The organism is Ferrovibrio xuzhouensis, from assembly GCF_042648965.1.
In the GTDB taxonomy this organism is placed as follows: Bacteria; Pseudomonadota; Alphaproteobacteria; order Ferrovibrionales; family Ferrovibrionaceae; genus Ferrovibrio; species Ferrovibrio xuzhouensis.
Genome location: NZ_JBHRYJ010000001.1, coordinates 1,736,046 through 1,844,059, shown reverse-complemented (window position 1 = coordinate 1,844,059; position 108,014 = coordinate 1,736,046). Strand labels below are relative to the sequence as shown.

111 protein-coding genes, 2 tRNA genes and 1 pseudogene (2 of these 114 cut by a window edge) are annotated in these 108,014 nt (G+C 67.5%); 51 read left to right on the top strand and 63 right to left on the bottom strand.

Annotated features, from left to right (window positions below; all coding sequences use genetic code 11):
* Positions 1-628, bottom strand: partial view of an alpha/beta hydrolase gene (locus ACFOOQ_RS09170; protein WP_379724792.1) — the 5' portion only. 350 nt of this gene lie to the left of the window's left edge; the window shows 628 of its 978 coding nt (coding positions 1-628); its start codon is at positions 626-628; its stop codon lies beyond the left edge, outside the window.
* A 188-nt stretch (positions 629-816) separates the two neighbouring features.
* On the opposite strand from ACFOOQ_RS09170, the gene ACFOOQ_RS09165 reads away from it, so the two are divergent.
* Positions 817-1,245, top strand: a complete 429-nt coding sequence (locus tag ACFOOQ_RS09165; protein ID WP_379724789.1) for a tellurite resistance TerB family protein — start codon at positions 817-819, stop codon at positions 1,243-1,245.
* A 16-nt stretch (positions 1,246-1,261) separates the two neighbouring features.
* Here ACFOOQ_RS09165 and ACFOOQ_RS09160 read toward each other — a convergent pair whose 3' ends face one another.
* Positions 1,262-2,227: a diacylglycerol/lipid kinase family protein gene (locus tag ACFOOQ_RS09160; protein WP_379724786.1), complete on the bottom strand. Its 966-nt coding sequence runs from the start codon at positions 2,225-2,227 to the stop codon at positions 1,262-1,264.
* Between the two features lie 187 nt (positions 2,228-2,414).
* Here ACFOOQ_RS09160 and atpD point away from each other — a divergent pair, with 187 nt between their 5' ends.
* From atpD to ACFOOQ_RS09080, 16 genes and pseudogenes are all read left to right on the top strand, one after another.
* A complete protein-coding gene (gene atpD / locus ACFOOQ_RS09155) occupies positions 2,415-3,878 on the top strand; it encodes a F0F1 ATP synthase subunit beta (RefSeq protein WP_379724783.1) in 1,464 nt (487 codons plus the stop codon).
* A complete protein-coding gene (locus ACFOOQ_RS09150) occupies positions 3,875-4,327 on the top strand; it encodes a F0F1 ATP synthase subunit epsilon (RefSeq protein ID WP_379724780.1) in 453 nt (150 codons plus the stop codon). The genes atpD and ACFOOQ_RS09150 overlap by 4 nt, the downstream gene beginning before the upstream one ends.
* Positions 4,317-4,622 (top strand): AtpZ/AtpI family protein, encoded by a 306-nt coding sequence (locus ACFOOQ_RS09145; RefSeq protein WP_379724777.1) that lies wholly within the window; start codon positions 4,317-4,319, stop codon positions 4,620-4,622. The genes ACFOOQ_RS09150 and ACFOOQ_RS09145 overlap by 11 nt, the downstream gene beginning before the upstream one ends.
* A complete protein-coding gene (locus tag ACFOOQ_RS09140; protein ID WP_379724774.1) occupies positions 4,619-4,930 on the top strand; it encodes an N-ATPase subunit AtpR in 312 nt (103 codons plus the stop codon). The genes ACFOOQ_RS09145 and ACFOOQ_RS09140 overlap by 4 nt, the downstream gene beginning before the upstream one ends.
* Positions 4,930-5,601 (top strand): F0F1 ATP synthase subunit A, encoded by a 672-nt coding sequence (locus ACFOOQ_RS09135; protein ID WP_379724771.1) that lies wholly within the window; start codon positions 4,930-4,932, stop codon positions 5,599-5,601. The genes ACFOOQ_RS09140 and ACFOOQ_RS09135 overlap by 1 nt, the downstream gene beginning before the upstream one ends.
* Positions 5,602-5,614: 13 nt before the next feature.
* Positions 5,615-5,857 (top strand): F0F1 ATP synthase subunit C, encoded by a 243-nt coding sequence (locus tag ACFOOQ_RS09130; protein ID WP_379724768.1) that lies wholly within the window; start codon positions 5,615-5,617, stop codon positions 5,855-5,857.
* 2 nt (positions 5,858-5,859) lie between these two features.
* Positions 5,860-6,621, top strand: a complete 762-nt coding sequence (locus ACFOOQ_RS09125; RefSeq protein WP_379724765.1) for a F0F1 ATP synthase subunit B family protein — start codon at positions 5,860-5,862, stop codon at positions 6,619-6,621.
* A complete protein-coding gene (locus ACFOOQ_RS09120; RefSeq protein WP_379724762.1) occupies positions 6,605-8,128 on the top strand; it encodes a F0F1 ATP synthase subunit alpha in 1,524 nt (507 codons plus the stop codon). The genes ACFOOQ_RS09125 and ACFOOQ_RS09120 overlap by 17 nt, the downstream gene beginning before the upstream one ends.
* Positions 8,125-8,964: a F0F1 ATP synthase subunit gamma gene (locus tag ACFOOQ_RS09115; RefSeq protein WP_379724760.1), complete on the top strand. Its 840-nt coding sequence runs from the start codon at positions 8,125-8,127 to the stop codon at positions 8,962-8,964. The genes ACFOOQ_RS09120 and ACFOOQ_RS09115 overlap by 4 nt, the downstream gene beginning before the upstream one ends.
* A 140-nt stretch (positions 8,965-9,104) precedes the next feature.
* Positions 9,105-9,812 (top strand): annotated as a pseudogene (locus ACFOOQ_RS09110) (Fic family protein); the annotation flags it as partial.
* A gap of 618 nt (positions 9,813-10,430) precedes the next feature.
* Entirely contained in the window at positions 10,431-10,739 is a 309-nt protein-coding gene (gene rplU / locus ACFOOQ_RS09105; protein ID WP_379724757.1) for a 50S ribosomal protein L21, read from the top strand.
* A 32-nt stretch (positions 10,740-10,771) separates the two neighbouring features.
* Positions 10,772-11,032, top strand: coding sequence for a 50S ribosomal protein L27 (rpmA, locus tag ACFOOQ_RS09100; protein WP_379724754.1), 261 nt, complete (start codon positions 10,772-10,774; stop codon positions 11,030-11,032).
* Positions 11,033-11,131: 99 nt separating this feature from the next.
* A complete protein-coding gene (obgE, locus tag ACFOOQ_RS09095) occupies positions 11,132-12,184 on the top strand; it encodes a GTPase ObgE (RefSeq protein ID WP_379724752.1) in 1,053 nt (350 codons plus the stop codon).
* Positions 12,181-13,314, top strand: a complete 1,134-nt coding sequence (gene proB / locus ACFOOQ_RS09090) for a glutamate 5-kinase (protein WP_379724748.1) — start codon at positions 12,181-12,183, stop codon at positions 13,312-13,314. Before obgE ends, proB begins: the two co-directional genes overlap by 4 nt.
* A 10-nt stretch (positions 13,315-13,324) precedes the next feature.
* A complete protein-coding gene (locus tag ACFOOQ_RS09085) occupies positions 13,325-14,620 on the top strand; it encodes a glutamate-5-semialdehyde dehydrogenase (protein WP_379724745.1) in 1,296 nt (431 codons plus the stop codon).
* A 50-nt stretch (positions 14,621-14,670) separates the two neighbouring features.
* Entirely contained in the window at positions 14,671-15,282 is a 612-nt protein-coding gene (locus ACFOOQ_RS09080; protein ID WP_379724742.1) for a nicotinate-nucleotide adenylyltransferase, read from the top strand.
* Here ACFOOQ_RS09080 and ACFOOQ_RS09075 read toward each other — a convergent pair.
* The 5 genes from ACFOOQ_RS09075 to thrS all read right to left on the bottom strand — a co-directional run bounded on the left by ACFOOQ_RS09075 (position 15,279) and on the right by thrS (position 22,081).
* Positions 15,279-17,033: an OPT family oligopeptide transporter gene (locus tag ACFOOQ_RS09075; RefSeq protein WP_379724739.1), complete on the bottom strand. Its 1,755-nt coding sequence runs from the start codon at positions 17,031-17,033 to the stop codon at positions 15,279-15,281. The two genes, ACFOOQ_RS09080 and ACFOOQ_RS09075, sit on opposite strands and share 4 nt — an antisense overlap.
* A gap of 25 nt (positions 17,034-17,058) precedes the next feature.
* Positions 17,059-18,273 carry a class I SAM-dependent methyltransferase gene (locus tag ACFOOQ_RS09070; RefSeq protein ID WP_379724736.1) on the bottom strand — a complete coding sequence of 405 codons (1,215 nt, stop codon included), beginning with the start codon at positions 18,271-18,273 and terminating at the stop codon, positions 17,059-17,061.
* A gap of 116 nt (positions 18,274-18,389) precedes the next feature.
* Entirely contained in the window at positions 18,390-19,382 is a 993-nt protein-coding gene (locus ACFOOQ_RS09065) for an NADPH:quinone oxidoreductase family protein (protein ID WP_379724733.1), read from the bottom strand.
* Between the two features lie 96 nt (positions 19,383-19,478).
* The gene (gene infC / locus ACFOOQ_RS09060) at positions 19,479-20,021 is read right to left on the bottom strand and encodes a translation initiation factor IF-3 (RefSeq protein WP_379725390.1); all 543 of its coding nucleotides are present in this window, start codon (positions 20,019-20,021) and stop codon (positions 19,479-19,481) included.
* A gap of 38 nt (positions 20,022-20,059) precedes the next feature.
* Positions 20,060-22,081, bottom strand: a complete 2,022-nt coding sequence (gene thrS, locus ACFOOQ_RS09055; RefSeq protein WP_379724730.1) for a threonine--tRNA ligase — start codon at positions 22,079-22,081, stop codon at positions 20,060-20,062.
* Positions 22,082-22,250: 169 nt separating this feature from the next.
* On the opposite strand from thrS, the gene ACFOOQ_RS09050 reads away from it, so the two are divergent.
* Together ACFOOQ_RS09050 and ACFOOQ_RS09045 are read left to right on the top strand one after the other, a co-directional pair.
* Positions 22,251-22,712, top strand: coding sequence for a MarR family winged helix-turn-helix transcriptional regulator (locus ACFOOQ_RS09050; protein WP_379724727.1), 462 nt, complete (start codon positions 22,251-22,253; stop codon positions 22,710-22,712).
* A 46-nt stretch (positions 22,713-22,758) separates the two neighbouring features.
* The gene (locus tag ACFOOQ_RS09045; protein WP_379724724.1) at positions 22,759-23,157 is read left to right on the top strand and encodes a DUF1398 domain-containing protein; all 399 of its coding nucleotides are present in this window, start codon (positions 22,759-22,761) and stop codon (positions 23,155-23,157) included.
* Between the two features lie 28 nt (positions 23,158-23,185).
* Here ACFOOQ_RS09045 and ACFOOQ_RS09040 read toward each other — a convergent pair whose 3' ends face one another.
* From ACFOOQ_RS09040 to ACFOOQ_RS09030, 3 genes are all read right to left on the bottom strand, one after another.
* Positions 23,186-23,779, bottom strand: coding sequence for a class I SAM-dependent methyltransferase (locus ACFOOQ_RS09040; protein WP_379724722.1), 594 nt, complete (start codon positions 23,777-23,779; stop codon positions 23,186-23,188).
* A gap of 332 nt (positions 23,780-24,111) precedes the next feature.
* Positions 24,112-25,089, bottom strand: coding sequence for a glycosyltransferase family 9 protein (locus tag ACFOOQ_RS09035; protein WP_379724719.1), 978 nt, complete (start codon positions 25,087-25,089; stop codon positions 24,112-24,114).
* A complete protein-coding gene (locus tag ACFOOQ_RS09030; protein WP_379724717.1) occupies positions 25,082-26,290 on the bottom strand; it encodes a glycosyltransferase family 4 protein in 1,209 nt (402 codons plus the stop codon). Before ACFOOQ_RS09030 ends, ACFOOQ_RS09035 begins: the two co-directional genes overlap by 8 nt.
* Before the next feature lie 154 nt (positions 26,291-26,444).
* Here ACFOOQ_RS09030 and ACFOOQ_RS09025 point away from each other — a divergent pair, with 154 nt between their 5' ends.
* Entirely contained in the window at positions 26,445-27,206 is a 762-nt protein-coding gene (locus ACFOOQ_RS09025; RefSeq protein ID WP_379724714.1) for an alpha/beta hydrolase family protein, read from the top strand.
* Here the strand turns inward: ACFOOQ_RS09025 and ACFOOQ_RS09020 are convergent.
* Complete coding sequence (locus ACFOOQ_RS09020) at positions 27,190-28,056, bottom strand: SDR family oxidoreductase (RefSeq protein ID WP_379724711.1); 867 nt, start codon at positions 28,054-28,056, stop codon at positions 27,190-27,192. The genes ACFOOQ_RS09025 and ACFOOQ_RS09020 overlap by 17 nt on opposite strands.
* Before the next feature lie 75 nt (positions 28,057-28,131).
* Here ACFOOQ_RS09020 and ACFOOQ_RS09015 point away from each other — a divergent pair, with 75 nt between their 5' ends.
* Entirely contained in the window at positions 28,132-28,983 is an 852-nt protein-coding gene (locus ACFOOQ_RS09015) for a tetratricopeptide repeat protein (RefSeq protein ID WP_379724709.1), read from the top strand.
* 109 nt (positions 28,984-29,092) lie between these two features.
* Here ACFOOQ_RS09015 and queG read toward each other — a convergent pair whose 3' ends face one another.
* From queG to ACFOOQ_RS09000, 3 genes are all read right to left on the bottom strand, one after another.
* Entirely contained in the window at positions 29,093-30,253 is a 1,161-nt protein-coding gene (queG, locus tag ACFOOQ_RS09010; protein WP_379724706.1) for a tRNA epoxyqueuosine(34) reductase QueG, read from the bottom strand.
* Complete coding sequence (locus tag ACFOOQ_RS09005) at positions 30,234-30,587, bottom strand: RidA family protein (RefSeq protein ID WP_379724702.1); 354 nt, start codon at positions 30,585-30,587, stop codon at positions 30,234-30,236. The genes queG and ACFOOQ_RS09005 overlap by 20 nt, the downstream gene beginning before the upstream one ends.
* A gap of 226 nt (positions 30,588-30,813) precedes the next feature.
* Positions 30,814-31,482, bottom strand: a complete 669-nt coding sequence (locus ACFOOQ_RS09000; RefSeq protein ID WP_379724699.1) for a glutathione S-transferase family protein — start codon at positions 31,480-31,482, stop codon at positions 30,814-30,816.
* A 61-nt stretch (positions 31,483-31,543) separates the two neighbouring features.
* Here ACFOOQ_RS09000 and ACFOOQ_RS08995 point away from each other — a divergent pair, with 61 nt between their 5' ends.
* Positions 31,544-32,206, top strand: a complete 663-nt coding sequence (locus tag ACFOOQ_RS08995; protein WP_379724696.1) for a glutathione S-transferase family protein — start codon at positions 31,544-31,546, stop codon at positions 32,204-32,206.
* 191 nt (positions 32,207-32,397) lie between these two features.
* Here ACFOOQ_RS08995 and ACFOOQ_RS08990 read toward each other — a convergent pair whose 3' ends face one another.
* Positions 32,398-33,378: a cupin domain-containing protein gene (locus ACFOOQ_RS08990; RefSeq protein WP_379724693.1), complete on the bottom strand. Its 981-nt coding sequence runs from the start codon at positions 33,376-33,378 to the stop codon at positions 32,398-32,400.
* 157 nt (positions 33,379-33,535) lie between these two features.
* Between ACFOOQ_RS08990 and ACFOOQ_RS08985 the strand changes: the two genes are divergently transcribed.
* Positions 33,536-34,072 carry a carboxymuconolactone decarboxylase family protein gene (locus tag ACFOOQ_RS08985; RefSeq protein WP_379724690.1) on the top strand — a complete coding sequence of 179 codons (537 nt, stop codon included), beginning with the start codon at positions 33,536-33,538 and terminating at the stop codon, positions 34,070-34,072.
* A 95-nt stretch (positions 34,073-34,167) separates the two neighbouring features.
* Here ACFOOQ_RS08985 and ACFOOQ_RS08980 read toward each other — a convergent pair whose 3' ends face one another.
* The 4 genes from ACFOOQ_RS08980 to ACFOOQ_RS08965 all read right to left on the bottom strand — a co-directional run bounded on the left by ACFOOQ_RS08980 (position 34,168) and on the right by ACFOOQ_RS08965 (position 37,912).
* Complete coding sequence (locus ACFOOQ_RS08980) at positions 34,168-35,388, bottom strand: methyl-accepting chemotaxis protein (protein ID WP_379724687.1); 1,221 nt, start codon at positions 35,386-35,388, stop codon at positions 34,168-34,170.
* Positions 35,389-35,450: 62 nt separating this feature from the next.
* Positions 35,451-35,969, bottom strand: a complete 519-nt coding sequence (locus tag ACFOOQ_RS08975; RefSeq protein WP_379724684.1) for a PAS domain-containing protein — start codon at positions 35,967-35,969, stop codon at positions 35,451-35,453.
* 201 nt (positions 35,970-36,170) lie between these two features.
* Complete coding sequence (locus tag ACFOOQ_RS08970; protein ID WP_379724681.1) at positions 36,171-36,872, bottom strand: DUF4396 domain-containing protein; 702 nt, start codon at positions 36,870-36,872, stop codon at positions 36,171-36,173.
* Positions 36,873-36,937: 65 nt separating this feature from the next.
* Positions 36,938-37,912 carry an aldo/keto reductase gene (locus tag ACFOOQ_RS08965; protein WP_379724679.1) on the bottom strand — a complete coding sequence of 325 codons (975 nt, stop codon included), beginning with the start codon at positions 37,910-37,912 and terminating at the stop codon, positions 36,938-36,940.
* A gap of 337 nt (positions 37,913-38,249) precedes the next feature.
* On the opposite strand from ACFOOQ_RS08965, the gene ACFOOQ_RS08960 reads away from it, so the two are divergent.
* The gene (locus ACFOOQ_RS08960; protein WP_379724676.1) at positions 38,250-39,500 is read left to right on the top strand and encodes a hypothetical protein; all 1,251 of its coding nucleotides are present in this window, start codon (positions 38,250-38,252) and stop codon (positions 39,498-39,500) included.
* A gap of 28 nt (positions 39,501-39,528) precedes the next feature.
* Here ACFOOQ_RS08960 and phhA read toward each other — a convergent pair whose 3' ends face one another.
* Positions 39,529-40,407, bottom strand: coding sequence for a phenylalanine 4-monooxygenase (gene phhA, locus ACFOOQ_RS08955; RefSeq protein WP_379724673.1), 879 nt, complete (start codon positions 40,405-40,407; stop codon positions 39,529-39,531).
* Between the two features lie 135 nt (positions 40,408-40,542).
* Between phhA and ACFOOQ_RS08950 the strand changes: the two genes are divergently transcribed.
* Positions 40,543-41,025 carry an Lrp/AsnC family transcriptional regulator gene (locus ACFOOQ_RS08950; RefSeq protein ID WP_379724669.1) on the top strand — a complete coding sequence of 161 codons (483 nt, stop codon included), beginning with the start codon at positions 40,543-40,545 and terminating at the stop codon, positions 41,023-41,025.
* Positions 41,026-41,037: 12 nt separating this feature from the next.
* Here ACFOOQ_RS08950 and ACFOOQ_RS08945 read toward each other — a convergent pair whose 3' ends face one another.
* The gene (locus ACFOOQ_RS08945; RefSeq protein ID WP_379724666.1) at positions 41,038-41,382 is read right to left on the bottom strand and encodes a c-type cytochrome; all 345 of its coding nucleotides are present in this window, start codon (positions 41,380-41,382) and stop codon (positions 41,038-41,040) included.
* A gap of 4 nt (positions 41,383-41,386) precedes the next feature.
* Complete coding sequence (locus ACFOOQ_RS08940) at positions 41,387-42,313, bottom strand: N-formylglutamate amidohydrolase (RefSeq protein ID WP_379724663.1); 927 nt, start codon at positions 42,311-42,313, stop codon at positions 41,387-41,389.
* Positions 42,314-42,451: 138 nt separating this feature from the next.
* On the opposite strand from ACFOOQ_RS08940, the gene ACFOOQ_RS08935 reads away from it, so the two are divergent.
* The 6 genes from ACFOOQ_RS08935 to ACFOOQ_RS08910 all read left to right on the top strand — a co-directional run bounded on the left by ACFOOQ_RS08935 (position 42,452) and on the right by ACFOOQ_RS08910 (position 50,689).
* Positions 42,452-42,526 (top strand) — tRNA-Val (locus tag ACFOOQ_RS08935).
* A 394-nt stretch (positions 42,527-42,920) separates the two neighbouring features.
* Complete coding sequence (locus ACFOOQ_RS08930) at positions 42,921-43,172, top strand: hypothetical protein (RefSeq protein WP_379724660.1); 252 nt, start codon at positions 42,921-42,923, stop codon at positions 43,170-43,172.
* Between the two features lie 133 nt (positions 43,173-43,305).
* Positions 43,306-45,234, top strand: coding sequence for a methyl-accepting chemotaxis protein (locus ACFOOQ_RS08925; protein WP_379724657.1), 1,929 nt, complete (start codon positions 43,306-43,308; stop codon positions 45,232-45,234).
* Positions 45,235-45,459: 225 nt separating this feature from the next.
* Positions 45,460-47,352 carry a methyl-accepting chemotaxis protein gene (locus ACFOOQ_RS08920; RefSeq protein WP_379724654.1) on the top strand — a complete coding sequence of 631 codons (1,893 nt, stop codon included), beginning with the start codon at positions 45,460-45,462 and terminating at the stop codon, positions 47,350-47,352.
* Between the two features lie 156 nt (positions 47,353-47,508).
* On the top strand, positions 47,509-49,935 hold the full coding sequence (locus tag ACFOOQ_RS08915) for a methyl-accepting chemotaxis protein (protein WP_379724651.1): 2,427 nt from the start codon (positions 47,509-47,511) through the stop codon (positions 49,933-49,935).
* 241 nt (positions 49,936-50,176) lie between these two features.
* Complete coding sequence (locus tag ACFOOQ_RS08910; RefSeq protein WP_379724648.1) at positions 50,177-50,689, top strand: hypothetical protein; 513 nt, start codon at positions 50,177-50,179, stop codon at positions 50,687-50,689.
* A 39-nt stretch (positions 50,690-50,728) separates the two neighbouring features.
* Here ACFOOQ_RS08910 and ACFOOQ_RS08905 read toward each other — a convergent pair whose 3' ends face one another.
* From ACFOOQ_RS08905 to ACFOOQ_RS08890, 4 genes are all read right to left on the bottom strand, one after another.
* Positions 50,729-51,892: a hypothetical protein gene (locus ACFOOQ_RS08905; protein ID WP_379724645.1), complete on the bottom strand. Its 1,164-nt coding sequence runs from the start codon at positions 51,890-51,892 to the stop codon at positions 50,729-50,731.
* A gap of 256 nt (positions 51,893-52,148) precedes the next feature.
* Complete coding sequence (locus ACFOOQ_RS08900; protein WP_379724641.1) at positions 52,149-53,372, bottom strand: methyl-accepting chemotaxis protein; 1,224 nt, start codon at positions 53,370-53,372, stop codon at positions 52,149-52,151.
* Between the two features lie 40 nt (positions 53,373-53,412).
* Positions 53,413-53,982 (bottom strand): PAS domain-containing protein, encoded by a 570-nt coding sequence (locus ACFOOQ_RS08895; RefSeq protein WP_379724638.1) that lies wholly within the window; start codon positions 53,980-53,982, stop codon positions 53,413-53,415.
* 173 nt (positions 53,983-54,155) lie between these two features.
* Positions 54,156-54,231: transfer RNA gene (locus tag ACFOOQ_RS08890), tRNA-Thr, on the bottom strand.
* Between the two features lie 152 nt (positions 54,232-54,383).
* On the opposite strand from ACFOOQ_RS08890, the gene ACFOOQ_RS08885 reads away from it, so the two are divergent.
* Positions 54,384-55,013 carry a glutathione S-transferase family protein gene (locus ACFOOQ_RS08885; protein ID WP_379724635.1) on the top strand — a complete coding sequence of 210 codons (630 nt, stop codon included), beginning with the start codon at positions 54,384-54,386 and terminating at the stop codon, positions 55,011-55,013.
* Between the two features lie 3 nt (positions 55,014-55,016).
* Here the strand turns inward: ACFOOQ_RS08885 and ACFOOQ_RS08880 are convergent, their stop codons facing one another.
* From ACFOOQ_RS08880 to hemC, 4 genes are read right to left on the bottom strand one after another with little or no spacing between them, the layout of a single operon-like run.
* A complete protein-coding gene (locus ACFOOQ_RS08880) occupies positions 55,017-56,351 on the bottom strand; it encodes a heme biosynthesis HemY N-terminal domain-containing protein (RefSeq protein ID WP_379724632.1) in 1,335 nt (444 codons plus the stop codon).
* Positions 56,352-56,358: 7 nt separating this feature from the next.
* The gene (locus ACFOOQ_RS08875) at positions 56,359-57,615 is read right to left on the bottom strand and encodes a COG4223 family protein (protein WP_379724629.1); all 1,257 of its coding nucleotides are present in this window, start codon (positions 57,613-57,615) and stop codon (positions 56,359-56,361) included.
* Positions 57,612-58,382 carry a uroporphyrinogen-III synthase gene (locus tag ACFOOQ_RS08870; RefSeq protein WP_379724626.1) on the bottom strand — a complete coding sequence of 257 codons (771 nt, stop codon included), beginning with the start codon at positions 58,380-58,382 and terminating at the stop codon, positions 57,612-57,614. Before ACFOOQ_RS08870 ends, ACFOOQ_RS08875 begins: the two co-directional genes overlap by 4 nt.
* Before the next feature lie 28 nt (positions 58,383-58,410).
* Positions 58,411-59,358, bottom strand: a complete 948-nt coding sequence (gene hemC, locus ACFOOQ_RS08865; RefSeq protein WP_379724623.1) for a hydroxymethylbilane synthase — start codon at positions 59,356-59,358, stop codon at positions 58,411-58,413.
* A gap of 77 nt (positions 59,359-59,435) precedes the next feature.
* On the opposite strand from hemC, the gene tsaD reads away from it, so the two are divergent.
* The 4 genes from tsaD to ACFOOQ_RS08845 all read left to right on the top strand — a co-directional run bounded on the left by tsaD (position 59,436) and on the right by ACFOOQ_RS08845 (position 62,454).
* On the top strand, positions 59,436-60,521 hold the full coding sequence (gene tsaD, locus ACFOOQ_RS08860) for a tRNA (adenosine(37)-N6)-threonylcarbamoyltransferase complex transferase subunit TsaD (protein ID WP_379724620.1): 1,086 nt from the start codon (positions 59,436-59,438) through the stop codon (positions 60,519-60,521).
* Positions 60,518-61,543, top strand: a complete 1,026-nt coding sequence (locus ACFOOQ_RS08855; RefSeq protein WP_379724618.1) for an NAD(P)H-dependent glycerol-3-phosphate dehydrogenase — start codon at positions 60,518-60,520, stop codon at positions 61,541-61,543. Before tsaD ends, ACFOOQ_RS08855 begins: the two co-directional genes overlap by 4 nt.
* A 4-nt stretch (positions 61,544-61,547) precedes the next feature.
* Positions 61,548-61,961 (top strand): EVE domain-containing protein, encoded by a 414-nt coding sequence (locus tag ACFOOQ_RS08850; protein ID WP_379724615.1) that lies wholly within the window; start codon positions 61,548-61,550, stop codon positions 61,959-61,961.
* A gap of 112 nt (positions 61,962-62,073) precedes the next feature.
* The gene (locus ACFOOQ_RS08845; protein WP_379724612.1) at positions 62,074-62,454 is read left to right on the top strand and encodes a Rieske (2Fe-2S) protein; all 381 of its coding nucleotides are present in this window, start codon (positions 62,074-62,076) and stop codon (positions 62,452-62,454) included.
* 322 nt (positions 62,455-62,776) lie between these two features.
* Here the strand turns inward: ACFOOQ_RS08845 and hemP are convergent, their stop codons facing one another.
* Positions 62,777-62,992, bottom strand: a complete 216-nt coding sequence (hemP, locus tag ACFOOQ_RS08840; protein ID WP_379724609.1) for a hemin uptake protein HemP — start codon at positions 62,990-62,992, stop codon at positions 62,777-62,779.
* A 200-nt stretch (positions 62,993-63,192) separates the two neighbouring features.
* Between hemP and ACFOOQ_RS08835 the strand changes: the two genes are divergently transcribed.
* Positions 63,193-64,041, top strand: coding sequence for an alpha/beta fold hydrolase (locus ACFOOQ_RS08835; RefSeq protein ID WP_379724606.1), 849 nt, complete (start codon positions 63,193-63,195; stop codon positions 64,039-64,041).
* Here ACFOOQ_RS08835 and ACFOOQ_RS08830 read toward each other — a convergent pair.
* The 3 genes from ACFOOQ_RS08830 to ACFOOQ_RS08820 form a co-directional block, all read right to left on the bottom strand.
* Entirely contained in the window at positions 64,031-66,067 is a 2,037-nt protein-coding gene (locus ACFOOQ_RS08830) for a methyl-accepting chemotaxis protein (protein ID WP_379724603.1), read from the bottom strand. The genes ACFOOQ_RS08835 and ACFOOQ_RS08830 overlap by 11 nt on opposite strands.
* Before the next feature lie 346 nt (positions 66,068-66,413).
* A complete protein-coding gene (locus ACFOOQ_RS08825) occupies positions 66,414-66,725 on the bottom strand; it encodes a hypothetical protein (RefSeq protein WP_379724600.1) in 312 nt (103 codons plus the stop codon).
* Between the two features lie 204 nt (positions 66,726-66,929).
* Positions 66,930-67,679 carry a creatininase family protein gene (locus ACFOOQ_RS08820; RefSeq protein ID WP_379724597.1) on the bottom strand — a complete coding sequence of 250 codons (750 nt, stop codon included), beginning with the start codon at positions 67,677-67,679 and terminating at the stop codon, positions 66,930-66,932.
* 283 nt (positions 67,680-67,962) lie between these two features.
* On the opposite strand from ACFOOQ_RS08820, the gene rpsD reads away from it, so the two are divergent.
* From rpsD to ACFOOQ_RS08805, 3 genes are all read left to right on the top strand, one after another.
* The gene (rpsD, locus tag ACFOOQ_RS08815) at positions 67,963-68,574 is read left to right on the top strand and encodes a 30S ribosomal protein S4 (protein WP_379724594.1); all 612 of its coding nucleotides are present in this window, start codon (positions 67,963-67,965) and stop codon (positions 68,572-68,574) included.
* A 154-nt stretch (positions 68,575-68,728) separates the two neighbouring features.
* On the top strand, positions 68,729-71,857 hold the full coding sequence (locus ACFOOQ_RS08810) for a hybrid sensor histidine kinase/response regulator (RefSeq protein WP_379724591.1): 3,129 nt from the start codon (positions 68,729-68,731) through the stop codon (positions 71,855-71,857).
* Positions 71,858-71,873: 16 nt separating this feature from the next.
* Complete coding sequence (locus ACFOOQ_RS08805; RefSeq protein WP_379724588.1) at positions 71,874-72,287, top strand: response regulator; 414 nt, start codon at positions 71,874-71,876, stop codon at positions 72,285-72,287.
* 167 nt (positions 72,288-72,454) lie between these two features.
* Here the strand turns inward: ACFOOQ_RS08805 and ACFOOQ_RS08800 are convergent, their stop codons facing one another.
* A complete protein-coding gene (locus tag ACFOOQ_RS08800) occupies positions 72,455-72,874 on the bottom strand; it encodes a winged helix-turn-helix transcriptional regulator (protein WP_379724585.1) in 420 nt (139 codons plus the stop codon).
* Between the two features lie 238 nt (positions 72,875-73,112).
* Between ACFOOQ_RS08800 and ACFOOQ_RS08795 the strand changes: the two genes are divergently transcribed.
* On the top strand, positions 73,113-73,703 hold the full coding sequence (locus tag ACFOOQ_RS08795) for an NAD(P)H-dependent oxidoreductase (protein ID WP_379724582.1): 591 nt from the start codon (positions 73,113-73,115) through the stop codon (positions 73,701-73,703).
* 143 nt (positions 73,704-73,846) lie between these two features.
* On the opposite strand, the gene ACFOOQ_RS08790 is transcribed toward ACFOOQ_RS08795, so the two are convergent.
* From ACFOOQ_RS08790 to purC, 11 genes are all read right to left on the bottom strand, one after another.
* Positions 73,847-74,749 (bottom strand): carbon-nitrogen hydrolase family protein, encoded by a 903-nt coding sequence (locus ACFOOQ_RS08790; RefSeq protein WP_379724579.1) that lies wholly within the window; start codon positions 74,747-74,749, stop codon positions 73,847-73,849.
* Positions 74,746-75,384, bottom strand: a complete 639-nt coding sequence (locus tag ACFOOQ_RS08785) for a GNAT family N-acetyltransferase (RefSeq protein WP_379724576.1) — start codon at positions 75,382-75,384, stop codon at positions 74,746-74,748. The genes ACFOOQ_RS08790 and ACFOOQ_RS08785 overlap by 4 nt, the downstream gene beginning before the upstream one ends.
* Positions 75,381-75,791: a ketosteroid isomerase-related protein gene (locus ACFOOQ_RS08780; protein WP_379724573.1), complete on the bottom strand. Its 411-nt coding sequence runs from the start codon at positions 75,789-75,791 to the stop codon at positions 75,381-75,383. Before ACFOOQ_RS08780 ends, ACFOOQ_RS08785 begins: the two co-directional genes overlap by 4 nt.
* Before the next feature lie 38 nt (positions 75,792-75,829).
* Complete coding sequence (locus tag ACFOOQ_RS08775; protein WP_379724570.1) at positions 75,830-76,240, bottom strand: VOC family protein; 411 nt, start codon at positions 76,238-76,240, stop codon at positions 75,830-75,832.
* 10 nt (positions 76,241-76,250) lie between these two features.
* A complete protein-coding gene (gene grxD / locus ACFOOQ_RS08770; protein ID WP_379724567.1) occupies positions 76,251-76,601 on the bottom strand; it encodes a Grx4 family monothiol glutaredoxin in 351 nt (116 codons plus the stop codon).
* A gap of 44 nt (positions 76,602-76,645) precedes the next feature.
* Positions 76,646-76,876, bottom strand: coding sequence for a BolA family protein (locus tag ACFOOQ_RS08765; protein ID WP_379724564.1), 231 nt, complete (start codon positions 76,874-76,876; stop codon positions 76,646-76,648).
* 28 nt (positions 76,877-76,904) lie between these two features.
* Entirely contained in the window at positions 76,905-79,061 is a 2,157-nt protein-coding gene (gene purL / locus ACFOOQ_RS08760) for a phosphoribosylformylglycinamidine synthase subunit PurL (RefSeq protein ID WP_379725387.1), read from the bottom strand.
* Positions 79,062-79,099: 38 nt separating this feature from the next.
* Positions 79,100-79,795 (bottom strand): phosphoribosylformylglycinamidine synthase subunit PurQ, encoded by a 696-nt coding sequence (gene purQ, locus ACFOOQ_RS08755; RefSeq protein ID WP_379724561.1) that lies wholly within the window; start codon positions 79,793-79,795, stop codon positions 79,100-79,102.
* 9 nt (positions 79,796-79,804) lie between these two features.
* The gene (locus ACFOOQ_RS08750; protein ID WP_379724558.1) at positions 79,805-79,942 is read right to left on the bottom strand and encodes a hypothetical protein; all 138 of its coding nucleotides are present in this window, start codon (positions 79,940-79,942) and stop codon (positions 79,805-79,807) included.
* Between the two features lie 5 nt (positions 79,943-79,947).
* Positions 79,948-80,202 carry a phosphoribosylformylglycinamidine synthase subunit PurS gene (gene purS / locus ACFOOQ_RS08745; RefSeq protein WP_379724555.1) on the bottom strand — a complete coding sequence of 85 codons (255 nt, stop codon included), beginning with the start codon at positions 80,200-80,202 and terminating at the stop codon, positions 79,948-79,950.
* Between the two features lie 151 nt (positions 80,203-80,353).
* The gene (gene purC, locus ACFOOQ_RS08740; protein WP_379724552.1) at positions 80,354-81,118 is read right to left on the bottom strand and encodes a phosphoribosylaminoimidazolesuccinocarboxamide synthase; all 765 of its coding nucleotides are present in this window, start codon (positions 81,116-81,118) and stop codon (positions 80,354-80,356) included.
* 245 nt (positions 81,119-81,363) lie between these two features.
* Here purC and ACFOOQ_RS08735 point away from each other — a divergent pair, with 245 nt between their 5' ends.
* Complete coding sequence (locus ACFOOQ_RS08735) at positions 81,364-81,684, top strand: DUF1476 domain-containing protein (protein ID WP_379724549.1); 321 nt, start codon at positions 81,364-81,366, stop codon at positions 81,682-81,684.
* Positions 81,685-81,704: 20 nt separating this feature from the next.
* Here the strand turns inward: ACFOOQ_RS08735 and ACFOOQ_RS08730 are convergent, their stop codons facing one another.
* Together ACFOOQ_RS08730 and ACFOOQ_RS08725 are read right to left on the bottom strand one after the other, a co-directional pair.
* Positions 81,705-82,253 (bottom strand): NADPH-dependent FMN reductase, encoded by a 549-nt coding sequence (locus ACFOOQ_RS08730; RefSeq protein ID WP_379724546.1) that lies wholly within the window; start codon positions 82,251-82,253, stop codon positions 81,705-81,707.
* A 61-nt stretch (positions 82,254-82,314) separates the two neighbouring features.
* Positions 82,315-82,758, bottom strand: a complete 444-nt coding sequence (locus tag ACFOOQ_RS08725; protein WP_379724543.1) for a MarR family winged helix-turn-helix transcriptional regulator — start codon at positions 82,756-82,758, stop codon at positions 82,315-82,317.
* 77 nt (positions 82,759-82,835) lie between these two features.
* On the opposite strand from ACFOOQ_RS08725, the gene ACFOOQ_RS08720 reads away from it, so the two are divergent.
* The gene (locus ACFOOQ_RS08720; protein WP_379724540.1) at positions 82,836-84,620 is read left to right on the top strand and encodes a chloride channel protein; all 1,785 of its coding nucleotides are present in this window, start codon (positions 82,836-82,838) and stop codon (positions 84,618-84,620) included.
* Here the strand turns inward: ACFOOQ_RS08720 and otsA are convergent.
* Genes otsA through otsB form a run of 3 tightly spaced genes read right to left on the bottom strand, consistent with a single transcriptional unit; the run spans position 84,617 to position 88,571 of the window.
* Complete coding sequence (gene otsA, locus ACFOOQ_RS08715) at positions 84,617-86,008, bottom strand: alpha,alpha-trehalose-phosphate synthase (UDP-forming) (protein ID WP_379724537.1); 1,392 nt, start codon at positions 86,006-86,008, stop codon at positions 84,617-84,619. The two genes, ACFOOQ_RS08720 and otsA, sit on opposite strands and share 4 nt — an antisense overlap.
* Positions 85,993-87,813, bottom strand: coding sequence for a glycoside hydrolase family 15 protein (locus ACFOOQ_RS08710; RefSeq protein WP_379724534.1), 1,821 nt, complete (start codon positions 87,811-87,813; stop codon positions 85,993-85,995). The genes otsA and ACFOOQ_RS08710 overlap by 16 nt, the downstream gene beginning before the upstream one ends.
* Entirely contained in the window at positions 87,810-88,571 is a 762-nt protein-coding gene (gene otsB, locus ACFOOQ_RS08705) for a trehalose-phosphatase (protein WP_379724530.1), read from the bottom strand. The genes ACFOOQ_RS08710 and otsB overlap by 4 nt, the downstream gene beginning before the upstream one ends.
* 211 nt (positions 88,572-88,782) lie before the next feature.
* Between otsB and ACFOOQ_RS08700 the strand changes: the two genes are divergently transcribed.
* The 5 genes from ACFOOQ_RS08700 to ACFOOQ_RS08680 all read left to right on the top strand — a co-directional run bounded on the left by ACFOOQ_RS08700 (position 88,783) and on the right by ACFOOQ_RS08680 (position 95,257).
* Positions 88,783-90,513, top strand: a complete 1,731-nt coding sequence (locus tag ACFOOQ_RS08700; protein WP_379724527.1) for an adenylate/guanylate cyclase domain-containing protein — start codon at positions 88,783-88,785, stop codon at positions 90,511-90,513.
* Positions 90,514-90,590: 77 nt separating this feature from the next.
* Positions 90,591-91,100: a DUF1003 domain-containing protein gene (locus ACFOOQ_RS08695; protein WP_379724524.1), complete on the top strand. Its 510-nt coding sequence runs from the start codon at positions 90,591-90,593 to the stop codon at positions 91,098-91,100.
* Positions 91,101-91,115: 15 nt separating this feature from the next.
* Positions 91,116-92,636 (top strand): thymidine phosphorylase family protein, encoded by a 1,521-nt coding sequence (locus ACFOOQ_RS08690; protein WP_379724520.1) that lies wholly within the window; start codon positions 91,116-91,118, stop codon positions 92,634-92,636.
* Positions 92,637-92,733: 97 nt separating this feature from the next.
* Entirely contained in the window at positions 92,734-94,350 is a 1,617-nt protein-coding gene (locus ACFOOQ_RS08685; protein WP_379724517.1) for an MBL fold metallo-hydrolase, read from the top strand.
* Between the two features lie 208 nt (positions 94,351-94,558).
* On the top strand, positions 94,559-95,257 hold the full coding sequence (locus tag ACFOOQ_RS08680) for a hypothetical protein (protein WP_379724514.1): 699 nt from the start codon (positions 94,559-94,561) through the stop codon (positions 95,255-95,257).
* 63 nt (positions 95,258-95,320) lie between these two features.
* Here the strand turns inward: ACFOOQ_RS08680 and ACFOOQ_RS08675 are convergent, their stop codons facing one another.
* A complete protein-coding gene (locus ACFOOQ_RS08675) occupies positions 95,321-95,539 on the bottom strand; it encodes a DUF1127 domain-containing protein (protein ID WP_379724511.1) in 219 nt (72 codons plus the stop codon).
* A 133-nt stretch (positions 95,540-95,672) separates the two neighbouring features.
* On the opposite strand from ACFOOQ_RS08675, the gene ACFOOQ_RS08670 reads away from it, so the two are divergent.
* Positions 95,673-96,599, top strand: coding sequence for a transcriptional regulator GcvA (locus ACFOOQ_RS08670; RefSeq protein ID WP_379724508.1), 927 nt, complete (start codon positions 95,673-95,675; stop codon positions 96,597-96,599).
* A 38-nt stretch (positions 96,600-96,637) separates the two neighbouring features.
* Here the strand turns inward: ACFOOQ_RS08670 and ACFOOQ_RS08665 are convergent, their stop codons facing one another.
* Positions 96,638-97,249 carry a pyridoxamine 5'-phosphate oxidase family protein gene (locus tag ACFOOQ_RS08665; protein ID WP_379724505.1) on the bottom strand — a complete coding sequence of 204 codons (612 nt, stop codon included), beginning with the start codon at positions 97,247-97,249 and terminating at the stop codon, positions 96,638-96,640.
* 77 nt (positions 97,250-97,326) lie between these two features.
* Complete coding sequence (locus ACFOOQ_RS08660; protein ID WP_379724502.1) at positions 97,327-99,954, bottom strand: cation-translocating P-type ATPase; 2,628 nt, start codon at positions 99,952-99,954, stop codon at positions 97,327-97,329.
* A gap of 202 nt (positions 99,955-100,156) precedes the next feature.
* Here ACFOOQ_RS08660 and ACFOOQ_RS08655 point away from each other — a divergent pair, with 202 nt between their 5' ends.
* Entirely contained in the window at positions 100,157-101,320 is a 1,164-nt protein-coding gene (locus ACFOOQ_RS08655) for a patatin-like phospholipase family protein (RefSeq protein WP_379724499.1), read from the top strand.
* Positions 101,321-101,355: 35 nt separating this feature from the next.
* Positions 101,356-102,138: a 3-hydroxybutyrate dehydrogenase gene (locus ACFOOQ_RS08650; RefSeq protein ID WP_379724496.1), complete on the top strand. Its 783-nt coding sequence runs from the start codon at positions 101,356-101,358 to the stop codon at positions 102,136-102,138.
* A gap of 18 nt (positions 102,139-102,156) precedes the next feature.
* Here the strand turns inward: ACFOOQ_RS08650 and ACFOOQ_RS08645 are convergent, their stop codons facing one another.
* The 9 genes in view from ACFOOQ_RS08645 to hisB are tightly spaced (at most 30 nt apart) and all read right to left on the bottom strand, a layout consistent with a single transcriptional unit that may run on beyond the window.
* Complete coding sequence (locus tag ACFOOQ_RS08645; protein WP_379724493.1) at positions 102,157-103,641, bottom strand: M81 family metallopeptidase; 1,485 nt, start codon at positions 103,639-103,641, stop codon at positions 102,157-102,159.
* Positions 103,642-103,670: 29 nt separating this feature from the next.
* On the bottom strand, positions 103,671-104,045 hold the full coding sequence (locus tag ACFOOQ_RS08640) for a histidine triad nucleotide-binding protein (protein WP_379724490.1): 375 nt from the start codon (positions 104,043-104,045) through the stop codon (positions 103,671-103,673).
* A 30-nt stretch (positions 104,046-104,075) separates the two neighbouring features.
* On the bottom strand, positions 104,076-104,405 hold the full coding sequence (locus ACFOOQ_RS08635) for a phosphoribosyl-ATP diphosphatase (RefSeq protein WP_379724487.1): 330 nt from the start codon (positions 104,403-104,405) through the stop codon (positions 104,076-104,078).
* Between the two features lie 17 nt (positions 104,406-104,422).
* Positions 104,423-105,187, bottom strand: a complete 765-nt coding sequence (hisF, locus tag ACFOOQ_RS08630; protein WP_379724484.1) for an imidazole glycerol phosphate synthase subunit HisF — start codon at positions 105,185-105,187, stop codon at positions 104,423-104,425.
* Positions 105,184-105,912 (bottom strand): 1-(5-phosphoribosyl)-5-[(5-phosphoribosylamino)methylideneamino]imidazole-4-carboxamide isomerase, encoded by a 729-nt coding sequence (gene hisA, locus ACFOOQ_RS08625; RefSeq protein WP_379724481.1) that lies wholly within the window; start codon positions 105,910-105,912, stop codon positions 105,184-105,186. The genes hisF and hisA overlap by 4 nt, the downstream gene beginning before the upstream one ends.
* Complete coding sequence (locus tag ACFOOQ_RS08620; RefSeq protein ID WP_379724478.1) at positions 105,909-106,463, bottom strand: GNAT family N-acetyltransferase; 555 nt, start codon at positions 106,461-106,463, stop codon at positions 105,909-105,911. Before ACFOOQ_RS08620 ends, hisA begins: the two co-directional genes overlap by 4 nt.
* Positions 106,464-106,472: 9 nt before the next feature.
* A complete protein-coding gene (hisH, locus tag ACFOOQ_RS08615; protein ID WP_379724475.1) occupies positions 106,473-107,117 on the bottom strand; it encodes an imidazole glycerol phosphate synthase subunit HisH in 645 nt (214 codons plus the stop codon).
* 1 nt (position 107,118) lies between these two features.
* Positions 107,119-107,574 (bottom strand): DUF2628 domain-containing protein, encoded by a 456-nt coding sequence (locus ACFOOQ_RS08610; RefSeq protein WP_379724472.1) that lies wholly within the window; start codon positions 107,572-107,574, stop codon positions 107,119-107,121.
* A gap of 9 nt (positions 107,575-107,583) precedes the next feature.
* A protein-coding gene (gene hisB, locus ACFOOQ_RS08605) for an imidazoleglycerol-phosphate dehydratase HisB (protein WP_379724469.1) crosses the window boundary here: on the bottom strand, positions 107,584-108,014 show its 3' portion. 163 nt of this gene lie beyond the right edge of the window; the window shows 431 of its 594 coding nt (coding positions 164-594); the start codon falls outside the window, past its right edge — the gene reads right to left on this strand; its stop codon occupies positions 107,584-107,586.

Sequence of the window (108,014 nt, the reverse complement as noted above, 5' to 3'; positions counted from 1 at the left end):
TCAGCCGCGGAATATAGGCCGCCACCCAGCCACCGCCCGCGCTGCGGTAGGTTGGCGCGTCATGCGACAGCATCGGCGCCAGCAGGATGAACCGGTGAAAGTCTTTCGCCAGCGGCGAGCCGGCGATGCGCAGCGCGAAGCCGCCGCCCGACGAGAAGCCGATCAGCGTCCATTGCGCCGCCGGATGGTCGATGCGGCTGGCGGCGAGGAAATCGGCGAGATCATCCTCAAGCTGGCCGACATAGGCGATGTCGCCGCGCAGCGCGCCGCTCTGGCCATGACCGCGAATATCCAGCGAATAGACCGTCGGCGGATCCGGCATGCTCTGCAGCGCGCGGGCCAGGCTGTGCATGCTGGCGCTGTCGGCAGTCGAGCCATGCACCAGGATCACCGCGCGGGCGATGGCACCAGGATAGACGCGATAGGCCAGCGCCATGCCATCGCGCGCCCGCACGAAGCGACGCTCGGGCAGCGCGCTCAGGCTCTGCCGGGCGACCGCATCGTTGATGCTGGCCAGCGGCGCCGGCGCCGCGGCGGTGCCCCAGACGATGGCCGCCGCCCAGGCCGCCAGCAGCAGCAGAACGGTGCCAAGCCCCGGCAGCAGGATATAGCGGACGAAGCCACGCATCGGACCACCATACAGGTCGCGGGCCCGCAGGAACAGGTTGCGGGGCGGCAGGAAACCCGCAAAGCATGGCGAAACTGTGACCCGCGCCCCTCTTGCGGAGGCCGCCCCGCTTCCCCATAGTTTGACGGCTCCACGCTTCTCCTGGCCCGCAACCCCTGGGCCCGCAACCTCTGTCCCGGAAGCCGCTCATGTCGACCATCACGCCGCACAACGCCCTGATCTACGCCATGGTGATTGCCGCCCTGGCCGACGGCAAGCTGAAGGATTCGGAAGTCGGCGCCATCGATCTTGCGGTGCGCAGCCTGCCGATCTTCAAGGGCTACAGCGTCGATGCGATGCGCGTTGCCACCGGCGACTGCGTGGCCCTGCTCGACGAGGAAGACGGCGTCGAGGCGGCCCTCGGCCTTGTGAAAGAGGCGCTGCCGGAAGACTGGTCGGAAACCGCCTATGCGCTGGCCTGCGACGTGGTGGCGGTGGATGGCCGTGCCCGGCAGGAGGAGCTGCGCTGGCTGGAGATGCTGCGCCACGAGATCGGCGTCGAGCGGCTGCATGCCGCCGCCATCGAGCGCGGTGCGCGGGCGCGCTACAAGCGCAACCACGCCATGGCCACCGCCTGAGCGATCTGATGGCGGCCTACTCGGCCGCTTTCGCTTTCTGCATCGCGGATTTCGCCAGATCGCTGCCCTGCGGCACGATCAGCGGGATGGCGCGCGGCCCGATGCTGACCGTCGCCGGCAGCCTTGCCGCGATATCGCCATCGGCCTGCACCGGCTCGCCATCGGCATAGGCACTGTCGCCCAGCGTGGCGACCGTCACCTGGCGGCCGCGCACCAGGGTGATTTCCGGCAGATGCTGCAACAGGCCGGCGGTCAGCGCCGCCGTGGCGCGGAGCGCGCCGAGGCGGCCGCCCATGCCGAACAGGCAGACCTGGAAATCCGGCGCGTCGAGCCGCGCGTCTGGCGCACAGACAAACTTGCCACCATAGAAATGTCCCTTGGCGATCACCGCCGAGGCGCAGTCATAGTCGCGGCCGTCGATGGCGAGGCGATAGCGCGGCACTTTATACTGCACCAGCTGACGCAGGCTTTCCGTGACATAGGCGCCTTTGCCGAGCCAGCGTTTCAGACCCGGCGGCAGGTCGGCCACCACATGGGCGTCGAAGCCGACACCGGCCATGATGGTGAATAGTCTATCATTGACAAAGCCCGGCCAGATCTGGGCGACCGGGCCGTGGAGGACCGCCTGCATGACGGCAGCCGGATCGAGCGGCAGGCCGGTTTCCATCGCCAGCACATTGGCGGTGCCGAGCGGGAAAATGCCGAGTGGCGCCGAATCCAGCGGCAGACCATTGGCGACCTCGCCGATGGTGCCGTCGCCACCGGCCGCCACCACGGCATCGTATTTCGTCGCGTGGCCGTCGCCGGCAAAAGCCTCGGCATCGCCGCGCCTGGTCGTCGGGCGGAATTCGACCGCGCAGCCGGCATCTTCCAGCAGGTCGAGGTAGGCCTCGAGCCGGACCCGCTTGCGGCGGCCAAGCTGCCCTGCACCGGCAGTGGGGTTGTAGATCACCAGCAGGCGCCGGCGGTAAGTCGCGGACATGACCGCCCGGATAGCAGATTTCGGCCGCCGGCGTCAGGGGATGGTTTTATGACAGTTTTCCCGGGGACCGGGCTTTTCCGGGGCAAACCGGGTCCGGGCAACCTGCCGCGCGGCCGGATGCCGCAGTCGGCCGCGCTCTTGACCCGGATCAACGCCGCACCCGCGCCGGGGGCATAGACAGGAGGGCATGACCCCTTCGCCCACCGACCCGTCAGAGACTCCGGCTGCCTTGGCAGCCGGCCGGATCGCCGCCATCCGCGGCTCGGTGATCGACGTGCGCTTTCCGGCCGGACAACTGCCGGCGATCAACGATGCCCTGGTCATCGCCGCCGGCGGCGACCGCCCGCCCCTGCTGGCCGAAGTGCAGCAGCATGTCGATCCGGCCACCGCGCGCGCCGTGGCGCTCGGCGAGACCGGCGGCCTGCGCCGCGGCCTGGCCGTGCAGGCCACCGGCGCACCGATCCGCGTCCCGGTCGGCGACGCCGTGCTCGGCCGCCTGCTCGATGCCACCGGACATCCGGCCGACCGCGCCGGCCCCTTGCCCGCCGACGGACCGCGCCGGCCGATCCATGCGCCGGCGCCGGCACTGGCCCGCCAGGGCGGCAGTCGCGAGATTTTCCACACCGGCATCAAGGTGATCGACCTGCTGGCGCCCCTGGTGAAAGGCGGCAAGGCGGCGATGTTCGGCGGCGCCGGCGTCGGCAAGACGGTGCTGATCATGGAACTGATCCGCACCACGGTGGAGCGTCACTCCGGCATCTCGGTCTTCGCCGGCATCGGCGAACGGTCGCGCGAAGGCCATGAACTGCTGCTGGAACTGCGCCAGTCCGGCGTGCTGCCGCGCACCGCACTGGTGTTCGGCCAGATGAACGAGCCGCCGGGTGCGCGCTGGCGCGCCGGCCTGACCGCACTGGCCATCGCCGAGCATTTCCGCGACGACGCCCATGAGAATGTGCTGCTGCTGATCGACAACGTCTACCGGCTGGTGCAGGCCGGCGGCGAGGTCTCGGGCCTGCTCGGCCGCCTGCCCTCGCGCGTCGGCTACCAGCCGACGCTCGCCTCCGAGATCGCCGAATTCGAGGAGCGCATCGCCTCTGTGGCCGGCACGGCGATCACGTCGATCCAGGCCGTCTACGTCCCGGCCGACGACTTCACCGACCCGGCGGTGGCGGAAATCTTCAGCCATCTCGATTCCTCCATCGTGCTGTCGCGCCAGATGGCTGCCGAGGGCATGTATCCCGCCGTCGATCCACTGGCCTCGACGTCCAGCCTGCTCGATCCGCGGCTGGTCGGCGAGGTGCATTACCGGGTGGCGCAGGACGTGCGCAAGACCATCGCCGCCTATCGCGAACTGCAGGAGATCATCGCATTGCTCGGCATCGAGGAGCTGAGTGCCGGCGACCGCCGCACGGTCGGCCGGGCGCGGCGCCTGATGCGTTTCCTGACCCAGCCCTTCATGGTCACCCTCGCCTTCACCGGCAAGCCGGGCCGCGCCGTCGAGCTCGACGCGACCCTGGCCGGCTGCCGCGCCATTCTCGACGGCGTGGCCGACGGCTGGGCCGAAGACTCGCTTTACATGGTCGGCGATCTCGACGAGGCCCGGGCCAGGGAAGCGGCGGCCGGGCGGGCGCCGCAGAAAGCCGCGTCATGAAGCTGACGGTCACCACGCCGCTCGCCGTTGTCATCGACGCCGCCGATGTCACGCATCTGCGCGCCGAGGATGCCACCGGCGCCTTCGGCATCCTGCCGCGCCATGCCGATTTCCTCACCGTGCTGGCGATCTCGGTGGTCGTCTGGCGCGATGCCGCCGGACGGGAGCATTACGTGGCGGTGCATGGCGGCATGCTGGAACTGCATGGCGGCGATCATATTGCCATTGCCACCCGCGAAGCCGTGCCGGGCGACGACCTCGCCCAACTCGAAACCGAGGTGCTGTCGCGGTTTCGCCGCCAGCAGGCCGAAGAGCAGGAAGCCCGCACCGACGCCCAGCGGCTTTACCTCGCCGCCATCGGCCGCATCCGCCAGATGCTGCGGCCCGGCCGCCCGGACGGCGCCCTGACCGCCATGTCCGCCAGCAGGGGATCCGGCCATGAACCCTGATCGCGATCCCCGGCATGATCCGGGACAGCCCGCCGCCCCGCTTGACCACGCGATACGCACCCGGCGCAACCGCCGGGCGCTGTGGCTGCGCGAGGGCGAACGATCGCTGGCGCAGAATCTTGCCATGATCGGCGCGCTCGGCTGGACCATCATCACGCCGACCCTGATCGGCATCTTCGCCGGCCGCTGGCTCGACCGGCTCTTCTCGGCCGGCCTCTTCTGGACACTGGGCCTGCTGGTCGCCGGACTGGCGCTTGGCTGCTGGCTGGCCTGGAAACGGATCGACCGGCCATGATGCATGACCTGCTGACATCGCCGTTCCTGGTCTTCCCGGCCGCCGCCGTGTTCGGCTTCGGCTTCGGCCTGTTCTATTTCGGTGCGATTCGCCAGACCGCCGAGCAGATCGCCGGCCGCGGCGGCTGGCTGCGACCGGCCGTCTTCACACTGGCACGACTGGCCGCCGCTATTCTGCTGTTCGCCTTCATGGCGCGCCTCGGCGCCTTTCCGCTGCTGGCCGCCTTTGGCGGCTTCATCGTCTCGCGCGCCGTCGCCCGCCGTGGCGCGACCCCGGCAAGGCCGTCACAAAGCCCGGAGGCGGAGTGATGCAGGGCTCGCCGCTGTCCAGCACCATCCTGTTCCATCTCGGCCCGGTGGCGATCAGCCGGCCGGTGCTGACCACCTGGGCGATCATGGCCGTGCTCGTCGCGGTCTCATGGCTGGTGACGCGCCGGCTGCAGTTGCGGCCGGGCCGCGGCCAGGCGGTACTGGAACTGGCAGTCACCGGGATCAGCGGCCAGATCGAGGAGGTGATCCGCCGCGACGGCCGGCCGCTGCTGCCGCTGCTCGGCACGCTGTTCATCTTTCTCGCCACCGCCAACCTGTCGGGCGTGCTGCCCGGCACCGAGGCGCCGACCGGCCGGCTGGAGACGCCGGCGGCACTGGCGCTCGTCGTGTTCTGCGCCGTGCATTATTTCGGCATCCGCGCCCATGGCCTCGGCGGCTATCTCGCCAGCTTCGCCGAGCCGAAGCTGATCATGCTGCCGCTCAACATCCTGTCCGAGATCACGCGCACCTTCTCGCTGATGGTGCGCCTGTTCGGCAACGTGATGAGCGGCGAATTCGTCATCGCGCTGGTCGTCACGCTGGCCGGGCTGTTCGTGCCGATCCCGCTGATGGCGCTCGAGATCATGCTCGGCCTGGTGCAGGCCTACATCTTCACCGTACTCGCAACCGTCTTTATCGGCGCCGCCGCCGGCAGCGCCGAGGCAGGCTAGAGGAGATCTGTCCATGGACCCCAAACTGTTCAGCATCATCGGCGCCGTGCTCGCCGTGTCGATCGGCTCGATCGGCCCGGCGCTGGCGGAAGGCCGCGCGGTGGCCGCCGCGATGGATGCCATCGCCCGCCAGCCGGAAGCCGCCGGTACCATCTCGCGCACCCTGTTCGTCGGTCTGGCGATGATCGAGACCATGGCGATCTACTGCCTGGTGATCGCCCTGCTGCTGCTGTTCGCCAACCCCTATATCGGCTGACCATGCATTTCGACTGGTGGACCCTCGCGCTGCAGACGGTGAATTTCGCGATTCTCGTCTGGCTGCTGCAGCGCTTCCTGTACAAGCCGGTGCTGCGTCTGGTCGACGCGCGCCGCACCGAGGTCGACACCCGCTATGCCGCCGCCGACGCGGCGAAGCAGGCGGCCGAAAGCGAGCAGCAGGCGGTGGCGGCCGAACGGATCGGCATCGCCGACGAGCGCGATGCCGTGCTACGCAAGGCGGTCGCCCAGGCCGAGCAGGCCGCCACCGCCCGACGCGAGCAGGCCGACAGCGAAGCCGCCGACCTGATCGCCGAGACACGGCGCAGCCTGGCCGAGGAACACGGCGCCGCCCGCACGGAATTGCGCCGGCAGGCGCTTGAACTCGGCCTCACCGTGGCGCGCCGGCTGCTCGACGAGATTCCGCCTGCCCTGCGCGCCGAGGCCTGGCTCGAGCGCATCGAGCAGTATGTCGCCGCCCTGGCGCCCGAGGACCGCGCCGCCCTGCGCGACGGTGTGCATGGCGGCCTGAAAGTGGTGACTGCCAGCGCATTGCCCGAGGCAGCCCGCGCCGACTGGCAACGCCGGCTCCGCGCCGCACTGGATGGCGCGGCGGATCATGTGCTGACCATCGACTTCGCCGTCGATCCGGCCCTGATCGCCGGTGCCGACCTGCATTTCGCCACCGCTGTCCTGCGTTTCTCGTGGCAGACCGCCCTCGCCGGCATGCATACCGAACTTGAGAGCAATGTCGACGCTCACTGATGATCTCCGGCTCTGGGCCGGCCGCAGTCGCGCGCAGATCGATGCGCTGACCGTCGCCCCGAGCCTCGAACAGATCGGCCGTGTCGAGCAGATCGGCGATGGCGTTGCCATCGTCTCGGGCCTGCCGGAAACCCGGCTCGACGAAATCCTCGCCTTCGAAGGCGGCCTGCGCGGCCTGGCCGTCGACCTTGGCGACTCCCGTATCGGCTGCATCCTGCTCGGCGATGCCGGCAGTGTCCGCGCCGGCAGCATCGTGCATGGCACCGGCAACGTGGCGCGCACACCGGTCGGCGAGGCTCTGCTCGGCCGCGTGATCGACGCGCTCGGCACGCCGCTTGACGATGGTCCGGCCCTCGAAGGCTGCGCCATGGCGCCGGTCGAGCAGCCGGCACCGCCGATCATCGACCGCGCCCTGGTCACCCGGCCGCTCGCCACCGGCCTGCTGGTGGTGGATGCCATGATCCCGCTCGGCCGCGGCCAGCGCGAACTGATCGTCGGCGACCGCGGCACCGGCAAGACGGCGATTGCCGTCGACGCCATGATCAACCAGCGCAACACCGACGTGATCTGCATCTATGCGGCGATCGGCCAGAAGGCCTCCTCGGTGGCGCAGGTGATCGATGCGGTGCGCCGCCATGGTGCGCCCGAACGCTGCATCTTCGTGGTAGGCGAGGCCGATACCGCGCCGGGCCTGCAATGGCTGACGCCCTATGCCGCCTGCAGCATGGGCGAGTATTTCATGGCCCAGGGCCGCGACGTGCTGCTGGTGCTGGACGATCTGACCAAGCATGCCGCGGTCTACCGCCAGGTCTCGCTGCTGCTGCGCCGGCCGCCGGGCCGCGAGGCCTATCCGGGCGATATCTTCTATATCCATTCGCGGCTGCTGGAACGCGCCGCCCACCTGTCACCGGAAAAGGGCGGCGGCTCGCTGACCGCCCTGCCGATTGCCGAGACCCAGGCCGGCAATATCAGCGCCTATATCCCGACCAACCTGATCTCGATCACCGACGGGCAGATCTACCTCGATCCACGGCTGTTCTACGAGGACCAGAAGCCGGCCGTCGACGTCGGCAAGAGCGTCTCGCGGGTCGGCGGCAAGACCCAGGCGCCGGCGCTCAAGGCCCTGTCGGAAAGCCTGCGCCTCACGTATGCGCAGTTCCTCGAACTCGAGGTCTTCACCCGCTTCGGCACCATGGTCGACGACCGCACCAAAAAAACCATCGATCACGGCCGCCGCATCCGTGCGGTGCTGGCGCAGCCGCAGTTCGCACCGCTTGGCCTGGGCGAGCAGGTCGCCCTGCTGTTTGCCGTCGGCGAAGGCCTGCTCGATGAGCTGCCGCTCGAACATGTCGGCCGCTTCCGCGCGCTGCTGCCCGGCTGGCTCGCCGACCGCTGTCCGACGCTGCTGAAGCTCGACGATGCCGCCCGGGCGCTGACCGAAACGCAGCAGGCCGAACTGCGCATGGCGCTGACCACGCTGGCGCAGGAAGCGCGGAAGACCGCATGAGCGATCTGGCCGAGACCCGCGCCCGCATCGCCAGCATGGCCGAGCTGCTCGATATCGTCGGCGCCATGCGCTCGCTGGCGGCCATGCGCATGCAGGAAGCGCTGGGCCGGCTCGATGGCATCCGCAGCTATGCCGATGCCATGGCTACCGCCATCGCCGATGCGACACTGCTGCTGCCCGCCGGCGGCCAGGGCAGCCCGGCCGGTCCGCAGGCCCTGGTGCTCTGCATGGCGGAACACGGCTTCGTCGGCGGCTTCAACGAGCGTCTGGTGACGGCGGCGCTGCCGGCATTGCGGCCCGGCGATGTGCTGGTCGTACTGGGCAGCCGCGGCGCGCTGCTCGCGGAAGAGAAAGGCCGGCCGGCCGATGTCGTGCTGCCGATGGCGACCCGCTGTGCCGGCGTGACCGACATGGTCGGGCGGCTCTCGGCCGAGCTGTACCGCCGCATCGCCGCCGGCCGGCTCGGCGCCATCACGGTGATGTTCGCCCGCTACCGTCCCGGGGCGATGGCCGGCATCGAGACCCGCCGCCTGCTGCCGCTGGACGACGGGATCCGGCAGCAACGCCGGGCCACCCAGCCGCCGCTGCATAATCTCCCCCCCGCCGCCCTGCACGAGCAGCTGGTGGCCGAGCATGTCTTCGCGCTGCTGACCGAGGCGGCGGTGGAATCGCTGGCCAGCGAGAATGCCGCCCGCTTCGCCGCCATGGATTCCGCCCGCGACAATGTCGGCAAGCAGCTCGACAGCCTGCGCCACAAGGCCCGCCAGGCCCGCCAGACCGAGATCACCACCGAGCTGCTGGAGCTGGTCACCGGCGCCGAGGCGCTACAGGCGTAGCCAATTTTGGTTTATTGAGAATTTTACTGCGTTTACTGTGTAATCTTCTGCCCGCTATTTTTCATAGATATATTGCTTATTTAAAAATTTCGCCTAAAATTAAATAGTTGAAGGCGCTATGTAAGCCAAATTGAATAGCCATGCAAGATATTGATAATACAGGGGGAAATTCGCGGATCGGGCAGTATGAAATAACTGCCATCGGCGGAGAGAAGGTTCGCGCGTATATTCCTCCACCTTTGCCTCCCTCACCACCGATCCAGATTGAAGGGCTGCTTTCCTTGCTGGAAAAAGCCAATCGTGCCTTGGGGCGCCTGGACGGGATGGCAGCAATCCTGCCCGATAAACCTCTCTTTATTTATATGTATGTCCGCAAGGAAGCCCTCCTCTCATCCCAGATCGAAGGGACGCAGTCGTCACTCTCCGAGCTACTGCTGTTTGAAAATGAGGCCTTGCAGACGATCCCTACTGTTGATGTGCAGGAGGTCTCTAATTATGTGGCAGCCCTCCAGTATGGCCTGAAGCGCATAGCGGAGGACTTCCCGCTTTCTCTCAGGCTCATTCGGGAAATCCATGCCGTACTGCTGGCTGCGGGCCGTGGTAGCGACAAACAGCCAGGCGAATTTCGCACCAGTCAGAACTGGATTGGTGGTACGCGTCCGGGAAATGCTACTTATGTCCCACCTCCACATACCACAGCATTGAACTGTCTCGGGGATCTGGAGAAATTCATTCATAGCGAGACTGCGCAATTGCCACTGTTGATAAAAGCCGGCCTTGTACATGTCCAATTTGAAAGCATTCATCCATTTCTGGACGGTAATGGCCGGTTAGGGCGGCTTCTTATAACATTCCTGCTGTGTGCTGCCGGTGCTCTGAGCGATCCGATCCTGTATCTCAGCCTCTATTTCAAGCAGCATCGCGAGCGTTATTACAATCTTCTGCAGGAGGTTCGCGAAAAAGGGGCATGGGAAGCATGGCTGGAATTTTTCCTGACTGGCATCATCGAAACATCCGAACAGGCAACGCAAACCGCCAAAAAAATCCTGAGCCTGTTTGCCAGTGACCGGGCACGTATAGAAAAGCTGGGGCGCGCGGCGAGTTCTGTGAGCCTGCTGCACCAGTGGATGCAGCGGCACCCCGTTTTCAGTATTCCGATGGCCACCCGGGACCTGGGTCTCTCGCATCCGACCATATCGAAGGCTGTCGAGCAGCTGAGAGGCGAGGGCATTGTGCGGCAAATCGATAAGAAGCGCCGCGATAGGAATTTTGTCTATTCCTCCTATCTTGACCTGCTCAACCAGGGCACCGAACCATTGGCCTAAAACCTCGCCGAATCCGGGGTTGACAGCCATATTGCGCTGGCTATAGTGCGCGCCTCGGAATTCAGGTGGTGCCGGAGGCCCGGCGCCGCCATTTTCTTATGCCAAACAATGGCTTAAGAAACTGGTTAGAGGATTGGCAAGATGTTCGCAGTGATCAAGACCGGCGGGAAGCAGTACAAGGTGGCCGCGGGCGACGTGCTCGAGGTCGAGCTGCTGGCCGGCGAAGCGGGCGACAAGATCGCCTTCGACCAGGTGCTGGCCATCGGCAACGGCGGCGACGTCAAGCTCGGCAAGGATCTGGCCACTGCCAAGGTGACCGCCGAGGTGATCGGCCGCACCCGTGGCCCCAAGCTGATCATCTTCAAGAAGCGCCGCCGGCAGAATTCGCGCCGCAAGAACGGCCACCGCCAGCATTACACGGCGGTCAAGATCCTCGAGATCGCGGCCTGAGCGGCCCGGCACAGATTTAAGGAGACAGTCTCATGGCACACAAAAAAGCTGGCGGCTCCTCGCGCAACGGTCGCGACTCCGAGTCCAAGCGCCTCGGCGTCAAGAAGTTCGGCGGCCAGGCCGTCGTTTCGGGCAACATCATCATCCGCCAGCGCGGCACCAAGGTGCATGCCGGCAAGAACGTCGGCATGGGCAAGGATCACACCCTGTTCGCCACCACCGACGGCCATGTGAAGTTCCACGACGGCAAGGCCGGTCGCTCGTTCGTGTCGGTGCTCCCGCCGGAGGCGTAACCTTACGCGCCTTTCCCGAGAGCAGACAAAACAGATCAAGGGGAATGGCGCAGGCCATTCCCCTTTTTCTTTGTCTTCTGAAACGATAGCAGCACTCCGATGAAGTTCCTCGATCAGGCCAAGGTCTATATCGAAAGCGGCCATGGCGGCGCCGGTGCCATGAGCTTCCGCCGCGAGAAATTCATCGAATACGGCGGCCCGGACGGCGGCAACGGCGGCAAGGGCGGCGACGTCTGGGTTGAGTGCGTCGACGGGCTGAACACCCTGATCGACTATCGCTACCAGCAGCATTTCCGCGCTGAGCGCGGCGGCCACGGCATGGGCCGCCAGCGTTCCGGCGCCGGTGCGCCCGACGTCATTCTCAAGGTGCCCAAGGGCACGCAGATCTTCGCCGAGGATGAAGAGACGCTGATTTGCGACATGACCGAGGTCGGCCAGCGCGTCATGCTGGCCAAGGGCGGCGACGGTGGTTTCGGCAACGAACATTACAAGTCGTCGACCAACCGGGCGCCGCGCCGCTCCGATCCCGGCTGGCCCGGCGAGGAGAAATGGATCTGGCTGCGGCTCAAGCTGATCGCCGATGCCGGCCTGGTCGGCCTGCCCAATGCCGGCAAGTCGACCTTCCTGTCGCGCGTCAGCCGCGCGAAGCCCAAGATCGCCGACTATCCCTTCACGACACTGAAACCGCAGCTCGGCGTGGTGAAGGCCGACGAACGCGAATTCGTGCTGGCCGACCTGCCCGGCCTGATCGAGGGCGCCGCCGAAGGCGCCGGCCTCGGCCATCGCTTCCTCGGCCATGTCGAACGCTGCGCGGTGATCCTGCATCTGGTGGATGGCACCGCGGAAAATCCGGTCGCTGACTGGAAGCTGATCCGCAAGGAACTGAAGAAATACGGTGGCGGCCTCGACACCAAGCTCGAGATCATCGGCCTGAACAAGATCGACGCCATCCCCGAGGATGAGCTGCAGGCCAAGATGACCAAGCTGAAGCGCGCCGCCAAGCGGCCGGTCTTCGCGCTGTCCGGCGTGTCTGGCGAGGGCGTCGATGCCGTGGTGCGCCAGCTGTGGGAGATCATCGCTGCGGCCCGCCAGGCCGAGAAGGACGGCATCGTGGTGGAGGGCGAAGCGGACGTGAAAGGCGTGGTGCGATGAACGCCGCGGCCCGCACACTTCCTTCGCTCGATAAAGCCAGACGCATCGTCATCAAGGTCGGCTCGTCGCTGCTGGTCGACAGCGAGAAGGGCACACTGCGCGCCGCCTGGCTGAACGCCCTGGTCGATGACATCGCCGCTCTGCGCGAAGCCGGCAAGGATGTGCTGGTGGTCTCGTCGGGCGCCATCGCGCTCGGCCGCCGCATCCTCGGCATCGACGCGAAAGCCCTGCGGCTGGAAGACAGCCAGGCAGCCGCCGCCGCCGGCCAGATCCGTCTGTCGGCCGCCTGGGGCGAGGCGCTGGCCAAACACGACCTCAAGACCGCGCAGATCCTGCTGACCTTGGGCGACACGGAATCGCGCCGCCATTACCTCAATGCCCGCGAGACGGTGAACACGCTGCTGAAATTCGGCGTGGTGCCGGTGGTCAACGAGAACGACACCGTGGCGACGGCGGAAATCCGCTTCGGCGACAACGACCGACTCGCTGCCCGCGTCGCCCAGATGATCTCGGCCGACTGCCTGGTGCTGCTGTCCGACATCGACGGGCTGTATACCGCCGATCCCGGTGTCGATCCGGCGGCACAGTTCATTCCCGTGGTCGACGGGATCACGCCCGAGATCGAGGCGATGGCCGGCATCTCGCGCTCCGGTCTGGGGCGCGGCGGCATGATCACCAAGATCGTCGCCGCCAAGATTGCCGTCGGCGCCGGCTGCGCCATGGTGATCGCCAACGGCAAGCAGATGCACCCAGTGCAGGCCGTGCGCGACGGCGGCCGCTGCACCTGGTTCGCCGCCGCCGGCACGCCGACGGCCGCGCGCAAGCAATGGATCGCCGGCCATCTCAACCCGCAGGGCAGCCTGACGGTGGATGCCGGCGCGGCGAAGGCGCTCCGCGGCGGCCGTTCGCTGCTGCCCGCCGGCGTCACCACTGTCGATGGCCGCTTCCAGCGCGGCGATCTCGTGCGCGTCGTCGATATTGATGGCAGTGAAATCGCCGTCGGCCTGTCAGCCTATGCCGACGAGGATGCCCGCCGTATCCTCGGGCACAAATCGGGCGACATTGCCGAGATTCTCGGCTACCGTGGCCGCGACGAGATGATCCACCGCGACGATCTTGTCCTGCGTTGAGAGCATGACCATGACTGCGCACAGCACCATTGCCGATAGCACTGCCCTGATGAACGCCAGCGCTCTGATGAATGACATGGGCGCCGCCGCCAAAGCTGCGGCGCGTCAGCTTGCCGTCGCGCCGGCCGCGCAGAAGAATGCCGCGCTGCGCGCCGCCGCCGCCGCGCTGCTGGCCCGTCAGGACGAGATTCTTGCCGCCAATGCCCGCGACATGGCGACCGAGCGCGCCAAGGCGCTGTCGGCCTCGATGCGCGACCGCCTGATGCTGAATGCGCAGCGCATCGCCGCCACCGCGCAGGCGCTCGACGAGATCGCCGAACTCGCCGATCCGGTCGGCGCCGTGATGGCACACTGGACCCAGCCCAACGGCCTGAAGTTCGAGCGCGTGCGCACGCCGCTCGGCGTCATTGGTGTGATCTTTGAAAGCCGGCCCAATGTGACCGCCGATGCCGGCGGCCTGTGCCTGAAGGCCGGCAATGCCTGCATCCTGCGTGGTGGTTCGGAAAGCATCGAATCCAACCGCGCCATCCATGCCTGCCTGGTCGATGGCCTGATAGCCGCCGGCCTGCCCGCAGCCGCGATCCAGCTGGTGCCGGTCACCGACCGCGCCATGGTCGGCGCCATGCTGACGGCGCCGCAGTGGCTCGACGTCATCGTGCCGCGCGGTGGCAAGTCGCTGGTCGCCCGGGTGCAGAGCGAAAGCCGCGTGCCGGTCTTCGCCCATCTCGAAGGCAACTGTCATGTCTATGTCGAGGCCAGCGCGGATCTTGAGATGGCGAAACGGATCGTGCTGAACGCCAAGCTGCGCCGCACCAGCGTCTGCGGCGCCGCCGAGACCGTGTTGGTGGAAAAAGCCGCCGCCACCACCCATCTGGCGCCGCTGGTCACCATGCTGCTGGATGCCGGCTGCGAGGTGCGCGGCGATGCGGCGACGCAGGCCGTCGATGCCCGCGTCAAACCCGCCAGCGAAGCCGACTGGGCGACCGAATTCCTCGAGGCCATTATCGCCGTAAAGCTGGTCGACGGCCTCGACGCAGCCATCGCCCATATCGCCAGCCACGGGTCGAGCCATACCGAAGCCATCCTCACCGCGGATGCCGCCCATGCCGCCGAATTCATGAACCGGCTCGACAGCGCCATCATCCTGCACAACGCCTCGACGCAGTTTGCCGATGGCGGCGAGTTCGGCTTCGGCGGCGAGATCGGCATTGCCACCGGCAAGATGCATGCGCGCGGCCCGGTCGGCGTCGAACAGCTCACCACCTTCAAATATCTGGTGCACGGCACCGGCCAGATCCGGCCGTAACCGCCACGCCCGTTCATCATCTCGCCCCAGACGGAGCAGCCAAGCCCCGCATGACCCGGCTTCCCCCTTTCGGCTCGCGCCTGCGCCTGCGTATCGGCCTGCTTGGCGGCTCGTTCAATCCCGCCCATGCGGCGCATCGTGAGATCAGCCTGACCGCGCTGCACCGGCTCAAGCTCGACCAGGTCTGGTGGCTGGTCAGCCCGCAGAACCCGCTAAAGGCGGCCAACGGCATGGCGCCGCTGAGCGCCCGCATGGCCGGGGCCGCCACCCTCTCGGCGCACCCGAAGATTCTCGTTACCGACGTCGAGACGCGGCTCGGGACCCGCTATACGGCGGATACGCTGGCGGTGCTGTGCCGGCATTATCCCAATGTGCGCTTCGTCTGGCTGATGGGCGCCGACAACCTCGACCAGTTCCACCGCTGGGACCGCTGGCAGGATATCGCGCGCAGCATGCCGATGGCGGTGCTCGACCGGCCGGGCCACAATCTGACCGCGGCGCAGAGCCCGGCGGCGCGCTGGCTGCAGCCCTGGCGCCTGCCGCAGCATGACGCGCCATGGCTGGCCGACCGCAAGGCGCCCGCCTTCCTGCTGCTGAAATCGAAACTCAATCCGCTGTCGGCCACGGCAATCCGCCAGCAGGCGAAACGCCGCCGGCGTTAGCCGAGCAGGCCAGCCGCCACGAGGGCGACGCCGGCGAGGCTTTCACCGGCGACGAGGCCGGCCGCCAGTGCCATGGTGTGGCGTTCGGCGAGCGACGGCGTCAACTGTTTTGCCGCTGCCGCCAGCAGCGCGCCAAGGCAGAGCGAGATCGCATTCCACGCCGGGATGACGAGCGCCAGCCCGATCGCCGGCGCACTCGGCACGAAACGCGCATACCGTTCCGGCAGCAGGCGTTCCAGCACAGCAAGGATCACGCCGGCCGCGGCGGCGATGCCCATGGCCGGCAGCGCGCCCGGCGGCACGGATTCGAGCCCGCCGGCCAGCACCTCGGCCACCGCCTTCCAGGTCGCTACGGCGGGGGCCGGCCATTCGGCGGTGATCAGCATGTCCTGCGGATCGGGGATCAGCAGCAGGTAGACGGCGGAGCCGGCCAGTGCGCCGGTGGCGACGCCGAAGCTTTGCGCGATGATCTGGAACCGCGGCGTGGCGCCGATCAGCAGGCCGGTCTTCAGGTCATGCATCAGGTCGGCGCATTGCCCGGCGGCGCCGCCGGTGATGTTGGCGGCCATCAGGTTGGTGATCACATTGCCGGGCGACAGCACGCCATAGGTGAGCTGCGTCACCTTGCCAAGTGCGCCGACCGGGGTGATGCCGGTCTCGCCCGAAACCCGCGCCGCCACCACCGCCAGCACGTAGCTGAGCGCCACGGCGACTACCCCCTGCCAGACCGGGATGTCGAACAGCGCGGCCGACACGGCGACGATCAGCGCCGTGCAGACGGCCAGCGCGACGACCTGCCCTCTTGCCGGAAAAGTCGGCGGCGCGTCCTTCGTCCGGTCGCGCCACAGCCGCAGCAGCGACAGGCCGAAGGAGACCAGTGCCGCGACCACCATCAAGGTGACGCCGGGCCACAGCAGCCAGGTGACCAGCGGCGCGAACCATGCGGCTTGCGGCGCGGCATCGCCGGCTGCCGCCCAGCCCTGTGCCAGCACATAAGGCGCCAGCAGGCCCCAGCCGAACACCGCGCCGAACAGCATCGACAGGCCGACGCGCAGGCCGATGATGGCGCCGAAGCCGAGCATCAGCAGCGAGGGATCGAGCGAAAAGCCGAGATTGGCCAGCGTGGCTTTCCCGGACAAGCCAAAGGCCGGGCCGAACCTTGGGACGGCAACGACGAGGTCGTTGAGCAGCTTCAGCGCCGCAGAAACGCCAGCGGCGCCGAGCAGCACGCGCAACCGCGCCAGCGCCTCGCGGCCATGGCCGTGGATGCGCGTCATGGTTTCCGCCGTGGCGACGCCGGCCGGGAAGGCGAGCCGCTCGCGCAGCAGCATCTGGTTGCGCAAGCCCGCCGCCACCACGACGCCGAGGATGCTGACGGCGAACACCCAGAGCGCCAGCCAGTGCCAGGCAAGCGCGCGGCCGGTCAGCAGGGTGAGCGCCGGGATCGGCGCCACCAGTCCGCCGGAGATGATCGAGGCCGCCGACGACGCGGCCGTCTGGTTGATGTTGTTTTCCAGAATCCCCCAGGGCCGCGCGCCAACGCGGCTGCCGCCCAGCTGCCACAGGCCGTAGCCGAGCAGGCCGGCGGCAATCGACATGTTGAACGACCAGCCGATCTTCAGGCCGCTGTAGACATTGCAGGGCGTGAGCGCCGCACCGATCAGCATGCCGGTGAGAATGGCGCGGATGGTCAGCTCTGGCGTCGGCAGTGATGCAGCCGACGGCGACGCATGGGAATCTGCGTGTGCCATCTGCCCAGTGTAAGGATGGCGCCTGCTATGGCAACCGCAGATACAGCTTGTTGATGCCGGTGAGCAGATGGTGCAGCGGCGCGTAGAGCCCGACAAATTCGTTCCAGTCGAGCGACAGGGCCGTGGCGATCTCCGCCAGCGTGCGGCGGCCATCAATCAGCGCGGCGATGCCGGCGGCCCGCGGCGGCGCCGGAAACACAAAACGTTCGGTGTGGAAGCTGATGGCGAGTTCGCCGCGCTTGGCGAAGGTCTCCGACAGCGCTTTCGCCGGCACGCCGTTCAGCCAGGGCACTAGGTCGCGCGCCGGCTGCGCAACCGCCTCCGCCGCCCGCGACACCGGCACAGCATAGACCACATGGGTCTTCATGGCGCCGCTCAGGCGTTCGGCCAGCGCCGCCTGGTCGAGCGGCGGCAATGCGGCGGCACGGACGCGTAAGGATTCGTCTTTCAGGTAACTCAGCGGGTCGTAGCGGCAGGGCTCGATCCAGGCGGTGACCGCAAGGCCGGCCCCGGCCAGCAGCGCGGCGAGGTCCGGTACCGTATAGGCGCGGTCCTGCGCATGCAGCAGCAGGTCATACAGCCCGGCATCGCCGGTGGTATGGTCGCCGACAAAGGGATTGCGACGGAATTCGTTGCCGTCCGGCAGCTCGGCCAGCAGCTTCCTTGCCAGCGTGATTTTCTCTGCCGGCGCATCATCACCGGTGAGCTGGCGCAACGCCGCCTGCAGCGGATAGACGCCGCCGCGGCCGTAAGCCCCGTAGACCATCAGGCCGAGGCCGCCGGTCTCGGCAAGCTGCGCGGTGAGCGCGGCCAGCCCGGCCGCCGGATCGGGCAGGTGATGCAGCACGCCGCAGCAGTCGATGTAGTCGTAGGGCCCCGGCGCCAGGGTCGCGAGATCGTCGAGCGATCCGGTGACGAAGCGGATGTTGGTCAGCCCGCGCACCTTGGCACGGGCTTCCGCCACCGCGCGCGACGCTGTCGAAAGATCGAGATAGACCACCTCATGCCCGCCGCCGGAAGCTTGGAGATACTGCGCAAGGTGGATCAGCCCGTCGCCGGTGCCACCGCCGGCGACCAGCGCGCGGAACGGCTGGCGGAAATCGCGCCGGCCGGCGAAGACGTAATGGTTCAGCTCGGGCAGGAAGCTCGGGCTGCCGGTGATCAGCCGGCGGCGTTCGTCTTCCGGGTCACGCGCCGGATAGGGATAGGCCTCGTACTGGTCTTTGACCGACCCGGTCATGCGGCACCCACCAAATGGGACCCGCGGATCAAGTCCGCGGGTGACAAAAACCGTATCTCGCGTTGTCATGCGCGGGCTTGACCCGCGCATCCCATTTTTCAGCAGCTGTCTGCCAATCAGGGAACCGTGATGACCACCTTGCCGGTGGTCTTGCGCGACAGCAGCGCCTGCATCGCCTGCGGCACCTGGCCGAGCGGGAAGGTCGCCGAGACATGCGGCTTCAGCTTGCCCTGCTCGTAGAGCGCCAGCAGGGCGGCGAAATTGGCGCGGTTCTTCTGCGGATCGCGCGCCGCGAAAGCGCCCCAGAACACGCCGACGATGCTGCAGCCCTTGATCAGCGCCAGGTTGGCCGGCGCTTCCGGGATGCGGCCCGAGGCAAAGCCGACCACCAGCAGGCGGCCGTCCCAGGCGATGCAGCGCAAGGACTGGTCGAAGGCATCGCCGCCGACTGCGTCATAGATCACGTCGGCGCCGTTGCCGCCGGTCAGTTCCTTGACGCGGTCCTTGATGCTTTCTTTCGAGTAATTGATGACATGCGCCGCGCCGTATTGCTTGACGATGGCGGCCTTCTCGTCCGAGCCCACAGTGCCGATCACCGTGGCGCCGAGTTCATGGCCGAGTTCGACGGCATTCAGCCCGACGCCGCCGGCGGCGCCATGCACCAGCAGCACCTCGCCCTTTTTCATGCGGCCGCGATCGACCAGCGCATGCCAGGTGGTGCCATAGGTGATCGGGAAACCGGCGGCGATCTCGTAGGGCATCGCGTCGGGAATCTTGTACACGCTGGCGGCCGGGCAGTTCACCATCTCGCCGAAGGCGCCGTTGCCGGTGGTCGCCATCACGCGGTCGCCGGGCGCCAGCTCGGTGACCTTGTCGCCGACGGCATCGATCACGCCGGCGCATTCCATGCCGGGCGCAAACGGAAAGGCCGGCTTGACCTGGTATTTGCCGGCGATCATCAGCGTATCGGGGAAGTTCAGCCCGGCGGCATGCACCTTGATGCGCACGTCCTTGGGACCCAGGGCCGGCAGCGGCAGGTCGGCGAGGACCAAGCTGTCCGGCCCGCCCCAGGCATTGCAAACCATGGCTTTGACACTGGTCGCCGACATCACTTCACTCCCTGAATTTTGTTTGGCTGATTTTTGTGCCTGGCGGCAGAAACAGAAATGGCGCCGGAAGTGACTCCGGCGCCATCGGCATGGCCGTTATTTCGGCGAGACCACCATGGTCATCTGGCGGCCTTCCATCTTGGGAAACTGCTCGACCTTGGCCTTCTCGGCCACGTCGTCGCGCACGCGATCCAGCAGCTTGGCACCGAGTTCCTGGTGGGCCATCTCGCGGCCACGGAAGCGCAGGGTCACCTTGACCTTGTCGCCTTCGTCGAGGAAGCGGTTCATCGCCTTCATCTTCACGTCATAGTCATGCGTGTCGATGCCGGGACGCAGCTTGATTTCCTTCAGCTCGATGATCTTCTGCTTCTTGCGCGCCTCGGCGGCCTTTTTCTGGGCCTCGTACTTGTACTTGCCGTAATCGAGGATCTTGGCAACGGGCGGCTGCGCAGTGGGCGAAATCTCGCAAAGGTCGAGACCGGCCTCTTCGGCCAGACGCATGGCTTCGCGGATGGTGACCACCCCGCGATTTTCGCCTTCGGCGTCAATCAGGCGGACATTGGGGACGTCGATTTCGTGATTGACCCGCGGTCCGTCGGTCTTCGGCGTCGGCGGGGCATTGAGAGGTGGACGTGCTATGACGCGCTCCTTAAAGCAGTTGCAGCAAAATCAATGGGTTAGGCCGAAATAGCCGGTGCCGGGGCACCCGGCATGCGGGCCTCGGTGGTCAATCTAGCAAGCGCGTCGGCCAAAGCAATGGTTTCCTGCTTTTCCTCGCCCAGCCGCCGCAGGGTCACGGTGCCCTGTTCGGCCTCTTTTTTGCCGACCACCAGGATCACCGGCACCTTGGCGAGGCTGAGTTCGCGGATCTTGTAGTTTATCTTTTCGTTGCGCAGGTCGGTATCGACCCGCAGGCCGGCGGCATCGAGTGCATCGGCGACCTTTTGCGCATAGTCGTCGCAGTCGGAGACGATCGGTGCGACCACGGCCTGCAGCGGCGCCATCCACAGCGGCAGCCGACCGGCGTAATGCTCCAGAAGAATGCCGATGAAGCGCTCGAAGGAGCCCAGGATCGCGCGATGCAGCATCACCGGGCGATGGCGGGCGCCATCGGCGCCGACATAATCGGCGTCCAGCCGTTCCGGCAGCACGAAGTCGACCTGCAGGGTGCCGCACTGCCAGTCGCGGCCGATGGTGTCGCGCAGCACGAATTCCAGCTTCGGTCCGTAGAAGGCGCCTTCGCCGGGGTTCAGCGTGTAGTCGAGGCCCGATGCCGTGCAGGCATCCTTCAGCGCGGCTTCCGCCTTGTCCCAGGTCGCATCGCTGCCGGCGCGCTTGGCCGGACGGTCGGAGAATTTCACCTTGATATCAGTAAAACCCATATCTGTATAAACAGCCTGCAGCAGGTCGCAGAATTCCTTGCTCTCCGAGATGATCTGGTCCTCGGTGCAGAAGATATGCGCGTCGTCCTGGGTGAAGTTGCGCACCCGCATGATGCCATGCAGCGCGCCGCCCGGCTCGAAGCGGTGGCAGGAGCCGAATTCGGCCATGCGCAGCGGCAGGTCGCGATAGCTCTTGAGGCCCTGGTTGAAGATCTGCACATGGCAGGGGCAGTTCATCGGCTTCAGCGCGAAGATGCGTTGGCTGTCGTCGGCCGCGTAATCGCGGATGCCCTCTTCGTTTTCCGCGATATACATGTTCTCGCGGAATTTCTCCCAGTGGCCCGAGGCCTCCCACAGCTTGCGGTCGACCAGCTGCGGCGTCTTCACTTCCTGATATTTTGCGCGCTCCAGCCGGTTGCGCATGTAGCGTTCCAGGGTGCGATACAGCGTCCAGCCCTTCGGGTGCCAGAACACCATGCCGGCCGCCTCTTCCTGCTGGTGGAACAGGCCCATGTCCTTGCCGAGCCGGCGATGGTCGCGCTTCTCGGCTTCCTCGAGGCGCTTCAGATAGGCATCTAGCTCCTTCTGGTCGCGCCAGGCGGTGGCATAGACGCGCTGCAGCTGGCGGTTCCTGGCATCGCCGCGCCAGTAGGCACCCGAGACCTTCATCAGCTTGAAGGCGACAGGCAGCTTGCCGGTCGACGGCATATGCGGCCCCATGCAGAGGTCGAGCCACGTATCGCCCTGGCGATAGATCGAGATCGCCTCGCCGCGCTTGGCGATTTCGTCGACCCATTCCGCCTTGTAGGTCTCGCCGATCGATTTGAAATACTCGACCGCCTTGGCGGCGGGCCATTCCTCGCGGGTGATCGGCAGGTCGCGCTTGACGATCTCGGCCATGCGCTGCTCGATCCTGCCGAAGTCCTCCGGCGTGAACGGCTCGTCGCGCACGAAGTCGTAGTAGAAGCCGTCCTCGGTGGCCGGACCGAAGGTGATCTGGGTGCCGGGGAACAGCTCCTGCACCGCCTGGGCCAGCACATGGGCGCCGTCGTGGCGGATCAGCTCGAGCAGCTCGGCCTCGTTCCTGTCCTTCAGCGTGACGATCTCGAGCTTCGCATCCTGCGTGATCGGCGTCGCCAGGTCCTTCAGCGCGCCGTCCAGCCGGATGGCGAGCGCCGCCTTGGCCAGCCCGGCGCCGATCGAGGCCGCGACGCCTGCCCCGGTGGTGCCGGCCGGATACGTTCGCGCGCTGCCATCGGGCAGCGTGACGCGGATATCGGCGCCGGAAGAACCGGGAGAAACAGCGGGTTGCGACATGATCAGGGGACCTCCAAGGGGGCGCAGCCTAGCCTTCCCGCCCCCCCTGTCAAGCCGGGGCCGGGAGCCGGCCGGATCCGGCTGAATCGGACAGATCATCACCGGGTGGAGAAGGTAGTTGATAAGGAAACTTTATCGTTATAGTTTCCTTATCAACAAAAGGATCGCCATGCCTCCGGCCGCCCCCGCTTCCGACCTGACCGCCCATATGGGTTACTGGCTGCGCTATGTGTCCAACCATGTCTCGCAGGCTTTCGCCCGCAAGGTGGAGGCCCATGGCGTGACGGTGGCGGAATGGGTGCTGCTGCGCCGCCTGCTGGACGCGGAACCCCTCGCCCCCAGCCGCCTTGCCGACCGTATGGGCATGACGCGCGGCGCCGTCACCCGGCTGGCCGACCGGCTGATCGCCAAATCGCTGCTGCTGCGCACCGCCGATCCGCAGGACGGCCGCGCCCAGACCCTGACGCTGACCGCGAAGGCCCGCCGCCTGGTGCCCGAACTGGCAGCACTCGCCGATGCCAATGATGCCGAATTCTTCGATCACCTGGCGCCGAAGGAGCGCGCGGCCTTGCTGCGCATCCTGCAGGGGATCGTCGAACGCCACGGCCTGAAATCCCTGCCCGTCGACTGACCGCCGGCCGTTTTCATCGCCTCTATCATCACGAAAGACGAAACCCATGACCTGGCAGGATATCGCCCGCACCGCGCTCGCAGGCGCCGAAAACGACACGATCCCCTTTCCGCAGAGCGTCGCGATGCTGGTGGCGGCCGGTTTCGACGGCTATGCCGTCGATTTCCGCCATGCCGCCCGCATCTATTACCGGCCAGACGGCGAGACGCTGCGCCTGGAAACCGCGCCGACGGCGCCGGTGGCGGCGCTGTTCGACGCGGCCATCGTCAGGGATGCGATCCGCGCCGCCCAGGCAATGGCGCCGGGCTACACGTATCACGGCTTCTGCGCCAGGGTGGCCGGCGCGGGTTGCGCCGGCTATCTCGTCTCTTTCCCGGGGCGGCGCGTGCTCTATTACGGCCGCACCGGCGAAACCCATACCGAACACTTTCCGGGTAGCCCCTAGCCGGCCCGGATCGCGAGAGCGCCGTCGTTCAGCGGCGGCTGAGCCGGTAGACCGAGGCCGGCGGCAGGTTGACGAAGACGCCGCCGATGCGCTGCGCCCGCAGGTCGAGGCGGTCGAGCACGGCGCCCGGCACCGGACAGCGCGGGCCGTAGGTGAACTGATAGAACGCACCGTCCTGCCGCAGGTGGCGGAAGGCACCGCCGAGAATGGCGTACATTTTGCGCGGCGACATCGACAGCATCGGCAGGCCGCTGACCACGGCGCCAGCCAGCCGGCCCTCGCCATCCGAAAATTTGAGGGGCGGCAGCCTGTGCAATCGTGCCGCATCCATCGCCAGCAGGCGGGCGGCGGGAAAGCGCCGCGCCAGCCGGCGGGCGAAATCCGGCCCGGCCTCGACCAGCACGAGATCGTGTTCGGCCACGCCGCGTTCGAGCAGCGCGCGGGTGAACACGCCGGTGCCGGGACCCAGCTCGATCACCGGCGCGGTTTCCGGGGTGATATCGGCGGTGATCAGCTCGGCCAGCGCCGGGCCGGAGGGCAGCACGGCGCCGGCCTGCAGCGGATCGGCCAGCCAGGCACGGAAAAAGGCAAGGGTATCGGCAACGGCGAGCGTGGCGGTCATGATGCGGTCCGTGGCGGCAGCGCGGCAGCGAAACGCCGCGGCGGCCGGCCAGTCTCCCTTCTATGGCGGTATAGTCGGGTGGTCTGGTGCAACCGGACTGTCAGCCTGCCCCGGCGCGCGACGATGATAGCCAGCCGTTCCGGCCCGACAAGCCGGAGCGCCGGGCTTTCGCCCGCCCGCGACCCTCTGCCGCGCTGCAGCATCGCCGTTTTCATGCCTGTCTGAAACAACCCGCTGAAACAATCCGCTGTCCTGCGACAACCCGGCGCGACCGTGGTCATGAAAAACGGCAGGAACAAGGCAGCGGCGGAAAACCGCCACTGCGCCCGACCCTAGGCGGGCCGTTCCATCTGCGCCAGCACCGCCAGCACTTCCTCGACCGGCACGACGCGGAGCGCCGCGGCGCGCAGGATGCGCACCAGATCGCCGCGCGGGGCCGCCAGCGCCGGGTCGGCAACGGCGGAAAACAGCGCCAGGGTCGGCGCGCCGGCCGCCGCCAGCAGATGCAGCGCGCCGGTGTCGTTGCCGACCGCCAGCAGGCAAGCCCGCGCCATGGCGACAAGATCGAAGGGCGTGGTGCGGCCGGCCAGATCGATGCTGCCCGGCGCCGCGGCGGCGATCTTGCCGATCGCCGGGGCATCGCCGTCATCGCCGATGAGAACCGGGGCGATGCCGTCGGCGACCAGCGCACGGGCCAGCTTGGCGTAATGATCCGGCGGCCAGAAGGCATTGGCGCCCTTGTGGCGCCGGCCGCCCGGCAGCAGCAGCACATAGCGGCGCGGCAGCGCGAAGCTGCGGATATCGGCATCCGCCCAGTCGAGTTCGGCCGGACCGGAAACCGGAATGCCGGACTGGCGCAGCTGCTCGGCCATGCGTTCGACCGGGTGCTGCGGGCCACGGCCGGGATTGACATAGGGCCGCGAGCAGCCCCAGGCGGTGCCCGACCATTCCGGCCGCGGCAGCGGCATCAGGCCGAAATACAGGCTGGAGCGCAGCGAGCATTGCAGGTCGTAGACGCGGTCGAAATCCTCGCCATGCAGGCGACGCAGCAGGATGCGCCAGCCCGACGGCCGGAACAGCGGCAGCGGATCGCTGCACACCATGTCGGCATAGCCCGAGGCGCGCAGGAAGTCGGCATAGGGCGCGGTGGTCAGCAGGGTAATGCGGGCGCGCGGATGATAGCTGCGGATCGCCTTCAGCGGCCCCAGCGCCTGCACGATGCCGCGCAGGCCGCCATGGCGGATGACCAGGATGCTTTCGGTCACCGGCGCCGTGGTGGCGGGCGGCAGATGCAGGCGGGCGTCAGGCATGATCGGGAAACAATAGCCGGGTATAGACCTGCAGGTAAGCCCGGCACATGGCATCCACGGTGAAGTGATCGGCAACATGGCGGCGGGCGCGTTCGGTGATCTGCAGCCGGCGGTCCGGCGTCAGCCGGATCGCCTCGTCGAGCGCCCTGGCCAGCGCCGCCGGATCGTTCGGCGGTACCAGCCAGCCGGTCTCGCCGGGCAGCACGGTTTCGCGGGCACCGCCATGGTCGGTGGCGATCACCGGCTTGCCCATCGCCTGCGCCTCGACGGCGATGCGGCCGAAGCCTTCCGGCTCGGTGCTGGCCGAGACGACGACATCGGCCAGCATGAAGGCCGCCGGCATGTCCTTGCAGTCGCCGGGCAGCCGCACCGCGGCGTTCAAGCCGAGCTGGTTGGTCAGCAGCTTCAGCTCGTCGACGTAAGAGTCGCGGCCCTGATGATCGCCCGAGAGCACGGCGATGAAATCCGCCGCACCGCGCTGCTTGGCCAGCAACGCCAGCGCGCGCAGCAGCACGGCATGACCCTTCCAGCGGGTCAGCCGGCCGGGCAGCAGGATCACCGGCAGGCCGTCGACCAGCCGCCACTGCTGGGCCAGTTGCGCGATGCGGTCGGGATAAACCCGCGACGGATCGAAGCGCGACAGGTCGGTGCCGCGCGGAATGGTCACCAGCTTGTGGCGGGCGACGCCGAATTTGGCATGGGCGTATTCGGCAACGAAATCCGAGATCGCCACCACCATGTCGCCCTTGCCCATCGGCCCGGCCCACAGCTTGCGGAACCAGTTGTGCGACTTGTAGGCATTGTGGAAGGTGGTCACCAGCGGCACGCCACAGCGCAGCGCGGCGGCGCGCACCGACCAGGCCGGCGCCCGCGAGCGCACATGCACGAGGTCGATCGGCAGCTCGCGGATCAGCTGTTCCAGCCGGTCGGTATTCTTGCCCATGCGCCAGGGATTCTTGCTCGCCAGCGGCAGGGTGATGTGCTTGGCGCCTGCGCGTTCCAGCTCGCGCACCATCGGCCCGCCCTCGGAGGCGACGTAGGAAACCCAGCCGGCCTTGGCCAGCGCCTTGGCCATGTCGACGGTGCCGCGCTCGACGCCGCCGGTCACCAGCGCCGGCAGCACCTGCAGGACCGCCGGCGGGCGACCGGAGGCCGGCCCGACGGCAGACGCCGGAACGGTTGCGGTCGCAGCCTTGGCCATGGGAGGGTCGGAAATCACGTGTGCCATCGGATCACTGGGTCTGAACTGTCCTGTCAGTATAGGCCCGGCCTCTGGCGGCGGAAATGGCCCGGCCGGCGGTTTTCCGGCCATGCAGCTGGTGTTACCGGAGAAGCCCACTTACCGGAGAAGTCCTGTGTCCGAGACCCGTTTCCTCACCGCGCCTGACGGTCTGCGCATCGCCTATGCCGCGACGCCGCCACAGAACAGCATGCCCGGAATCCTGTTCTGCGGCGGCTTCAGATCCGACATGACCGGCACCAAGGCGCTGGCGCTGGAGGCCATGGCCGTGGCACGCGGCTGCGGCTTCGTGCGCTTCGACTACACGGGCCACGGCCAGTCGGACGGCGCTTTTCTCGACGGCAGCATCGGCCGCTGGAAAGACGACACGCTGGCTGTGTTGGACGCGGTCTGCCAGGGGCCAACGGTCATTGTCGGCTCCAGCATGGGCGGCTGGCTCGCGACCTTGGCGGCCCTGGCCCGCCCGGATCGCACTGCCGGCCTGGTGCTGATCGCACCGGCGCTCGATTTCACCGAAGACCTGATGTGGGCGCAGATGACACCCGACCAGCGCGCGATCCTCACGCGCGACGGCGTGCTGCGCGAGCCGTCCGAATACTCCGACGAGCCTTACGAATATTCGCTGACGCTGATCGACGAGGGCCGCCGCCACTGCATCCTCGCCGGCGGCGTCGCCGTTGCCGCGCCGGTGCGCATCCTGCAGGGCATGAACGATCCGGATGTGCCGTGGCCGCATGCGGTAAAAACCGTCGAGGCCTTCACCGGGCCCGACACGAGGCTGACGCTGATCAAGGACGGCGACCACCGGCTGTCGCGGCCGCAGGATCTGACGCTGCTGACCGATACGGTCTGGAGCCTGGTCAGCCGGTCGTCGTAGCCAACAGCGCCTTCAGGCCCTCGCGGTAGGTCGGATAGCGCAGCATCACGCCAAGCTCGCTCTTGATGCGGTCGTTGCGCACCCGCCGGTTGTCGCCGTAGAAGCTCGCCGCCATCGGCGTGAGCTGCGCCGCATCGAAGGGCACTTCCGGCGGCAGCGGCAGGCCGAGCAGTCCGGCGGCAAAGGCCACCACCTCCTGCGGCGGCGCCGGCTCGTCGTCGGCCACGTTGTAGACGGCGCCGGGATCGGGCTTCGCCATCGAGGCCTGCAGCACGCTGGCGATGTCGGCGACATGGATGCGGCAGAACACCTGCCCCGGCTTGACGATGCGGTGCGCGGTGCCGCGCTTCACGCCCTCGAGCTGGTTGCGGCCCGGCCCGTAGATGCCGGCGAGCCGGAAGGCCTGCACCGGCACCCCCTGCTCCGCCAGCTTCAGCCAGGCGGCCTCGGCGGCGGCGCGGCGGATACTGCGCGCCTGGGTCGGCCGCAGCGGCGTCGTCTCGTCGACCCAGCCGCCCTTGCTATCGCCATAGACTCCCGTTGTGGAGAGATAGCCGAGCCACTTCAGGTGCGGCAAGCTCGCCAGGTCGGCGCCATGCAGGCGCAAGACTGCATCATCTTCGGCATCCGGCGGCACCGAGATCAGGATATGCGTCGCCGGCGCCAGCACGGAAGCGTCGGCCAGCGGCCCGCTGCCGTCGAAGACATGCAGGTCCCAGCCGCGCCCGGCAAGGTCGGCGGCTTTCTCGGGGCTGCGGCAGGTGCCGATGATGCCCCAGCCTTCAGCGGCAAGCCGCGTCGCCAGCGCCTGCGCCGTGAACCCCAGTCCGAAACAGAACAGTACCGGCATGTTACCGACCCACCAGAATCGTGAAGCGTGGCTGCGCCTTGATTTTGCCATGACCGGCGGCCAAGGTGCCGCGCCATGCATCTCCGCAACATAGTGCCTCCGGCGGCAATCGCCAGCCTTGCCCTGCTGCTGGCCGTTCCAGCCCTTGCCGCGGGTGAAGTGAAGCCGGCCCCCGCGCCGCGCGCCGCCACCGCCGCTCCTGACAAGGCTTCGCCCGCCCGCCCGGCCGGCCAGGCCGACAGCCGCGCGCTCGACGAGCTCGCCTACCAGGATTGCCTCGCCGCCGTGCGCAAGAATCCGGAAGACGGTTTCGCCACGGCGACGACCTGGCAGGCCAATGGCGGCGGACTGGCGGCTGGCCATTGCGCCGCGCTGGCGCTGGTCGAACTGAAGCATTACGCCGATGCCGCCGACCGCATGGAAAAACTGCTGCCGCTGGCCGAGAAACAGGCGCCGCAGATGACGGTGGCGATCCTCGACCAGGCCGCCAATGCCTGGCTGCTGGCCGAATTGCCGCAGCGCGCCCGCCAGCTGATGGATATCGCCGTGAAGGCACAGCCCAACCAGATCGAGCTGCGCATCGACCGCGCCATGGCGCTGGCGGCACTCGACGATTACAACGGCGCGCGACAGGATCTCGACGTCGCGCTCAGCCTCGATCCCACCCGCGACGACGCCTATGCCCTGCGTGCCGCGGCGCGGCGGCACCTGAAGGACAATGCCGGCGCCATGGAAGACGTCGAGACCGCGCTGGCCATCGACGCGCGCTCGCCCGAGGCCCTGCTGGAGCGCGGCATCCTGCGCTTCGAGAAGGGCGATCTTGCCGGCGCGCACAAGGATTTCCTCCAGGTGCGCCTGCTGGCACCGGATACTGCAGCCGCGGTCTCCGCCGGCAAATACATCGAGCAGATGGACGTCAGGCAGTAGGCGCCAGGCACCGCCTTCTTATCCCCCTTCCCTTTTTGTCACCCGCGGGCTTGACCCGCGGGTCCCATTCAAAATGTCATGCGCGGATCAAGTCCGCGCATGACATGGGTCATTGTTCCGAAATTTCGCGCAGCACCGCCGCATCCGCCTCCACCGCACGGCGCGCCGCGGCGAAGGCAGCGAAATCCGCTGGCGGCAGCAGCTGTTTCAGCGCCCAGGCGGCATGGGCGCGCACCGGCGCCGCCGCATCTTGCGCCAGATCGCGCAGCACCGGCACGGCCGTCTGATCGCCGCTGTTGCCGAGCGCGAGGCAGACGTTGCGCACGAAGCGGTCCCGCCCGATGCGCTTGACCGCCGTCGTCGCAAACATCTCCCGGAAGCCGGCATCGTCGAGCTTTGCCAGATCGACCAGCTTCGGCGCCGTCAGCGCCGGCCGCGCCCGCAGGTCGGTCTCGGTCGCCATGGACGCAAACTTGTTCCACGGGCAGACGGCGAGGCAGTCGTCGCAGCCGTAGATGCGGTTGCCCATGGGTTTGCGGAATTCCGCCGCGATGATGCCGTCGTATTCGATGGTCAGATACGAGATGCAGCGCCGCGCATCGAGCTGGTAGGGCGCCGGAAAAGCGCGCGTCGGGCAGATGTCGAGGCAGGACGAACAGCTGCCGCAGTGATCGCTTTCCGCGTCATCGGCCGGCAGCACCATCTCGGTGAGGATCAGGCCGAGGAACAGCCAGGAGCCGAACTCGCGCGAGACCAGATTCGTATGTCGCCCCTGCCAGCCGAGGCCGGCGGCGGCGCTGAGCGGCTTTTCCATCAGCGGCGCGGTATCGACGAAGACCTTGACCTCGCCGCCCCATGCGCGATGCATCCAGCCGGCCAGGCTTTTCAGCTTCTTCTTGACCACCAGATGATAGTCGCGCCCTTGCGCATAGACCGAGATCGCCGCGCGGTCGGTCTCGGCCAGCACGTCGAGCGGATCGGTTCCGGGGCCGTAGTTCAGCCCCAGTGCGACGATGCCGCGTGCCTCGGGCCATAATGCATGGGGGTGCCGGCGGCGCTCGGCCTTGTCTTCCAGCCAGCGCATCTCGCCGTGGCGGCCGAGCGCCATGAAGGCGTCGAGCCGCTCGGCGAGATCGGGCCCGATGCGGCTGGGCGTGGTGAAGCCGACCGCATCGAAGCCCTCCTGCCCTGCCCGCGCGCGGATTGCCGCCGCGCGCGCCGCAGGCGTGTCAGTCTCAGTCCGCCCGCTTTCAGTCTGGGAGCGCGGCAATGCAGGCGATCTCCACCTTGTACTGCGGCGCCGCCAGCCTGGCCTCGGTGGTGGCGCGCGCCGGGGTATTGCCCTGCGGCACCCAGGCATCCCATTCGCCGTTCATCTCGGCGAAGGTCGCGATATCGGCGAGCCAGATATTGGTCGAGAGAATCCGGGTCTTGTCGGTGCCGGCGGTGGCCAGCAGCGTGTCGATCTGGCCGAGGATCTGCTTGGTCTGGCCGGCGACAGTGGCGGTGGGATCGGCGGCGACCTGGCCGGCGAGATAGACCGTCTTGCCGTGCACCACGGCCTGGCTCATGCGGGGACCGACGTCGATGCGGCGAATGGACATGGGGATGCTCCTTTTCTCTGCTGTTTGTACCGTCATGGTCGGGCCTGACCCGACCAGCTTTTTCAGTCCTGCGTGAGACCCTCGGGTCGAGAAGTTTACCGCCGGGCTGGCCTTCGGCCAGACCCGGTGGCCCGAGGGTGACGAATAATAAAGGGTCCTGCGCGAGATCCCCGGGTCAGGCCCGGGGACGACGGCCCTGTATAACGATGTGTAACCCGGCCGGCAGTCAGAAATCGAGGTCGGCGTAATGCCGGGGCGGCGGCAGGCCGGGAATATGGTCGGCGAGCAGCGGCCGCATGCTGGGGCGCGACTTCACCCGGGCATACCAGTCGTGCGTTGCCGGATGATCCTCCCACAGGATGTCGCCGAGATAATCGAGGCAGCTGATATGCGCGGCGGCGGCAATGTCGGCGAGGCTGAAGTCGTCGCCGGCCAGCCAGGTGCGCCGCTCGGTCAGCCAGGCGATATAATCGAAATGCACCTTCATGTTCTGGTGCGCGATGCGAATCACGGCGGATTCCGGATGGCCCTGGCCGAGGAAGCGCCGCATCACCTTTTCGAACACCAGCGGCTCGCTGACCTCGCGGCCGAATTTCAGGTCCCACCACGATACCAGCCGGCGGGTCTCGGCGCGGGTCGCCGGGTCGAAGCCGATCAGCAGCTTGTTGGGATAGACCTCGTCGAGGTATTCGCAGATCGCCTGACTCTCGGCCAGCACATGGCCGTCATGCTCGACCAGCACCGGCACCAGGCCGGCGGGATTGAGGGCGAGGAAATCCTCGCGGCGCTCCCAGGTCTTCTCGACCTCGAGCTGGAAATCGAGACCCTTCTCCTTCAGCAGGATGCGGACCTTGCGGGAGAAGGGGGAAAGCCAGTGGTGGTACAGCTTGCGCATGGCGGCGGAGTCTAGTCGTATCCGGGGCGGATGAAAACGAATCGGCGGGAGTGAATTCGCCATGCTGACAATCTGGGGACGGGCCAGTTCCGTCAATGTCCAGAAGGTGTTGTGGGCGGCCGATGAACTCGGCCTGGCGTATGAGCGGATCGACGTCGGCGGCCCCTACGGCGGCAACGACACGGCCGAATACCGCGCGCTGAACCCCAATGGCGTGGTCCCGACCCTGCGCGACAGCGCCGGGCCGGACGGCAGGCCGCTCACGATCTGGGAAAGCCACGCCATCCTGCGCTATTTGGCCGCAGCCTACAGTCCGACCGGCCATGATGCGTCCGGCGACGGCCTGTGGCCGCGCGACCTCGCCATGCGCGCCGATGCCGACCGCTGGATGGACTGGGTGCATACCAGCCTGCACGAGCCGGCCCGCACCCTGTTCTGGGGCCTGATCCGCGATCCGGCCGGCACCACGCCGGCGGCGATGCAGAAGGCCGAGGCCGATGCGGCCACGCTGTGGACCCGGCTGGAGGCCTGGTTCGCCCGCGACGACCGCCCGTTCATTGCCGGCAGCCGGCTGACCATCGGCGACATCCCGCTCGGCTGCCAGGTGCAGCGCTGGCTCAGTTTCCCGCTGCAGCGCCCTGCCCTGCCCCGGCTCGAAGCCTGGCACAAGCGGCTGACCGCCCGGCCGGGCTATCGCGCCCATGTGATGGTGAAAATGGTCTGAAATTGGCCTGCCGAAGGCCATTTCCGACCTGAACCCGGCAAAACCGGCCCGGATACCCCGGAATCCGGCCCCGGAAACCGCCTGTTCCCGGCATTCTGGCCTCCAACGGGCTATTTTAACCCCATTTTCGTGGCCAAAACCCACGCTGACTGCGGATTTATGCGGAGGCGCGAAAGACCCGGACCCGCGCCCTAGCGGTCCTCCCCGCCACCCATCGCCTGCCGGCGCCACTGCGCCGGGGTCAGGCCCATGCGGGTCTTGAAGGCGCGCTGGAAGGCGGCCTCGGACTGGTAGCCCGCCGCATCGGCCGCCGCCCCGGTCGAGACATGCGGCTTGGCCAGTTCGGCGGCGGCCACCGTCATGCGGATGTCGGCCAGCAGGTCGGCGGCCGAGCGGCCGAGGTGCTGGTCGAACTGACGTGCAGCCGTGGCGCGCGACATGTTGCAGAGCGCGGCCAGCGCCTCCAGCGTCCAGGGATGCACCGGATCGGCGAACATGGCACCCAGCGCCGGCGCCAGCCGCGGATGGCCGGCCAGCGCCAGCAGGCCGTCGGGTGCCGCATCAGTCTCGCTGGCACGGCGCAGCACCAGCGCGAACAGCGCGGTCGACAGCGCATTCAGCATGGCACGGGCACCGAGGCTGTCGCTGACGGATTCGCCGCGCAGCAGCGCCACCAGGCCGGCAACCTGCGTCGCCGTCGCCGAGGCCGGGTCGGCCGCCGCCGGCACCACCAGGCGCGGCGGCAGATAGCCGCGCAGCAGCCGGTCATGCATCGGCGCCAGCACGAAACGGCCGCACAGCATGTCGAAGCGCGCGCCGCTGCCGGTATTCTCCTGCAGGATCACTGCCGCGCCGCGGTGTTTGCGCACGGGCGAAGGGGCCGCGCCGCTGCCGTCATGCAGCCGGTGGGCGCCACCGCCGGGCAGCAGCAGGATATCGCCGGGGCCGAGCTGCCGCGGCGCGCCGCCGGCCGCATCGTCGAGCAGGGCCGTGCCGGCCAGCACCACGTGATAGGGCATCTCGCCGGCCGGCGCCGGGGCCTCGTCGACCCGCCAGGGCGCGCCGAACGAACAGCGCAGCTCGAGCTCGCCGCGCACCGGCACGAGGTCGAGCAGGCGGCTCAGCCAGTCGGTCCGGGAGACGGAAGCGGAAGCGGGAGCGGGGTCTGCCATGGGATTTTCCGGAATGAGACGATAGAGCATATTAACGAGCTTTCGCGACATTAACATACTCAAATCCCCGGCATAGATTGGCCCTGCATCCGGCGACGAGCCCCAGAGACAGCCACCGGATGCAGAGAGCCAACCCCAAATCTAAGGAGTATCCGCCATGTCCCGTATTGCCACCCCCGCCGTCGAAGCCGCCACCGGTGCCACCGCCGAATTGTTCGGCCAGATCAGGAAGGCCGTCGGCAAGGTGCCGAATGCCTATGCCGCGCTCGGCGCGCTGAACCCGGCCGGCCTGCAGGCCATCCTGGCCGCCGATGCCGCGCTGGCCGCGAGCAGCCTGAGCAAGCAGGATATCGAGACCGTCAAGCTGGCGGTCAGCCAGGCCGGCGGCTGCGACTATTGCGTCGCCGCGCACAGCCTGATCGGCAAGATGGCCGGCCTGAAGCCCGACGCCCTGCGGCAGATCCGCGCCGGCGGCCCGACCGGCGAGGCCAGGCGCGATGCGCTGGTGCATTTCGTGCGGCAGATCGTCGAGGGCAGCGGCACGCTGCCGGAAGCCGAAGTCGCCGCCATCAAGGGCGCCGGCTACAGCGACCAGCAGCTCGCCGACATCAGCCTCGCCATCGCGCTGATCACCTATACCAACGTGTTCAACCGCATCAACGACACGGATGTCGACTTTCCGGCCGTCGATTGACGGCCGGTGGTGTGGATTTCCCGGCCGTCGACTGAACGGCGGTAGCAGGATGACGACAAGGACGGGCGCCGCAGGGCGCCCGTCTTTTCGCATTCTCACATCTTGCGGATGAAGGCGAGGAAGTCGGCAACATGGCGCGACAGGGCATCGGCATCGCCGCTGAGCTGGCGCGCCGCGCTCTCCACATCGCCGGCTGCCCCGCCGGTGCGTTCGGCCGAGCGGGCGATGTCGTCGACATGGCTCGACACCAGTTCGGACTTGGCGGCGGCGGCCTGGATGTTGTTGGAAATCTCGGCGGTGGCGGCCGTCTGCTCCTGCACGGATTCAGTGATCGCGGCGACGCGTTCGTTGAGGCCGTCGGCCTCGCCGCGGATGGCATGGATCGATTCAATGGTATGACCCGAGGCCTGCTTGATCTCGCCGATCTGGTCGGCGATGCTGCGCGCCGCTTCTGCGGTCTTCTGCGCGAGGTTGCGCACCTCCTGCGCCACCACGGCAAAGCCTTTGCCGGCCTCGCCGGCGCGGGCCGCCTCGACGCTGGCATTCAGCGCCAGCAGGTTGGTCTGGAAGGCGACGCCCTTGATGAATTCCACCACCTCGTCGATCTTCGAATTGGCGTGATCGAGCGACTGCACATGGTTGGCCGCCTTGCCGACCTCGCCGGCGACCGCCTGGCTGGCGACGCGGCAATCGGTGACCTGGCGGCGGATCTCGTCGACGCTGGCGGCCAGCTGCTCGGCGGCCGCGGCCACGGCCTGGGTGTTGTGGGTCGCCTGCTGCGCCGCCTCGGCCGAACTCTGCGCCCGCTCGCTGACGCCGCCGATCTCGCCCGACATCACTTCGGCATTTCTGGTCAGCGTGTCGGCGGCACCGGCCACGGTGCCGACGATGGCCGAGACCCGCGCCTCGAAATCGCCGGCCAGCTTTTCGCGCTGGGCGCGAGCGGTGGCTTCCATCGTGGTCTTCTGCGCGGCCATTTCCTGTTCCATGCGCAGCGCCGCCTCGGCCTTGTCCTTCATCGCCTCGCGGGCGCTGTTGATGACCTCGGCGCCGCGGCGAAAGCTGCCCTGCATGCCGCGCAGCAGGAAAGGCCGGTAGTATTTGCCGGCGGCGGCGAATTCCAGCGAGGCCCCGGATTCGCGGATGAAGGCATCGGTCAGGTCGAGCAGGCGGTTGAACTCGACCAGGATGCCGGCCAGATCGCCATATTTCTGGGTGTGCACGATACGGGCTGACAGGTCGCCACTGGCGGCGCGGGCGCTGACCGCACCGATTTCCGCGAACGCCTGCCGGTAAAGCCTCGACTTGCCGAACATGGATGACTCCGTTTTGCGGGAGAGATTGAGGGGGAAGGGGGAAGGGGGAAGGGGGAAGCGGATCAGAGGCTGAAAACGAACTCGTCGTAGTCGATGCCCTTCTGCTGCAGCAGGGCATCAAGCTGCGCATGGCTGGCGGCCAGTCCGGCCTTGCGGTCGGCCGCGCTTTTCTCGGTGGCGAGCAGGTCGCGATAGAGCGGTTCGATCGCGGCAAGCGCCCTGCGATCCGGCACCCGGCGATTGGAGTGATAGCCGTCAATCGCACCGTTGCCGTCGTAGCTCGGGGTTACATGGGCGAGCACCCAGTAGTGATCGCCGTTCTTCGCCATGTTTTTCACATAGGCGAAGATCTCGCGGCCCGACTGGATGCGCTGCCACAGCAGGGCGAAGATGCAGCGCGGCATGTCGGGATGGCGCAGGATGCTGTGCGGCTGGCCGATCAGCTCGTCTTCGGAATACAGGCCGATATCGCAGAACACCTTGTTGGCATAGGTGATGCGGCCCTTCGCATCGGTCTTGCTGACGATGATGTCGTTTTCGCTGAAGCTGCGTTCTTTGCCGGTGGGTTCGGGGCGAGCCATACATCACTCATGTCGGTTGTTTCTGCCGCTGGCCGTCATTTCCGACCGATCACACCAGAAAAGCAATTGATACCGGTCAATTCCAGATAGAAATATCGCAGCGACCCGCCACGAGTCGACGGCCACTGCCGCCCCCTGGTGCAGCGGCACAGCACCAGAGAATGCAGGTGTATTCAACTATCTGCGGGGGAGAAAATCGGCCTACATCCTCTCCTTGATGCCGCGTTTCAGCAGCCAAACGTTGACCGGCAGCGCGGTGCCAAAACCGGCCAGCATGGCGATCTGCATGGCGAACCAGAATTCCGCCATCGCCGCATCGACGCGCAGGCCGAACAGCGGCCGGAACACCGCGAACTGCGCCATCGCCATCACGCTATACATGCCGACCTGCCAGGCGGTCAGCGACAGCGCATCGGCCTTCAGTGCGGCCACCAGTGCCGGGCCGGGCGGCAGCTGCCGCATCGGCTGGATGGTGCAATACTGGAAGATGATGCCGAAGCCGAAGGCGAGGATGAAATCCAGCACCCAGACGGCGAAGATTTTATCGCCGAACAGCCAGGGCCAGCCGAACCCCGCGAGCAGGCCCGGCGACGCCAGCGCCAGCACCTCGGCGATGATGTCGCCGAGGGTGCAGCCGCTGCCGCAATGGGCGGCGGCCTTGCCGGCCATCACCAGCATCGGCGGATCGCCGCCGTCGTCGTGGGGATGATCTGCCGCGCGGCCATGGCGCCAGTAGCCCCAGAGCGCCAGCCCGCCGCCGAACAGCGCCGTCACCGGCCAGACCGCATTCATGATCCACATCGCCTGCGGCCGCCTGATCTCGTCGACGGCAATGACGACAGCACAGACGAGGCCGAGACCGAGCGAGAGCAGGGCGAGGAGATGCAGCCAGGCGGGGATCATTCAAAGCCAACGCCGGCTGGCCGCGAAGAGTTCCCTGTTTGTGGCCGCCTTACTTGTGACTGCCCCTATTTATGACCGGCCGGTTCGCGCGGACGGTAGGGCGCCTCGATCTTGGCCACTTCCTCGTCGCTCAGCTTCAATGCCAGCGCGGCGATGGCATCGTCGAGGTGATGCGGCTTGGAGGCGCCGACGATCGGCCCGGTGATGCCCGGCCGGCTGATCACCCAGGCCATCGCCACCTGGGCCTGCGGCACGCCGCACGCGGCAGCCACCGCCTGCACGGCGGCGACGATGGCATCTTCCTCGGCCTCGTGGGTGTACCACCAGCGCGACTGCTGGTCGCTCGCGGCGCGCTGGGTCTGGCGACCGCGGGTGCCGGCCAGCATGCCGCGCGCCAGCGGCGACCACGGCGTCACCGCCAGGCCCTCGCTGCGGCACAGCGGCAGCATTTCGCGCTCTTCCTCGCGGTAAACCAGATTGTAGTGATTCTGCATCGAGACGAACTGGGCCAGACCGTTGGCGCGCTGCAGCCCCAGCATCTTCATGAACTGCCAGGCATGCATCGACGAGGCGCCGATGTAGCGCGCACGACCGGTGCGCACCACGGTATCCAGCGCCTCCAGAGTCTCTTCGATGGGCGTGTCATAGTCGAAACGGTGGATGATGTAGAGATCGACATAGTCGGTGCCGAGCCGTTTCAGCGAGGCGTCGATGGAGGCGAGGATATGCTTGCGCGACAGGCCGCGGTCGTTGGCGCCGTCGCCCATCGGGTTGAACACCTTGGTGGCGAGCACGACATCCTCGCGGCGCGGTGCGAAATCGCGGATGGCGCGGCCGAGCACCGCCTCGCTCTCGCCGAGCGAATAGACATTCGCCGTGTCGAAAAAGGTGATGCCGCGCTCGAGCGCCGCCTTGATGAAAGGCCGGCTCGAGTCTTCATCCAGCACCCAGTCGCGCCATGTCGGCGTGCCATAAGTCATGCAGCCAAGGCAGAGGCGCGAGACCTTCATGCCGGTGGAACCGAAACGGACCTGATCCATGGGAAGCTTCCTTCTGGCGGGGCGGGGGGCGAGGCAGGGAAGCGCTATCAGAACGCGCAGAGGGCGGCTGGTCCAGCCGCAGCGGCCCCGGCCGATAACCAACCTATGGTTGCCGTACCGTTCCGCGGTGAGAAACCATACCTGTTGACTCACAACTATAGAACGAGCCAATCCTGACATCGCACGTATAATGTGCTGACCGGGGGGAATCATGGCTGGCTGCAGTGGTATTCGGCGCGCGGCGCCGGAGGAAATTTCTATCGTCGCGGGGCCGCGACGGACTGTCGCGGCCTTCGCGGTCCTGGCCCTGCTCGGCGGCTGTTCGGCAATACCGGACATGACGACGTCCACGGTCCCGATCGGCCAGGAAGATGCCGACAGCCCTACCGCCTTCCAGACCGTGGCCGAGGTCAAGGCCAGGGTGGTCGTCAAGAAGCGGGACCTCTACAGCCGCATCAAGCGCCAGGAAACCGCCCGCACTGCGCTCGGACTGCTGACCTTCGGCGGCCTGGCCACCGCCGGCATCGGCGCTGCCTATGGCGCCAATACCGATCTGATTCTCGCCGGCGTCGGCGGCGCCGGCCTCGCCTATGGCATTGGCCAGCTCTCCACCGAGCGGGGCTATGACGAAGCCTATCTCGCCGGCATCGTGGCGCTGAACTGCATCGACGCGACGATCAGCCCCGCAGCCGGCAGCTATGCGATGCTGGAAACCCGCAAGACATCACTGCACGGCGCCATCACCACGCTCGACGGATTGCTGCAGGATGCCTGGCAGATCGCGAGGAGCAACCCCGGCAGCAATTCCACCAAACTCAAGGCGGCGGCCGATACGGCAAACGCTGGCCGCGAGGCGGCCGACAAGATCCGCAGCGATGCCGAACTGCGCATTGCCGTCCAGCCGGATCTCGCCAACTCGATCCTGCCGGCGCTGGTCGCGGTCGACAACCAGCTCAGCCAGCAGATCATGACACGCCGCCCCAGCCTCGAGCAGTATTTCTCGGTACTGCAGTCTGTGCCCGGTTTCGGCACCGGCAGTCTTCCCGGCGGCAGCGGCGCCAAACTGGCTGATGCCGGCGGCGGCGCGGCACCGGCTCCGGCGCCTGCAAACGGACCGAAGATCAACAGCGTCCTGCCGGCCCCGCCTCCACCGACGGATATCGACGCCGATACGCTCGCCCGGAAAACTGCTGCCATCGCCAGCGCCGTAGCAGATATGAAGAACAAGGCGGCAATCGTCGACCTCCTGAATTCCAAGATCAGTACGGCGCCGGCCAGCTTCAATCTCGCGCCCTGCGCCTTCCTGGCGCCGGACATGGTCACCGCCGACATCACCTTCGCCCCGGTAAGCCCGGCGGTGGTAAAACCCGGCACCAGCCAGGTCATCCAGATCAAGGGCGGTGGCAAGAACGATGCCTTCAGTGCGGTGCTGCAATCGAGCGTCACCGGCCTGAAGGTCACCCCGGTTGGCCCGCGCGCGATTCTCGTCGAAGCCGCCGGTTCGGTCGCCGCCACCTACCAGGTGCCGGTGCTGGTGACCGGCACCTTCAGCGGCAAGAGCGCATCGCTGGACCTGAAGGGGCAATAATCCCGCCGCTGCGTGGAGGCGGCGCCGGTCACACATCGGCCGTCTCCGCCTCCCAGCCGCCAGCGCGCGCATCCAGCGTGCCGCGGGTGAGCACGGCATCGTCCGGCGCGATCCCGGCGGCGCCGAAGTCGGGCAGGGCGGCAAGCCCGGCATAGAGCGGTGCGAAATCCGGTCGCGTCGCGTCGAACAGTTCGTCGAAACTGCGGATGACGAAATAGCTCTTCTGGAAGGTGTCGATGCGGTATTTCGTGCGCATCAGGCGGCGCAGGTCGAAGCGGATGCGGTTCGGCGCCGCGCTGTCGAGGCAGAAGACGCTCTCGGTCTTCGACGACAGGATGCCGCTGCCGTAGATGCGCAAACTGCCGTCGGCCTGTGCGATCAGGCCGAATTCCACCGTGTACCAGTAAAGCCGGGCGAGACGGTGCAGCGCGCCGAGCTTGGCCGCCTTCAGACCGCCCTTGCCATAGGCCTGCATGTAATCGGCGAACACCGGGTTCATCAGCAAGGGCACATGGCCGTAGATGTCGTGGAAGACATCGGGTTCCTGGATGTAGTCGATGCGGGCGCGGTTGCGGATCCACCAGGTGACCGGAAAGCGCCGCGCCGCCATATGGCCGAAGAAGACGTCGTCGGGCACCAGGCCCGGCACCGCGACGATGCGCCAGCCGGTGGTCTTCTCCAGGATATCCGACAGCCGCTCGAAATCGGGAATGCCATCTGCCGCCACACCGAGGCCGGCGAGCCCGGTGAGGAATTCGTCGCAGGCGCGGCCGGGCAGGATCGCCGCCTGCCTGCGGAACAGGTCGCGCCACACGGCATGGTCTTCGGCGGAATAGAGATGGCGCGGCTGGTCGAGCGTGTAGTCCGGACGCAGCGGCAGATCCGCGTGATGCTCAAGGACCGCCATGGTCGCCTCCCGGCTGATGGATCGTTGTGTCCAGCTTAAGCCCGGTCGCCTGCATGATCCGCGCGTTCTGGTGCTGATTTTCGCCATTTCCATCAATTTTCTTGCATCTTGATGCCAATATTGCATGATCTGTGCATGCAATCGCCCGATCTCGACATCTTCGATCTGCGCCTGCTGGCCGCCCTGCAGCGCGCCGGGCGCAGCCCCAATGCAGCGCTCGCCGAGACGGTGGGGCTCAGCGCCAGCCAGGTCAGCCGCAGGCTGAGCCGGCTGGAGGCCGACGGCGTGATCGCGGGCTATGCCGCGCTGCTGCGGCCGGAAGCGGTCGGCCTGACGGTCATGGCGTTTTCCAATGTGTCGCTGGAACGTCATGCCGAGGAGCTGGTGCAGGGCTTTGAGCAGGCGGTGACGGCGCGGCCGGAAATCCTCGACTGCTGGTCGGTCACCGGCGAGGCGGATTTCGTGCTGCGCATCGTCGCGGCCGACCTGAAAGCCTTCGCCGATTTCCTCAGCTTGCGCGTGCTGCGGATTCCCGGCGTGCGCAGCGTGCGCTCGTCCATCGTGCTGCACCGGATCAAGCAGACCACGGCGCTGCCGCTCGATCACGTCGGCGGCTGAAGCGCAGCCCGCCTAGTGCGAGGCGAGGCTGCGCAGGTAGGCGACGATATCCTCGGTCTGCTGGCGGCTGAGTGTGATGCCCTGCATCGGCGGATGCGGGTCATGCAGCCAGCCGCGCAGACGGGCATCGCTCAGGCCCTGCGGTCCGGCGACCAGGGCGGCAAACGGCGGTGCCACATCGCTGTCGCGCCGCTGGGTGCCGGAAATCGCATGGCAGGAACTGCACCAGGTCTGCGCCAGCCGCTTGCCGATGGCGGAATCGCCCACCTCGGCGGCGCGGCCGGACGGTGCGGCGGCAACGATCAGCAGCAGCGCAGCGAGCGATAGTCCGAGAGGCGATCTGCCGCGGCTTGCCATCCCATCAGCCGTTCAGGAAATCCGGCGTGGCGCAGGCGATCAGCAGTTCGGTCAGCCCGGTCATCGCCGCCTGCACCCGGCTGAAGCCGCCCGCCTTGGCGATGCGCTCCTCGTCCATGTAGAGGTCGCGGTTGATCTCGAGCTGCAGCGTATGCTGGCCGCGATCGCGCCGGCTGTAATGCTGGGTGATGTAACCACCGGCATAGGGCTTGTTGCGCGTGGTGCCGAAGCCGCAGGACTGCAGGTATTCCTCGACGCGATCCACCAGCCGCGGCGTGCAGCTGACGCCGTTGAAATCGCCGATCACCATGTCGGCGCGGCGCTGGCCGGCATCGGGCTGGTGGCTGCCGCCGACGCTGGGCATCGAGTGGCAGTCGAGCAGCAGGGCGACGCCATGGCGGGCGCGCGCGTCCTGCAGCAGGTCGTCGAGCGCGTCGTGATAGGGCCGCCAGCAGGTCTCGACCCGGCGCTCGGCCTCGGTGAAGGCGATCTTGCCCTTGTAGATTTCCATGCCGCCGGCGACCACGCGGGCGATGGTCCCTAAGCCGGCACCGATCTTGCTGCTGGCGGTGACCACATGCTCGGGCAGCGGCGCGTCGAACATGTCGGGGTCGAGTTCCCAGGCGGCACGGTTCGGGTCGCAGTAGGCGCGCGGGAACAGCGCTTCCAGCAGCGGCGCGCCGAGCCCGGGGCCGGCGGCGTAGAGTTCGTGGATGAAGGCGTCTTCCGAGCGGCGCAGCGACAGCGCGTCGAGCCGGCTGGCATTGCGGAAGCTGGCCGGATAGATGGCGCCGGAATGCGGCGAGGACAGCACCACGGCGGTCGCCACCGACACGCCGGCATCGGCCGGCCGGGTGATGCGGATCGGCGGGTCGAGCGGAAATTCCGGATCGGGCCGGTGGACGCGGGCTTGCAAGGTTGCTGAGGTCATCGGGATACGGGTTTCCGGCCAATCGGGAGAACGGGACTGGGGCGGATTATGGAGGCCCCGGTAGGGCTTGCCAACCGGCGTCGCAGCGATTAAAAGCCCAGCGGTCCGGTCGACCCCCGGACATCTTTTGCGTGGCACGGGCGGTTAGCTCAGCGGTAGAGCACTACCTTGACATGGTAGGGGTCACAAGTTCGATCCTTGTACCGCCCACCACGCCACGCACCCCCGATGCTGCATCCTGCCTGCGCCCGGCCTGCATCAGGCCTGCACCCCGCATTCCCTCGATCCGGGCGGAAAAGCGCCGTTTACTACCGCAGGCACAATCGTTTTCCCCACTATTCGCGCAAAAAAGCCGGTTTTCCGGTTTTTTTTATTCAGATATATTTAACCATAGCGCCGCAGGATGATCCTGCCGGCTCCGGTCCGCCGAACCGGATTTGATTTGCCGGCCCGGGCTGTTCCGTCCGGTATCTCTCATCCCGCGTCAGATGGATGAGCGTGTCAGTAACTTGCGTCAGTAACCGGTGCCGGGGGGCGGCATCGGTCCCGCCCGACAGTTTTCCTTCCACTCTGCGGCCCCATGCACGGGCCATGCACAGGAAAGAGGATGACCACAGGCACGGAGAAAGAGGCAGGCATGACCATGATGGCTGCAATCCAGGTGGGCAGCGTCTTCATCGAGTTTTCGCGGTTTCTGCCCAGCGGCTCGCAGGCCCGATGGCGGGTCGAGCGCATCGTCGCCCTGCCGAATCTGCCCGAGCATGTGGCGATCCGCAAACTCGAGCCCGGCGGCGAGGAACGGCTGATCACCCTGCAGACCCTGGCCCAGAGCGGCAAATACGCCCCGCTGGACAGTTAGGCCCGCGCACCGGGCCAGTTTGGGGATAAATCCGGTTTTCCCCAATATTCCCGGCTTTTAACCACTCGTGTCATATTTACCCGCTACTATGGCTGGCGAAAACGGCCTTTCGTTCTCGCGCGGGGAAATTGCAATGCTCAGCCGCCTCGGTCTTGTCAGCAAGATCACGCTCGTCACCGTCCTGCTCATCCTGCTCACCGCGCTCGGCGTCGGCGGGGCGGCAATCTGGGAAATCCGCGGCGATGTCGCCCAGACGGTGATCCAGCGCCAGAACGCCAGCCTGCGCACCGCGGCCGTGCTGCTGCGCAAAGCCTATCCCGACACCCAGTTCACCATCGATGCCGGCGGCACCGTCACCCGGCTGGTGATGAAGACGATTCCGGATTTCACCAGCCACGACATGATCGACGAAATCGGCACGGTGACCGGCGAGACCGCCACGGTGTTCCGCTGGGAGGATGACAAGCAGGATTTCATCCGCAAGACCACCAACATCAAGAAGGATGACGGCAGCCGTGCCACCGGCACGCCGCTCGGCAAGACCAGCGCCGCCTTTGCTCCGGTCAGCCAGGGCCGCACCTTCCTCGGCGAGGCGAAGATTCTCGGCAAGGATTATTACACCATCTACCAGCCGATCCTCGATCCGGCCGGCAAGACCATCGGCATCCTCTATGCCGGCGCCCTGAAATCGCGCATCGACGTGCTGGCCGACCGCATCACCATCGGCGTGCTGGTGGCCTCTGCCATCGCGGCGGTCGCCGGCATCATCATCGCCTTCCTGGTGCTGCGTGCCATGCTGCGGCCGCTGCCGCTGCTGACCGGGGTCACCCGCCGGCTGGCCGCCGATGACCTCGAGACCGAGATCGGTTTCCAGGAGCGCGGCGACGAGCTCGGCGAGATGGCCCGCGCGGTCGCGGTGTTCAAGACCAATGCGCTTGAGAAGAAGGTGATGGAGCGCGACCAGGAGGCGGAGCGGGCGCGCTTTGCCGCCGACCGCGCGGCCCAGGAGGCACGCTTCCAGCAGGTGATCGGCGAGGTGGTGATGGCCGCCGCCGAGGGCGACCTCGGGCGCCGGGTCGAGACCGCGGGTCTCGGTGGCGTGCTGCAGCGCATCGGCCAGTCGGTCAACGACCTGCTGGCGCGTACCGAGGAGGTGCTCGGCGCGGTGACCGGCATCACCTCGGCCCTGGCCGCCGGCGACCTGCGGCGCAAGATCGACGCGCAGTATCACGGCCGCTTCGGTGCACTGGTCTCCGACATCAACACCATGACCGACCGCCTGCGCGATTTCGCCGGCCGGCTCGGCACCAGCGCGATGGCGGTGCGCGAGGCCTCGGGCGAGATCTCGACCGGCAGCCAGGACCTGGCGCAACGCACGGAAAGCCAGGCCGCCAGCATCGAGGAGACGGCCGCCTCGATGCACGAGATCACCACCACGGTGAAGCAGAATGCCGACAATGCCCAGGCCGCCAACCAGCTCGCCACCGCGGCGCGCGATACGGCGGAAAAGGGCGGCAGCGTGGTGGCCGATGCGGTCAGCGCCGTCCGCCGCATCGAGGAGAGCGCGCAGAAAATCGCCGATATCGTCGGCCTGATCGACGAGATCGCCTTCCAGACCAACCTGCTGGCACTCAACGCCTCGGTCGAGGCGGCGCGTGCCGGCGAAGCGGGAAAAGGCTTTGCCGTGGTCGCCCAGGAGGTGCGCGCGCTGGCGCAACGGTCGGCCAATGCGTCGAAGGACATCAAGGCGCTGATCACCGAGTCCAATGCCCAGGTGAAGACCGGGGCCGATCTGGTCGGCCGCACCGGCCAGTCGCTGACCGAGATCGTCACCGCGATCAAGAAGGCATCGGACATCGTCGCCGAGATCGCCGCCGCCAGCCGCGAGCAGGCCACCGGCCTCGAGCAGATCAACACTGCCGTCGGCCAGATGGACGAGATGACCCAGCGCAACGGCGCGCTGGTCGAGCAGACCTCGGCCTCGGCCCAGGCGCTCGCCGACCAGGCCCGCCAGCTCGCCGAGCTGGTCCAGTTCTTCAAGACCGACGCCGGCACCCGCTGAGCGGCGCCCGCCATGTTTCTTTGCTCTTCCGGCCTGTGACAAACGCGGCCGCCGGCCACCTTCAGGTTGGCCGGTCCGGCATTCCTGTCACAATCCGGGGGTGCCGCCGCAGTCGATAAGCTTGCCCACTTCAAAGATAATTTTTGAGAGTTAGCATATATCCTGAATTGTATTCGGCGCCCTGCTGACCCTAAACTGCAGTCTCTATCTAGATGGGGGCGCTGGATGTTCCATTTTACCGCGAAATCAGAAGTGAATGACCTGCAGGGCGTGGTGACCGCCCTCAACCGGTCGCAGGGGGTCATCACCTTCGGCCTCGACGGCACCATCCTTGATGCCAACGAGAATTTCCTCGGTGCGATGGGCTACAGCCTCGCCGAGGTGAAGGGCAAGCATCACAACATGTTTGTCGCGCCGGCCGATGCGCAGTCCGCCGAATACAAGGCCTTCTGGGACAAGCTGCGCCGCGGTGAGTACGACACCGGGCAGTATCGCCGGATCGGCAAGGGCGGACGCGAAGTCTGGATCCAGGCCAGCTACAATCCGGTGCTCGATCGCCGCGGCCGGCCGGTCAAGGTGGTGAAATTCGCCACCGACATCACCGCGCAGAAACAGCAGACCGCCGATTTCCAGGGCCAGCTCGCCGCCATCGACAAGGCCCAGGCCGTGATCAGCTTCGGCCTCGACGGCACCATCCTCGATGCCAACGAGAATTTCCTCAAACCGCTCGGCTACAGCCTCGCCGAGGTGAAGGGCAAGCATCACAGCATGTTTGTCGCGCCGGCCGATGCGCAGTCCGCCGAATACAGGGCCTTCTGGGACAAGCTGCGGCGCGGCGAATACGACACCGGGCAGTATCGCCGGATCGGCAAGGGCGGACGCGAAGTCTGGATCCAGGCCAGCTACAATCCGATCATGGATGCCGGCGGCCGGCCCTACAAGGTGGTGAAATTCGCCACCGACGTGACCGCCCAGGTGCGCGCCGCGCAGCTGATGAAGCAGGCCGTCGACGGCGTGGTCGCCGCGGCCACCGCCAACGACCTGACCCGGCGCATCGCGCTCGACGGCATGAGCGGCGATACCCGCGCGCTGTGCGAGGGCCTGAATGCCCTGCTCGACAACATGACCAGCGTGATCGGCCAGATCAAATCGGCGTCGGACACCATTGCCCTGGCCTCGGCGGAGATTTCCTCCGGCAGCCAGGATCTCGCCAGCCGCACGGAATCGCAGGCCGCCGCCATCGAGGAGACGGCGGCCTCAATGCACGAGATCACCACAACGGTGAAGCAGAATGCCGACAACGCCCAGGCCGCCAACCAGCTCGCGGTTGCCGCGCGCGACACCGCCGAGAAGGGTGGCAGCGTGGTCGGCGATGCGGTCGCCGCGGTCAGCCGCATCGAGGACAGTGCCAAGAAGATTTCCGACATCGTCGGGCTGATCGACGAGATCGCCTTCCAGACCAACCTGCTGGCGCTGAATGCAAGCGTTGAGGCTGCCCGCGCGGGCGAAGCCGGCAAAGGCTTCGCCGTCGTCGCCCAGGAGGTCCGCGCCCTGGCCCAGCGCAGCGCCAATGCATCGAAGGACATCAAGGCGCTGATCAACGAGTCGAACGCACAGGTCAAGACCGGCGCCGAACTGGTCGGCCGCACCGGCAGTGCGCTGACCGAGATCGTCACCGCGATCAAGAAGGTCAGCGACATCGTCGCCGAAATTGCCGCCGCCTCGCGCGAGCAGGCGACCGGCCTCGACCAGGTGAACTCCGCCGTCGGCAACATGGACGAGATGACCCAGCGTAATGGCGCGCTGGTCGAGCAAACCTCGGCCGCCGCCCAGGCGATGGCCGATCAGGGCCGCCAGCTCGCCGAACTGGTCGGGCATTTCCGGCTGTCCGGCGCTGCGGCCGCGCAGCCTGCCGTTGTGAGAGCCCCTGTATCGAAACCGGCTGCAGCAAAAGCGGCGCCAGTGAAAGCGGCCCTAGCGAAATCTGCCGCGGCAAAGCCGGTGCTGGTCGCATCGACGCCACGGCCGGCGCCCGCGAAAGCAGCGCCAGCACCCGCACCAGTGGCGCGCCCCGCGAAGGTGGCCGGCGGCGCCGATGACGACTGGCAGGAATTCTGAACGGCCGTCGCGGCCCGCGTCGCTAACATATAGTTAACGGGCCCGCCGCAAGATGCGGCGACCGCGCGCGTCGTTGCGCGTATTGAAGGGTTGCACAACCGGGTCTGTCGACGGCAGACTTCGGCGAACGATCCTATAGTCCGGGGGGACGCAAGAATGCGGCTCGGTATTCGTCTGAAACTGTTCCTCGCCATCGGCGTCATCGCCGCCATGGCCGTGATTTCCAGCCTGATCTCCTTCGGCTTCTTCGGCCAGGTGCGCGGGGCGCTCGGGCTCGTCGCCGAACGCAGCATCCCTGCCGTCACCGCCGCACTCACCCTGTCGGCGCAGAGCGCCGATCTGGCCGCCGCCGCACCGGCGCTGGCCTATGCCTCGGCCGAGGGCGAACGCCAGGCGGCGCTCGGCAACCTGCAGGGCAAGCAGATCCAGATCCAGCGCACCATGGCCCAGGTCGATGCCAGCGGCATCTCCGCCGACCTGCGCAAGGAAGTGGAAGAGAACGTCAACAAGCTGATCGCCGCGATGGATGCCATCGACAAGGCGGTGGTCGAGCGCCTGAAGATTCGCGACCAGCGCGCTGCCCTGACCAAGACGCTGACGGACGACCATGCGCAGTTCCTGTCGCTGGCGCAGCCCTCGGTCGACCAGGCGGTCATGGACATGACCATGGAATTCGAGCTGGTGTCGCGCTCGAGCGGCCCGGGCGCCGGCGAGATGATCCAGAGCATCCTCGACAAGCAGGTCGCCGGTTCGCGCGCCATCCAGGCGCTGGTCGCCAAGGTGAACCAGGCCGAGGGCCTGCTGGCGGTCGGCGCCCAGGCCGAGACGCCGCAGGCGGTCGACCATGTCGGCGCCGATTATGTGAACGTCAAGGCCGACATGCTGGACATGCTCGACACCGTCCATAACATCTATCCCAACGCCGACATGGAAAAGGCGGTCAAGGAAATCGCCGCACTCGGCGACGGCGACAACAGCCTGCTGGCCACCCGCAAGCATGAACTGGCCGCCATCGCCAGGGCCACCGACGCCCTGTCCGGCAGCCGCAACACCGCCACCTGGCTGGCCGATGCCGTCGACCGCACCGTGCAGTCGGCCCGCGACGAAACCGACGCCTCGACCACTGCCTCGATGACGGCGATCCGCATCGCCCAGACCAGCATGGCGGTGATCGCGGCGATCTGCCTGATCTCTGCCGTGGTGATCGGCTGGCTTTACATCGGCCGCCGCGTGATCGATCCGATCGTCGGCACCACCGGCACCATGGGCCGGCTGGCCAACAAGGACTGGGACACCGAGGTCAAGGGCATCGAGCGCACCGACGAGATCGGCGACATGGCGCGCGCCGTGCAGACCTTCAAGGAACAGGGCCAGGAAGCCGAACAGCTGCAGACGCAGATCGAGAGCGAGCGCAAGACCCGCGAGGCCGAACGGCTGGAGCAGGAAGCCCTGCTCAAGGACGCGGTCGGCGGCATCGTTGCCGCCGCCAATGCCGGCGATCTTGCCCAGCGCATCGACACCAGCCGCATCGAAGGCGTGATGCGCGAGCTCGGCGAGGGCGTCAACCAGCTGCTCGGCACCGTGGAGCGCGCGCTTGGCGATCTCGGCACCATGCTGCACAAGCTGGCCGATGGCGACCTGACCCATCGCATCCGCAGCCAGTATGACGGCCTGTTCGCCAAGCTGACCGGCGATGCCAACCAGGTCAGCGACCGGCTGGCGACCACCATGGCCGGGCTGTCCGACGCCGCCCGCCTGGTGCGCGACGCCTCGGCGGAAATCTCCACCGGCAGCCAGGACCTGGCCAGCCGCACGGAAAGCCAGGCCGCGGCCCTCGAGCAGACGGCGGCCTCGATGCACGAGGTCACGGCGACAGTGAAGCAGAATGCCGACAACGCCCAGGCCGCCAACCAGCTGGCCAGCGTCGCCCGCGACACCGCCGAGAAGGGTGGCGGCGTGGTCGAGCAGGCGGTGACGGCGATGAACGGCATCGAAGACAGCGCGCGCAAGATTTCCGACATCGTGTCGCTGATCGACGAGATCGCCTTCCAGACCAACCTGCTGGCGCTGAATGCCAGCGTGGAAGCCGCCCGCGCCGGCGAAGCCGGCAAAGGTTTTGCCGTGGTTGCCCAGGAAGTGCGCGCGCTGGCCCAGCGGTCGGCCGATGCCTCGAAGGAGATCAAGACGCTGATCCAGGCGTCGAATGCCCAGGTGAAGAGCGGCGCCCAGCTGGTCAACCAGGCCGGCACCTCGCTCGACGAGATCGTCACCGCGGTGAAGAAGGTCTCGGACATCGTCGCCGAGATCGCGGCGGCCTCGACCGAACAGGCGCGCGGCCTCGAGGAGGTCAACGGCGCCGTGGTCAACATGGACGAGATGACCCAGCGCAACGGCGCGCTGGTCGAAGAGACCAATGCCTCGGCCCAGGCGATGGCCGACCAGGCCCGCCAGCTCGCCGAGCTGGTCGGTCACTTCCGCATCGACGGCAGCGACGCGACCCGGGACGAGGCCGAAGCGGCCGCGGACCTGCCCGCGGAGGAGGCCGAAGACACGGACGAGCGGACCGCCGAAGCCGCCGACTGATCCCTGAAATGACCGCCGGCCGGCCACATCAGTGGCTGGCGACATAACGAGTGGTTGCGCCCCCGGCCGGCCTTGCCGGCCGGTTTTTTATTGCGCCCGCCCCAGAATACAGCAAATTTGCCTATTTTTCGCCATTCTTATGGCACACATAGGGCAAGAAAAATGCTTATCAAATTTCAACTGGAAATTATATTCTGCCCTTATTCTATCATATGGTGTGTCCCAGAAAGGCGGCGGACCAATGGCACCACGGGCAAAGATCATCAAAGCGTCGCAGGCGCTGCGCCAGAAGGCGGTCAATCACCGCACCGGCCTGCCGCTGATGCTGACCGATGAGGTGCGCGGCCAGATCGAGGGCGTCATCGCCGCCTCGATCGACAGCTTCGCCACCGAGGTGCTCGGCAAGCTGGTCGAGATGCGGCAGATCATCGCCCGGCTCGGCAAGGACGAGGTCAGCCGCGCCTTCGTGCTGCCCTCGGTGCAGGAACTCGCCTTCGACATCAAGGGCATGGGCGGGCTGTTCGGCTATCCGCTGCTGACCGCGCTCGGCAAGTCGCTGAACGACTTCATCGGCACGCTGACCATGCCGAGCGAGGCATCCTTCGAGATCATCTCGATCCACATCGATGCGCTCTACGTGCTGCTGGCCCAGCATGTCACCGGCCAGGGCGGCGAGGTCGAACGCGTGCTGATCAGCACGCTGGCCAGCGCCGTCGACAAGGTCGCCGGCCGCGACCTGATGCTGCTCAACTGAGGCGGCCGCTGCCGGTCAGCCCGCCAGTCAGCCCAGCAATCAGCCGAGCTGGTTCTCCGGATTGACGTTGCGCTCGATGGTGACCTTGATCTTGTTCAGGAACAGTTCGAACTGGTCATAGCGCAGCTTCATGCCCGGCTTGTCGGCGACGTCCGACTCAAACAGGTAGTTGCAGTGGTCGAGCGCGTTGACGCAGAAGCCCAGCGCCCAGAAGCGCTCGTTGGCATTCTGCAGGAAGACACGGAACGGGCCGGGGTCGTTGCGCTCGAGAAACACCGAGTGGCATTCCCGATAGCTTCTGAAGATGTTGACGGTGCTGGAGGTCAGTGCCTTCATCTGGTCGATCGTGCTGCGCTTGTGCATCTGGTACATCTCTTTCAGATGCCCGAACATGGCCAGATCGTAGGGTTCTGAATCCTTCGACTGCAGCCAGCGGATGATGTCCATGCTGCGCGTGATGTTCTCGGCGTATTTGTATTCGTAATACGCGACGCCCTTCCAGGCGGTCAGGATGCGGTTGGCCAGCGCCTTCTCGATGCCGAAGGCCTCGATGAACATCTCGGCCTCGGCGCTCTGCGCCTTCCACAGTCCGTTGATGAAATCGCTGAGCGAGCGCGACTTCTTCTCGATCAGCTGCACCGGAAACGCCTTGGTGATGATCGGGTAGACATCGCGGGTGATGATGCTCTTGATGCTCAGCTCCTCGATCTTGTCCAGCCCGAGGAAATCGCCATCGATCATCACCTGCGCCTCGTCGAACTTGACCCGCATCAGGAAGGGGTCCAGCGACGGGATATCGTCGATCAGGTTGAGCAGCTGCAGGTCGCGCGCATTCTCGGCCGTCGGTTCGGCCAGATCGATGCCGATGAAGTATTTCAGCTTGGCGGTGAAATCATCTTCGCGCAGATAGACGCCATGGCCGCCGTCCTGCGGCACGGCCGAATCGTAGGGAAAATACATGCAGGTCTCGACCGGGCGCTCCTTCTTCATGCCGCTCGAGGACACGAATTCGGAAATCTCCATGTCGAAATTCGGATACTTGAAGATGATCGCCTTGTTCAGGCGGGCATTGTCGAAGAACTGCCGCTCGGTCTGCTTGACCTTCTTGGGCACGTTGAACACCACGTTCGAGCGGTCCGACAGGATCTTCTCGAGCAGCGGCGATATGGCCTTGCGGCCCTTCTTGTTCTTCTTCAGCGCCATGGCGACAGGGGGTCCGCAACGGCGTGGCGACCATGCCCCGGGCAAGATGGCGGCGGGGCGGGGCGCTGCGGTCGGCAGCGCGACGCCACGGCGTTCCAACCGCTCATGACCCAGGGAATCACAATTGCCACGCGATCAAGCTTCTCTACTGCAAGTTATATTTACCCGCAGAAAGGAGCACAATAGGCCGTGGGCCATGACGCCGATTATTTCGTCCCGGACCGGTCCGGTCCGGCTGCGATGACCGCCGGCCGGCTCACAGCCGGCGGATATGGTCGAGGAAGTCGCGCACCCGGCTGCCGAGCTGCGCCGCCTGTCCGTTCAGGCCGTCGACGGCGCCGCTGACCGAAGCGGCGGCGGCGCCGGCGGTTCCGGCGGCTGCCGAAATTTCATGCACATTCGACGACACGCTTTCGATCCCGGCGGCGGCATCCTGGATATTGTCGCTGATGTTGACGGTGGCGCCGGATTGCTCCTGCATCGACTCGGTCATGGTGCCGACGCGCTCGTTCAGCGTATCGGCCTGGCTGCGGATCACCGCGATGGCGTTCACCGTGTTGTCCGTGGCGCGCTGGATGGCGCCGATCTGGTCGGCGATGCTTTTGGCCGCCTCTGCGGTCTTCTGGGCGAGATGGCGCACCTCCTGCGCCACCACGGCGAAGCCCTTGCCGGCCTCGCCGGCGCGCGCCGCCTCGACCGAGGCATTCAGCGCCAGCAGGTTGGTCTGGAAGGCGACGCCCTTGATGAATTCCACCACCTCGTCGATCTTGCGGTTGGCGGTTGCCAGATCCTGCACCGCGTCCGAGGCGCGCGCCACCTCCTCGGTGACCGCCCGGCTGGCGGTGCGGGCATCGGTGACCTGGCGGCTGACCTCGGAGACCGAGGCGCTGAGCTGTTCGGCCGCCGCCGCCACTGCCTGGGCATTGGTGGTCGACTGGTGCGCCGCGGCCGCGACGGAATCCGCCTTGCCGTGCACCGCCTCGATCTCGTGACTCATGGTGGCGGCATTGCCGTGCAGCGTCTGGGCGGACTCCTGTACCGCCTCGACGATCGACATCACCTCGCGCTCGAACTGGTCGGCAAGCTGCTGGCGTTCGGCGCGGGCGGCTTCCTCCATGGCGGCGCGCTGCTCGGCGACCTGCCGCTCCAGCCGCGTGGCGGCGTCGGCCCTGTCGTGCATCGCTTGGCGCGCCCGGTTGGTGATCTCGGCGCCGCGGCGGAAATCGCCGGTCATGCCGCGCAGCAGGAAGGGCCGGAAATACTTGCCGGCGGCGGCATAGGTCAGCGCTGCGCCGGATTCGCGGATGAACGCATCGGTACGATCGAGCAGGCGGTTGAGCGCCCGCGCGGTTTCGGCATGGGCGCCGTGGCTTTCGGTATCGACGATACGCGCCGACAGGTCGCCCGCGGCAGCCCGGCCGCAGACATCGTCGATCGCCTGCAGCACGCTGCGGTGCCGGCTTCTGGCAAAGATGCTCATCGCTCTATCCTCGGATCATGCTGCAGGCCGGTCGCCGGTCTCAGGCCGCGACACCGGCAGCGGCCGGACTGTCGTCCAGCGAAAAGACAAATTCCTCGTAGCTGACGCCGGCATCGGCCAGCAGCTTTTCCAGCAGGGCGAAGCCGGCCGCCTGGCCCTGCTTGCGGTCGGCATGCTTCTGCTCCTCCGCCAGCAGGGCGCGATACAGCGGCTCGACCTTGGCCAGCGCCGCCGGCGACGGCAGCCGGCGGTTCGAGTGATAGCTGTCGAGCCTGCCCTGCGCGTCATAGCTCGGCGTGACATGGGCGAAGACCCAGTAGAAATCGCCGTTCTTCGCCATGTTCTTCACATAGGCGAAAATCTCGTTGCCGGCGGCGATGGTCTGCCACAGCAGCTGAAACACGCAGCGCGGCATGTCGGGATGGCGCACGATGCTGTGCGGCTGGCCGATCAGATCGCGTTCACTGTAGAGCGCGACGCGGCAAAACACGTCATTGGCGTAGGTGATGCGGCCGCGGGCATCGGTCTTGCTGACGATGATCTCGTCGGCGCCGAAGCTGCGCTCGGTCCGGGTCGGTTGCGGATGCGGGGCGGCGGACGGGCTTGGCATGGGAGGTTCCGGTCGGTTATCGGATACCGGCAGCGCGCTGCCGGCAGTCCGGCAACCTGCCGCAACCAGGACAGCCGCTCCATGACCCAGATCAATCGCCATGGCCGCAGCCTGCCGCAGCGGCAGGACCGGCCGGGCGAACGGAACAAAGGGCGCGGGGAACGGGGGGAAACTGGTGCCGGCGGAGGGACTCGAACCCCCGACCTCGACTTTACGAAAGTCTTGCTCTACCAACTGAGCTACGCCGGCTGATCGCCGGGCCCGCACCGGTTGACCCGGACGGGTGGCGCGCGGAAAATACGGACCTCGACGGCACTTGGCAAGCCGCAAACCCGGCCAAAGTGGGGGCCGGGGCAGGCCGGTGCGAAGGATACGGCGAAGGATACAGGGGGATTTCACGGATGGCCGCGGCTTACACGCTTTACGGCAGTTTTCTGTCCGCTCCGACCTACAAGGTCGGCCTGATGCTGAGCCTGTGCGGCCTGTCCTTCGACTACCGCCATGTCGATCTCGCCAAGGGCGAGCACAAGACCCCGGAATTCCTTGAACTCAACCGCTACGGCCAGGTGCCGGTGCTGCGGCATGGCGAATACACGCTGTGCCAGTCCAACAGCATCCTCGAATACCTGTCCGAGCAGACCGGCAAGTTCGGCGGCGCCACCGTACTGGAACGCCAGAACATCCGCGAATGGCTGTTCTGGGAAAGCGACCGGCTGGAGCCGTGGTTCAACCGCACACGGTTTTTCGAACGCTTCGCCAAGAACGATCCGGCCGTGATGGAGTATTGCCGCAATATCGCCGAGATCGGCCTCGGCGTGCTCAACACCCTGCTGGACGGCAAGCGCTTCCTGGTCGGCGAGCGGCCGACCTTCGCCGATATCGCGCTGTTCGGCGTGGTCGTGCATATGGCGGAAGCCAAGTTCGATCCGGCGCACTGGCCGCATACCAGGGCCTGGTGGGAGCGCATGATGGCGCTGCCGGGTTTCCAGTTGCCCTACGACCTGCTGCCCAAGGCGGATCGCAACGCCTAGGTGTCAGCGTATTTCGGCGGCCGGCAGCAGCGGCCGCGGCGGCTGCGCCAGCGGCGCGGTCTCGCCGAGCGCGGTCGGGTCGAGCGTATCGAAACCGCCGCAGGACGGACACAGCGGCATCCAGTCGGCCTGGCCGATGCCGCAGGCGCCGCATTGCCACAGCGCGACATCGCCGCCATAGGACGCCTTGGCGCGCCATGTGTCGGCGACGGCCGCATCGCCATCGCCCTCTTCGGCCAGCCGCGCCATCAGCCGGGCGCCCCAGCGGCCGGCATGGTCGGCGGCCGCCAGCGCGCTGCGGGCGCCGGCATAGTCATGGGCCTGCAGGGCCGCGGCGGCGATCAGCAACTGGCTCTCGGTGGCCTGCGACTGGTCGGCCGCGAAATCCCGCGCGCGCTGGACCAGGGTGTCGGCCGGCAGATCCTGCTGCAGGGCAAGCCAGGCCTCGGCCAGCGCCTCGGCCGGCTGGCGTGCCCAGGCGCGGCGCAGGGCTTTTGCCGCGGCATCGCGGCTGGCGGGGGTATCGGCGGCGCGCGCCAGCAGCAGCGGCGGCACCGGATGCTCGGGCAGCTGCTTGGCTGCCTGTTCGGCAAGCTTGCGGGCCGGCTGCAAGTGACCCTGGACGAGTTCGGCCTGCGCCTCGGCCAGATCGAGCCGGGCGCCAAGCTGCTGCGCGCCATCCTTGCTGACGGCCTTTTTCTTGCGCGCCACTTCGAGCCGGCGGCGCGCCGCCAGCCAGTTGCCGGCCTCGACCATCAGGCGCAGCTCGGCCTCGGCAGCAAACGGCGACGCCGGCCGCAGCACCGAGGCGCGCCCTGCCAGATCGAGGGCGGCTGCGCGGTCGCCGCGCTGGCGCGCATCGGCGAGCAGGCCGCGCAGGCCGAGGAATGCCGTGCCGGGATCGGCAGCCAGCGCCGTGAAGGCCTTGCGCGCGCCGTCCTCGTCACCGCCGAGCTGGGCGGCATGGGCGGCAAGCAGGCGGGCAAGGGCGGGATCGTCAAGCTGCTGGGTGGCGCGCGCCGCCAGTTTCATGGCGCGGTCGGGCTCGCCGGCCGCCACCGCCACCATGCCGGCGGCGAAATTCGCATAGCCTTTCGCCTGCCGCTTCAGCCGCCGGCGTTGTGGCAGCGCTGCCGCCCAGGCGATGATCCAGGCAACGACGAAGACGGCAACGGCGAGCAGGATGACCAGCAGGGCCAGCACCGGCGCCGGTGTCTCGACCAGATAGCCGAACCAGTTGATCTGCACGCGCCCCGGCTGGTCGGCCAGCCAGGCCGCCAGCCCGGCCAGCACCATCAGGATCGCAATTGTCAGACCGGTGCGCAGCAGCCGCATCATGGCGCTCTCACGGCGCCGCGAAATAGGCCTGCAGCGCCGCTGCGGCTTTCTCCAGCGCGGCATCGAGCTGCAGCCGGGTTTCGGCCTGCCGGCGCCAGTCGGCCAGCGCCGGCACCAGGGTCATGCCATCGAGGGCCGCCGTCGCGCCGGCGAGGTTGCCGCCATGCAGGGCCGCACCGGCAGCCTCCAGCTTGCCTTCCGGCGTCGCGGCATCGGCCGCCGCACCGACGCGGCGGATGCTGACCAGGCCGGCCACCTTGTCGAAGGCGCGCTGCCACCACGGCCTTGCCGCGGTGGCCGTCTCGTCGGGCGCGCGGAAGGCGGCGGCCTGCTTTTCGGCCGCCGACGGGAAACCGGCCAGCAGGTCGACCTGGGTCGGCGCGCCGCTGTCGGCAAAGGGCTGCAGCGCGGCAACGGCATCGCGCAGGCCATTGCCGGCATCGCCGCCGGCCTTTTCGGCCAGCGCGCGCAGCGGCGGCAGCTCGGATGCGAAGGGCAGACCGCGGCGGGCGTGGTCGCGCAGCTCGCTCCAGGCCAGCAGCTGCTGGATCGGTGCGCGCAGCGCGGCGGCGCGGTTGTCGACCGCCGCACGGAGGCGGGCGTCGAATTCATCCATGCGCTGCTGCACGACGATGCGGTCGGCGGCCTGCGCCTCCTTCGCCGACTGCAGCGCGGCCACCGCCTGCTCCAGCGCATCGAGCCGCTTGTTCAGCGCCTGGGTCTGGCCCTGCATCAGCGCCTGCATCTGGCCCTGCAGGCCGGTGGCGAGATCGGAGAGCTGCTGCGGGCTGACCCGCGCCGCGGCCTGCTCGCCGGACGGCAGCTGCTGCAGCCGGTCGAGGCCGTCGGTCAGCGCGGCGAGCCGCCGGTCGAGATCGTCGACGCGTTTCGCCAGTGCCGCGTCGGCGGCCGTGACAGGGGCAGTGGCCGGTTTCGCCGCGATGGCGCCGGGATTCGGCGGCGCAGGTTTCGCCGGCACCGGCATGGTCTGTACGGGAGAAGACGATGACGAGGCGCCGGTCAGGGTCGCGAGGTCGAGGCGGCCGGTGCTGGCAAGCTGCACCACCACGGCAACGGCGATGCTTATGACAATGGCAACGACCAGCAGCACGGCGATGCGGGTATGACGACCGGTCCAGTGCAGGTTGCGGATCGGCTCGACCTTGGCATCGATGATCGTCGCGCCATCCGCTTTCGCCCCGGCCGCCTTTGCGCCGTCCGCCTTGCCGTCGCCGGAACGCTTGCCGTCGCGCGTGTCGCTCATTCTCGCTCTGCTCCGTTCTGCGATCCGGCAGGATGCCGGTCCGACGCCGGTCCGGCGTCAGTCTGGATGCCGAGCAGGGCCAGCAAAGCGGCCTCGCGCGGTTCGGCGGCCACCGCCACCCGGCGCCACGGCAGGGCATCGACCGCCGCCGCGACATTGGCGCTGAGGCAGGCCGCCATGGCCAAGACTGCCCCGCCACCGCAGCCGGCCGCAAGGGCCAGCGTAGCAAAAGTCGCTGCGGTGCGGGGAGAGAAAAACAGCACCGCGTCATACTGTCCCGCCGCAAACGCCGTTGCGACCGGCACCGGCAGGGCGGTCGCTGCCGCAGCCTCGTAGAGCACGGCGCGGCGCACGGTAAAACCATCGGCCTGCAGCAGGGCCTGCAGGTCGCCGGCCAGCACGCTGCCCGCCACATGCAGCAGCACGCCATCCTGCGGCCGCGCCTGTGCACGCACCAGCGCGGCCAGCTTTTCGACATCGCCGCCGGCCGTATGCAGATCGCTGAAACCCGCCGCGCGCGCCGCCTGCGCCGAGGCCTCGCCGACCGCCCAGACGGCAAGATCACGCCGCGTCGCATTGGCCGCGAAAGCCCGCACGCCGTTGGCCGAGGTGAACAGCAGGCCACTGACGCCGTCGAGCGACAGGACGGCATCGCGGCGGATGCGGATCTCGAGCAACGGCGCGCAGTCGGCAGCGATGCCGTGATCCGCCAGCCTTGCACGCAAGCTGGCGGCTTCCGCTTCGGGCCGGGTGATCAGCACACGCATCGCGTCGCCCGCCTCGCTGTTGCCATGGTCAGGGCGTGAAGAAGTCCGGCCCGATGCGGCGGCGCAGTTCGGCGCCGGCATCAGCGCCCAGCGCGATGCCCTCGCCGGCGGCGCCGTCGCGTTCGGTTTCCATCAGCTCGGTGCCGTCGGGCCGCGCGATGGCGGCACGCAGGCGCATGTGGCCGTTGTCGATCTCGGCGAGTGCTGCAATCGGCGTGCGGCAGGAGCCATCGAGTGCGGCGAGCAGCGCGCGTTCGGCTTCGGCGCGCAGCCGTGTCGGCGCATCATCCAGCGGCGCGAGGAAGTCGCGCACGCGGGCATCGTCCTCGCGGCATTCGATGCCGATGGCGCCCTGGGCGACGGCGGGCAGCATCTCCTCGGGCGACAGCACCTGCATGCCCGGCGGTGCGATCTTGAGCCGGTGCAGGCCGGCCAGCGCCAGGAAGGTGGCGGCGACGTTGCCGTCTTCCAGCTTGCGCAGTCGCGTCTGCACATTGCCGCGGAAGGTGACGACGGAAAGATCCGGCCGCCGCGCCAGCAGGAAGGCTTTGCGGCGCAGCGACGCCGTCCCCACGGTGGCGCCCTGCGGCAGGCCGGCCAAGGTGGTGGGCTTGAGCGCCAGCAGCACGTCGCGCACATCCTCGCGCGGCAGATAGGCGGCGATGGTCAGGCCCTCGGGCAGCTTGGTCGGCATGTCCTTCATGGAATGCACGGCGAGGTCGATGCTGCCATCCAGCAGGGCGTCTTCAATTTCCTTGGTGAACAGGCCCTTGCCGCCGCTGTCGGCCAGGCTGCGGTCCTGGATACGGTCGCCGGTGGTCTTGATGACGCGGACCACGATCTCGGCCTCGCGCAGCGCGGGATGGGCCAGCAGCAGGCGCTGGCGGGTTTCCTGGGCCTGGGCCAGTGCCAGCGGCGAACCGCGGGTGCCGATGGTCAGCACCGGCGTTACCGGAACCGGTTTTCCGGGGTTCACTTGCTGTACTGGCGTCATAATGTTAGGCCTGTTCCGCGTCTACCTTGGCGTCGTCTCTATCCTGTATTCCCGGACCCATGCTCGTTCTTGGCATCGAAACCAGTTGCGACGAAACCGCCTGCGCCGTGGTGCGGGATGCGGCGGAGCCTGCCCGCCGCATCGTCAGTCATAGCCTGTTCTCGCAACTGAGGGAACACGCGCCCTATGGCGGCGTGGTGCCGGAAATCGCCAGCCGCGCCCATATCGAGCATCTCGACGGCCTGATCGCCGAGAGCCTGACCGCCGCCGGGGTCACCCTGGTCGATCTCGACGCCATCGCCGTCACCGCCGGGCCAGGCCTGATCGGCGGCGTGATGGTCGGGCTGACCACCGCCAAGGCGCTGGCCTATGCGACCGGCAAGCCATTGATCGCGGTGAACCACCTGGAGGGCCATGCGCTCTCGGTGCGGTTGAGCGACAGCGTGCCGTTCCCCTATCTGCTGCTGCTGGTCTCCGGCGGCCATTGCCAGTTCATCGTCGCCGAGGGCATCGGGCAGTACCGCCGGCTCGGCACTACCATCGACGATGCCGCCGGCGAGGCCTTCGACAAGACCGCCAAGCTGCTCGGCCTGGGCTATCCCGGCGGCCCGGCGATCGAGCGGCTGGCCAGGAGCGGCGATGCCGCGCGCTTCGACCTGCCGCGGCCGCTGTGGCGCAAGCCCGGCTGCGATTTCAGCTTTTCCGGGCTGAAGACCGCCGTGCGCCTCGCGCTCGAAAGCTGCGGCGATGCGCCCACGCAGCAGGACAAGGCCGATCTCGCGGCGAGCTTCCAGCAGGCCGTGCTCGACATCATCCTCGACCGCGCCCGCAACGCGATCGCGCTGTTCGACGGCATGCATGGCGCGCGCCAAAAAGACGGTACGCAGCGGCATTTCGTCGCCGCCGGCGGCGTCGCCGCCAATGCAGCCCTGCGCGGCGGCCTCGTCGCGCTGGCGGAGAAACACGGCATGGCGTTTACCGCGCCGCCGCTGAATCTGTGCACCGACAACGGCGCGATGATCGCCTGGGCCGGGCTCGAGCGTTTCCGCCTCGGGCTGGTCGACACCCTCGACGCACCGGCGCGCGCGCGCTGGCCGCTCGATCCGGATGCGGCCGCGAAACCCTTCGCCGGCGCCAAGGCATGACGGCGCCGACCAGACATATCGGCATCCGTCATATCGGTGTGGTGGGCGGCGGCGCCTGGGGCACCGCCCTGGCGGCGCTGGCCTGCGAGGCCGATCCGGCCGAAGGCCGCAGCCTGCTGTGGGCCCGCAATCCGGAGGTCATCGCCGACATCAACACCCGGCAGACCAACCGGCTCTATCTCGCCGGCGTCGCCCTGCCCAACACCCTGCAGGCGACCGGCGATCTGGCGGCGCTGAAGGACTGCGACGCGCTGATCCTCGCCGTGCCGGCGCAGAGCTTGCGCGATTTCGCCGCCCGCATCCGCGACGAGATCGGCGGCAGCGCGCCGCTGGTGATCGCGGCGAAAGGCATCGAGATCGGCAGCGGCCTGCTGCCGGCCGAAGTGCTGGCCGAAGTCCTGCCGGACCGGCCGCTCGCCGTGCTCACCGGGCCGACTTTCGCTGCGGAAGTCGCCCACGGCCTGCCGGCGGCGGCGACCTTGGCCTGCGAGAATGCAGCGCTGGGCGCCGCCCTGGTGCAGCGGCTCGGCCGCGCCACCTTCCGGCCCTATCTGTCGGATGACCTGATCGGTGCGCAGATCGGCGGTGCGGTGAAGAACGTGCTGGCGATTGCCTGCGGCATCGTCATCGGCCGCCGGCTCGGCGACAATGCGCGCGCCGCGCTGATTACGCGTGGGCTGGCCGAAATGGCGCGGCTGGCCGAGGCGCTCGGCGCCCGGCGCGAGACGGTGACCGGCCTGTCGGGCCTCGGCGACCTGGTGCTGACCTGCTCCGGGCCGCAGTCGCGCAACCTGTCGCTCGGGATTGCGCTCGGCGAGGGCAGGGCGCTCGCCATGATCATGGGCGCGCGGCGCACGGTGGCCGAAGGCGTGCATACCGCGCGCGCCATCGGCACGCTGGCCGCGAAACACGGCATCGAGATGCCGATCTGCGCCGCCGTCGATGCCGTGCTGCACGCCGACGCCGGCATCGATGCCATGCTGGCCGCCCTGCTGGCGCGGCCGTTCAAGAGCGAGGAATGAGGCGATGAACTACTGGCTGATGAAATCCGAACCTTCGGCCTGGTCGTGGGAGAGCCAAGTCAAGAAGAAGGTCGAGAGCTGGAACGGCGTGCGCAACTACCAGGCCGCCAACAACATGAAGGCGATGAAGCTGGGCGACCGCGCCTTCTTCTACCATTCGGTCGACGAGAAGCAGATCGTCGGCATCGTCGAGATCTGCAAACTGTATTACCCCGACCCGACCGACGAGACCGGCAGGTTCGGCATGGTCGACGTGAAAGCGCTCTTTCCGCTTAAACACCCGGTCTCGCTCGCACAGATCAAGGCCGAGCCGAAGCTGAAAGAGCTGGCGCTGCTGCGGCAGTCGCGCCTCTCGGTCTCGCCGGTGGATGCGGCAAGCTGGAAGCTGATCTGCAGGATGGGCGGCGTGACGGCGTGATACGTCCCTCTTTCTCTTTCCTGTTTTCGTCACCCTCGGGCTTGACCCGAGGACCCCATTTCAAATGGGATGCCCGGGTCAGGCCCGGGCATGACACGTAAGAGGGAACGGGATGGCCGTCCTGCGCCCGAACCAGCCGGCGCCCGGCACGCGGCTGATCGCGCTGGCCGAAATCCCGGCACCCGGCGCGAAAGCCTTTACGTTCGGCGCGGGCAAGGAACGCTTCGAGTGTTTTGTCGTGCATTGGCTCGGCGGTGCCATCGGCTATGTCAACGAATGCCCGCATGCGCGCACCACGCTCGACTGGTCGCCGGACAAATTCTTCAACCTGCGCAAGGATGCCCTGCAGTGCGGCACCCATGGCGCGCTGTTCGTGCCCGAGAGCGGCCACTGCTTCCTCGGCCCCTGCAAGGGCAAGAGCCTGATCCGGTTTCCGGTGCGGCTCGACGCCGACGGCTGGGTCGTGGTGGCGGAAGACACCCCCGCCACCTGAGAATCAAACCGCCTGACGATCGATGCGGCCGGCCGGGTTTCCAGGGTCCGGCCGGCCGCTGCGGCATCGCGGGCGGGCCGACCGGGCAGGGTGGGAGAGGCCGGCCGGCAGTTCCGCGATACCGCCGATGCTGTCTAGCCGGTGCGGCTGATCCCCCGGATGTCCTGGCAGGCGGCCGCGAGGCCGAGCAGGGCGGCGCCGAGCAGCTGCAGGGTGCCGCGCCGGGGCGCAGCGGATAACGGGCCTGGGACTAAGACTGGGACTGGATGGACCATGTTACGCCTCCTTCAGGGAGCAGGCGGGGCATCAACGCACGCGGTACTTACTTGGTCAGGATCAGTTTGCCGTTCGAGGTCAGGCGCAGGCGGTAATCGGCGCCCTCGTGGTGGATGACGACCTCGCGGCTGCCCTGGAACAGGACGCGGCTGTCGAGTCTCTGCAGGCCCTGGGGCAGTCCCCCGGGCACCGGCGCGGTCTCGCCCCGTGCCTCACCCAGGGCCTCGCCCACGACACGTAACGGTATGGATGTATCCGGCATTCCGATCTGTCCCCTGGCGCGGCGGCCGCGCTGCCCCACAGGGGCGGCCTAGCTGCGACTGGTTCTCAGTTTACGGAGGGATCGGGGTGAATGCAAGTAAGAATAAATCGCATGAATGCCCCGCACCCCCGGAAGCGGCGATTGCCCGGTGCGGCATTCGGGATAAAAGTGGTCACTCGCGCCCCCGCCAGGATGAACCCATGCGTCCCAGTCATCAGATTGCGTCCGGCCGTGCCGTGCTGGCGGCAGAAGTCAGTGGCAGCGGGGCCATCGGCAGCGGCGATCCGGTCATTTTCCTGCATGCCAACATCTGCGACCGCCGCATGTGGCGCGACCAGCTCGATGCCATCGGCGCCGGCCACCAATCCATCGCCTGCAGGGCCATCGCCTATGACCGGCGCGGCTTTGGCGAGACCCGGGCCGAAGCGGAGGAGCATTCCGCCGTCGACGACCTGATGGCAGTGCTCGACGCCACCACCGAGGGCCGGCCAGCGATCCTGGTCGGCTGCTCGCAAGGCGGCCGTATCGCCATCGATGCGACGCTGCGCTATCCGGCCTCGGTGCGTGGCCTGGTGCTGATCTCGCCCACGGTGACCGGTTCGCCCGAGCCGGTGCTGCCGCCCGGGATCGCGGCCCTGCTGGCGCAGCAGAAGGATGCCGAAGCCGCCGGCGACCTCGACCGGGTGAACGCGGTCAAGGCGCGGCTCTGGCTCGACGGTCCGCTGGCGCCCGAGGGTCGCGTCACCGGTGCGGCACGCCGGCTGTTCCTCGCGATGAACGGCATCGCGCTGCGGGCACCGCCAGCCGGGCCGGACAGCGACACTACGCCGGATGCCTTCCGGCGGCTCGGCGAGATCGCGGTGCCGGCACTGGTGCTCTGCGGCGAGCACGATTTTCCCCATATCCGGGATCGGGGCCGCCAGGCGGCAGCCCTGATGCCGCAGGGATCGCATCAGGTGCTGCCCGGCACCGCCCATGTCCCGAGCCTGGAGCGGCCGGCGGAGGTTACGGCGCTGATTGCAGGCTTCATCGCCCGCCTCAGCGCTTGAAGAAGCCGAGCATCTCGTTGAGCGCGACGGCCTGATCGGCGAGCGCGCGGGCCGAGGCCGCGGTCTCTTCCACCAGGGCTGCATTGCGCTGGGTCATCTCGTCCATGCTGCCGACCGCGCTGCTGACCTCTTCCAGGCCGCGCGCCTGCTCGCCGCTGGCGGCGGCGATCTCGGCGACGATATCGGAAACCTTCTTCACGGCGGTGACGATTTCGGTGAGCGAGCTGCCGGTCTGGTTCACCAGTCCCGCACCGGCCTTGACCTGCGCGTTCGATTCGCTGATCAGGCCCTTGATGTCCTTCGACGCATTGGCCGAACGCTGGGCGAGCGCGCGGACTTCCTGGGCGACCACGGCGAAACCCTTGCCGGCTTCGCCGGCGCGCGCTGCCTCGACGCTGGCATTCAGCGCCAGCAGGTTGGTCTGGAAGGCGATCTCGTCGATCAGGCCGACGATATCGGCGATCTTCTGCGCACTCTCCTCGATCCGCGTCACGGCTGCCACCGCATCGGCCACCACGTTGCCGCCCTTTTCCGCCGTGTCGCGCGCCACGGCCGCCAGCTGGTTGGCCGCCTGGGCATTGTCGGCATTCTGCTTCACGGTGGCGGTGACTTCATGCATCGAGGCCGCCGTCTCCTCGATCATCGCCGCCTGGGATTCCGTGCGCTGCGACAGGTCGAGGCTGCCCGACGAGATTTCGCCCGAGGCTTCCTGCACGCGGCCCGAGGCCTCGCTGAGCCGGGCGGCAATGCGGTCGAGCTGTTCGGCCAGCGCGTTGGTGTCGTCGCGCAGCGAGCCGAACAGGCCTTCGTAGGCCGCCTCGATGCGGCCGCTGACATCGCCGTCGGCGAGCCGGGCAAGAATCGCGGCGACATCGCGGATCGCCGTCTCCGTCATGCCGAGCAGGCGGTTGATGCCCTCCGCCAGCCGCCGGTTGATGCCTTCGAGTGCCGCCGTGTCGATGCGGCGGCCGAGATCGCCGACGGTGGCGGCATCGATGATGCCGGCGACGGCATCCTCCAGCCTTTGTTCCTGGGCCAGGCGCTCGGCCTCGAAGGCCGCACGTTGCGCTGCCTCGCGCTCGGCGGCGGCCTGCTCGGCCGTTTCGCGTTCGGCATCCATCCGGGCATCGGCTTCCTCGCGGGCGGCCTCGCGCCGGCGCACCGCGGCGATGTAGCGCGCCACCATCAGCAGCGCGACCGCGGCAATGCCGCCGGCAATGATGAGGAAGATCCCCAGCGAGGTCAGCCGCGTCTTCAGCAGCCCGGCATGCAGCGCGGCAACATCACGGCCGATCAGGATATCGGCAATCGGGCTGCCGTCGGGGGCCAGCAGATGGGTCTGCGCCTGCACGATCTTGCTGCCCGCAGTGGCCTCGACGCCGGTCAGTTCCAGCACGGTCTGCGGACCGCCGAGCGGGCGGACCGCGACATTCATGCCCAGCCGCTTTTCCAGGCCTTTCAGCTGCGGCAGCGGATCGACATGCAGGGCGATATAGCCGGCCGGGCGGAAGCCGCCGACCGCGGCCACCACGGTCTGCACCGGGCCGGCGGGCGAGGCCCAGCCGAACTGCACGACGTTGCGCCGGGCGCCGCCCTCGCGGGCCGCCAGCGGCTTCAGCCGGTCCATCGGCGGCTGCACTTCCGCTTTCAGCCATTCGGCGCCGATCGGCTTCATCTCGAGGTCGTAGACGGTGGCGCCGATCACCGCGACCTCGCCGCTGGTGATGGCGCCGGAGCGGAATTCCGCCTTCAGCGACGCGGCGACGCCGGCGCCGTCGGACCCTTGCGTGGCGGCACGCAGCGAGCCGGCCTGGGCAATCGCCTGGACGACCTCGGTGACCTTCTCGAAATGCTCGTTCCAGATCTGGTCGGCGGCCAGCTCGCGCATCACCCGCGCATCGCCCTGCAGGGTGGAGTCGTCGACCAGGGCCTCGTAGCGCTGCGACATGTAGATGCCGACGCCGGCACTGGCGGCCAACACGGCGGCAAGGGCGATGCCGACGACAAAGGTGAGTGAAATTTTCATGACGGTTACGCGCGGGCAGAGGTGAGGAGGGGCGCTGCAGAAATGGCCGGTCCTGTCGCCGGTACACACGTCACCAGAACCATGCAAAGCCGGGCCATCGGACTATGGCGCATGCCTACCCTCGTGTTGTGAATTGCCCCCTGTTGCCGCGAACCATATCCATAGACCGCCGGCGAATAAAAGCACTTTCACAGTCTGCACAAGGCTTGCGCGCATTGCCTCACAGGATGCCGCAATTCCCGGCAGAGGATGCCGCGCGGGCATGAAAAAGCTGGCCATGAAAAAGGCGGGCCCGAGGCCCGCCTTTCAGCATGAAGACGATGTTGAATTCAGAACGGCCAGATCGTCAGAGCGGCTGGTCGAGCACGAGATCGTTGGCCGGGCGGCGGCCGCGTGCCGAACTGCGACGTTCGCTGCTGTCGCGCAGGCGGGCGGCGAGGCGGCGGATCTCGGCTTCCTGCACGCCGTCGCGGCGCATCAGCAGCTGGGTGATGGGATCGGCGAGCATGTCGCTCAGCGCCGGCTCTTCCTCGGACCACTGGGTATGGTCGAGGCGGACCGGAAGGATCACGGCGGTCTGCGCGGCAAGGGCCCGTTCACCCAGAGCCTGGGTGGCCAGGGCCTGCATTGTCATCGTCGGGTCCAGTCTGTCCTGCATCGCTGCCTCCTGTGTCGCGTGCTGCCGGTTTGCCATCCCCCACATGACATCACCTATGGCAGTGATAGTAGGGCGGCTGGCAGTGATAGTAGGGCGGCAAGCATGCTGACCATGTGACCAGTTTGCGGTCTTTTCGTGACGTCGGGCACGCTGCGACGTTTTGCTGCAGGCGATGCTGCAGGTGCACACGAATACGCGGTGATGCTATGCGGCGACGAAGCCGCGATAGAGCTCGACGAGTTCCGGCACCACGGTGTCCATGATGGTCTTGCCATGGGCGGCACTGGCCAGGGCCGGGTTCGAGCCAATGCGGCCGTCGGGGTAGCGGCGGCGATAATCGGCGGCATCGGCGAAGCCGCCGGACGGGGCGACCCGCGGGCTCAGTTCGGCCACGCTTTTCGCCGCTTCCGGATAGGTATGGTACGTTACCGAGACCTCGCTCGGCGTGGCATGGCTGCCTTCCTCGCTGCCGAACAGCTCGCGCGACAGCCGCCGGGCCGAGGGGGCGTCCCACCAGTTGCGCAGGGTGCAGCGCACACCTGTCCCGTTACTGCTGGCCGGGTTCAGGCTGGTCTCGGCATAGATCTCGGAAAAGGCGACATTCACCGTGGCGACATTGCCGCCATGGCCGTTGAGGAAGAACACCCGCTCGAAGCCGTGGCGGGCCAGCGACTGCACCGTGTCGCGCAGCACGGCGATCAGGGTGGTGGGCCGGAGCGTCATGCTGCCGGGGAAGCCCATATGGTGCTGCGCCATGCCAACATTGATGGTCGGCGCCACCAGGGCATCGGCCGCCGCGCCGACGGCTTTGGCAAAGACCTCGGCGCAGATCGCGTCGGTGCCGATCAGGCCGTTCGGGCCATGCTGCTCGGTCGAGCCGATGGGGACGATGATGCCGGTCGAGCGCTTCAGATAGGTCTCAACCTCTTCCCAGGTGCACAGATGCAGCAGCATGATCGGCCTTTCTTCAGTTAACCTGTTGATCAGAAAGGGCAGAAACCCTGAAAGTCCAGCCCGCCGGGGTAATATTCCGGCTCCGGAGGATTGCCCGAGGGCCCTGGATCAGCCCCGGGCGGTCCGCCCGGGCAAAAGCCCCGCCAATCCGCGCTTGACGGGCGGGGGGTGATCCGTATGATGCCGCCGCCCTCCCCGGCTCCTCACCGGGGGGATCGGCATTTCTTGCATGGACGGGTTGTCGTGGCTGCCTTCCCCTCATGCGCCGAAACCAGGACTGAATATGACCAAGCGTCAGGAATCCAAGTACAAGATCAATCGCCGGCTGGGCGAGAACCTGTGGGGCCGCGCCAAGAGCCCGGTCAACAAGCGTGAGTACCCGCCGGGCCAGCATGGCCAGAAGCGCAAGAAGCCGACCGACTACGGTACCCAGCTGATGGCCAAGCAGCGCCTCAAGGGCTACTACGGCAACATCACCGAGAAGCAGTTCCGCCGCGCCTATGCCGAGGCGAACCGTCGCCGCGGCGATACCTCGGAGAACCTGATCGGCCTGCTGGAGCGCCGTCTCGACGCCGTGGTCTACCGCATGAAGGTGGTCGCCACCGTGTTCGCCGCGCGCCAGTTCATCAGCCATGGCCATATCTCGGTCAACGGCCGCCGCGTCACCGTGCCGAGCTACCAGATCAAGCTCGGCGACGTCATCGAGGTGCGTGGCAAGGCGAAGGATTATCCCTTCGTGCAGGAGGCCATCACATCGAACGAGCGCGACGTGCCGGACTACATCACCATGGACGGCACCATGAAGGCGACCTTCAGCCGCGTGCCGCTGCTGGCCGATGTGCCCTATCCGGTCAAGATGGAACCGAACATGGTCGTCGAGTATTACTCGCGCTGATCCTTCGGTTTACCCGATCTCAGAGAAGGCCGCCCATCGGGCGGCCTTTTTTGTTGCCCGGCTTTTCGGCAGGCCAAGGTTTTCAGTTGCCTTGGAAACGCAGGCCGGGCATTACTGTTCGATTATCTCTACCTGAGCGGTTGCACCCCCTGACATGACGCGCCTGCGCCGCCTGCTGCCGCCCCTGATCGCCGCCGCCATCGTCGTGCTGCTCGGCCTGCTCGGCGCGCTGTATCTTTACGACCGGCAGGAAACCGCGCTGCTCGCCGATGCCGAGGGCAACCTGTACCGCACCGGCGGCGAGGTCTCGGCCGCCTTCGACGGGCTGTTCGCGCCGGTCGCCGCGATCACCGAGGCGATGGGCGACGCCGAACTCGACCGGACCGGGGCCGACGACCTGCCACGGCTGTTCTACGGCATCGCCAGCAGCCCGGTGCGCCGCCTGCCGCAGGTCAACGGCATCTATCTCGGCTTTCCCGACGGCACCTTCATCCACGTGCAGCAGTATGTGCCCGACGCGGTGCGGCAGAGCGCCGGCAGCCATCTCGAGGCCGGCATGGGCACGCGGCGACGCATCGAACGGCTGGCCGATGGCGGACTGGTCGACCATTGGGATTACTTCGACCGCGACAGCCAGGACTGGACCGGCTCGCTGGCGGTGCCGCCGGCCTATGACCCGCGCCAGCGGCCGTGGTACCGGGCCGCGCTGGCCAGCGACCAGCCGGTCTGGACCGCGCCCTATGTCTTCGCCTCGACCGGCAAGCTCGGCGTCACCTATGCGGTCCGGCTGCACCGGCCCGATGGCAGCCTGTGGGCGGTGCTCGGCATCGACCTGACCATCGAGGCGCTGTCGCGCATCCTGCTGGAGCGCGAGAGCGGCCTGGCCGGCAGCAACGGCCTGGTGTTTGCCGCCGACGACCAGGGCCATGTGGTCGGCCACCCCGACCTCGCCGAGATCCTGTCAAAGGACAAGCCCGACATCGCCGGCTTCCTGCGTCAGTATGACCACCCCAGCACCTTCGAGCGCGTGCTGGTCAACGCGCTGGCGCAGACCGGGCCGGCCTATCGCGTGCATTTCGAGGATATCGACTATATCGCCACCCGGGCCGAGCCGCAGGCGGCGACCTCGATGCCGTTGCGCATCTATGTGGCGCAGAATCTGGCCGATGTCACCGCGGTCGCCCGCGCCACCCTGCGCCGCAACCTGATTGCCCTGCTGGCGGTGGCGGCCGTGCTCGGCGCGGTGATCATCTATGCCGTCAAGCTGCGCTTCGAGATGGCGGCACGCCGCCGCGCCGAACGCGAACTGGTGGCCGCCCGCGACGAGGCCGAGGCGGCGACGCGGGCCAAGTCGAGTTTCCTTGCCACCATGAGCCACGAAATCCGCACGCCGATGAACGGCGTGATGTCGATGGCGGAACTGCTCGACCTGACGCCGCTGGATGCCGAGCAGCGCCGCATGTCGAAGGTGATCCGCGATTCCGCCGGCGCCCTGCTGACGGTGATCAACGACATTCTCGATTTCTCCAAGATCGAGGCCGGCAAGCTCGACATCGAGACGATCCCCTTCGCGCTCGGTGACCTGGTCGAGGGCGTCGGCGAACTGCTGGCGCCGCGCGCCGACGACCGCGGCATCGAACTGGTGATTGAGATCGCGGAAGGCCTCGCCGACCGCCGGCTGGGCGATCCGACCCGTATCCGTCAGGTGCTGCTCAACCTCGGCAGCAACGCTGCGAAATTCACTGAAACCGGCAGCGTGACGATCACCATCGGCGCCGCCCATGCCAACGGCGACCTGCTGCATTTCGCCGTCGCGGATACCGGCATCGGCCTGACTCCGGAACAGCAGGCGAAACTGTTCCAGCCGTTTACCCAGGCAGACTCATCGACCGCCCGCAAATTCGGCGGCACCGGACTCGGCCTGTCGATCTGCCAGCGGCTCTGCGAGCTGATGCAGGGCCGCATCGGGGTGCGCAGCGAGCCCGGCCGCGGCTCGGTCTTCTGGTTCGAGCTGCCGTTGCCGCCGGCCGAGGCAGACGCCGCGCCGCTACGGCCGGCCCATGACATCGCCGCCGCCCGCGTGCTGCTGCTCGGCCTGCCCGCCGCGCAGCAGCCGGCCGCCATCGCCGCCCTGCGCGCCGGCGGCATCCATCAGATCGACGCGGCCGGCGATGCGGCGGCGGCCGGTACCTTGCTGGCCACGAACGCATGCGACCTGGTGCTGGTCGATGCCCGGCTCTCCGGCGCGCTCGGCCTGCCGCAGAAATTTGACGGCGATGCCGCCTGGGTGCTGATCGCGCCGCGCAGCCTGGTCTCGACGCTGGATGCCGCACAGCGCGGCAGCTTCCGCGCCACGCTGACCTATCCGCTCGGCCGCCCGGCGCTGTGGCGTGCGGCGGCGCTGTCGCTCGGCCTGATCCGCGGCGACGCGGTCAGCACCGACCTGCGCGAGGACATGGCCTTCAGCGCGCCGCCGCTGGACGAAGCCCGCGATGCCGGCGCGCTGGTGCTGGTGGCTGAGGACAATGCCACCAACCAGATGGTGATCCGCCAGATGCTCGGCCGCATGGGCTTTGCCTGCGAGATCGCCGACAACGGCGCGCTGGCACTGGCCGCCTGGGAGCAGGGCCACTACGGCCTGTTGCTGACCGACTTCCACATGCCGGAAATGGACGGCTTCGAACTGACACGGCACATTCGCGAACGCGAGGCGGCGAGGCCCGATGCGGTACGACTGCCGGTCATCGCGCTGACCGCCGATGCGCTGACCGGGGTGGAAGAGCAATGCCTCGCCGCCGGCATGGACGGCTATCTGACCAAGCCGGTCGACAGCCGCCGGCTCGGCGCCATGCTGGCGCAATGGCTGCCGCAGGGGCTCGAGCTGCGCCGCCCGGCTGCTGCCGCGGCGCCGGCAGTAACAGCGCCGGCAAAACCCGGCTGGGATCACGGCATTTTCGATCCGGCCATGCTGCGCGATACCTTCGGTGGCTTCGAAGTCACCGCGAAGGATTTCCTGCGCGACTTCATCACCGATGCTGCCCGCCGCGTCGCCGCCATCGAGACGACGGCCGCGGCCGGCGACCTGGCGCAGACCCGCGGCCTCGCCCATGCCCTGAAGGGCGGCGCGCTCACCGTCGGCGCCACGCGGCTTGGCACCATTGCCGCCGACCTGCAGGATGCCTGCGATGCCGGCGACATCGAGACCATGCAGCTGATGGCCGAACTGCTCGGCCCGACGCTGGCGGAACTGCAGGCCGCCCTGCCGGCCATCCTGGATTCATGAGGAGACCAGCGCGACGATGAGCGACGACAAGGCGAAATACGAAAAGCTGCGCATCCTGATCGTCGAGGACGAGGGCTACACCCGGCAGATGATCACCGGCATGCTGCGGCAGATCGGCTTCAACTATATCAACGAGGCGGCCGAGGGCGGGCAGGGCTTCAAGGAAGTGGTGCGCCTCAGGCCGCAGGTGGTGCTGTGCGACGTGCATATGGAGCCGGTCGACGGACTGGCCTTCCTGTCCAAGCTGCGCGGCTTCGTCAACGGCGAGATCGCCGCGACGCCGGTGATCTTCCTGACCGCCGACAAGCAGCAGGAGACCGTGCTGTCGGCCAAGCAGATGAAGGTGGACGGCTATCTGGTCAAGCCGGTGGCGCTCGCCATCCTCAAGCAGCGCCTCGATGCGCTGCTGAAGTACCACCATCTGATCTGACGGCGGCCTCAAGGCCTTCGCACCAGCCCGGACCGTCACCATGGCCGGTGAGGAAAAGCGCCGGCGGCGATAACCATCGGCCTGCAGGCGTTCGAACACCGTAAAGCAAAGGCCGCCCGGATTGCTCCGGGCGGCCTTTCGTTTTTGAAGGACTGAATGCGGTCCGGTTATTCGGCGGCCTGGCGCACCGGCTGGGCGTCTTCCGACTGCCAACGGATGGCGATGTCCTTGACCATGTCGAGTAGCGGGGTGAGTTCGGCGCCGCGCGGCGCCAGCGAATAGGTCACCTGCGGCGGGATGGTGGCCTGGTAGTCGCGGCGCACCAGCTGGGCTTCCTCCAGCATGCGCAGGCGCTCGGTCAGCACCTTGGCCGAGATACCGGTGACTTCGCGCTTCAGCTCGCCGAAGCGGCGCGGTCCCTGGGTGCGCAGCACATAGAGGATATAGGTGGTCCAGGGTCCCATCAGCAGGCGCAGCACGGCATCGACCGGGCAGGTCGGCTTGCCGGCGGCAGCGGGGCTGCCGCAGGACGCGGCCGGGGTGGGAGCGGCGGTGGAGGCGGGGGAGAGGCTGGTCTGGGCAGTCATGAGGCGGACACTCCTTGGGATACAAACTACCGGGTGTCAGACAGTCCCGCCGGCACGGGTGATTCCCAATCAGGTCGATGTTCTTCTGGCCAGATTCTTCTGGCCGGTCGATTTCTCGTGGTTACTTTTAAGTACCTACTTTACTCCGGAAATCAAGCCCCCTAATTCCCCTCATGTAAAGGAACTGAATTACTTAAAGTAATTCATATATAACCCTGACAGAACAAGGACTTATCCGATGACGACCATTGCAGTGGTGTACCATTCCGGCTTCGGCCATACCGAGAAGCAGGCCCAGGCGGTTGCCGAGGGTGCCGCCGCGGTGGCCGGCGCCAGGGCCATCCTGGTGCCCGTGGCCGAGGCCGAGGCCCGCATCGAGGAGCTGAATGCCGCCGACGCCATCATCTTCGGCACCCCGACCTACATGGGCGGCGTGTCGGGCCCGTTCAAAACCTTCATGGATGCCACCAGCAAGGTCTGGTACGGCCGCGGCTGGAAAGACAAGGTCGCCGCCGGCTTCACCAATTCCGCCTCGCAGTCGGGCGACAAGCTGAACAGCCTGATCAGCCTCGCCATCTTCGCCGCCCAGCACGGCATGATCTGGGTCGGCCTCGACCTGCTGCCGGGCAACAACAATTCCAAGGGCAGCGTCAACGACCTCAACCGGCTCGGCAGCTTCCTCGGCGCCATGGCGCAATCGAATGCCGATGAAGGCCCGGACAAGGGCCCGATCGCCAGCGACCTCGAAACCGCGAAAGTGCTCGGCAAGCGCGTCGCCGAAAAGGCCGCCGTCTTCGCCAAGGCCAAGCGCGAGCTGGTCGACGCGTAAAAAAAGAAAATGGGATTCCCGCTTTTGCGGGAATGACGGGTTCGTACGGCCGTCCTTCCGGGTTTGATCCGGTGTGGCAGCGTAAATCACCATAAATCGTCATCCCCGCGAAAGCGGGGATCCCATTTATGGCGGCAAAATCCCTAGAGCGAGACCGCCGTCACATCCAGCGACGGCTGCACCTGGTCCGGCCAGTCGCGCCGCGTATAGACCTGTGCTGCCTCGCGGGTTTCCGCCAGCGCGGCGAAATCGAGTTCGGCATGGACCCAGCCGGGCTGCGACAGGTCGCCTTTCGCGATCACGCCGTCGTCGGGCATGCCGCGGTCCGGCGGCGCCAGCATACTGGCCCAGCCGACACTGACATCCACCGCCGGCGACCAGTCCGCCAGCCCCACGGTGGGCGAGACGGCGACGAAGACCTGATTCTCCAGCGCCCGGGCCCGCGCCCCGGTCTGCACCCGGTTGGCGCCGGCCTGCGTGTCCGTGCAGCTCGGGCACAGGATCAGGTCGGCGCCGGCCGCGGCCATCGCGCGGGCGATCAGCGGGAATTCCACGTCGTAGCAGATGGTGATGCCGGCGCGCAAAGGTGCCGGGCCGCCGAGATCGAGATCGAACACTTTCAGGTCGGCGCCGCCGGTGATGATCCAGGCCTCGCGCTCGAAGCGCGTCATCTGCCGCTTGTCCTGCCAGGTGATCGCCCCGTTCGGTGCCAGCAGGTAGCTGCGGTTGACGAAGACATCGTTGTGCTGCACCGGCAGCGACGGCGCGACGATATACACGCCATGACGCTTCGCGAATTCCGCATAAGCCGCGACGAAATCGTCGTGGAACGGCTGCAGCGCGGCGATCTGGCCGGTCAGGTCCTGCTGCAGCATCTCGGGCAGCAGGGAGGTCAGCTCCATGGCACCGTATTCCGGGAACAGCAGCAGCTGTGCCTGCTGGCCCGCCGCGGTCGCCACCCAGTCGGCAGCGTTGCTGTGCCAGGCGGCGAAATCGGCGAAACGGCCGATCGGGTATTGCGCGGCGGCGAGGCGCAGGCTGCTCATGGCGCGACATCCTCGGGCTCGCGGCGCAGATCGCGCAGCCAGTAGACCATCGGCTTGTCGGTCTGCTCCGTATCGCCGATGTCGCGCCAGGAGAAGGTCGAGACGAGATCGGGCCGCCGGCGATAGCCGCGCCGTATCCAGAAGGCGTCGAGCGGGACGTAATCCGCCGGCCGGGCCGGATGGTCGGCCGGCCGTTCGACGGCGCAGAAGCAGCACAGTGGCCGGTCGAAGGCGCGCGCCGCCGCCTCGCGCTGGCGGAAGAATTCGACGCCGATGCCGCGGCCGCGGTATTCGGGCAGCAGCACGCTTTCGCCGAAATAGAAAATATCGCCGACCGGCAGCCCGGCCGCCAGGAACGGCGCCCTGACATAATCGAACTCCTCGGCCAGCGCCAGCGCACTGGAGGCGCCGACGATCCGCTCGCCATCGAAGGCGACGATCAGCGTGCCGGTACTGGCGGCATCATAGCGGGCGAGGTAATTGCGTTCGTAGTCGAGCGAGCCTTCATAGAGATAGGGCCAGGCGCGGAATACCGTCATGCGCAGGCGGCCGAGATCATCGAGCCGGGCGCGCAGCGCGTCGCCGGCCAACCGCAGGACGCGGAGGCCGCCGCTATCGACGGCGGCAACGCTCATCCGGCGACCTGTTTCACCCAGTCGGTCAGATTGTAGGTGTTGGAGATGCGCGCCACCTTGCCGTCGCGGATCTCGAAAAACGCGCCGGCCGGCAGGCGGTACTGCTGGCCTTCCGCCGGCGGCAGGCCGTCGTCGGTCTCGAGGTACACGCCGAGCACGGTGAACTCGGCCGCCGCGCGGCTGCCGTCGGCGTTGGTCATGACGAAGAGATCGACGATCTTCTCTTCGTAGCAGCGGCTCATGCGGTCGAGGAAGGCGCGGAAGGCGGCCTTGCCGGTCTCGCGGCCACCCTGGTTGACGTCATGCACCACGTCGTCGGTGAGATAGCCGAGGAACCGCTCGGTATCCTGCATGTTGAAGGCGTCGTAATAGGCCTCGATCAGGCCAGCGGTGGCAGCATGCGGCATTGGCGGAACCCGGAAGCGCGATGGAAATCCGGAATACCCTAAGCCGTGCCGCCCTTCAACTCCACCCTGTTGCCTTCGGGGTCGGACAGGTAGATGGATCGCCCCACACCTTCGGCGCCGTAACGGTCGGCGGGCGGCTCGGCTGCCACGCCATGGGCGGCGAGATGGGCGAGGATGGCGCCCGCATCGAAGGGATCGATGCGCAGGCAGAGATGATCGAGGTTGCGGCGGGCCGGGTCCGGGGCCTGGTCGCCGTCCGACGCCAGTTTGCCGCTGCGGTCCATGATGTCGATCAGCGCAGTGCCGGCGCGCAGGTGCCAGAGGGCGATCTGCGGCTGCTCATGGGCGAGCGTGCAGCCGAGCACGTCGCGGTAGAAGGCGATCAGGCGCTGCGGGTCGCTGGCCCGCAGCACCACATGATCGATCCGGCGAATGGCAAAGGGAGGCAAGCCGCCCCGATCAGGACGCGGGCGCTTCCTGGACGGCGATGCCCTGCTGCTGCAGATGCTGCTGCAGCTCGCCCGACTGGTACATCTCGCGCACGATATCGCAGCCGCCGACGAACTCGCCCTTCACGTAAAGCTGCGGGAAGGTCGGCCACTCGGAGAATTCCTTGAGATGCGTGCGGATCGCCGGATCGGCGAGGATGTCGACGCCCTTGAACTTGACGCCGAGATGCGACAGCACCTGCACGGTCATGGCCGAGAACCCGCATTGCGGAAACACCGGCGTGCCCTTCATGAACAGCACGATGTCGTTGCCGCCGATCTCTTCGCGGATGCGCTCGAAAGTCTGTTCCTTCTCGCTCATGGCGATCTTCCTCTGGTCGTATCGTGAGTTACGGAGCCAATTAACTATGGCGTTTGCGTGGTGAGCGCCAGCGCATGGAGCTGGCCACCCATGCGGCCCTTGAGCGCCGCATAAACCATCTGGTGCTGCTGCACCCTTGTCTTGCCGGCGAAGGCGGCGGAGATCACGGTGGCGGCGTAATGGTCGCCGTCGCCGCGCAGGTCGTCAATGCTGACCTTGGCGTCGGGCAAAGCCTCACGGATCATGGTTTCGATCTCGGCGGCATCCATTGCCATCGTGTTATCCCCTTGATTCCTTTATATTTTACAACTCACCGGCCATATAGCGCGGCAGCCAGCCCTCATGGGTCTCGCCAAGCGCCTGCACCGATATGGAACCGAGACCGCGGAAGGTCAACCGGTCGCCGCCGGTCAGCCCGAGCCGGACCGCTGGCGCACCGGCGGCTTCGGCCGCCGCCAGCACCGCCTCGGCCTGTTCGTCCGGACAGGTGACGACATAGCGGGCCTGATCCTCGCCGAAGCCGATCTCGAAGGCATCGCCATCGGGCAGCGCGATCTCGGCACCCATGCCGCCGGCCATGGCCATTTCGGCCAGCGCGATGGCGAGCCCGCCGTCGGCGCAGTCATGCACCGCCGAGACCATGCCCTTAGCAATCAGCATGCGCACGGCATCGCCGTTGGTCTTTTCGGCCTTCAGGTCGACCGCGGGCGGCGGGCCATCTTCCTGGCCGCAGATGTCGCGCAGGTAGACCGACTGGCCGAGGTGCCCGCGGGTGGCACCGATCAGGATCACCGCTTCGCCGGGCAGCTTGAAGGCGAGCGTCGCCATCAGTGCCACATCGTCGAGCACGCCGACGCCGCCGATGGCCGGCGTGGGCAGGATCCCCTTGCCGTTGGTCTCGTTGTAGAGCGAGACGTTGCCGGAAACGACCGGGTAGTCGAGCGCGAGGCAGGCCTCGCGGATGCCCTCCACGGCGCCGACGAACTGGCCCATGATGTCGGGGCGTTCCGGGTTGCCGAAATTCATGTTGTCGGTGATCGCCAGCGGCCGGGCGCCGACCGCGGTGATGTTGCGCCAGGTCTCGGCCACCGCCTGCTTGCCGCCCTCGACCGGATCGGCGAAGACATAGCGCGGCGTGCAGTCGACCGTCATCGCCAGCGCCTTCTTCGGATGGTCCTCGACGCGCACGACTGCCGCGTCGCCGCCGGGGATCTGCGCGGTGTCGCCGCGCACCAGATGGTCGTACTGCTCCCAGATCCAGCGCCGCGACGCCATGTCGGGCGCACCGATCAGTTTGCCCAGCGCCTCGATGAAGGGCAGCGGATGATTGACGCGGCCCAAAGGCTTCCGCGGCGGCGTCTTCACCCACGGCCGGTCATACTCTGGCGAAGCCGCCGCCAGAGGATCAATGGGCAGGTCGCCGACCTGCTCGCCATTGAAGCGCAGCACCATGCGGCCAGTATCGGTCAGATGGCCGATCACCGCGAAATCGAGTTCCCACTTTTTGAAGATCGCCTCGGCCTGCGGCTCGCTGCCCGGCTTGAGGATGATCAGCATGCGCTCCTGGCTTTCGGAGAGCATGAACTCGAACGGCGTCATGCCGGTCTCGCGGGCCGGCACCTTGTCGAGGTCGATGTCGATGCCCATGCCGCCCTTCGACGCCATCTCGAAGGACGACGAGGTCAACCCCGCCGCGCCCATGTCCTGGATGGCGACGATGGTATCGGTGGCCATCAGTTCGAGGCAGGCCTCAATGAGAAGTTTCTCGGTGAAGGGGTCGCCGACCTGAACCGTCGGGCGCTTTTCTTCCGAGTCTTCGGTGAATTCGGCCGACGCCATGGTGGCGCCATGGATGCCGTCGCGGCCGGTCTTGGAGCCGACATAGACCACCGGATTGCCGAGGCCGGCGGCGGCGGAATAAAAGATCCTGTCCTGTTTCGCCAGGCCGACGGTCATCGCGTTGACGAGGATGTTGCCGTTGTAGCTGGAGTGGAAATTCACCTCGCCGCCGACGGTCGGCACGCCGACGCAGTTGCCGTAGCCGCCGATGCCATGCACCACGCCGGCGACCAGATGCCGGGTCTTGGCGTGTTCCGGCGCGCCGAAGCGCAGCGCGTTCAGGTTGGCGATCGGGCGCGCACCCATGGTGAAGACGTCGCGCAGGATGCCGCCGACGCCGGTCGCCGCGCCCTGGTAGGGCTCGATGAAGGACGGATGGTTGTGGCTTTCCATCTTGAAGATGGCGGCCTGGCCATCGCCGATGTCGATCACGCCGGCATTCTCGCCCGGGCCCTGGATCACCCAGTCCGCCTTGGTCGGCAGGGTCTTGAGCCATTTCTTCGACGACTTGTAGGAGCAATGCTCCGACCACATCACCGAGAAAATGCCGAGCTCGACCTGGTTGGGCACCCGGCCCATGATCTCGAGCACCAGGTCATATTCAGCCCTGGTCAGGCCCATCAGGTCGTTGGGATACTGCACGGCTTTTTTTGTCTCACTCACGAGAGCGACTCCGCAATCGAATCGAACAGGCCGCGGCCGTCGGTGCCGCCGCAGACCGGGTCAGTGGCGTTTTCCGGATGCGGCATCAGGCCGAGCACGGTCTTGGTCTCGTTATAGATACCGGCAATATTGCCGACCGAACCATTCAGGTTGGTGCCGTCACTGACATTGCCGAGGTGGTCGGCATAGCGGAAGGCGATGCGGTCGGCATCCTCCAGCTTCTTCACGTCGTCGGCCGCCAGCGTGTAGTTGCCCTCGTGATGGGCGACCGGCACGCGGATGGTCTGGCCCTGGCGGTATTTGCCGGTGAATTCGCTCTGTGCCGTCTCGACGCGCAGGTTCACTTCGCGGCAGATGAACTTCAGTCCGGCGTTCATCATCAGCGCGCCGGGCAGAAGGCCTGCTTCACACGCAATCTGAAAACCGTTGCAGACCGCCAGCACCCGCACGCCGGCCTCGGCGCGCTTTTTCACGTCCCGCATGATCGGCGAATTGGCCGCCATGGCACCGCAGCGCAGGTAGTCGCCGTAGGAAAAGCCGCCGGGCAGCACGATCAGGTCGATGTCGCGCGGCAGGTCGCTGTCGCCGTGCCAGACATCCAGCGGTGGCTTGCCGCCGTTGGCGCGGGTCAGCGCCATGCGCATGTCGCGCTCGCGGTTCGATCCGGGGAAAGTGATGAGGGCGGCTTTCATGTCAGCCTTTCACTCCTGAGAGATCACCAGAAACTCGCCGTCATGCCCGGCCTCGTGCCGGGCATCCACGTCTTTCGGGCCGACAGAAAAACTCGTGGATGGCCGGGTCAGGCCCGGCCATGACGCCTGAGATTTCTCCATCGACACGTCGATTATCCAACCAGCTCCACGCTGTAATTCTCGATCACCGTGTTGGCCAGCAGCTTCTGCGCCATGTCCTTCACGGCCGCTTCGATCTCGGCCTTCGGCTTCGCCGCCAGCGCGCCGGTCAGTTCCAGCTCGATCAGCTTGCCCTGGCGGACCTCGCCGACCTCGGCGAAGCCGAGGCTGTGCAGCGCCTGGCCGATCGCCTTGCCCTGCGGATCGAGCACGCCGTTCTTGAGCGACACATGGACACGGGCTTTCATCGGTCGTCCTTCTTCAGAAAAAAGCTGCGGCTTCAGAAAAAGCTGCGGCGGCCACCATTGCCGGGGCCGCCGCGTTTCGCACGGCAGCGGAACTGCCCTTATTGCCCCGGCGCCGTCAGGCGCCATACCAACATGGTGCCGCCAGGCACCATTACTGCATCGTGTCGGGACCCTTGATGTCCCGCACCCCGGCCTCGGGCAGGATGCCGAGCCGGCGCGCCACTTCCTGATAGGCCTCGGCGACATTGCCGAGGTCGCGGCGGAAGCGGTCCTTGTCCATCTTCTCGTTGGTCTTGAAGTCCCACAGCCGGGCGCTGTCGGGGCTGATCTCGTCGGCGAGGATGATGCGCATCTCATCGCCCTGCCACCAGCGGCCGAACTCCAGCTTGAAGTCGACCAGGCGGATGCCGATGCCGAGGAACAGGCCGGTCAGGAAGTCGTTGATGCGCAGCGCCAGATGCATCAGCTCGTCGATCTCCTGCGGGCTGGCCCAGCCGAAGCAGGTGATATGCTCTTCCGAGACCATCGGATCGCCGAGTTCGTCGTTCTTATAATAGAATTCGACGATCGAGCGCGGCAGGGTGGTGCCCTCGGCGACGCCGAGCCGGGTCGCCAGCGAGCCGGCGGCGACGTTGCGCACCACGACCTCGAGCGGGATGATCTCGACTTCCTTGATCAGCTGCTCGCGCATGTTGAGCCGGCGCACGAAATGGGTCGGGATGCCGACCTCGCCGAGCCGGGTCATCAGGTATTCGGAGATGCGGTTGTTCAGCACCCCCTTGCCGGTGATGGTGCCCTTTTTCTTGTTGTTGAACGCGGTCGCGTCGTCCTTGAAATACTGTACCAGAGTGCCCGGCTCCGGTCCCTCGAACAGGACCTTGGCCTTGCCCTCATAGACCTGTCTGCGGCGCGTCATGGCACACCCGTGTCTGTTGGGGAAAGCGGGGGAATTTGCTCGGCCTCTAGATAGCGCAAGGGGCCTTCCGCCGCAATCCGGATGGCGGCGCCGATCCGCCGGCCGGCCCCGGCCGCAAAGTGCCAGTTTTCCGCCACTTCGCCTGCGTCACTGCTTCCTGCAACCCGAGACTTGCAGGCAACCCCGCAGCCCCCCTATATAACGGGCACCGAACCGACCCATTTGCCGCCCCGAACGAGGCCAGGATGACCACCTTCGACGACCGCAAGGACGCCTTCGAAAAGAAGCACGCCCATGACGAGGAGCTGGCCTTCAAGACCGTGGCGCGGCGCAACAAGCTGATGGGCCTGTGGGTGGCCGAGCAGATCGGCCTGAGCGGCGCCGAGGCCGAGGCCTATGCCAGGGACGTGGTGGCCGCCGACCTGGAAGAGGCCGGCGACGACGACGTGGTGCGCAAGATCATGGCCGATCTGCAGATCTACAAGATCGACCTGTCGGAGCACCGGGTGCGGGTCAAGCTGACCGAACTGCACGACGTCGCCCGCCAGCAGATCGCCGCCTCTTAAAACTTATAAATTCCAATATCTTAACGGAATGACGCCGGGGCGGTAACCGCCGCGGCGAAACCTGCCAGCGCCTGCCGCAGCCGCTCACGGCTGTCCGGCCGGTCGAGCAGTGCCGCCAGCTCTGCCGGGCCGAGGCCGAGCAGCGGCAGGGTGACGAGATCCGTATTCACCAGCCGCACCGACATGGTCACCAGAATCTCGGCGAGCGCCGCCCGGCTGACGGCGCTGCGCGGCGAGGCATGCAGCAGGGCTGCCGGCTTGTCGACCAGTTCGCCGCTCGCCACCACCCAGTCCAGCGCGTTCTTCAGGCCGCCCGGCACGCCATGGGCATATTCCGGACAGGCCACCAGCAGGGCATCGGCGGCGCCCAGCCGCCGGCGGAAATCCGCCACCGGCGCCGGGGCGGGGCCCGGACCCTCGTCATCATCGGGATTGAATACCGGCAGGCGGCCGAGGCCGTCATAGATTTCGACCGTCATGCCGGCCGGCGCCGCCGCGGCGGCGGCACGCAGCAGGGCGGTATTGGTCGAGGCGGCCCGCAGGCTGCCGGACAGGGCAAGCAGTCGCATGGCGGAAGTCTAGCCGCCTGACCAGCCGTCGCTAAGCGGCGCGGCGATCACGTCCATGACATCACGACAGCCGGTCGAGCAGTTCTGTCAGCGTCGGCCGCAGGCGCCGCAATTCGTCACGATGCGCCGCAGAAAGTTCGGCCAGCAGGCATTCCGCCTTCGGCGTCAGGGCCAGCAGCACCAGCCGCCGGTCTGTGGCGTCGTGGCGCCGCTCGATCAGCCCCTGGGCGGCGAGGCGGTCGATCAGTTCGACGCTGCTGTTGTGGCGGATCGCCAGCCGCTCGGCCAGTTCGCCGACCGACACCACTTCGCGGCCGGGATAGCCCTTGATGGCGAGCAGGGCCTGGTGCTGCTGCGCGGTCAGGCCCGCCCCTTCGGCCGCGCTCTGACTGAAATCGAGAAAATGACGGAGCGTGTAGCGGAACGCCGCCAGCGCCTCGTATTCCGCCTTGGCGAGGGCTGCCGCCCCTTTCGCCTCTCGGATTTTTCCCGGTTTCCTGGCCATTTCGATGGTCCTTGCATATATATCGTATTACGATATATATGCTGGCGCTCACCGTCCCGCAACTGCCCGGCCCGGTCATGTCCCAGATTCCGCCACCCGCCCGTCCCGCTTTGCGCGACATCCGCATCGACCACCGCACCCTGCTGCTGATGGCGATGGCCGTGGTGGCGGGCATGCTTGCCACGCTGGCCGGCCGGCTGCTGCTGGCAATGATCGCCCTGGCAACCAACCTCGCCTATCACGGCCGGTTTTCCTTCGCGGGGGGCGGCGTCGACATCACGGGGCTCGGTCTCGCTTCGGTGCTGGTCCCGGTGGCCGGCGGCCTCATCATCGGGCTGATGGCGCGGTATGGCTCCGAGAAGATTCGCGGCCACGGCATCCCGGAAGCGATGGAAGCGATCCTGATCGGCCAGAGCCGCATCCAGCCGAAGGTGGCGATCCTCAAGCCGCTGTCCTCGGCCATTTCAATCGGCACCGGCGGGCCATTCGGCGCCGAAGGCCCGATCATCATGACCGGTGGCGCACTCGGTTCGCTGTTCGCACAGCTGTTCCATCTCACGCCGGTCGAACGCAAAACCCTGCTGGTCGCCGGTGCCGCCGCCGGCATGACGGCGATCTTCGCCACGCCGGTTGCCGCCGTGCTGCTAGCGCTGGAGCTGCTGCTGTTCGAGTGGAAGGCGCGCAGCTTCCTGCCGGTCATCGTTGCCTGCGCCGCGGCTGCCGTCCTGCGGCCGCTGCTGTTCGAGGCCGGGCCGCTGTTTCCGGTCGTACTGCCCGCGGCAATGACAGCCGCCGGCGAACTGCCCTGGGCGGCCGGCATCGGCCTCGTGGCAGGCCTGCTGTCAACAGTGCTGACCGCGATGGTCTACGGCGTCGAAGACCTGTTCGGGCGGCTGCCGCTGCACTGGATGTGGTGGCCGGCCATCGGCGGTATTGTGGTCGGCCTCGGCGGCCTGGCCGATCCGGCGGCACTCGGCGTCGGCTACGGCAATATCGGCGCCGCGCTCGCCGGCGATATGCCACTTGCCGCCGCCGTGACACTGATACTCGTCAAGGCGGTGATCTGGTCGGTGGCTCTCGGCTCCGGCACCTCGGGCGGCGTGCTGGCACCGCTGCTGATCATCGGCGGCATGCTCGGCACGCTGCTGGCCGCCGTTTTCGCGGCGCTGGTGCCCGGCCATGCCGGGCTGTTCGCCCTGCTCGGCATGGCGGCGGTGATGAGCGGCACCATGCGGGCGCCGCTGACCGCCACGCTGTTCGCCGTGGAACTGACCGGTTCGCTGCCGCCGCTGCTGCCGCTGCTGGCCGCCTGCGGCACGGCCTATGCCGTCACCGGCCTGCTGATGCGGCGGTCGATCCTCACCGAGAAGGTGGCGCGGCGCGGCCTGCATGTCCTGCAGGAATATGGCCTCGATCCCTTCGCCACTCAGCGGGTCGGTGAAGTGATGATCCGCGATATCGAGACGCTGAACGGCGCCGCCCAGGTGGCCGACACCGTGGCCGCCTTCGCCGCCGGCCGCTGCCGGCACAAGGCCTATCCGGTCACCGACGCAGACGGCCGCTGCCTTGGCATCATCACTCGCGCCGACATCCTGCGCTGGAGCCGCGACGGTGCGGAAGAGGGCGTCACGCTGTCCGAGGTGTTGGCCGACCGCGAGCTGTTCCATGCGGCACCCGGCGAACTGGTCGGCGATCTTGCCGATCGCATGGCGGCCGGTGACTACGCGCGCGTGCCGGTGATCGATCCGGCCAGCCGGCGGCTGCTCGGCCTGATGACCCGCAAGGATCTGCTGGCGGTACGCAGCCGTGTCATGCGCCAGGAAAGCGAGCGCGCCGCGTTGTTGCGTCCCCGCCGCCGCTAGGCGGCCAGAGCCGCAAGGAAACCTTCGCGCCAGTGGGTGATGGTGTTGCCGCGCAGCACCGCCATGTTGGCCTGCCAGCGCTGGCGGCGTTCCTCCAGCGGCATGGTCAGCGCACGGTCGAGGCCCTCGGCCAGTCCCTCGGTGTCATAGGGATTGACGATCACCGCGCCCGACATCTCGGCGGCGGCGCCGGCAAAGCGCGACAGCACCAGCACGCCGGGGTCGGCACCGTCCTGGGCGGCAACATATTCCTTGGCCACCAGGTTCATGCCGTCGCGCAGCGGTGTCACCAGGCCGACCCGGGCGACCCGGTAGAAGCCGGCGAGCTGGTTGCGGGTGAACGAGCGGTTGAGATAGCGCACCGGCATCCAGTCGAATTCGGCATAGCGGCCGTTAATGCGGCCGGCCAGGCCGTCCAGCTCGTTACGCAACTGGCGGTACTGCGAGACCTCGCCGCGCGAGATCGGCGCGATCTGCATGAAGGTGACATGGCCGCGATGCTCGGGCCGGGCGCCGAGCAGGATCTGGAAGGCCTCGAAGCGCTTGGAAATCCCCTTGGAATAATCGAGCCGGTCGACGCCGATCACCAGGCTGCGGTTGCCGAGGCTGTCGCGCAGGCGCACGGTATCCTCGGCCTCGGCCTCGTGGGCGGCGGTCCGCGCGAAGCCTTCGGTGTCGATGCTGATCGGAAAGCCGGCGACGCGCAGCTCGCGGTCGAAGGCCGCAATGCGCACCGCGCCGATGCCGCCGTCCGGCCGCTCGACCCGGCCGCCGACCTCGTGCAGCACGTATTCGGTCAGCGCGCGCACGTCATTCCAGGTCTGGAAGCCGACGAGGTCGTAGGCGCAGAGATCGGCGACCAGCTGGCGATGCGCCGGCAGGGCGGCCAGCACCTCATGGGCCGGGAACGGGATATGCAGGAAAAAGCCGATGCGGTTCTTGACGCCGCGGCGGCGCAGCGCGGCGGCCAGCGGGATGAAATGATAGTCATGCACCCAGACGACATCGTCGTGGCGCAGCAGGGCGGCGAGCTGTTCGGCGAAGCGCTCGTTGACCGAGAGATAGCTTTCCCAGGCGGCACGGTGGAAATCGATCAGGCCGAGCCGGTAGTGAAACAGCGGCCACAGCGTCGAGTTGGCAAAGTCGGTATAAAAGCCCTTGTGTTCGGCCGGGCTGAGGTCGAGCACGGCGAAGTCGATCTTGCCGAGGGAAGCACGGCGCGGCGCCGGCTGCGGCTCGGCGACGGTCTCGCCGCTCCAGCCGAACCACAGGCCGCCGTCCTTCTGGCCGGCCAGCGCCTCGCGCAAGGCGACCGCCAGGCCGCCGGCGCGCGACAGCCGCTCGCGCGGCATAGACACCCGGTTCGAAACAATCACGAGCCGCGCCAAAAGGCTTCCTCCCAGGTTTTCGACAGCCGCATGGCGCAATGGATCAGCCCGACCATGGAATAGGTCTGCGGGAAATTGCCCCACAGCGCGCCGGTCTTCGGATCGACATCCTCCGACAGCAGGCCGAGGTGGTTGCGCGACGCCAGCATGGTCTCGAAGATCTCGCGCGCCTCGTCACGCCGGCCGGCCACGGCCAGCGCGTCGATGTACCAGAAGGTGCAGATCGAGAAGGCGGTATGCGGCTCGCCGAAATCGTCCGGCGCCACATAGCGCATCAGGTGGTTGCCGCGCCGCAGCTGCTTGCCGATGGCGTCCAGCGTGCCGAGAAAGCGCGGATCGTCGGCGGCAACGAAACCGATTTCCTGCAGCAGCAGCAATGACGCATCGAGGTCCACCCCGTCGAAACTCTCGACGAAGCTGTTCAGTTCCGCGTTCCACGCCCTTTCGAGGATGGCATGGCGGATGCGGTCGGCATGCTCGCGCCAGTAGGCGGCACGGTCGGGCAGGTCGAGCACCCCGGCGATCCGGGCCAGCCGGCGGCAGGCCGCCCAGCACATCGCCGCCGAATGGGTATGCACACGGGCCCGGCCGCGGAATTCCCACAGCCCGGCATCGGGGGTCAGCGCCAGCGCCGCCGCCTGTTCGCCCAGCCGTTCGAGATCGGCGAACAGGGCGGCGTCGCCGCGGCGCGGCAGCCGGTGGTCGAAGAACATCTGCGCCACCGCCAGCACGATGCTGCCATAGGTGTCGTTCTGGCGCTGGGCGAAGGCGGCATTGCCGATGCGCACGGGACCCATGCCGCGATAGCCCTGCATGGTGTCGAGCTCGCGTTCGATCAGCGCCGCGCTCGGGATGATGCCATAGACCGGCTGCAGCTCCTCGCCGGGCTGCCGCTGCGCCATCACGGTGGTGATGTAGCGCAGGAAGTCTTCCATGGTCTTGGTCGCGCCGAGCCGGTTCAGCGCCTGCACCACGAAGTATGCATCGCGCATCCAGCAATAGCGGTAATCCCAGGTGCGCGGCGTGTCGGCGGCTTCCGGGATCGAGGTGGTCAGCGCGGCGAGAATGGCGCCGGTCTCTTCATAGGCGCAGAGCTTCAGCGTGATGGCGGCGCGGATCACCGCATCCTGCCATTCGAAGGGCACGGAGAGATAGCGCGACCAGTCAACCCAGTATTCGATGGTGCGCTCGAGGAATTCGCGGCTGATGTGCTGCAGCGATTCCGTGAAGCTTTCGTCGGGACCGAGCACCAGGGTGACCGGTTCGTTGAGCACGAACTCGCTGCCGTCGTCGACATAGGCGAGCGGCGCATCGGTGGTCAGCCTGAGCGCGGCACCCGGCGCGGTGAAGCGGATGTGGTTGCTGCCCAAGGTACGGCTCGGCAGCACGCCGCCGTAGCCGAACAGCGGTCGCACGCGGATGCGGATCGCCGGGGTGCCGGCAATGGGCTCGATGCGGCGGATCAGCATGGCCGGCCGGTAGATGCGATCATACTGCTTGAAGCGCGGCGCGAAATCGGTGATGCGCACGGCACCGCCGCGGCTGTCGGTCAGGGTGGTGACCAGCACGGCGGTGTTGGTGATGTAATCCTGCGTGCTGGACACCATGTCGCGCAGGCCGATCTCGAAGACGCCCTGTTCCAGCTGGGTCGGCCGCAGCAGCCGGCAGAACACCGGGTCGCCGTCGAGCCGGGGCACGCAATGCCAGACGATGCGTGCCTCACGATCGATCAGCGCCGCGACGATGGAATTGCCGACGATGCCGAGATCGAGGCTCTCGGGGGCCTGTTCCGGCGCGGCCGTCATGCCGCCGACCCCGCGAAGCCGGCGAGCCAGTCGCGCACGGCGGCGGCATCGGCAAAGCCCGGTTCGCCGCTGCGCGCCAGCCGGCCGACCGGCAGGGCAAAGCCGCCGAGTTCCAGCGCGGCGCGGAAGCCGTCCTCGTCGGTGCGGTCGTCGCCGATAAAGACCGGGCGACGGCCGGCGAAACCGGGCAGCGCCATGAAGCGGCCGACCGCAGTGCCCTTCGACTGGCTGGCGTCCTTGATCTCCCAGACCAGACGGCCGGGCATCAGCATCAGCCCGGCGCAGCCTTCGAGGGCCGCGGCAAGTTCGGCGCCGAGCGCCGGGCCGAGCGCCGGGTCATGGCGGTAGTGCAGGGCAAGCGCATGGCTTTTCTGTTCGACGATCATGCCGCGGTGGCGGCCGGCGAGGGCTTCGGCCAGCGCGCGCAGGCCGGCGGGAATCTCGGTGCCGGCGGTCAGCGCCGGTGCGGCGCCGGCGGCCGGGCGCCATTCGCCGCCATGCTGGCCCGAAGCCGGCAGGCGCAAGGGATCGAACAGCCGGTCGATATCGCTGAGCGGCCGGCCGGAGACCAGGGCCAGCGCGCCGTCGAGCCGGCCGGCGGCCCCGGCCAGATGGTCGCGCAGGCCGGCCGGGACGGCGACCCGGTCGGGCCGGTCGGCGATGTCGAGCAGGGTGCCGTCGATATCGAGGAACAGCGCCCAGTCACGGCCGGGCGGCGGCGGGGGCGCCGGCCGGACAGCGGAGGTGGTTTCAGTCATCGGTTCCGAGTCTGGCCCGGATGGGGCCGCAGAGCAAATTTCGATTTTCTCGGTTTACCGCCAAAAGATAAGAAGCCCTGCGAGAATTACAACCCCTGCCGGCGGTAAAGCGCTTGCGACTTGCCGCCCTTGGGGCCGCCGCCTAGGCTCCGGCGATGGATGGAACCGGCTGCCGTTGCGGCCGGGGCGGCGGGATGCGGGGAGTGCCGCGATGGCGGGCAGCCGGTGGGAAGATGTCTACAGCCGGGTCAAGCTGGGCTCGGGGCTGGTGCTGTACAGCTACCTGATCCTGCATCTGAGCAACCATGCACTCGGCCTGATCTCGCTGCAGGCGATGGAAGACGGCGCCGTGCTGTTCAAGGCGGTCTGGCGCAGCTGGCCCGGCACCATCCTGCTCTATGGCGCCATCGTGCTGCATCCCCTGCTCGCCCTGTCCAACTGGGTGCGGCGCGGCCATTACCGCGGCATCCCCTGGCAGGGCTGGACCCAGTTGCTGCTCGGGCTCTGCGTGCCGCCGCTGATCGCCGAACATGCGCTCGGCACCCGCGCCGCCCATGCGGTGCTGGGGCTGAACGACAGTTACGCCTATGTGCTGATCGTGCAGTTCGTGCAGGAGCCGCTGATCGGCCTGCGCAGCAACCTCGTCATCCTGATCGCCTGGTTCCACGGCTGCATCGGCGTCTATTACTGGCTGCGGCTGAAGCCTTTCTTCGAGCGCCTGTGGCCCTTCCTGTTCGGCGCCGCCCTGCTGCTGCCGATGCTGGCGATGCTCGGCTATCTGTCGGGCGGCCGCCAGGTGATGCTGCTGATGCGCGACCCGGCCTGGCTGGCGCAGTTCCGCGCCGGGCTGAACTGGCCGGGTGACGTCGCCTACAGCTTCGGCACCACGGTCGACATGATCGCCTATCAGGTGATGGCGGGGATTCTCGGCTGCCTGCTGCTGGCGCGCGGCCTGATCGCCCTGCGGCACCGCCGCCGCGCCGGTGTCGTCATCACCTGGCCCGACGGCCGCCGCTTCCGCACCCTGGCCGGCAGCATGAGCGTGCTGGAGGCCAGCCGCGCCATCGGCTATCCGCATGCCTCGGTCTGCGGCGGCCAGGGCCGCTGCTCGACCTGCCGGGTCCGCATCACCGGGCCGGGCGCGACCAGCCTGCCGCCGCCGGATACCGCCGAGCAGAAGGTGCTCGACCGCATCATGGCCAGCCCCGGCGTGCGTCTGGCCTGCCAGATCCGGCCGCGCGAGGACATCTCGGTGATGCCCTTGCTGCCCGCCGGCGTGCCGCCGAAAGCCGTCTATGGCGCCGCCAGCCATGCCCAGGGCGCCGAGCGGCGCATCGCCATCCTGTTCGCCGACCTGCGCGGCTTCACCAAGCTGTCGGAAAGCCGGCTGCCCTATGACGTCGTCTTCCTGCTCAACCAGTATTTCAAGACCATGGGCGAGGCGGTGGAAGCCGCCGGCGGCCGGCTCGACAAATTCATCGGCGACGGCGTGATGGCGCTGTTCGGCATCGAGGAGGGCCCCGATGCCGGCTGCCGCCGCGCGCTCGACGCGGCGCGCCGCATGGGCGCCGGGCTGGCCCAGCTCAACGCCGCGCTGGAGGCCGATCTCGGCCTGCGCCTGAAAATCGGCATCGGCATCCACTGCGGCCCGGCGATCATCGGCGAGATGGGCCATGGCGGCGCCATGAACCTGACCGCCATCGGCGACGCGGTGAATACCGCCAGCCGGCTGGAAAGCGCCACCAAGGAGTTCGGTGCCGAACTGGTGGTCTCCGAGGAGGTGGCGCTGCGCGGTGGCCTGCTCGATGGCGCCCATCCCGGCTGGACCCGTGCCACCGTCACCCTGCGCGGCAAATCCGAGCCGCTGGCCGTGCTGGTCGCCGAACAGGCGGCGATGCCGATGGTGACGACGCCGCTGGACATGCCGGCCGCCGACGACTGATCCCGATCAATCCCGCCGGGAGAGCGTTTCTGCTAGACTGGAGCGCCGTCGTCGCCGCCAGCCCGGAGCATCCCGCCATGACCGTCGTCCCCCATGTACTGACCGACCAGGATCGCGCCCTGCTGCGCGACCTGCGCCACCGCCATGCCGACTTCCGCCACAAGGCGACGGCACAGCGCCGCCGCCATCCGCAGACCGCCGGCCAGCGCATCGCCGACCTGGTGGCCAGCGCGGTCGGCTCCTGGCGCTTCATCATCGTGCAGTCGGTGCTGCTCGCCGCCTGGATCGTCGGCAATGCCATTACCGGCCATACCGCCTGGGACCCGTTCCCCTTCATCCTGCTCAACCTGCTGCTGTCATTCCAGGCGGCTTACACGGCGCCGGTGATCATGATGAGCCAGAACCGCCAGGCCGAGATCGACCGCCAGCACGCCGAGACCGACTTCAACGTCAACGTGAAGGCGGAGCTGGAGATCGAGCTGCTGCACCAGAAGATCGACCTGCTGCGCGAGCAGGAGATCCTGACCCTGACCAGGGCCGTCACCGAGATGCTGGCGCGGCTGGAGAGCGGCCAGAAGCCGGCCTGAACGGATTCACCCATCATGCTGAAACTGCGCCGCATCGCGGTCGACACCCACCGCGAGAACATCGCCTACCTGAGCCGCACCTGCGGCCAGTATCATGCCGAGGAATTCCTCGCGCTCGCCAAGGTCGAGGTGATCGCCGACAGCCATCGCATCCAGGCGACGCTCAACATCGTCGACGATCCGGTGCTGCTCGGCCCCGACGAGCTCGGCCTGTCGGAAGAGGCCTTCCGGCTGTTCGGCCGCGGCGCCGGCACGCCGGTCGCCATCGCGCATCCGCGCCCGGTGGACAGCCTGGAGATGGTGCGCGCCAAGATCCAGGGCCGCGCGCTCAATGCCGGCGAATATGCCGCCGTGGTGCGCGACATCGCCGCCCTGCGTTACAGCAAGATGGAGATCGCCGCATTCCTGGTCGCCTGCGCCGGCTTCATGACCACGGAAGAGGTGCTGCACCTGACCCGCGCCATGGCCGGCGTCGGCCATTGCCTCGAATGGGACCACAAGCTGGTGGTCGACAAGCATTGCATCGGCGGCATTCCCGGCAACCGTACCTCGATGATCGTGGTTCCCCTGGTGATGGCACATGGCCTGACGATTCCGAAAACCTCGTCGCGGGCGATCACCTCGCCGGCCGGCACCGCCGATACCATGGAGGTGCTGGCGCGGGTCGACATCGGCACCGACGAGATGCGGGCCATCGTCGAGAAGATCGGCGGCTGCCTGGTCTGGGGCGGCCGGGTCAACCTGTCGCCGGCCGACGACGTGATGATCACCGTCGAACGCCCGCTCGGCATCGATACGCGCGAGCAGATGGTCGCCTCGATCCTGTCGAAGAAACTGACCGCCGGCGCCCGCCACCTGGTGCTCGACATTCCCGTCGGGCCGACTGCCAAGGTGCGCAGCCACGAGGATGCCGTCCGGCTGCGCAAGCTGTTCGAATATGTCGCCGGCGAACTCGGCCTGCCGGTCGAGGTGATGATCACCGACGGCAGCCAGCCGATCGGGCGCGGCATCGGCCCGGTGCTGGAAGCCCGCGACGTGCTGGCCGTGCTGCGCAACCAGCCCGACGCACCGGCCGACCTGCGCGACCGGTCGCTGCTGCTGGCCGGCCGCATCATCGAGGCCGATCCGGGCGTGAAGGGCGGCCAGGGCATCGCGCGTGCCCGCACCCTGCTGGAGACCGGCGCCGGGATGCGCGCCATGGAGCAGATCATCGAGGCCCAAGGACCACCCCCGGGACCGCCCCCGGGTAATGGCAGCCCGCTGCTGGAACCCGCCGGGGCCGGGTACGAACTGCTGGCGCCGCGGGACGGCATCGTGCAGGGCATCGACTGCCTGCGCATCGCCCGCGTCGCCCGCATGGCCGGCGCGCCGGCGTTCAAGGGCGCCGGCGTCGACCTGCTGAAAAAGACCGGCGATGCGGTCCGCAAGGGCGAGCCGCTCTACCGCATCCATGCCGCACTCTCGTCCGATCTCGGCTTCGCCGCCGAGCTCGCCGCGCAGGACAGCGGCTACCGCTTCAACGGAACCGCCACCTAGTTACCTTCTGTTTATTGTCATGCGCGGGCTTGACCCGCGCATCTCGTTAAAAATGGGGCCCGCGGGCGACAACCGGAAAAGAGAAAGAAGACGCGGCATGAGTCTGACCCTGACGTTTCACGGCGCCGCCGGCACGGTGACCGGCTCGTGCTACCGGCTCGAGCTCAACGGCAAACAGGTGCTGGTCGACTGCGGCATGTTCCAGGGCGACAAGACGCTGAAGGAGCTGAACTACCAGCCCTGGCCGTTCGATCCGCGCGGCATCGACGCGCTGCTGCTGACCCATGCCCATATCGACCACAGCGGCCTGATCCCGCGGCTGGTGAAGGCCGGCTGGCGCGGGCCGGTGATCGCCACCGAAGGCAGCGCCGATCTGCTGCACTGGATGCTGCCGGATTCCGGCGGCATCCAGGAGATGGAGGTCGAGCGGCTCAATCGCCGCAACCAGCGCCGCGGCCATGCCCCGGTGGAGCCGATCTACACCGAGGCCGATGCCCAGGCCGCGCTGCAGCAGATCAGCACCCGCGACTACGAGACCTGGTTCAAGGTGGTGCCCGGCCTGCGCGCGCGGTTCTGGAATGCCGGCCATATCCTCGGCTCGGCCTCGATCGAACTCGAAGCCACCGAAAAGCCGGGCGCGGCACCGTTGCGCCTGCTGTTCTCCGGCGATATCGGGCCGGAGCACAAGGGGCTGCAGAAAAGCCCGGAGGCGCCGCACGACCTCGACATCGTGGTGATGGAATCGACCTACGGCGGCCGGCCGCGACCCAAGCTCGATGCCCTGCAGCGCCGCGCCGTGCTGGCCGGCGAGGTCAATGCCGCGCTCAAGGCCGGCGGCAACCTCGTCATCCCGGCCTTCGCCGTCGAGCGCACCCAGGAGCTGCTGGCCGATCTCGCCCGCCTGATGGCCGATGGCGGCATCGCCAAGGTGCCGATCTTCGTCGACTCGCCGCTGGCGCTGCACATCACCGACGTGTTCGCCAAATACCTGCACCGCGACAACGGCGTGCAGGCGACGACCAGGTCACCCTTCGAGGGCGGCAACCTGCGCTTCACCCGCACGGTGCAGGAAAGCATGCAGATCGAGCAGGTCACCGGCGGCGCCATCATCATTTCGGCCAGCGGCATGTGCGATGCCGGCCGCATCCGCCATCACCTGAAGAACAACCTGTGGCGCACCAATGCCACCGTGCTGCTGATCGGCTACCAGGCGCCGGGCACGCTCGGCCGCCTGCTGGAAGACGGCGAAAAGATGGTGCGTATCCAGGGCGACGAGATCAGCGTGCGGGCGCACATCCGCAAGCTCGAGATCTATTCCGGCCATGCCGACCATGACGAGCTGCTCGACTGGCTGCGCGAGCGCTGTCCGGTGCGGCGCGGCCTGTTCCTCACCCATGGCGATCCCGATGCCATCGCAAGTTTGCGCGCCGCCGTGGCGCAGTGGAAACAGCCCGACGCGCCGCATATGCTGGTGCCGCAGCTCGACGAGAGCTACAGCCTGCTGCAGCCGCATCCGAAACTGCTGAAGACCGTGAAGGCCGCCGCCCGGCCGCGCCTCGACCGCTATGCCCGCGCCGAGGCGCTGGGCGGCCATGACTGGCATAACGACTACGCCCGCCTGATGCTGCAGGTGCAGCAGGAACTGCGCGAGGCGAAAACCGACCTCGACCGACGGCGCCTGCTCAAGAAGATGCAGCGGGTGCTGGGGCGGTAGCACGCGGCATCCGCATCGGCTGTCTTTGTACTTATACAGGCAGAAAGGTAGGTGGTGTTAGTCAGGTAGGCGCCGTATCGTCACTACAAAGGGGAGAAGGCGATGGCAGTTCCTGGTCACATCGAGCTTCATAAATTCTGAATTTCTAAACTTAACGAATTTCTCGTTCTGTAAATTTCGAGACTTTGATATTTCATGCGCAGCAGAAATGCGGCATTCCCTTCCAAGAACTGGCCATATCCGTTTTCATTCTTGCATCTTTAATAAAACTGCATCTTTCAAAAATCGTGTGTTTGGTGATTCCACCTCATTCCGAAGATCCGTATTCAAGGTTGCTCCCTTTTTTCATAACAGTGAGCTGCATCAGGGCACGGAATTCCTGAAAGAGCAGTTCACGGACATCAAAACTGATGAAGCGGAAAAAGCGTACAGCACACTAAAGCTAGCGATGAACAAACATCATGCTCATGCCGAAGAGATGATGTTTTTCGGACTTGAGATGCAGGCACGTCGCTATAAAACAAAATGGCCATCGAAAGCGCTTTATTTGATTTACGAAGCCTGCAGCGACTACGGCCAAAGCATAGCGCGGCCGGCAGTCATGCTGCTCGGCACCTTCTGTTTCTTCCTAATCTGGTACTGGATGATCCTGTTCAATGGCCGGCTGGACGAGGTGGTCACGCCAACGGGGGCTGAGCGCATTGGCAAACTCTATGTCTTCACCCTGGAGCACACGGCGCCGTTCCTGCTACCGGTCCTGAAAACCGCCGACAGGTTTCCGACGCTTGATGGTAGTGATCCATCGGCATGGACATCGACGCTAATCGCCGGCCACACCACGATTGCCATCGTGCTGTTCTTTTTCCTGCTGCTCGGTATCCGCAACCGGTTCCGGCTGAAAGGCTGAACCGTGGACCCCCGGGTCAAGCCCGGGGGTGACGATGGAGGCTGGGGCGACGGGCGGCGCCCCTCACCCCCGCCAGAACGGCTTGTCCGCTTCGGCGGCGACGTCCGACCGGCTGAGGCCGACATCCTTCAGGTCAGAATCACTCATGCCGGCGAGCTGGCCGCGCTGGCGCGCGCGGCGCTGCCAGCCGAGCAGGGCATCGAAGGCGCGGAGCGCCAGGGAGGGCCGCGCATCGGCGCGGAAAATCGCGGTATTCAGGGTCATATCGCTGCAGTTTGCCATGTCGTCCTCCATCCGGCCGCCGCACCGAAACCGGCCGCCGTGGAGGCAGAAATAAGCCTGTCCGGCTGGACGGACAAACGATCATGTCTCATATTCGCATCAGTTTTCCTCATGCGACGAGGCATCGCCCGCCATGGCCCGCCAGCTGCCGCCGCTGAATGCGCTGCGCGTCTTCGAGGCCGCCGCGCGCCACCTGTCGTTCACCAAGGCCGCCGAGGAACTGCATGTGACGCAGACGGCGGTGAGCCACCAGGTCAAGCTGCTGGAAGACACGCTGGGCCAGCCGCTGTTCCGCCGCTTCAACCGGCGCCTCGTGCTGACCGAGGCGGGCCAGGCCTATCTGCCGCCGCTGCGCGACGCCTTCGATGCCATGGATGCGGCGACCCGCGCGCTCGGCCGCCGCGGCGGGCCGCGCCAGCTGCGCATCACCACCCTGCAGTCGCTGGCGGCGAAATGGCTGGTGCCGCGCATGCCGCGGTTCCAGGCGCGGCATCCCGGCCTCGACCTGCTGATCTCCACCGGCGAGCATGCGGTGGATTTCCGCCGCGAGGAGATCGACCTTGGCATCCGGCTCGGCGCCGGCAACTATCCCGGCCTGCATGTCGAGCCTCTGATGGACGACTTCGTGTTTCCGGTCTGCGCGCCGGGCCTGGTCGACGGCGATCCGCCTTTGCGCCGCATCGAGGACCTGAAGCATCACGCGCTGCTGCATGACATGTGGGTCCTGCCCGAGGAGCATGCGCCGGTCTGGCGCAACTGGCTCGCCCATGCCGCACAGCAGGGCGCCGACATCCGCGGCATCGATGCGACGCGCGGCGCCGGCTTCAGCGACAGCGCCATGGCGATCCAGGCCGCCATCGCCGGCCAGGGCGTGGTACTCGGCCGCCGCGCGCTGGTGGCCGACGATCTCGCCGCCGGCCTGCTGGTGCGGCCGTTCGGCCCGGAACTGCAGAACCGGTTTTCCTATTATCTGGTCTGCCCGCCGGCGGTGGCGCAGAGCCGCGACTTCATCGCCTTCCGCGACTGGCTGGTCGAGGAGATCCGCCTGGGCGACCTCTAGGCAGGCTGTCGCTCACCACATGCTGGCGGCGGCGCAGCTTACCACATGCTCGCTGCCGCTCGGGCCGGCCATTCGTCGTCGTAGGCCTTGCCGTCGATGCGGCTGTCGCTCATCGACTGCAGGATCTGGCCCGGCGTCGGCAGCGCCCGGGTATCGACCTGCCTTGCTGCATCCCACAAGCCGGCGCGGATCACCGCGCGGGCGCACTGGAAATAGACCGCCTCGGTGCGGATCACGATCACCGAACGCGGCGCCTTGCCGTCGACGGCGAAACTGTCGCAGAGCGCCGCATCGGTATCGAGCCGGGCGCGGCCGTTGATGCGCAAGGTGGTGCCGGCGCCGGGGATCAGGAACAGCAGGCCGACGCGCGGATCGCGCACGATGTTGCGTAAAGAGTCCGTGCGGTTGTTGCCGCGCCGGTCGGGCAGCAGCACGGTGCGCGGATCGGCCACGCGGACGACGGAACCCGCATCGCCGCGCGGCGAGCAGTCGAGGCCCTCGGGACCGGCGGTGGCCAGCGCCACGAAAGGTGCCGCCTCGATCCAGGCGCGGTATGCCGGGGTGATATGGTCGACCTCTTTCACCGTCGAGGTCTCGCCCGGCACGCCATAGATGGCTTCAAGCTCGGCGAGGGTCTGGATGATCGTCATGGCGGGTCTCCGGCTCAGCGAAAGGCGGGCGGCGCGGGCGCAATCTGCCACGGCGCCCGGCCCGCCGCCACCGATCTTCACGGCAGCGATCCGGCCTTTCGCGCGTCGGTCCTGCGGATCCACGCCTTGCGAATTTCACTCACCGCCACCACCGCCAGGGCCGGCAGCGCCAGTGCCAGCCCGTGATGCCAGCCGATGCCTTCGAGCCGCAGCAGCGGTCCGATGCCGGGCAGGTCGCGCACCGCGAACTGCAATGCCTGGGCCGCCAGCACGCCGCCGATCAGCAGCGGATTGGCGGCAAGGGGAATACGGAACAGCGAGCGGCGCTCCGAGCGGCAGGCCAGCACCTGCATGTTCTCGCACCAGACCAGCAGCCAGAGCGTCAGGCCCTGTGCCGTCACGAGATCGTAACCCGCGCCCTGCAGCGCCCAGAGATAGCCGGCGAAGCTGAGCAGGCCGATCACGCCGCCATCGACCAGCACCTGGGTGATCATGGCGCGGTCGAAGATCGCGGCATGCCGCGGCCGCGGCCGGCGCTGCAACACGCCGGGCTCGCCTTTCTCGAAGGCGAGCGCCACGTCCTGGATGCCGTTGGTGACGAGGTTGATCCACAGCAGCTGCACGGCGGTCAGCGGCGGCGGCAGGCCGGCCAAGGTCGCCAGCAGCATCAGCATGATCTCGGCGGCGCCGGTCGAGATCGCCAGCCAGATCACCTTGCGCAGGTTGTCATAGGCGCTGCGGCCCTCGGCGATGCCGGCGACGATGGCGGCGAAATTGTCGTCGACCAGGATCAGGTCGGCGGCCTCGCGCGCCACATCGGTGCCGCTGCGCCCCATGGCGACGCCGATATCGGCGGCCTTCAGCGCCGCCGCGTCGTTGATGCCGTCGCCGGTAACCGCCACCACCTCGCCCTGACGACGCAGGCTCTGCACGATGGCGAGCTTCTGCAACGGCTCGATGCGGGCAAACACCCGGGCATGATACACTGCGGCATCGAAGGCGGCTGCGTCGGCGGCCAGTGCGCGCAATTGTGTGCCGGTCACCACATCGGCCTCGTCGTCGGCCATATGCAGCTGGCGGGCGATGGCCAGCGCGGTCAGCGGATGATCGCCGGTCACCATCACGGTGCGGATGCCGGCGGCCTGCGCCCCCTGCACCGCGCCGGCGGCTTCCGGCCGCAGCGGATCGATCAGGCCGGCGAGGCCGAGCAGGGTGAGGCCATCGAGGGATTCCGCTTCCGGTTCGGTGACCGGGCCGGCGGCGACGGCGATGACGCGATAACCGCCGGCGGCGAGCCGCGCCACGGCTGCCTCGGCGGCGGCGCGGCCGGCGGGATCGCAGAGCGCCAGCACGGTTTCCGGCGCGCCCTTCACATAGGCGACCAGGCTGTCACCCTCGGCATGGAAATCGGCGGCATAGCGTAGCGCCGGTTCGTAGGCGATGCGGCCGCGATGGCCGGCGGCTTCCAGTACCGCATCGTAATCGAAGGGCAGGGCGAGGCGCAGGAAGGCGAGGTCGACGGCGTCGCCGGTTTCCTCGCCGGCATGGTCGGGCGCGCCATGGCCGACATGGCCTTCCGAACAGCGCGCGGCGGCCAGCGCCAGCGTGGCAACCGCCGCATCGCGCGGCGCGGCGAGATGGCCGCCGGCATCATCCGGCAGCCACAGGGTCTCGACGCCGAGGCGATTGACGGTGAGCGTGCCGGTCTTGTCGGTGGCGATCACCGTGCAGGCGCCGAGCCCCTCGACGGCAGGCAGGTGGCGCACCACGACATTCTTCAGGCTCATGCGGTGCACGCTGATCGACAGCGCGATGGTCATCGCCACCGGCAGGCCTTCCGGGATCGCCGAGACCGCCAGCGCCACGGCGAGCAGGAAGACCTCGGCGGCGCCGGCCCCGCTCAGCAGCTGCAGCGCGGCAATGACACCGATCAGCAGCAGGGCGGCACCGGCGATCTGGCGGCTGAACCGGGCCATGCGGCGCACCAGCGGCGGCGCGCTGGCGGCGGCATGCATGGCCAGCGCCAGCCGGCCGACCTCGCTGTGCCGGCCGGTGGCGGCGACCACGGCGAGGCCGCGGCCGGCCTGCACCAGGGTGCCGGCATGCAGCATGGTGATGCGGTCGCCGAGCGGCGCATCGGCAGCCGGCGTGGCCCGCGCATCCTTGGTCACCGCCAGCGATTCGCCGGTCAGCAGGCTTTCGTCGACCGACAGGGCCTCGGTGCTGATCAGCCGCAGGTCGGCCGGCACCTTCAGGCCTGATTGCAGCAGCACGATATCGCCCGGCACCAGCCGTTCGGTGTCGAGCGCGCAGACGCGGCCGTCGCGCCGCACCTCGACATGGCCGCGTACCAGCCGGCGCAGGGCCCGGGCGCGGGTCTCGGCCCCCCATTCCTGCCAGCTGCCGATCGCCGCATTCATCGCCAGCACCACAGCGATGAAGCCGGCATCGGCGAGATGCCCGAGCAGCAGGGAAACCAGCGCGGCACCGAGCAGCAGGTAGATCAGCGGCGAGCGGAACTGGCCGAGCACGACGGCTGGCAGGCTGCGCGCCGCCGCATCGGGCAGGCGGTTGAGGCCGTACTGCTGCAGCCGGCGTTCCGCCTCGGCCATGCTCAGGCCGCCCGGATCGCTGCCCAGCCGTTCGAGCACCGCCGCCGCGGACAGGGTATGGACCGGCGTGTCGGGAGAAAGGGTGGCCTGCATTGCCGCAGTCTGCCCGTCCTGCCGCCCGCGCCGCCTTGATGGAGGTCAAGCCGCCGGCGGGCTTGCGGCAATTGCGCGCAGACGGCAGGGTTGCCACATTCCTGCCTTACGCCGCTGCTGCCCTGTCACAAATACGCTAGACTATCGACACCGCATCCCCTTCCGGCCGCCGGTTCCGGCGGCAGTTTCCCCGGAGCTGTTCATGGCATCCGACACCCCTCCTGCCGCACCGCTTGCCGTGCCCGACCCTGCAGGGCCGCGCCCCGGCGAGCAGACCGTGCTGGTGCTGCAGGGCGGCGGCGCGCTCGGCGCCTACCAGGCCGGCGCCTATGAGGCGCTGGCGGAAACCGGCTACAGCCCGCAGTGGCTGGCCGGCATCTCGATCGGCGCCGTCAATGCCGCGCTGATCGCCGGCAATCCGCCGGAAAAACGCCTGCCCGCGCTGCGCAGCTTCTGGGAGACCGCCTCGTCCAGCCTGATGCAGCAGCCGATCCTCGGCGGCGATGCCGAACGCCGGCTGCTGAGCCAGACCGCCGCCTGGGCCGGCAGCCTGTTCGGCATCCCCGGCTTCTTCCGGCCACGCATGCCGCCGCCGTTTGCCGTCTGGCAGGGCAGCAAGGGAGCACTCAGCTATTACGACACCGCGCCGCTGCGCGCGTCGCTGGAAAAGCTGGTCGATTTCGACCGGCTGAACAATGATGGCATCCGGCTCAGCGTCGGCGCCGTCGACCTCGAGACCGGCAACTTCACGTATTTTGACAGCCACCATACCCGCATCGGGCCGGAGCACATCATGGCGTCCGGCGCGCTGCCGCCCGGCCTGCCGCCGGTGGAGATCGAGGGCCGGCTGTACTGGGACGGCGGCATCGTCTCGAACACGCCGCTCAACTACGTGCTGGAATATACCGGCGACCGCAGCGACATGTGCATCTTCCAGGTCGACCTGTTCAGCGCCAAGGGCCCCATGCCGGAGACCATCTTCGACGTCGCCCAGCGCGAGAAGGAAATCCGCTATTCGAGCCGCACCCGGCTGAACACCGACCAGTTCCGTCAGACCCAGACCATGCGCCGCGCCGCGCGGCGGCTGGTACAAAAACTGCCGCCGGAGCTGCGCGATGACCCTGATGCGGTCAGCCTGGAGTACTGGAGCTGCAACGCGGCCATTACGATTGCGCATCTGATCAACCGGCGCCGCCCTTTCGACACCGATTCGAAGGATTACGAATTCTCCCGCCTGTCGATGGAGGAACGCTGGACCGCCGGCCGCGACGACGTGCGCCACGGCCTGCAGCGCAAGGACTGGCTGGAGCGCAAGAAACCCGAAGCCGGCGTCGCCATCTTCGACCTGACCCGCGCCGAATCCTGATCGTCCTACATACTGACCGTAAAGGAGACTCCCCGATGAAACTCAAGGACAAGGTCTGCATCATCACCGGCAGCGCCAGCGGCCTCGGCCACGGCATCGCCAAGCGCTATGTCGAGGAGGGCGCGAAAGTCGTGATCGCCGACCTCAAGCTCGACGACGCCAAGGCGACCGCGGCGGCACTGGCCAAGATGGGTCCCGGCACCGCGATGGCGGTGGCGATGGACGTGACCAGCGAGGAGCAGGTCAATGCCGGCGTCGCCGAGGTGGTGAAGGCCTGGGGCGGCGTCGACGTGCTGGTGTCGAATGCCGGCATCCAGATCGTGCACCCGGTGGAGGAGTTCACCTACGCCGAATGGAAGAAGATGCTGGCGATCCATCTCGATGGCGCCTTCCTGACCTCGAAGGCCTGCCTGCCGCATATGTACAAGGCCGGTAGCGGCTCGGTGATCTTCATGGGTTCGGCGCATTCCAAGGTCGCCTCGGCGCTGAAGGCGCCGTATGTGACCGCCAAGCACGGCCTGCTCGGCCTCGCCCGCGTGATCGCCAAGGAAGGCGGCAAGAAGGGCGTGCGCGCCAATGTGATCTGCCCGGGCTTCGTGCGCACGCCGCTGGTCGACAAGCAGATTCCGGAACAGGCCAAGACCTTGGGGATTTCCGAACAGGAGGTCATCAACCGCGTCATGCTGGGCGAGACCGTCGACCAGGAATTCACCACCATCGAGGATGTCGCCGAAGTGGCGCTGGTCTTCGCCAGCTTCCCCTCCAACGCGCTGACCGGTCAGTCGCTGGTGGTCAGCCACGGCTGGTTCATGGAGTGACGACAGTCACCGAAGAGGTCAGGCGCCGAGCGGATCGGCGTCGAAGGGCCATTTCGGCCGCGTGATGCGGCGATAATCGAGCTGCGCGATGTCGGCGGCGATGGCGCCCGGGCCGCCGACATACAGCACATCCTGCGCGACCGGCGCGTAGGCGGCATGGAAATGCTGACTCGACTTCACCACCACGATGCGTTTCTGCGCGAGGTCGATGCCGTGCGCGGTGAACAGCTCGAGGCCCTTGGCCTGGTTGCGCAGCGTATTCACCACGACCTCGACATCATCGCCGGCGGGTTGGCCGTCGAACGACAGCACGCGCAGGCAGGCCGCATCGCCGAGCGGCATCTGCGCCGCGCCGAAGCTCTGCATCGCGTTGCGGACCAGCGAGCGGACCTCAACCTCGAGATCGAGCGGCGCACCCGACATCGGCCCGGTCTTGCCGCCGAGGCGCAAGGGCAGCCGCGCGCCCGGACCGGCGGCGAAGCACAGCGACACCGCGACCGGATCCCAGAAGGGACCGTGCGCCACCCCGGCGATGCCGCGCTCCAGCACGCGGCGCAGCAGGAAGGTCGCATCCGACGGCGCGCCGCCGCCGGCATTGTCGGCGGATTCGGCGATCACCACGGTACCGCTGTTGTGGGCGAGCGCCTGGTCGAGCGCCGTGTCGATGGTGAGATACTTCGGCGCGGTGGTGCCGCGCAGGCCATAGAGTTCGCGGCCGAGAGTCTCGGCCAGCGCCGCCGCCTTGCCGGCATCCCTGTCGGCAACGACGAGCAGTTTCGTCGACAGGTCGGGCACATCGCCCCAGGGGAAGCCATGTGCCACCGAGACCGACAGAATCCCGTCCTGGCCTTCCAGTGCCGACAGGCGGTCGACATAGCCGCGCATCGGCGCGCGCGTCGTGTGGTAGATATCGATCATCCGGCAGTCGAAGCTCGCCATCACCGGGCGGATCTCGCCCGCCGCGGCGCGCAGGCAGAGATCGACCAGCTCGACCGCGCGTTCGGCAAAATCGATATGCGGATATTCCTTGAAGCAGATCAGGATGTCGGCGTTGTCCTGCATCGCCTGCGACAGCTGGCAATGCGGATCGAGTTCGGCGCCGATCACCGTATCCGGGCCCACCAGCGTACGGATGCGGGCGAGCAGGTCGCCCTCGCAATCGTCATAGCCGTCGGCGACCATGGCGCCGTGCAGGCCGAGCAGCACCACGTCGACCGGCAGGTTCTGTTTCAGATGATCCAGCAGCTCGTCGCGCAAGGATTCATAGGCGGCGCGCGTGGTGGTGCCGGCCGGCTGGGCATAGGCGACCGGGCCCTCGACCAGCATATGGCCGTCGGCCTTGGCGCGGCGGCGCGCCTCCCACAGCGGAGCGCCATAGGGCGAGGAATAATCGGGATAGCGGCCCGGCGCGGCGTGACAGCCCTCCTCGAAGCCGGCCCGCGCGGTCGGGATCGGCGAGAAGGTGTTGGTTTCGGTGAACAGGGCGGCGGCATAGAGGCGCATGGCGCGGCTCTCCCTTGCCCGCCGCGCCGCTAGTCGCCGTCCTTCTTCAGCATGCGGCCGAGATGCCGGCCGCCGAAGATATGGACATGCAGGTGCGGCACTTCCTGGTTGGCATTGACGCCGCAGTTGCTGAGCAGGCGATAGCCGCCGTCCGCCGCGCCGGCGATCTTCGCCGTGTCGCCGATCGCCTTCACGTAATCGGCCATTTCCTCGGGCGAGGCGCGGTCGGCGAAATCATCAAAATCGACATAGGCGCCCTTGGGGATCACCAGCACATGCACCGGGGCGAGCGGATTGATATCGGCGAAGGCGAGGCTGTACGTCGTCTCGTGCACTTTCTTGCAGGGAATCTCGCCGCGCAGGATTTTCGCGAACACGTTGCTGCTGTCATAGGCCTTGGCCATCGGTCGTCTCTCGCTCTGGGGCTGCGGAAATCAGGTGAGCTGGCGGGCCTTCTTTTCCTCGATGCCCGACTGGCCCTCGCGCTTGGTCAGTTCGTCGCGCACGTCATCGATGGTGATGCCGCATTCGGCCCATAGCACCAGCAGGTGAAAGACGAGATCGGCGCTTTCCGAGACCATCGCCTCGCGGGTCTCGGACACCGCGGCAATCGCCAGCTCGACGGCTTCCTCGCCCATCTTCTGGGCGATCTTGGCGCGGCCCTTGGCGAACAGCTTGGCGGTATGCGACACGGCGGGGTCGCCGCCCTTGCGGCTGACGATGACGTCGTAGAGTCGTTCCAGCGTATCGCGGTTGTCGCTCATCGCTCCGGTCTCTCCCCTTACTGCTGCCGCACCGGTATGCCGGCTTCGGCCATATGGCGCTTCGCTTCGCCGATGCTATGCCGGCCGAAGTGGAAAATCGAGGCTGCCAGCACCGCCGAGGCATGGCCCGCGACTACACCTTCGACGAAATGGTCCAGATTGCCGACGCCGCCCGACGCCACCACCGGGATGGTCACCGCATCGGCGACGGCGCGGGTGAGGGCGAGATCGAAGCCCTTTTCGGTGCCGTCGCGGTCCATCGAGGTCAGCAGTATCTCGCCGGCGCCATACTCGGCCATGCGCCTGGCCCAGGCGACCACGTCGATGCCGGTGCCGTTGCGGCCGCCATGGGTGAAGACTTCCCATTTGCCGGGCGCAACCTGGCGGGCGTCGATGGCGACGACGATGCACTGGCTGCCGAATTTCTCGGCGGCCTCGCGCACGAATTCGGGGCGGTTGACGGCGGCGGTGTTGATCGAGGTCTTGTCGGCGCCGGCCAGCAATAATTTGCGCACGTCTTCGACCTGGCGCACGCCGCCGCCGACGGTCAGCGGCATGAAGCAGCGTTCCGCCGTGCGGGCGACCACGTCGTAAAGCGTGTCGCGCGCGTCCGAGGATGCCGTGATGTCGAGGAAGGTCAGCTCGTCGGCGCCGGCGGCGTCATAGACCGCGGCCTGCTCGACCGGATCGCCGGCATCGCGCAGGTTGACGAAATTGACGCCCTTGACGACGCGGCCGTCCTTGACGTCGAGACAGGGGATGATGCGGACCTTGAGGCTCATGCCGCCTCCTTCAGCGCCGCGGCCGGGTCGATGCGGCCGTCATACAGCGCACGGCCGAGGATGGCGCCGTCGATTTTCGCACCGGCGGCGATCTCGACATTCAGCGCCACCAGATCCTCGATGCCGGCCAGGCCGCCCGACGCGATCACCGGGATCGGCACGGCCCGCGCCATCGCGGCGGTGGCGGCGACATTGACGCCCTTGAGCAGGCCGTCGCGGTCGATGTCGGTGTAGACGATGGCGGCGACGCCGGCATCGGTGAATTTCCTGGCCAGCTCGAGCGCATCGAGGTCACTGGCTTCCGCCCAGCCCTCGACGGCGACGCGGCCGCCGCGCGCATCGATGCCGACGACGACGCGGCCGGGCCAGCGTTTCGCGGCTCGCTTCACCAGCTCCGGGTTGCGCACCGCCACGGTACCGAGGATGACCCGGGTGATGCCGGCGTCGAGCCAGGCCTCGATGGTGGCCTCGTCACGGATGCCGCCGCCAAGCTGGATCGGCAGGTCGATGGCGGCGCGGATCGCCCTGACGGCGGCCGCATTGGCCGGCCTGCCGGCGAAGGCGCCGTCGAGATCGACCAGATGCAGGTAGCGGAAACCGGCCGCGGCCCAAGCCTTCGCCTGTGCTGCCGGATCGGCGTTGAACACGGTGACCTGCGCCATGTCGCCCTGCTTGAGGCGGACGCATTCGCCGTTCTTCAGGTCGATGGCGGGATAGAGGTTCATGCGGCCGTCTCCGCCAGCAGCTTGGTGTAGAAATAGCCGTCGATATGGCTGCCGTCGATGAAGGCATAGCGCGGCTTGATGCCCCAGCGCTTGTAGCCGGCCTGCTCGATCAGCTGGATCGCGGCGGCCAGGGTGGCGCGCAGGTCGAGATCGATCTGCTGGAAGCCCGCCGCGCGGCCGGTCTCTTCGACGGCCTTCAGCAAACCGCGGGCGAGGCCATGGCCGCGCGCCCAGGGCGCGATGAAAAAGGTGGTGAGCTGCGCGGCATGGGCCTGCGCCTCGTTGTTCGGCGGCGGTCGCAGCAGCTGGGTCGAGCCGACGATGGCGCCGTCGAGCCGGGCAACGAAGAGGTCGCGCTGCGGCATCAGCAGCACGCCGCGCCAGTAGCTTTCCAGCACGCGGCGCGGCGGCGGCGTCAGCCAGCCGAAGCCATTGCCGTCGAGGATCGCCTTCTCGGCGGCCTCGCACAGCTCGTCGAGCTCGTCGTCGCTGAGCGCGGCGACCTTCTCGACCACGGCATTGGGGGTGATGTCCTTGACCTTGATCGTCATGACGCTTCCCTAAGGTGTCCAGCGCAGGAAATTGGCCAGCAGCCGCAGACCGGTCGCCTGGCTTTTTTCCGGATGGAACTGGGTACCGACCATATTGGCGCGGCCCACGGCGGCGACCACCGGGCCGCCATAGTCGGCCTCTGCAAGGATCACGCCGCGATCCGCCGGCTTCAGGTGGTAGCTGTGCACGAAATAGGCATGGTCGCCGTCTTTCAGGCCGGCCAGCACCGGGTGCTGCGGCTGCAGCAGGCGTAGCTGGTTCCAGCCCATATGGGGGATTTTCAGCGCCGGATCAGACGGCTGCAGCAGCTCCACCGCGCCGTCGATCCAGCCCAGTCCCCTGTGTTCGCCATGCTCGCGGCCGACGGTCGCCATCAGCTGCATGCCGACGCAGATGCCTAAGAACGGCTTGGCTTTGCGCAGAACTTCATCGTTTAGCGTCTCGATCATGCCGTCGAGTTGGCTAAGGCCGCGATAGCAGTCGGCGAAGGCGCCGACGCCGGGCAGCACGATGCGGTCGGCCGCATGCACATCGGCGATATTGCTGGTCACCGCCAGGTCCAGCGCGATGCCATCCTCGGCGGCGGCCCGCTGGAGCGCCTTGGCGGCGGAGCGCAGGTTGCCGGAGCCGTAATCGATCAGGGCGAGCTTCATCTTACACCAGCCTCGGGAAGGCGCTGTCGGCCGGGCCGGGCCGGGCCGCGGCGGGCGACGGCTGTGCACCGGCCGGGCGCGCGGTTGCGGCCCTCCGGTTTTCCGGCGCGTGCAACCAGCGGGCCTCGGCCTCGGCGGCGGAGCCGGCCAGCACCACGCCGGCCAGCCGCCAGCCGCGGCGGGCAAGCGTCCAGCGGCGGAAATCGGCGGCCATGCAGCCGATCAGGAAGCCGACGGCCAGGGCGATCAGCGCGGCGGCCGGGTCGGCGATGCCGCCGAACTCGGTGACCAGGCCGAGCGCAACGCTGAAGACGACATACCCGGCGAGGCCGAGCCACAGCCGGTGCCACAGCAGCCACAGCAGGGGAACCAGCGCCGCGGCCCAGGAGAATCCCGAGGCCACGGCGATCACATCGCCGCCGTTGCCGGGGCGCTCATGCAATGTGAAAAAGCGCATGAAAGCCCCTTACAGCGAGCCTTTGGTCGACGGCACAGCCTGCGGGCTGCGCGCATCGACGGTGCAGGCGTGTCGCAGCGCCCGGGCGAGACCCTTGTAGCAGGTCTCGACGATATGGTGGTTGTTCTCGCCGTACAGGTTCTCGACATGCAGGGTGATGCCGGCATTCTGGGCAAACGCCTGGAACCATTCCTTGAACAGCTCGGTATCCATCTCGCCGAGCTTCGGCCGGCTGAACGCCACCTTCCAGATCAGGTAGGGGCGGTTCGAGATGTCGAGCGCGACGCGGGTCAGCGCCTCGTCCATCGGGATCAGCGCATCGCCATAGCGCAGGATGCCGGCGCGGTCGCCGAGCGCCTTGGCCACCGCCTCGCCGATGACGATGCCGGTATCCTCGGTCAGGTGATGATAGTCGATATGGATGTCGCCCTTGGCCTGGA

What these genes read in the sequence shown, in the direction of transcription:
- ACFOOQ_RS09165 (WP_379724789.1), top strand. Translation starts at nt 817, where the DNA reads ATGTCGACCATCACGCCGCACAACGCCCTGATCTACGCCATGGTGATT.
- ACFOOQ_RS09160 (WP_379724786.1), bottom strand. Translation starts at nt 2,227, where the DNA reads ATGTCCGCGACTTACCGCCGGCGCCTGCTGGTGATCTACAACCCCACT.
- atpD (WP_379724783.1), top strand. Translation starts at nt 2,415, where the DNA reads ATGACCCCTTCGCCCACCGACCCGTCAGAGACTCCGGCTGCCTTGGCA.
- ACFOOQ_RS09150 (WP_379724780.1), top strand. Translation starts at nt 3,875, where the DNA reads ATGAAGCTGACGGTCACCACGCCGCTCGCCGTTGTCATCGACGCCGCC.
- ACFOOQ_RS09145 (WP_379724777.1), top strand. Translation starts at nt 4,317, where the DNA reads ATGAACCCTGATCGCGATCCCCGGCATGATCCGGGACAGCCCGCCGCC.
- ACFOOQ_RS09140 (WP_379724774.1), top strand. Translation starts at nt 4,619, where the DNA reads ATGATGCATGACCTGCTGACATCGCCGTTCCTGGTCTTCCCGGCCGCC.
- ACFOOQ_RS09135 (WP_379724771.1), top strand. Translation starts at nt 4,930, where the DNA reads ATGCAGGGCTCGCCGCTGTCCAGCACCATCCTGTTCCATCTCGGCCCG.
- ACFOOQ_RS09130 (WP_379724768.1), top strand. Translation starts at nt 5,615, where the DNA reads ATGGACCCCAAACTGTTCAGCATCATCGGCGCCGTGCTCGCCGTGTCG.
- ACFOOQ_RS09125 (WP_379724765.1), top strand. Translation starts at nt 5,860, where the DNA reads ATGCATTTCGACTGGTGGACCCTCGCGCTGCAGACGGTGAATTTCGCG.
- ACFOOQ_RS09120 (WP_379724762.1), top strand. Translation starts at nt 6,605, where the DNA reads ATGTCGACGCTCACTGATGATCTCCGGCTCTGGGCCGGCCGCAGTCGC.
- ACFOOQ_RS09115 (WP_379724760.1), top strand. Translation starts at nt 8,125, where the DNA reads ATGAGCGATCTGGCCGAGACCCGCGCCCGCATCGCCAGCATGGCCGAG.
- rplU (WP_379724757.1), top strand. Translation starts at nt 10,431, where the DNA reads ATGTTCGCAGTGATCAAGACCGGCGGGAAGCAGTACAAGGTGGCCGCG.
- rpmA (WP_379724754.1), top strand. Translation starts at nt 10,772, where the DNA reads ATGGCACACAAAAAAGCTGGCGGCTCCTCGCGCAACGGTCGCGACTCC.
- obgE (WP_379724752.1), top strand. Translation starts at nt 11,132, where the DNA reads ATGAAGTTCCTCGATCAGGCCAAGGTCTATATCGAAAGCGGCCATGGC.
- proB (WP_379724748.1), top strand. Translation starts at nt 12,181, where the DNA reads ATGAACGCCGCGGCCCGCACACTTCCTTCGCTCGATAAAGCCAGACGC.
- ACFOOQ_RS09085 (WP_379724745.1), top strand. Translation starts at nt 13,325, where the DNA reads ATGACTGCGCACAGCACCATTGCCGATAGCACTGCCCTGATGAACGCC.
- ACFOOQ_RS09080 (WP_379724742.1), top strand. Translation starts at nt 14,671, where the DNA reads ATGACCCGGCTTCCCCCTTTCGGCTCGCGCCTGCGCCTGCGTATCGGC.
- ACFOOQ_RS09075 (WP_379724739.1), bottom strand. Translation starts at nt 17,033, where the DNA reads ATGGCACACGCAGATTCCCATGCGTCGCCGTCGGCTGCATCACTGCCG.
- ACFOOQ_RS09070 (WP_379724736.1), bottom strand. Translation starts at nt 18,273, where the DNA reads ATGACCGGGTCGGTCAAAGACCAGTACGAGGCCTATCCCTATCCGGCG.
- ACFOOQ_RS09065 (WP_379724733.1), bottom strand. Translation starts at nt 19,382, where the DNA reads ATGTCGGCGACCAGTGTCAAAGCCATGGTTTGCAATGCCTGGGGCGGG.
- thrS (WP_379724730.1), bottom strand. Translation starts at nt 22,081, where the DNA reads ATGTCGCAACCCGCTGTTTCTCCCGGTTCTTCCGGCGCCGATATCCGC.
- ACFOOQ_RS09050 (WP_379724727.1), top strand. Translation starts at nt 22,251, where the DNA reads ATGCCTCCGGCCGCCCCCGCTTCCGACCTGACCGCCCATATGGGTTAC.
- ACFOOQ_RS09045 (WP_379724724.1), top strand. Translation starts at nt 22,759, where the DNA reads ATGACCTGGCAGGATATCGCCCGCACCGCGCTCGCAGGCGCCGAAAAC.
- ACFOOQ_RS09040 (WP_379724722.1), bottom strand. Translation starts at nt 23,779, where the DNA reads ATGACCGCCACGCTCGCCGTTGCCGATACCCTTGCCTTTTTCCGTGCC.
- ACFOOQ_RS09035 (WP_379724719.1), bottom strand. Translation starts at nt 25,089, where the DNA reads ATGCCTGACGCCCGCCTGCATCTGCCGCCCGCCACCACGGCGCCGGTG.
- ACFOOQ_RS09030 (WP_379724717.1), bottom strand. Translation starts at nt 26,290, where the DNA reads ATGGCCAAGGCTGCGACCGCAACCGTTCCGGCGTCTGCCGTCGGGCCG.
- ACFOOQ_RS09020 (WP_379724711.1), bottom strand. Translation starts at nt 28,056, where the DNA reads ATGCCGGTACTGTTCTGTTTCGGACTGGGGTTCACGGCGCAGGCGCTG.
- ACFOOQ_RS09015 (WP_379724709.1), top strand. Translation starts at nt 28,132, where the DNA reads ATGCATCTCCGCAACATAGTGCCTCCGGCGGCAATCGCCAGCCTTGCC.
- ACFOOQ_RS09005 (WP_379724702.1), bottom strand. Translation starts at nt 30,587, where the DNA reads ATGTCCATTCGCCGCATCGACGTCGGTCCCCGCATGAGCCAGGCCGTG.
- ACFOOQ_RS09000 (WP_379724699.1), bottom strand. Translation starts at nt 31,482, where the DNA reads ATGCGCAAGCTGTACCACCACTGGCTTTCCCCCTTCTCCCGCAAGGTC.
- ACFOOQ_RS08995 (WP_379724696.1), top strand. Translation starts at nt 31,544, where the DNA reads ATGCTGACAATCTGGGGACGGGCCAGTTCCGTCAATGTCCAGAAGGTG.
- ACFOOQ_RS08990 (WP_379724693.1), bottom strand. Translation starts at nt 33,378, where the DNA reads ATGGCAGACCCCGCTCCCGCTTCCGCTTCCGTCTCCCGGACCGACTGG.
- ACFOOQ_RS08985 (WP_379724690.1), top strand. Translation starts at nt 33,536, where the DNA reads ATGTCCCGTATTGCCACCCCCGCCGTCGAAGCCGCCACCGGTGCCACC.
- ACFOOQ_RS08980 (WP_379724687.1), bottom strand. Translation starts at nt 35,388, where the DNA reads ATGTTCGGCAAGTCGAGGCTTTACCGGCAGGCGTTCGCGGAAATCGGT.
- ACFOOQ_RS08975 (WP_379724684.1), bottom strand. Translation starts at nt 35,969, where the DNA reads ATGGCTCGCCCCGAACCCACCGGCAAAGAACGCAGCTTCAGCGAAAAC.
- ACFOOQ_RS08970 (WP_379724681.1), bottom strand. Translation starts at nt 36,872, where the DNA reads ATGATCCCCGCCTGGCTGCATCTCCTCGCCCTGCTCTCGCTCGGTCTC.
- ACFOOQ_RS08965 (WP_379724679.1), bottom strand. Translation starts at nt 37,912, where the DNA reads ATGGATCAGGTCCGTTTCGGTTCCACCGGCATGAAGGTCTCGCGCCTC.
- ACFOOQ_RS08960 (WP_379724676.1), top strand. Translation starts at nt 38,250, where the DNA reads ATGACGACGTCCACGGTCCCGATCGGCCAGGAAGATGCCGACAGCCCT.
- phhA (WP_379724673.1), bottom strand. Translation starts at nt 40,407, where the DNA reads ATGGCGGTCCTTGAGCATCACGCGGATCTGCCGCTGCGTCCGGACTAC.
- ACFOOQ_RS08950 (WP_379724669.1), top strand. Translation starts at nt 40,543, where the DNA reads ATGCAATCGCCCGATCTCGACATCTTCGATCTGCGCCTGCTGGCCGCC.
- ACFOOQ_RS08945 (WP_379724666.1), bottom strand. Translation starts at nt 41,382, where the DNA reads ATGGCAAGCCGCGGCAGATCGCCTCTCGGACTATCGCTCGCTGCGCTG.
- ACFOOQ_RS08940 (WP_379724663.1), bottom strand. Translation starts at nt 42,313, where the DNA reads ATGACCTCAGCAACCTTGCAAGCCCGCGTCCACCGGCCCGATCCGGAA.
- ACFOOQ_RS08930 (WP_379724660.1), top strand. Translation starts at nt 42,921, where the DNA reads ATGACCACAGGCACGGAGAAAGAGGCAGGCATGACCATGATGGCTGCA.
- ACFOOQ_RS08925 (WP_379724657.1), top strand. Translation starts at nt 43,306, where the DNA reads ATGCTCAGCCGCCTCGGTCTTGTCAGCAAGATCACGCTCGTCACCGTC.
- ACFOOQ_RS08920 (WP_379724654.1), top strand. Translation starts at nt 45,460, where the DNA reads ATGTTCCATTTTACCGCGAAATCAGAAGTGAATGACCTGCAGGGCGTG.
- ACFOOQ_RS08915 (WP_379724651.1), top strand. Translation starts at nt 47,509, where the DNA reads ATGCGGCTCGGTATTCGTCTGAAACTGTTCCTCGCCATCGGCGTCATC.
- ACFOOQ_RS08910 (WP_379724648.1), top strand. Translation starts at nt 50,177, where the DNA reads ATGGCACCACGGGCAAAGATCATCAAAGCGTCGCAGGCGCTGCGCCAG.
- ACFOOQ_RS08905 (WP_379724645.1), bottom strand. Translation starts at nt 51,892, where the DNA reads ATGGCGCTGAAGAAGAACAAGAAGGGCCGCAAGGCCATATCGCCGCTG.
- ACFOOQ_RS08900 (WP_379724641.1), bottom strand. Translation starts at nt 53,372, where the DNA reads ATGAGCATCTTTGCCAGAAGCCGGCACCGCAGCGTGCTGCAGGCGATC.
- ACFOOQ_RS08895 (WP_379724638.1), bottom strand. Translation starts at nt 53,982, where the DNA reads ATGCCAAGCCCGTCCGCCGCCCCGCATCCGCAACCGACCCGGACCGAG.
- ACFOOQ_RS08885 (WP_379724635.1), top strand. Translation starts at nt 54,384, where the DNA reads ATGGCCGCGGCTTACACGCTTTACGGCAGTTTTCTGTCCGCTCCGACC.
- ACFOOQ_RS08880 (WP_379724632.1), bottom strand. Translation starts at nt 56,351, where the DNA reads ATGATGCGGCTGCTGCGCACCGGTCTGACAATTGCGATCCTGATGGTG.
- ACFOOQ_RS08875 (WP_379724629.1), bottom strand. Translation starts at nt 57,615, where the DNA reads ATGAGCGACACGCGCGACGGCAAGCGTTCCGGCGACGGCAAGGCGGAC.
- ACFOOQ_RS08870 (WP_379724626.1), bottom strand. Translation starts at nt 58,382, where the DNA reads ATGCGTGTGCTGATCACCCGGCCCGAAGCGGAAGCCGCCAGCTTGCGT.
- tsaD (WP_379724620.1), top strand. Translation starts at nt 59,436, where the DNA reads ATGCTCGTTCTTGGCATCGAAACCAGTTGCGACGAAACCGCCTGCGCC.
- ACFOOQ_RS08855 (WP_379724618.1), top strand. Translation starts at nt 60,518, where the DNA reads ATGACGGCGCCGACCAGACATATCGGCATCCGTCATATCGGTGTGGTG.
- ACFOOQ_RS08850 (WP_379724615.1), top strand. Translation starts at nt 61,548, where the DNA reads ATGAACTACTGGCTGATGAAATCCGAACCTTCGGCCTGGTCGTGGGAG.
- ACFOOQ_RS08845 (WP_379724612.1), top strand. Translation starts at nt 62,074, where the DNA reads ATGGCCGTCCTGCGCCCGAACCAGCCGGCGCCCGGCACGCGGCTGATC.
- hemP (WP_379724609.1), bottom strand. Translation starts at nt 62,992, where the DNA reads ATGCCGGATACATCCATACCGTTACGTGTCGTGGGCGAGGCCCTGGGT.
- ACFOOQ_RS08835 (WP_379724606.1), top strand. Translation starts at nt 63,193, where the DNA reads ATGCGTCCCAGTCATCAGATTGCGTCCGGCCGTGCCGTGCTGGCGGCA.
- ACFOOQ_RS08830 (WP_379724603.1), bottom strand. Translation starts at nt 66,067, where the DNA reads ATGAAAATTTCACTCACCTTTGTCGTCGGCATCGCCCTTGCCGCCGTG.
- ACFOOQ_RS08825 (WP_379724600.1), bottom strand. Translation starts at nt 66,725, where the DNA reads ATGCAGGACAGACTGGACCCGACGATGACAATGCAGGCCCTGGCCACC.
- ACFOOQ_RS08820 (WP_379724597.1), bottom strand. Translation starts at nt 67,679, where the DNA reads ATGCTGCTGCATCTGTGCACCTGGGAAGAGGTTGAGACCTATCTGAAG.
- rpsD (WP_379724594.1), top strand. Translation starts at nt 67,963, where the DNA reads ATGACCAAGCGTCAGGAATCCAAGTACAAGATCAATCGCCGGCTGGGC.
- ACFOOQ_RS08810 (WP_379724591.1), top strand. Translation starts at nt 68,729, where the DNA reads ATGACGCGCCTGCGCCGCCTGCTGCCGCCCCTGATCGCCGCCGCCATC.
- ACFOOQ_RS08805 (WP_379724588.1), top strand. Translation starts at nt 71,874, where the DNA reads ATGAGCGACGACAAGGCGAAATACGAAAAGCTGCGCATCCTGATCGTC.
- ACFOOQ_RS08800 (WP_379724585.1), bottom strand. Translation starts at nt 72,874, where the DNA reads ATGACTGCCCAGACCAGCCTCTCCCCCGCCTCCACCGCCGCTCCCACC.
- ACFOOQ_RS08795 (WP_379724582.1), top strand. Translation starts at nt 73,113, where the DNA reads ATGACGACCATTGCAGTGGTGTACCATTCCGGCTTCGGCCATACCGAG.
- ACFOOQ_RS08790 (WP_379724579.1), bottom strand. Translation starts at nt 74,749, where the DNA reads ATGAGCAGCCTGCGCCTCGCCGCCGCGCAATACCCGATCGGCCGTTTC.
- ACFOOQ_RS08785 (WP_379724576.1), bottom strand. Translation starts at nt 75,384, where the DNA reads ATGAGCGTTGCCGCCGTCGATAGCGGCGGCCTCCGCGTCCTGCGGTTG.
- ACFOOQ_RS08780 (WP_379724573.1), bottom strand. Translation starts at nt 75,791, where the DNA reads ATGCCGCATGCTGCCACCGCTGGCCTGATCGAGGCCTATTACGACGCC.
- grxD (WP_379724567.1), bottom strand. Translation starts at nt 76,601, where the DNA reads ATGAGCGAGAAGGAACAGACTTTCGAGCGCATCCGCGAAGAGATCGGC.
- ACFOOQ_RS08765 (WP_379724564.1), bottom strand. Translation starts at nt 76,876, where the DNA reads ATGGCAATGGATGCCGCCGAGATCGAAACCATGATCCGTGAGGCTTTG.
- purL (WP_379725387.1), bottom strand. Translation starts at nt 79,061, where the DNA reads ATGGGCCTGACCAGGGCTGAATATGACCTGGTGCTCGAGATCATGGGC.
- purQ (WP_379724561.1), bottom strand. Translation starts at nt 79,795, where the DNA reads ATGAAAGCCGCCCTCATCACTTTCCCCGGATCGAACCGCGAGCGCGAC.
- purS (WP_379724555.1), bottom strand. Translation starts at nt 80,202, where the DNA reads ATGAAAGCCCGTGTCCATGTGTCGCTCAAGAACGGCGTGCTCGATCCG.
- purC (WP_379724552.1), bottom strand. Translation starts at nt 81,118, where the DNA reads ATGACGCGCCGCAGACAGGTCTATGAGGGCAAGGCCAAGGTCCTGTTC.
- ACFOOQ_RS08735 (WP_379724549.1), top strand. Translation starts at nt 81,364, where the DNA reads ATGACCACCTTCGACGACCGCAAGGACGCCTTCGAAAAGAAGCACGCC.
- ACFOOQ_RS08730 (WP_379724546.1), bottom strand. Translation starts at nt 82,253, where the DNA reads ATGCGACTGCTTGCCCTGTCCGGCAGCCTGCGGGCCGCCTCGACCAAT.
- ACFOOQ_RS08725 (WP_379724543.1), bottom strand. Translation starts at nt 82,758, where the DNA reads ATGGCCAGGAAACCGGGAAAAATCCGAGAGGCGAAAGGGGCGGCAGCC.
- ACFOOQ_RS08720 (WP_379724540.1), top strand. Translation starts at nt 82,836, where the DNA reads ATGTCCCAGATTCCGCCACCCGCCCGTCCCGCTTTGCGCGACATCCGC.
- ACFOOQ_RS08710 (WP_379724534.1), bottom strand. Translation starts at nt 87,813, where the DNA reads ATGACGGCCGCGCCGGAACAGGCCCCCGAGAGCCTCGATCTCGGCATC.
- otsB (WP_379724530.1), bottom strand. Translation starts at nt 88,571, where the DNA reads ATGACTGAAACCACCTCCGCTGTCCGGCCGGCGCCCCCGCCGCCGCCC.
- ACFOOQ_RS08700 (WP_379724527.1), top strand. Translation starts at nt 88,783, where the DNA reads ATGGCGGGCAGCCGGTGGGAAGATGTCTACAGCCGGGTCAAGCTGGGC.
- ACFOOQ_RS08695 (WP_379724524.1), top strand. Translation starts at nt 90,591, where the DNA reads ATGACCGTCGTCCCCCATGTACTGACCGACCAGGATCGCGCCCTGCTG.
- ACFOOQ_RS08690 (WP_379724520.1), top strand. Translation starts at nt 91,116, where the DNA reads ATGCTGAAACTGCGCCGCATCGCGGTCGACACCCACCGCGAGAACATC.
- ACFOOQ_RS08685 (WP_379724517.1), top strand. Translation starts at nt 92,734, where the DNA reads ATGAGTCTGACCCTGACGTTTCACGGCGCCGCCGGCACGGTGACCGGC.
- ACFOOQ_RS08680 (WP_379724514.1), top strand. Translation starts at nt 94,559, where the DNA reads ATGCGGCATTCCCTTCCAAGAACTGGCCATATCCGTTTTCATTCTTGC.
- ACFOOQ_RS08675 (WP_379724511.1), bottom strand. Translation starts at nt 95,539, where the DNA reads ATGGCAAACTGCAGCGATATGACCCTGAATACCGCGATTTTCCGCGCC.
- ACFOOQ_RS08670 (WP_379724508.1), top strand. Translation starts at nt 95,673, where the DNA reads ATGGCCCGCCAGCTGCCGCCGCTGAATGCGCTGCGCGTCTTCGAGGCC.
- ACFOOQ_RS08665 (WP_379724505.1), bottom strand. Translation starts at nt 97,249, where the DNA reads ATGACGATCATCCAGACCCTCGCCGAGCTTGAAGCCATCTATGGCGTG.
- ACFOOQ_RS08660 (WP_379724502.1), bottom strand. Translation starts at nt 99,954, where the DNA reads ATGCAGGCCACCCTTTCTCCCGACACGCCGGTCCATACCCTGTCCGCG.
- ACFOOQ_RS08655 (WP_379724499.1), top strand. Translation starts at nt 100,157, where the DNA reads ATGGCATCCGACACCCCTCCTGCCGCACCGCTTGCCGTGCCCGACCCT.
- ACFOOQ_RS08650 (WP_379724496.1), top strand. Translation starts at nt 101,356, where the DNA reads ATGAAACTCAAGGACAAGGTCTGCATCATCACCGGCAGCGCCAGCGGC.
- ACFOOQ_RS08645 (WP_379724493.1), bottom strand. Translation starts at nt 103,641, where the DNA reads ATGCGCCTCTATGCCGCCGCCCTGTTCACCGAAACCAACACCTTCTCG.
- ACFOOQ_RS08640 (WP_379724490.1), bottom strand. Translation starts at nt 104,045, where the DNA reads ATGGCCAAGGCCTATGACAGCAGCAACGTGTTCGCGAAAATCCTGCGC.
- ACFOOQ_RS08635 (WP_379724487.1), bottom strand. Translation starts at nt 104,405, where the DNA reads ATGAGCGACAACCGCGATACGCTGGAACGACTCTACGACGTCATCGTC.
- hisF (WP_379724484.1), bottom strand. Translation starts at nt 105,187, where the DNA reads ATGAGCCTCAAGGTCCGCATCATCCCCTGTCTCGACGTCAAGGACGGC.
- hisA (WP_379724481.1), bottom strand. Translation starts at nt 105,912, where the DNA reads ATGAACCTCTATCCCGCCATCGACCTGAAGAACGGCGAATGCGTCCGC.
- ACFOOQ_RS08620 (WP_379724478.1), bottom strand. Translation starts at nt 106,463, where the DNA reads ATGACGATCAAGGTCAAGGACATCACCCCCAATGCCGTGGTCGAGAAG.
- hisH (WP_379724475.1), bottom strand. Translation starts at nt 107,117, where the DNA reads ATGAAGCTCGCCCTGATCGATTACGGCTCCGGCAACCTGCGCTCCGCC.
- ACFOOQ_RS08610 (WP_379724472.1), bottom strand. Translation starts at nt 107,574, where the DNA reads ATGCGCTTTTTCACATTGCATGAGCGCCCCGGCAACGGCGGCGATGTG.